The organism is Variovorax sp. M-6 (assembly GCF_052114385.1).
Lineage (GTDB): Bacteria > Pseudomonadota > Gammaproteobacteria > Burkholderiales > Burkholderiaceae_C > Variovorax.
On record NZ_JBFREQ010000001.1, the window covers coordinates 221,937 to 331,015 of the forward strand.

The following is a 109,079-nucleotide window of genomic DNA, read 5'->3' on the forward strand; positions in this document are numbered from 1 at the left end:
ACCTGGCTCGGGTCGACCGGGTGCTTGGTCGTCACCTCGTAGACCTTCGGCACATGGTGCTTCGGCGACCCCATCCGGTGAATGAACTGGCCGTCGTCGGTCAGGAGCAGCAACCCCGTGGTGTCCTGGTCGAGCCGTCCGATCGCCTGCACGCCCTGGACTGCGCCCTTGTTCGGCCGCAGCCGCAAAGGCGAAGGCAGCAGCGTGTAGATGCTCGGGTAGGTCGAAGGCTTCTGGGAGCACTCGGTACCGGCCGGCTTGTGCAGCATCAGGTACGCCTTCTCGTGGTACTCCCAGGCCGCGCCCTGGACGGTGAAGCGCAGGCCGTCGGTGGCGAAGTCTTCGCCGGGATCGGTGACCGCGGTGCCGCCGACCGACACGAAGCCCTGCTGCACGAGGCCGGCGCAGACCCGTCGCGTGCCGAAGCCCTGGGTGTAGAGGATTTCTTCGAGATACATCAGTAGCCCAGCGCCAGGCCGGTGTTGCGGCGCGGGTCGTTGGCGCCATAGAAACGGTTGGCGCCCACCGGCTTGCCGCCCAGCGAGGGCGCGCCGACGATGATCGCCGCCAGGTGATTGGCGGGCTGCGCCTCGCCGAGGTTGTGGCCCATGCCGACCAGAATCTTGCGAGTGTCCGGCGAGAGCGCGAACGGCTCGACGTTGGTCACGTCCGGCAGCCACTGCTGGTGAAAGCGCGGCGCGTCCACGGCTTCCTGCACATCCATGCCGTAGTCGATCACGTTGAGGATGCTGTGCAGCACCGTCGTGATGATCCGGCTGCCGCCGGGCGTGCCGACCACGAACACCGGCCGGCCGTCCTTGGTGACGATGGTCGGGCTCATCGAGCTCAGCGGCCGCTTGCCGGGTGCAATGGCGTTGGCTTCGCCCTGGACCAGACCGTACATGTTGGGCTCGCCGATCTTCGCCGTGAAGTCGTCCATCTCGTTGTTGAGCAGCACGCCGGTGCCTGCCGCCGTGAGCTTGGCGCCGAACCAGTCGTTCAGGGTGTAGGTGACCGCCACCGCGTTGCCCCATTGGTCGAGGATCGAATAGTGCGTCGTGTTGCTGCCTTCATGCGGCGCGACACCCGGCTTGATGTCCTTGGAGACGCCGGCCCTGGCCGGATCGATGACGGCGCGGATCTTCTCGGCATAGCGCTTGTCGAGCAGGCGATCGACGGGGTTCTTCACGAAATCCGGGTCGCCCAGGTAGCTGTTGCGGTCGACGTAGGCATGGCGCATGGCCTCGATCTGGTAGTGCACCGCCTGCGCCGATCGAAAGCCGAGCTCCTTGAGCGGGTAGCCTTCGAGGATGTTGAGCATTTCGCAGATCGCCACGCCGCCCGAACTCGGCGGCGGCGCCGAGATCACGCGATAGCCGCGGTAGCCGCATTCGATCGGCACCAGCTCACGCGTCTTGTACTGGTCGAGGTCGGCCTGCGTGATCAGTCCCTTGCCCGCCAGGCTGGAGGCCACGATCGCGCTTCCGACCGGCCCCTTGTAGAAGCCGTCCGGGCCGTGGCGGCTGATCGCCTTGAGCGTCTTCGCGAGGTCTTTCTGGACCAGCTTCTGGCCGACCGCGAAGGGCTCGCCCTTGTTCAGGAAGATCGCGGCGGAGGCCGGGTCCTTGCCGAAATCCGTCGTGGCGGTCGCCAGCATGTCGATGTCGCCCTGCTGGAGCACGAAACCACGCTCGGCCAGTGCGATCGACGGCGCGATCAGCACGCCCCGCTTCATGGTGCCGTAGCGCTCGCGCGCCCATTCGAGGCCGGAGACCGTGCCCGGGACGCCGACCGCCAGATGCCCGCGGGTGCTCAGGCCCTTGACGACCTTGCCGTCCTTGTCCAGATACATGTCGGCCGTCGCGGCCAGCGGCGCCTTCTCGCGGAAATCGAGAAAGGTCCTGCGGCCGTCGGCGAGCTGCACGGTCATGAAGCCGCCGCCGCCGAGATTCCCGGCCGCCGGATAGACCACCGCGAGTGCGTAGCCCACGGCCACCGCCGCGTCGATCGCGTTGCCGCCGCGCTTGAGCACCTTGACGCCGACCTGGGTCGCCAGGTGCTGCGCGCTCACGACCATGCCGTTCTCGGCGGCGACCGGGGCCAGGGAGGCGGCCGGCGCAGCCGCGCCAGCCCATGTGAACACCGCGGCGACAACCAGGCGAAGCGCCGAGGTCCACTGAATCTGTTGCATCGAACTTGTCCCCATGGGCCTCCCGGGCCTCTGTGCACGGGACCGCGTGGAGGGTTTGGAACGCAAACGCGGCGCCGATGCAAAACGCATCGGCGCCGCCTTCTTGTATGGTGGAGCTGGGGGGATTTGAACCCCCGTCCGCAAGCCTTCTTCGCGCAGATCTACATGTTTAGCGGTCTGATTTAAGTCTCGCCACCGGTGTCGCGCAGTCGCACGCTACACCGGCCGCCAGCACCCTATTTTCTCGTCCCGACCCAAGGTACCCGGATCGGAGCCAGCCCATGTAGATTATCTTTGCAGCCGGGAGGCGTCAGATTGCTCTAGCGCCCCCTTGCCCAGCCCATCGGCCTGCTGTTGCAAAGCTCACCGGCAATTAAGCGGCGAGTGCGAAACGTTCGTCGTTTGCAGTTAGTTTGTTTGAATCTGTTTTACGAGCGCATTCAGCTCGACATGCCCCGCTGCGATTCCGAACCCACGTCGAAACCAGTGCAGCCCCAAGCAAGCTATTTTAGGCCTGTTTCAGCAACTGCAAGAGCGCCATGGGAGATGAGATCGCTGCATCGGCCTCCCAGCGGGCCACTTCGGCCTGTTCGCCCATGTAGCCGTAGGTGGCGGCCACCGTCCGCATGCCGGCGGCGCGGCCGGCCATGATGTCGCGCTCGTCGTCGCCGACGTAGACACAATGCACGGGCGCCACGCCCAGCCGGCGCGCGGCTTCGAACAGGGGCTCGGGGTGCGGCTTCGCATACGGCGTGGTGTCGCCACTGACGATCGCCCGGGCCGTCTCGAACAGCGGCATCGCACGCGTCAGCGGCGCGGTGAAGCGAACCGACTTGTTGGTGACGACGCCCCACTGCAGCCCGCGTGCGCGCAGCGCCTCGACCAGTTCGGCCACGCCGTCGAAGACTTGCGTGTTGCGCAGCATCCGCGACTCGTAGTTGACGAAGAATTCCTCGCGCAGCGCCGCGAACTCGGGCGCCTCGGGCGTGAGCCCGAAGGCGACCCCCAGCATGCCCCGGGCGCCGGCGCCGGCCATCGGCCGGTAGCGCTCGAGCGGCAGCGAAGGCAGGCCGCGCTCGGTGCGCATCTGGTCCGCCGCGGCACCGAGGTCGGGGGCGCTGTCGATCAGGGTTCCATCCAGGTCGAACAGGACGGCGTCGATACGGCCCTGCATCACAGGGGCGCCGCCGGCTTCTGGGTGGCGAACATGTAGTTGACGCTGGTGTCGCCGCTGAGCCAGTAGCGGCGAGTCAGCGGGTTGTGTTCCAGGCCGCGGGTATGGCGCAGGTCGAGCCCGGCGGCGCGGCAGTGGCCAGCCAGTTCGCTCGGACGGATCAGTTTCTGGTATTCGTGCGTGCCGCGCGGCAGCATGCCGAGCACGTATTCGGCGCCGACGATCGCCAGCATGAAGGCCTTGAGGTTGCGGTTGATGGTCGAGAAGAAGACCCAGCCGCCGGGCTTCGCGAGATCGGCACAGGCCTTGACGACCGAGGCCGGTTCGGGCACGTGTTCGAGCATTTCCATGCAGGTAACGACGTCGAAGCTGGCCGGCTGTTCGGCCGCCAGCGCCTCGGCGCTGACGGCGCGGTACTTGACGCCGCGCGTGCCGGCCTCGAGCGCGTGCAGCTGCGCCACCTTCAGCGCCTTGTCGGCAAGGTCGATCCCCAGCACCTCGGCGCCCTTGCGCGCCATCGAATCGGCCAGGATCCCGCCGCCACAGCCGATGTCGAGCACCTTGCGGCCGCTGATCGGCGAAATGCCGTCGATCCAGTCGAGACGCAGCGGATTAATTTCGTGCAGCGGGCGGAATTCGCTTTCGAGGTCCCACCAACGGTGCGCGAGTTCGGAGAATTTGGCGAGCTCCGCCGGATCGGCATTCACGGTATCAGTCATGCAGCGATTATGAATCGCCGCGAATTGCTTCGGAATCCGGCAGGTCGAAACCAAATGCCGACATCGGATCGACCATAAAAAAACCCCGCCGAGGCGGGGTTTTCTTCAGTGATTCTTGCAAATCACTTGTTGGGGCGGGTACCGACCACTTCGATTTCCACGCGGCGGTTCTTGGCGCGGCCTTCGGCGGTGCGGTTGTCAGCGATCGGCTGGCTCTTGCCCTTGCCTTCGGTGTACACGCGGTTCTTTTCGATGCCCTTCGAGACCAGATAGGCCTTGACGGCTTCAGCGCGGCGGACCGACAGCTTCTGGTTGTACGCCACGGTACCGATCCAGTCGGTGTGACCCACGGCGATGATCACTTCGAGGTTCACGTCCTTGATCTTCGAGACCAGGTCGTCCAGCTTGGCGCGGCCTTCAGGCTTGAGGACGTACTTGTCGAAGTCGAAGAAAGCGTCAGCAGCGAAGGTAACCTTCGAAGCAGCGACGGCCGGGGGAACCGGAGCCGGCGCCGGAGCGGGAGCAGCAGCCACAGGCGGAGCGGGAACGAGCGCACCGTCGCAACCAGCGGCAGCCGTTGCGGGCGTCCAGTTGGCATCGCGCCAGCACAGTTCGTTGGTGCCGTTCTTCCAGACCAGTTCGCCAGTACCGTTTTGCCAGTTGTCGATCGCCGGGCCGCCATTCGCGGCTGTGACACGGGTCTGCGCGCCGGCGGCAGTGGCGAGCGCAGCGACTGCAAACATCATCGCCACTTTATTCAGTTTCTTCATGGTTCTCCTCTTGGGGAAAAAGCCGCAGCCGCGCTGCGAATCAAGGACGCTTTAAGTGACCACCACCCAAAACGTTGAGGTGATTGTGCCATAGGGTCTTTGGCAAACACCCCGGCAGACGCCCCTGAAGCGCGGGACTGGGGCCGAATACAGGCCATGTGTTGCGGCGGTGCGACACCCTCCGCAGCGTAAAATTCCGCCTCCCTTGCCGTCTGCGTGCCGCCCATGACCTCGTTCGCCAAAGAAACCCTCCCCATCAGCCTCGAAGAGGAAATGCGCCGCAGCTATCTCGATTACGCCATGAGCGTGATCGTCGGGCGGGCCCTCCCCGACGCCCGGGACGGCCTCAAACCGGTGCATCGGCGCGTGCTGTTCGCCATGCACGAGCTCAACAACGACTGGAACCGGCCCTACAAGAAGTCGGCCCGTATCGTCGGCGACGTCATCGGCAAGTACCACCCGCACGGCGACCAGTCGGTCTACGACACGATCGTGCGGATGGCGCAGAACTTCTCGATGCGCCACATGCTGGTCGACGGCCAGGGCAATTTCGGCTCGGTCGACGGCGACATGGCGGCCGCCATGCGCTATACCGAGATCCGGCTGGCCAAAATTGCGCATGAAATGCTGGCCGATATTGACAAGGAAACAGTCGATTTCGGCCCCAATTACGACGGCTCGGAAAAAGAACCGCTGGTATTGCCGAGCAAGCTGCCAAATCTGCTGGTCAATGGCGCCGGCGGTATCGCGGTCGGCATGGCGACCAATATTCCGCCGCACAACCTGAACGAGGTGGTCGACGCCTGCCTGCACCTGCTGCGCCATCCCGAGGCCAGCATCGACGACCTGATGGAGATCGTGCCGGCGCCCGACTTCCCCACGGCCGGGATCATCTACGGCATCAATGGCATCAAGGACGGCTATCGCACCGGCCGCGGCAAGGTCGTGATGCGCGCCCGGTGCCATTTCGAGGACATCGACCGCGGCCAACGGCAGGCGATCATCGTCGACGAGCTGCCCTACCAGGTCAACAAGAAGACGCTGCAGGAGCGCATGGCCGAGCTGGTGCACGAGAAGAAGATCGAAGGCATCAGCCACATCCAGGACGAATCCGACAAGTCGGGCATGCGGCTGGTGATCGAGCTCAAGCGCGGCGAGGTGCCCGAGGTCGTGCTCAACAACCTCTACAAGCAGACCCAGCTGCAGGACACCTTCGGCATCAACATGGTGGCCCTGGTGGACGGCCAGCCCAAGCTGTGCAACCTGAAGGACCTGATCGAGGTCTTCCTGCAGCACCGCCGCGAGGTGGTGACCCGCCGCACGGTATTCACGCTGCGCAAGGCGCGCGAGCGCGGCCACGTGCTCGAAGGCCTGGCCGTGGCGCTGGCCAATATCGACGAGTTCATCGCGATCATTCGCAACGCGCCCACGCCACCGGTGGCCAAGGCCGAACTCATGACCCGCGCCTGGGACAGCAAGCTGGTGCGCGAGATGCTGACCCGCACGCGCGCCGACGGCGGCGTGATCAACGCCGACGACTACCGGCCGGACGGGCTCGAGCGCGAATACGGCATGCATGCCGACGGGCTCTACAAGCTGTCGGACACCCAGGCCCAGGAAATCCTGCAGATGCGCCTGCAGCGCCTGACCGGCCTGGAGCAGGACAAGATCGTCGCCGAGTACAAGGAAGTGATGGCGGAGATCGATGACCTGCTGGACATCCTCGCCAAGCCGGCGCGGGTCTCGGTGATCATCGGCGACGAACTCACCACCATCAAGCAGGAATTCGGCCAGAGCAAGCTCGGCGCCCGCCGCAGCCTGGTCGAGCACAGCGCCTTCGACCTCTCGACCGAAGACCTGATCACGCCCACCGACATGGTCGTGACCCTGTCCCACAGCGGCTACATCAAGAGCCAGCCGCTGGGCGAGTACCGGGCGCAGAAGCGCGGCGGACGCGGCAAGCAGGCCACGGCGACCAAAGAGGACGACTGGATCGACCAGCTGTTCATCGCCAACACGCACGACTACATCCTGTGCTTCTCCAACCGCGGCCGGCTCTACTGGCTCAAGGTCTGGGAAGTTCCGGCGGGCTCGCGCGGATCGCGCGGCCGGCCGATCGTCAACATGTTCCCGCTGCAGGAAGGCGAGAAGATCAACGTGGTGCTGGCGCTCACCGGCGAGAAGCGCACCTTCCCGGCCAACCAGTACGTCTTCATGGCGACCTCGATGGGCACGGTCAAGAAGACCGCGCTCGACGAGTTCAGCAATCCACGCAAGGCCGGCATCATCGCGGTCGACCTCGATCCGGGCGACTACCTGATCGGCGCCGCGCTGACCGACGGCGCCCACGACGTGATGCTGTTCTCGGATGGCGGCAAGGCGGTGCGCTTCGACGAGAACGATGTCCGTCCGATGGGCCGCAATGCCCGCGGCGTGCGCGGCATGACGCTGGAGGACGGCCAGGGCGTGATCGCCATGCTGGTGGCCGAGGACGAGGCGCAGAGCGTGCTCACCGCGACCGAAAACGGTTACGGAAAACGCACAAGCATTACCGAGTACACGCGACACGGCCGGGGAACCAAGGGCATGATCGCGATTCAACAAAGTGAACGTAACGGCAAGGTGGTGGCCGCGACTCTCGTGCATGCCGACGACGAGATCATGCTCATCACCGACAAGGGTGTCCTCGTGCGCACCCGAGTCTCCGAAATCCGCGAACTGGGGCGTGCGACGCAAGGCGTCACCCTGATCGGACTCGACGAAGGCGCCAAGCTCAGCGGGCTGCAGCGCATCGTCGAGAATGACGCGAATATCGAGAATGAACCCGGTGCCGACGATCCTTCCACCCCATCTTCAACGGAGAATCCCAGTGAATAAATTCAAACTCGCGCTTCTGACGGTCGCGCTCGCCGGCAGCTCCCTCGCCATGGCCCAGGACAAGGCGGCGCTGATCAAGCAGTTCATCGACATGCAGCGCCCCGGCATCGAATCGCTGGCGCGCGGGCTGGTCGAGCAATCGAGCGCCCCGATCGCGCAGGCCGGTTCGCAGTACCTGCAGACCCAGGTGCCGGCCGAAAAGCGCGAAGCCGCCGCCAAGGCAGCCGACGCCGAGCTCAAGAAGTACTTCGACGAGGCCTACCCGATCGTGCGCGACAAGGCCGTGCAGCTGGCTCCGGGCGCCCTGACCCCGATCATGGAGCAGAACTTCTCCGAAGAGGAGCTCAAGCAGCTCATGGCCTGGATCAGCTCGCCGCTGAGCAAGAAGTACCAGGAAATCAACCCCAAGCTGCAGACCGCGCTGACGGAAAAGCTGGTGGGCGAGACCCGTGCCACCATCGAACCGAAGATGGTCGCGCTCGACGCCAGTGTCGCCAAGGCACTGGGCGCACCGACCAACGCGGGTGGAGCAGCCAAGGCAGCGCCTGCCAAGGCGCCCGCCAAGAAGTGACGCAGCGCGCGGGTCCGCGCCCGTACAACTTTTCCGCCGGTCCGGCCGCGATGCCGGAGGCGGTGCTGCAGCGCGCCGCCTCCGAGATGCTGGACTGGCACGGCAGCGGCATGGGCGTGATGGAGATGAGCCATCGCGGCAAGGAGTTCGGCGCGATCTGCACCCAGGCCGAGGCCGACATCCGCGCCCTGCTCGCCGTGCCGGCGCAGTTCCATATCCTCTTCATGCAGGGCGGCGGCCTCGGCGAGAACGCGATCGTGCCGATGAATCTCTCGCGCGGAACCCGCGCGGACTTCGTTGTCACGGGCAGCTGGAGCGCCAAGTCGCAGAAGGAAGCGCAGCGCTACTGCGAGGCGAAGATCGCGGCGACCAACGCGGCCGACCAGCACACGCGACTGCCGGACCCGGCGACCTGGCAGCTGTCGGCGGATGCCTCCTACGTGCACGTCTGCACCAACGAGACCATCAACGGCATCGAGTTCCAGCAGTTGCCGGACCTGGCCGCGCTCGGCAGCAAGGCGCCGCTGGTGATCGATTTCTCCTCGCACGTGGCGTCGCGGCCGGTCGACTGGTCGCGCGTGGGACTGGCCTTTGGCGGCGCCCAGAAAAACCTCGGACCGGCCGGCCTCACGATCGTGATCGTGCGCGACGATCTGCTGGGGTCTGCCCTCGAGATCTGTCCCAGCGCCTTCAACTACAAGACCGTGGCGGACAACCAGTCGATGTACAACACGCCCCCGACCTGGGGCATCTACATCGCCGGCCTGACCTTCCAGTGGCTCGCGCAGCAGACCGAAGGCGAACTCACGGGCATCGCGGCCATGGAAGCGCGCAACATCGCCAAGGCGCGGCTGCTGTACGACTTCATCGACGGCTCGGACTTCTAYGCCAACAAGGTCGACCCCGGTTGCCGCTCGCGCATGAACGTGCCCTTCTTCCTCGCCGACGAGAGCCGCAACGATGCCTTTCTGGCAGGCGCGCGCGAGGCCGGGCTGCTGCAGCTCAAGGGCCACAAGTCGGTCGGCGGCATGCGCGCGAGCATTTACAACGCCATGCCGCTGGCCGGCGTGCAGGCCCTGGTGGGCTACATGCGAGAATTCGAGCGGTCGCGTGCGTAGAGGCACGCGCCACCGACCGAATGACCGCACCAGAACCCACGCCCTCCGTCCCTGACACCTCCTCCGGCCTGGCCGATCTGCGCGTGCAGATCGACTCGCTCGACCAGCAGCTTCTCGACCTCCTGAACCGGCGCGCCCGCGTTGCCGAACAGGTCGGCGAGGTCAAGAAGCGCGAAGGCACGCCCTTCTTCCGTCCCGATCGCGTCGCGCAGGTGATCGAGAAGATGCAGCAGAGCAACGGCGGCCCGCTGAAGGCGCTGCACGTCGCTGCCATCTGGCGCGAGATCATGTCGGCCTGCCTGGCCCTCGAATCGCCGCAGCGCGTCGCCGTGCTCGGCCCCGAGGGCACCTTCTGCGAACAGGCCGCGGTCGAGTACTTCGGCGGCGCCGCCGACCTGGTCTATTGCGCCAGCTTCGACGAGGTCTTCCATGCCACCGCGGCCGGCAGCGCGCAGTACGGCGTGGTCGGCGTCGAGAACTCCACCGAAGGCGTGGTCACCCGATCGCTCGACCTGTTCCTGCATTCGCCCACCCACGTGGTCGGCGAGGTCAGCCTGCTGGTGCGCCATCACCTGCTGCGCTCGAGCAATTCCCTCGAAGGCGTCGAGGCCGTGCTGGCCCATCCGCAGGCGCTGGCGCAGTGCCAGACCTGGCTCGCGAAGCACCTGCCGAATGCGGAGCGGCGCGCCGTCTCCAGCAACGCCGAAGGCGCCCGGCTGGCGGCGGGCAATCCGGCCTGGGCCGCGCTCGCGAGCGAGCGCGCGGCCACCCGCTTCGGGCTGCACATCGTCGCCCATGCGATCCAGGACGACTCCTACAACCGCACCCGTTTCGCCATCATCTGCCTGCCCCAGACGCTGGCGATGCCGCCGGCCTCGGGCCGCGATTGCACCAGCCTGGTGGTGTCGGTGCCGAACCAGCCCGGCGCGGTCCACGACCTGCTGATGCCGCTCAAGACCAACAACGTCTCGATGACCCGCTTCGAATCGCGGCCGGCTCGCACCGGCCAGTGGGAGTACTACTTCTACATCGACCTCGACGGGCATCCCTCGCAGCCCAACGTCGCCGCCGCGCTCGTCGAACTGCGCAAGCTGTGCGCGTTCTACAAGGTTCTCGGCGCCTACCCCATCACGGCCTGAGGGCAGCGGACGATGTTCGAACAGTTGGGTCTGATCGGCTGCGGATTGATGGGCGGCTCGTTCGCGCTGGCGCTCAAGCGCGCCAAGCTCGTCAAGCGGGTGGTGGGCTACAGCAAGTCGCCCTCCACCACCGAGCGCGCCCGGCAGCTCGGCGTGATCGACGTCGCCGCACCCTCGGCGCTGCTCGCGATGTCGGGCGCGGACCTGGTGCTGATCGCGGTTCCCGTGGGCGCTTCCGAACAGACTTTCAAGGCCATCCGCCACGGCATCACGGACCAGACGCTGGTGATGGACGTGGGCTCGACCAAGGGCGACGTCATCGAGGCCGCGCGGCGCGGCCTGCAGGACCAGATCGGCGCCTTCGTCCCCGCGCATCCGATCGCCGGCAAGGAAGTGGCGGGCGTCGAGCATGCGGATGCCGCCCTCTACGCCGGGCGCCAGGTGGTGCTGACGCCGATCAAGGCCACGCTGCGCTCGAATGTCCAGCGTGCCACGCAGGTCTGGACCGGCATCGGCGCCAAGGTGGTGACGATGACGCCCGAGGCGCACGACAGCGCCTTCGCTGCCGTCAGCCACCTGCCCCACCTGCTGGCCTTCGCGTTCACCAATGCGATCGCCGCCAATCCGCAAGGCGGACGCTTTCTGGAACTGGCCGGCCCGGGTTTCCGCGATTTCACGCGCATCGCGGCCGGCGACCCGACCATGTGGCGCGACGTGCTGCTGGCCAATCGCGACCAGGTGCTGCTCCAATCGCGCGCCTTTCGCGATGCATTGGCCGAGCTCGAAGCATTGATGAGCGCGGGCAACGCGCAGGCGCTCGAAGACGCGATCGCAGCCGCCAGCCGGGTGCGGGCCCAATGGCAGCCCGGCGCCGCCGCTTCGCCCGACTGATTCGACACCCTCTCCCAGGCCTGCCCACCTCGGCTGACATGTTCTCAACACCTTTCCTCGACATTCCGCCGTTGGCGGGGGCGGCCGGCACGGTTCGCCTGCCGGGCTCCAAGAGCATCTCCAACCGCGTGCTGCTGCTGGCCGCACTGGCCAGCGGCACGACCACCGTGCACGACCTGCTCGACTCGGACGACACGCAGGTGATGCTCGACGCGCTGGCGGCGCTGGGTTGCGGCATCGAGCGCACCGGCGACAGGCTGCGCATCGAAGGCCTCGGCGGAAAGCTGCGAACGCCCTCGGCCTCCCTGTTCCTCGGCAATGCGGGCACCGCGATGCGGCCGCTGACCGCCGCGCTCGCGCTGCTCGGCGGCGAGTTCGAGCTGCGCGGCGTGCCGCGGATGCACGAGCGGCCGATCGGCGACCTGGTCGACGCGCTGACGCAGCTCGGCTGCCGCATCGACTACCTCGGCAACCCGGGCTTCCCGCCGCTGCGGATCCATCCGGTCGCGCTCCACGCGCTCCAGCTCGACGCCCCGATCCGCGTGCGCGGCGACGTCTCGAGCCAGTTCCTCACGGCGCTCCTGCTGGCGCTGCCGCTGGCGTCCCAGGCACCCGCCCCCACGCTGCCCGAGGGAGCGGCCCCGCCTGGGGACGGCCCGGCGGCAGGGCGCGACATCGTGATCGAGGTGATCGGCGAACTGATCTCCAAGCCCTACATCGAGATCACGCTGAACCTGCTCGCTCATTTCGGCATCGCGGTGCAGCGCCACGGCTGGGAGCGCTTCACGATTCCGGCCGGCAGCCGCTACAGCTCGCCCGGCGATATCCACGTCGAAGCCGATGCCTCGTCGGCCAGCTACTTCATCGCGCTCGGCGCCATCGCCAACGGCGCGGGCATCCGGATCGAAGGCGTCGGCGCCGACTCGATCCAGGGCGACATCCGCTTCATCGATGCCGCCCGGCAGATGGGCGCGCACATCGACAGCGGGCCGAACTGGCTCGCGATCTCGCGCGCGGCCTGGCCCCTGAAGGCGATCGACATCGACGCCAACCACATTCCCGATGCCGCCATGACCCTGGCCGTGATGGCGCTGTACGCCGACGGCCCAAGCACGCTGCGCAACATCGCCAGCTGGCGCGTGAAGGAAACCGACCGTATCGACGCCATGGCCAACGAGCTGCGCAAGCTCGGCGCCACGGTCGAGGACGGGCCGGACTTCATCCGCGTCCATCCGCTGGCAGCGGCGGATTGGCGGGTGGCCAGCATCAAGACCTACGACGACCACCGCGTGGCGATGTGCTTCTCGCTGGCGGCCTTCAACCCGGCCGGCGTCGGGGTGCGCATCCTGGAGCCGCACTGCGTGGCCAAGACCTTTCCGGACTACTTCGAAACCCTGTTCTCGGTGGCCGAGGCCGCCGAGGTGCCGGTGATCTGCATCGACGGCCCGACCGCTTCGGGCAAGGGCACGCTGACGGTCGAGGTCGCGCGGCAGCTCGGCTACCACTACCTCGACTCGGGCTCGCTGTACCGCGTGACGGGGCTCGCGATGCGCCGCCAGGGCCTCGACGCGCTGCCCGAGCACGAGACGCAAATCGCCGAACTGGCGCGCGCGCTGCCCCTGGCCTTCAGCGAAGGCAAGGTGCTGCTGGCCGGCGAGGACGTGAGCGACGCGATCCGCACCGAAGCCGCCGGCATGGACGCCTCCCGTGTCTCGGCGCTGCCGGCCGTGCGCACCGCGCTGCTGGCACTGCAACGCAGCTTCCGCCGCCTGCCCGGCCTGGTGGCCGACGGGCGCGACATGGGCACGGTGATATTCCCCGACGCCGAACTCAAGGTCTATCTCACCGCGAGCGCCGCGCAGCGCGCCGAGCGGCGCCATAAGCAATTGATTTCAAAGGGTATTTCAACTACAATAGTCAGCCTTCGCGCCGACCTGGAAGCGCGCGACCTGCGGGATTCGTCCCGCAAGGTGGCGCCGCTCAAGCCGGCGCCCGATGCCCGCCTCCTGGACAACTCCTCGCTTTCGGTCGAGCAATCGATCGAGCAGGTGCTGCTCTGGTGGCAGGAAGTACAGCCTTTCAAGTCGTCTTGATCGGCATTTCGATCCAGCAGGTCCCCGCCGCGCGACAGCGCACCGGCCTGCTGGTTGTTCAACCCTAACCGGGCCCCAAAGCCCACACAACCGCCGTCTCCAGACCCAAGCCAGTCGCAATCGTGCTGCTGCAAACCCTGCGTGACGGAAGGAAAAACACATGTCTGAATCTTTTGCCGACCTATTCGAAGAATCCCTGAAGCGTTCGGAGATGCGCACCGGTGAGGTCATCACCGCCGAAGTCGTGCGTGTCGAACACAACCACGTCGTGGTCAACGCAGGCCTCAAGTCCGAAGCCTATGTGCCGATCGAAGAGTTCAAGAACGACAAGGGCGAGCTCGAAGTCCAGGCCGGCGATTTCGTTTCGGTGGCCATCGGCAGCGTCGAAAACGGCTACGGCGACACCATCCTCTCGCGCGACACCGCCAAGCGTCTGGCTTCGTGGCTCGCGCTCGAGAAGGCCCTCGAATCCGGCGACTTCGTCACCGGCACCACGAGCGGCAAGGTCAAGGGCGGCCTCACGGTTCTGGTCAACGGCATCCGCGCCTTCCTGCCGGGTTCGCTGATCGACACGCGTCCGATCAAGGACCTGACCCCCTACGAGAACAAGACCCTCGAATTCAAGGTCATCAAGCTCGACCGCAAGCGCAACAACGTGGTGCTCTCGCGCCGCGCCGTGGTCGAAGCCAGCATGGGCGAAGAACGCGCCAAGCTGATGGAAACCCTGAAGGAAGGCGCAGTCGTGCGCGGCGTCGTCAAGAACATCACCGAATACGGTGCGTTCGTCGACCTCGGCGGCATCGACGGTCTGCTGCACATCACCGACATGGCATGGCGCCGCGTCCGCCACCCGAGCGAAGTGGTGCAGGCCGGCCAGGAAATCACCGCCAAGATCCTCAAGTTCGATACCGAGAAGAACCGTGTCTCGCTGGGTCTGAAGCAGATGGGCGACGACCCGTGGATGGGCGTTTCGCGCCGCTACCCGCAATCGACCCGCCTGTTCGGCAAGGTCACGAACATCGCCGACTACGGCGCGTTCGTCGAACTCGAACCCGGCATCGAAGGCCTGGTGCACGTCTCCGAAATGGACTGGACCAACAAGAACATCGCGCCGAACAAGATCGTCTCGCTGGGCGACGAAGTCGAAGTCATGGTCCTCGAGATCGACGAAGACAAGCGCCGCATCAGCCTCGGCATGAAGCAGTGCAAGGCCAACCCGTGGCAAGAGTTCGCCCAGAACACCAAGCGCGGCGATCGCGTCAAGGGCCCGATCAAGTCGATCACCGACTTCGGCGTGTTCGTGGGCCTGGCTGCCGGCATCGACGGCCTGGTTCACCTGTCGGACCTCTCGTGGAACGAAACCGGCGAAACCGCCGTTCGCAACTACAAGAAGGGCCAGGAAGTCGAAGCGATCGTGCTGGCCGTCGATGTCGACCGCGAGCGCATCTCGCTGGGCATCAAGCAGCTCGACAGCGATCCGTTCACCACCTTCACGACCGTGAACGACAAGGGCCAGATCGTGACCGGCAAGGTCAAGACGGTCGACGCCCGCGGTGCCGAGATCGACCTCGGTGAAGACATCATCGGCTACCTGCGCGCCAGCGAAATCTCCCGCGACCGCGTGGAAGATGCACGCAATGTGCTCAAGGAAGGCGACGAAGTCACGGCCGTGGTGGTCAATGTGGATCGCAAGACCCGCAACATCCAGCTGTCGATCAAGCAGAAGGACATGGTCGACGAGCAAGGCGCCATGGCCAGCCTGAGCCAGCAGTCGGCACGCGAGAACGCGGGCACGACCAGCCTGGGCGCCCTGCTGCGCGCCAAGCTGGACAACAGCGACAAGTAAGCTGAGTCCGGGGACAGAGCTGGCGCCTGGCGCCGCTCTGTCCTTTTTTTTCGTCCTACATTTCTCTTTGCCATGACCCGCTCCGATCTCGTCGAGGAACTCGCAGCCCGCTTCGCGCAGCTGACGCACCGCGATGCCGAATACGCCGTCAAGACCATCCTGGACGCGATGGGCGACGCGCTGGTGCGCGGGCATCGCATCGAGATCCGCGGCTTCGGCAGCTTCACGGTGAACCGGCGCCCGCCACGCATCGGACGCAATCCGCGTTCGGGCGAGAGCGTGCAGATCCCCGAGAAGCGCGTGCCTCACTTCAAGCCGGGCAAGGCCCTGCGCGAAGCGGTCGATGCGCGCACGGCGCTGCTCGACGCAGAGAAGCAGAAACGCGGCTGAGGATCCAGCCGACATAGAATTCCCCGGCCAACGGGGACCCGCATGAAATATCTCCTGTGGCTGCTCAAGGCAGCCATTTTTTTTACCCTCTTTGCCTTCGCGCTGAACAACCAGCACGACGCCACCGTCTACTTCTTCTTCGGCACTTCGTGGCGCGCGCCGCTGGTGCTGGTGGTGCTGGCCGCCTTCGCGGGCGGCCTCGTGGTGGGTGCGCTCGGCATGCTGCCGGGCTGGTGGAAGCACCGCAGCGCGGCGGCGCAACTGCCCGCGGCACCGGTCCCGCCCACGACCGCCTCGAGCACCCCGGCACCGCCCGCGGCCGCCACCGACCTGCCCGCCGTGCGTCAACATGGACTTTGATTTCAGCTGGTTGCTGCTCGGCCTGCCGCTTGCCTTCGTGCTCGGCTGGCTGGCTTCGCGCTTCGACCTGAGGCAGCTCAGGATCGAGAACCGCCAGGCCCCCAAGGCCTACTTCCGCGGCCTCAACTTCCTGCTCAACGAGCAGCAGGACCAGGCCATCGATGCCTTCATCGAGGCGGTCCAGAACGACCCCGACACGCAGGAACTGCACTTCGCGCTCGGCAACCTGTTCCGCCGGCGCGGGGAGTACCAGCGCGCGGTGCGCGTGCACGAGCACCTGCTGGGCCGGGGCGACCTGAGCCGTGCCGACCGCGACCGCGCGCAGCACGCGCTGGCGCAGGATTTCCTGCGCGCCGGGCTGCTCGACCGCGCCGAAGCCGCGCTGCAGAAGCTCGAAGGGACTCGCTACGAGAACGAGGCCAGGCTGTCGCTGCTGGCGATCTACGAACGCTCGCGGGAATGGGCGCAGGCCGAGGACGTCGCCCAGAAGCTCGACGAATCCGAGCAGGCCAGCTACAGCGCCCGGCGGGCCCACCACCTGTGCGAACAGGCGGCCGAGCGCGTGGCCGGCGGCGACCCGGACGCCGCGGCGCGGCTGCTGCTGCAGGCGGTCGCGCTGGCGCCGGAGGCGCCGCGTCCGGCGATCGACACCGCCACCCTGCAACTGCGCAAGGGCGACGCGGCGGCCGCTTTCGACACCCTGGCGGCACTGAGTGAAACGGCGCCGCTGGCGCTTCCGCTGTATGCCGCGGCCATGCAGCAGGCCGCGGTCGCGTCCCAACGCTCGGGCGAGGCGCTCGCGCTGCTGCAGCGCCGCTATGTCGCATCGCCCTCGATCGACGTGCTCGAGGCGATCATCGCGCTCGGCGGCACGCCGGCATTGCCCGAAGACGCCCCGTCGGACGATGCGGCGACCTCGCCCGAGCCGCGCGACGGCTACATCGCCCACCTGGCGCATCACCCGTCCCTGGTGGCGGCGTCGCGCTGGCTCGCGGGCGAACGCTTCGAGAACGAGCAGTTCCACCCCCAGGTGCAGCGTTCGCTCGACCAGGCGACCCGGCCGCTGATGCGCTACCGCTGTGCAGCCTGCGGCTTCGAGGCCCACCAGTACTTCTGGCATTGCCCGGGTTGCCAGGCCTGGGACAGCTACCCGCCGCGGCGCGTCGAGGAACTCTAGAGAACAAGGCCCCCACGCTCCCTCACTGCGTGTGGTCGCTGCCCCCCGAGGGGGCCGCAGGCCGCCTTGGGGCGGCCCGGCACCGGCCTTCCCCCGGCGGCGCTTCGCCGCTATCATGTTCCGCGCCGGGCGCACTCGGCGCGCGGTGGGGCGTTTCGGCGCTTCTCACACCATGTCAGGGAGAGAAAAAATGATGAAGAAGATCGTGGCCATCGCGGCCATGTTGTTTGCGGTCGCCTCCTGGGCGGCGGTCGACGTCAACAAGGCGACCGACGCGGAGCTCGATGGCGTCAAGGGCGTGGGCCCGGCGCTCTCCAAGCGCATCATCGAAGCGCGCAAGGAGGCGCCGTTCAAGGACTGGCCGGACTTCATGACCCGGGTCAAGGGCGTGAAGGAGAAGGCGGCGACCAAGCTGTCGGCCGAAGGCCTGACGGTGAACGGCCAGGCCTTCGGTGCCGCGCCCGCGCCGGCGCAGGTTGCCAAGAGCGAGGCGAAGGCCGAGCCGAAGAAGGCCGCCGCCGGGGCCGCCAAGGCGGCTTCCAAGCCCTGAACACGCGCACGGCGCACGAGCGCCGTCGCTGATGCAAAGCCGCCCCCGGGGCGGCTTTTTCGTTGCCGCGCTGATCCGGCGCGGCGCCGCCGATGGCAGGGAAATGCCCGAGCGGTGGCCCGATATTTGCACGTATGCTGCCCGTCGCCTGTTCACATTCGCACGTTCCGGAGAGCCCATGAATCACAAGTTCGGCATCGCACTCGCTGGCCTCACCCTCTGCGCGGCAACCGTCGCGCAGACCAAGTGGGACCTTCCCACGGCCTACCCCGCCACCAATTTCCACACCGAGAACATCACGCAGTTCGCCAGTGACGTCGACAAGGCCAGCGGCGGCAAGTTCAAGATCACGGTGCATCCCAATGCGGCCCTGTTCAAGGCCCCGGAGATCAAGCGCGCGGTGCAGGGCGGCCAGGCGCAGATGGGCGAGATCCTGCTCGTGAACTACCAGAACGAATGGCAGATGTTCGGTGCCGACGGCATCCCCTTCCTGGCCGACAGCTACGACGCCGGCTGGAAGCTCTACCAGGCCCAGAAGCCGGTGCTCGAGAAGAAGCTGGCCGAGCAAGGCATGATGCTGCTCTACGCGGTGGCCTGGCCGCCCCAGGGCATCTTCGTGAAGAAGGAGATCGCCTCGGCCGCCGACCTCAAGGGGGTGAAGTGGCGCGCCTACAGCCCGGCCACCGCGCGCATCGGCGAACTCGTCGGCGCCCAGCCCGTGACGGTGCAGCAAGCAGAGCTGTCGCAGGCCATGGCCACCGGCGTGATCGAGTCCTACATGTCCTCCGGCTCGACCGGCTACGACACCAAGACCTACGAATACATCAAGAACTTCTACGACACCCAGGCCTGGCTGCCCAAGAACGCGGTGCTGGTCAACAAGAAGGCCTTCGACGCCCTGGACAAGCCCTCGCAGGAAGCGCTGCTCAAGGCGGGTGCCGAAGCCGAGAAGCGCGGCTGGGAGGTGTCGAAGAAGAAGAACCTCGAGTACCTTGACCTGCTGAAGAAAAACGGCATGACCATTCACGCGCCCTCGCCCCAGCTCAAGACCGACATGAAGAAGGTCGGCGACACCATGATCAAGGAATGGCTCGAGAAAGCCGGACCCGAAGGACAGACCGTGATCGACGCCTACAGGAAGATGTAGGGGTGAAGGTCCGGCCAGCAATGCGCAAGACACTCGACTTCCTCTACGACAGCGCCGCCGCTCTGGCGGCGCTTTTCATGGTCGGCCTGCTGGTGATGGTGCTGCTGTCGATCGTCGGACGGCAACTGCACTTCAACATCCCCGGCATCGACGCCTATGCCGGCTACCTGATGGCCGGCAGCGGCTTCCTGGCGCTGGCCCACACGCTGAAGCGCGGCGAGCACATCCGCGTCACCCTGATCGTCTCGCGGCTGAATCCGGCCGGCCGCCGCTGGCTGGAGCGCTGGGCCTGCGCCGCCGCCGCGCTGCTCGCGGCGCTGTTCGCCTTCTACAGCGTGCGGCTGGCCTGGCAATCGCACGGCTACAACGACATCTCCACCGGCAACGACGCGACGCCCCTGTGGCTGCCGCAGTTGAGCATGGCCCTCGGCGCCGTGGTGTTCGCGATCGCCACCGTCGATGAATTCTTCGTCGAATGGAACGGCCGACCGCTCCAGATGAACGCCGAGGCACTGCGCCATGAGTGACATCGCGATTGCGGGCCTGCTGATCCTCACGCTGTTCCTGATTCTGGGCAGCGGCGTCTGGATCGGGCTCACGCTGTCGGGTGTCGCCTGGATCGGCATGCAGCTGTTCTCCGCCCGCCCGGCCGGCGACGCGATGGCGGTCACGATCTGGGGCTCGGCCTCGGGCTGGACGCTGACGGCGCTGCCGCTGTTCCTCTGGATGGGCGAGATCCTGTTCCGCACCAAGCTGTCGCAGGACATGTTCAAGGGGCTCGCCCCCTGGATGCAGAGCCTGCCCGGGCGGCTGCTCCACACCAATGTGGCCGGCTGCGCCGTGTTCGCCGCGGTGTCGGGGTCCAGCGCCGCCACGTGCGCGACCATCGGCAAGATGACGCTGCCCGAGCTCAAGCGGCGCGGCTATCCCGACGACATGGTGATCGGTACCCTGGCCGGCGCCGGGACACTGGGCCTGCTGATCCCCCCCTCGATCATCATGATCGTCTACGGCGTGAGCGCCGACGTCTCGATCGCACGGCTCTTCATCGCCGGCGTTCTGCCGGGCATCCTGCTGGCTGTGCTGTTCTCCGGCTACATCGCGGTCTGGGCGCTGCTGCACCCGGAGCGGGTGCCGCCGGCCGATCCGCCGATGCCGTTCACCGAGAAGCTGCGCGCCTCGCTGAGCCTGATTCCGGTCGCCTTGCTGATCCTCTCGGTGCTGGGCTCGATCTATGCGGGCATCGCCACCGCCACCGAGGCCGCCGCCGTGGGCGTGGTCGGCGCGCTGATCATCTCGGCGCTGCAGGGCTCGCTCGACTGGAGCACCTTCAAGGAATCGCTGCTGGGCGCGACGCGGCTCTACTGCATGATGGCGCTGATCCTCGCCGGCGCCGCCTTCCTGACGCTTTCGATGGGCTACATCGGGCTGCCGCGGCACCTGGCCGAGTGGATCGGCTCGCTCGGGCTGTCGAAGTTCCAGCTCATCATGATGCTGGCCCTGTTCTACATCGTGCTGGGCTGCTTCCTCGACGGCATCTCGATGGTCGTGCTGACGATGGGCGTGATCATGCCGACGGTGCTGGCCGCCGGGATCGACCCAGTCTGGTTCGGCATCTTCATCGTGCTGGTGGTGGAGATGGCGCAGATCACGCCGCCGGTGGGCTTCAACCTGTTCGTACTGCAGGGCATGACCGGTCGCGACCTGATCTACATCGCGCGCGTCACGCTGCCGATGTTCTTCCTGATGGTGGCGGCGGTCCTGATCATCTATTTCGCGCCGCAGCTCGTCACCTGGTTGCCGCAGCAGATGGCGCCGTGAGAGCATTGCGCCCCACATGCCTCTCTACGTCATCGCTATTTGTGCCGGCGCCTCCATCGGCGCCTTGAGCCGCTGGGGCCTCAACAACTGGCTGTCGGCACCGGGCTCGCTGCCATGGGGCACGCTGGCGGCGAACCTCGTCGGCGGCTACCTGATCGGCATCGCGGTCGCGACGTTCCAGGCCATGCCGCAGCTCGATCCGGTCTGGCGGCTGGCGCTGATCACCGGCTTCCTAGGCGGTCTCACCACCTTCTCGAGCTTCTCGGCCGAGGTCGTCGCGATGCTGATGGAGGACCGCCTCGCGCTCGCGCTGGGCACCGCCGCACTGCACGTGGCCGGCTCACTGGCCCTCACCTGGCTCGGCATTCGCACGGCGCAGCAGTTCATCGTCGCCTGATCCGGGGATTGACCGCGGGGTCGGTCGATAGAATCGCCCGCAATGCCCCTTGTCTTCCTCGTCGCGCTCCCCTTCATCGCCAGCGTGCTCGCCGCACTGCTGCCGTCGAACGCGCGCAACCGGGAGTCGACGCTGGCGGGCCTGGTCGCGCTGGGCTGCGCGGTCCAGGTCGGGTGGCTGTTCCCGAGCCTTTCCAACGGCAACGTGATCCGCCAGCAGGTCGAGTGGCTGCCCGCGCTCGGCCTCGACCTGTCGTTCCGCATGGACGGCTTCGCCTGGCTCTTCTGCATGCTGGTGCTGGGGATCGGCACGCTGGTGGTGCTCTACGCGCGCTACTACATGTCGGCCTCCGACCCGGTGCCGCGCTTCTTCTCGTTCTTCCTCGCCTTCATGGGCGCGATGATGGGCGTGGTGCTGTCGGGCAACCTGATCCAGATGGTGATGTTCTGGGAGCTCACCAGCCTGTTCTCGTTCCTGCTGATCGGCTACTGGCACCACCGGCGCGATGCGCGGCGCGGCGCCAGCATGGCGCTCACCGTCACCGCCGCCGGCGGCCTGTGCCTGCTGGCCGGCGTGCTGATCCTCGGCCGCATCGTCGGCAGCTACGACCTCGACCTGGTGCTGGCCTCGGGCGACGAGATCCGCGCGCATTCGCTCTATCCGGTCGTGCTGGTGCTGGTACTGCTCGGCGCCTTCACCAAGAGCGCGCAGTTCCCGTTCCACTTCTGGCTGCCGCGTGCGATGGCGGCCCCGACACCGGTCTCGGCCTACCTGCACTCGGCCACCATGGTGAAGCTCGGCGTGTTCCTGCTGGCACGGCTGTGGCCGGTGCTCTCGGGCACCGAGGCATGGTTCTGGCTGGTGAGCGGCGCCGGCGCGATCACGCTGCTGCTCGGTGGCTACATCGCGATGTTCCAGCGCGACCTCAAGGCGCTGCTGGCCTACTCGACGATTTCCCACCTCGGGCTCATCACGCTGCTGCTCGGCCTCAACAGCCCGCTGGCGGCGGTCGCGGCGGTCTTCCACATCATGAACCACGCGACCTTCAAGGCCTCGCTGTTCATGGCGGCCGGCATCATCGACCACGAGACCGGCACCCGCGACATCCGCAAGCTCAGCGGGTTGCTGAAGCTGATGCCGATCACCGGCACGCTGGCGATCATCGCCAGCGCATCGATGGCCGGCGTGCCGCTGCTCAACGGTTTTCTTTCGAAGGAGATGTTCTTCGCCGAGACCGTCTTCATCCAGTCGACCCCCTGGGTCGACAAGAGCCTGCCGGTCATCGCCACGCTGGCGGGCATCTTCAGCGTCGCCTATTCGGCGCGCTTCGTCTTCGATGTCTTCTTCGGTCCGCCCTGCGGTCCCGACGTACCGAAACAGCCTCATGAACCGCCGCACTGGATGCGCGTGCCGGTCGAGCTGCTGGTGCTGATCTGCCTGGTGGTCGGGGTGGCGCCGGCCTGGTCGGTGGGCGCCTTCCTCGCCGCGGCGGCCACGCCGGTGGTCGGCGGCGAACTGCCCGCCTACAGCCTGGCGCTGTGGCACGGCTTCAACCTGCCCCTGCTGATGAGCTTCATCGCGCTGGCGGGCGGTGCGCTGCTCTATCTGATGCACCGACGCCGCCGCCGCCACGGCGCCCTCGAGCAAACGCCGCTGCTGCATGGCCTCGACGGCCAGCGCGTCTTCGAGAACGTGATGGCCCGGCTCAGCGAGGCCGGCCGCCGCAGCCGCCGCCTGCTCGGCACGCGCCGGTTGCAGACGCAGTTGCTGCTGCTGGTCGCGGTCGCGGTGGCGGGCGCCGGCGCCGCGCTCTGGAACACGCCGGTGACCCGCGGCGCGCGCGAGCCGCTGCCGTTCTCGCCGATGTTCGCGATGACCTGGCTGATCGGCGCGGTCTGTGCGCTGAGCGCGGCCTGGCAGGCCAAGTTCCACCGGCTGGCTTCGCTGATGCTGGCCTCCGGCGCGGGGCTGGTGTGCTGCATCACCTACATCTGGTTCTCGGCGCCCGACCTGGCGCTGACCCAGCTGGTGGTGGAAGCCGTGACCACCGTGCTGATCCTGCTCGGCCTGCGCTGGCTGCCGATGCGCAATGCGCAAGCCGACCCCGAGCGCAACGGCCTGCGGCCGCTGGCGCGGCGCGGGCGCGACCTCGCGATCGCGATCGCGGCCGGCGCCGGCCTCGGGGCGCTGGCCTGGACCGTGATGACCCGCAATTTCCCGCAGAGCATCTCGCCCTTCTTCCTCGACCATGCACTGACCGACGGCGGCGGCAGCAACGTGGTCAACGTGATGCTGGTCGACTTCCGCGGCTTCGACACCTTCGGCGAGATCACGGTGCTGGGCGTGGTGGCGCTGACCGTGTACGCGCTCCTGCGCCGCTTCCGTCCGGCGATCGAATCGATGGCGCTGCCGATCCAGCAGCGCCTGCAGCCGGACGACGGCAGCAGCGACCTGATCAACCCGCGCCGGGCCAAGGACACCGCGGTCGGCTACCTGATGGTACCGGCCGTGCTGGTGCGGCTGCTGCTGCCGCTGTCGGTGCTGGTGTCGGTCTACTTCTTCATGCGCGGCCACAACCAGCCGGGCGGCGGCTTCGTCGCCGGGCTCGTGATGTCGGTGGCGCTGGTGCTGCAGTTCCTCGTCTCGGGCACCGAGTGGGTCGAAGAGCACCTGCGCATCTACCCCCGGCGCTGGATCGCGGTCGGCCTGCTGCTGGCGCTGGCCACCGGCGGCGGGGCCGTGGCGCTGGGCTACCCCTTCCTCACCACCCACACGGCGCACCTGCACCTGCCGCTGCTGGGCGAGGTGCACGTGCCGAGCGCGCTGTTCTTCGACATGGGCGTGTTCTCGCTGGTGCTCGGAGCGACCATGCTGATCCTGACCGCCCTGGCCCACCAATCGATCCGCAGCCATCGCTGGGTCGACGAGCAGGCCGAGAAGGAGGCCGCGCGCGCCGCCGCCGAAGCGGAGGCCGCCGCCTGATGGAAATCGTGCTCGCCATCGCCATCGCCATCCTGGCCGGCTCGGGCGTCTACCTGCTGCTGCGCCCGCGCACCTTCCAGGTCATCATGGGCCTGACCCTGCTCTCCTATGCGGTCAATCTCTTCATCTTCAGCATGGGCCGGCTCAAGGTCGACAGCGAGCCGGTGCTCACGCCGGGCCTGCGCGCCACGCTCGCCAACACCGCCGACCCCATGCCGCAGGCCCTGGTGTTGACCGCGATCGTGATCGGCTTCGCGATGACCGCGCTGTTCCTGGTCGTGCTGCTGGCCTCGCGCGGGCTCACGGGCACCGACCACGTGGACGGCGAGGAACGCCGGGAGCCGCAGGAATGAACGAGCTGTTCGCCCTGCTCGACCGGCTGCTCGACTTCAGCATGCCGCACCTGATCGCGGTGCCGATCCTGGTGCCGATGCTGACCGCCGCCCTGATGCTGCTGCTCGGCGAGCAGCGCCGGCGCACCAAGTCGGCGCTCAGCGTGGTGTCGGGCCTGGTCGGCCTGCTGACCGCGCTGGCGCTGCTGCGCTGGGTCAACGCGCCCGATACCGGCGGCGGACCCGGCTCGATCGGCGTCTACCTGCCGGGCAACTGGCGGGCGCCCTTCGGCATCGTGCTGGTGGCCGACCGGCTGTCGACCATGATGGTCGCGCTGACCGGCGTCGTGGCCTTCGCCGCCTCGATCTACTCGACCTCGCGCTGGGACCGCGCCGGGGTTCACTTCCACCCGTTGCTGCAACTGCAGCTCATGGGCCTCAACGGCGCCTTCCTGACCGGCGACCTGTTCAACCTGTTCGTCTTCTTCGAGGTGATGCTGGCCGCCTCCTACGGCCTGCTGCTGCACGGCTCCGGCCGGCTCAGGGTGCAGGCCGGACTGCACTACGTGGCGATCAACCTCGCGGCGTCGTCGCTGTTCCTGGTCGGCGCCGCGCTGCTCTACGGCGTGACCGGCACGCTCAACATGGCCGACCTCGGCGTGCGCATCGCGCAGCTCGCGCCGGCCGACCGCGGACTGGTGCACGCCGCCGCCGCGATCCTGGCCACCGCCTTCTTCGCCAAGGCCGGTGCGTGGCCGCTCAACTTCTGGCTGGTGCCGGCCTACAGCGCCGCGGTGTCGCCGGTGGGAGCGGTGTTCTCGCTCCTGACCAAGCTCGGCATCTACACGCTGCTGCGCCTGTGGACCCTGCTGTTCGCGCCCGACACCGGCGCCTCGGCCCAGATCGGCCAGGGCGTGCTGGTGGTGATCGGGCTCGCGACGCTGTTCGTCGGCGCGCTCGGCATCGTCGGCACGCAGCGGCTGTCGAACCTGGCGGGCTTCAGCGTGCTGGTCTCGGCCGGCACCCTGCTCGCAGCGATCGGCTTCGGCCAGCCGGCCGTCTGGGCCGGTGCGCTCTATTACCTGCTGAGTTCGACACTGGCGGCCAGCGCCTTCTTCCTGCTGATCGACATGATCGAGCGCTGGCGCAACGCCGGCATGAGCATCGCGCCGCACGAGGCGGCCGGCGGCGCCCCCTTCCTGTCGGAGGATCTGCAAAGGCTCGACGACGTGAACCTCGACGACGATGCCCAGGCGCTCTACGGCCGTGCCATCCCGGCCGGCGTGGTCTTCCTCGGCCTCAGCTTCGTCGGCTGCACGGTGCTGCTGGCGGGCCTGCCGCCGCTGTCGGGCTTCGTGGGCAAGTTCGCGATGCTCTCGGGACTGCTCGGCGCCGGCCACGTCACGGCGGCGGCCTGGACCTTCATGACGCTGCTGCTGGTGTCGGGCTTCCTGTCGCTGCTGGCGCTGGGCCGCACCGGCATCCGCCACTTCTGGACCCAGGCCCACGCGACCATGCCCGCGCTGCCCGCGCTGGAGGTGCTGCCGGTCGCCGCGCTGCTGGGGGCCTGCCTTGCGCTCACGCTCGCGGCCGGCCCGGTGATGCAGCATGCCGCCGCCACCGCAGAAGGCCTGTTCTCGCCCACTGCCTACCGCGATGCCGTGCTCGGCGCGACCCAGGTGCCCAATCCGGGCGCTCCTGCGGGAGTCGCCAAGTGATGAAGCGCTGGCTGCCCTCCCCGTCGCTGTCGCTGGCGCTGTTCGTCGTCTGGCTGCTGTTGAACCAGTCGCTGGATGCGGCCACGCTGCTGCTGGCGGCGATCCTCGCGTTGGCGGTGCCGGTGCTGACCCAGTCGCTGCGCCCTGCCAGGGTCCGGATGCGCCGTCCCGCGGTGGCGCTGCGGCTCTGCGGCGTGGTCGCCTACGATCTGGTCCATTCGGCGCTGACGGTGGCGCGCCTGCTGCTGACCCGGCGCAACGACCAGATGGCGCCGCACTTCGTGCGCGTGCCGCTCGAAGTGCGCGATCCCAACGCGCTGGCGGTGCTCGCGATGATCATCTGCCTGACGCCAGGCACCGCCTGGGGCGAGATCTCCTTCGACCGCTCGACCCTGCTGATCCACGTGTTCGACCTCGACGACGTGCCGGCCTTCGTCGCCATGGTCAAGGCGCGCTACGAACGGCCGCTGATGGAGATCTTCGAATCATGACGCCAGTCCTCCTGTGGGCGCTCAAGCTCGCGCTGCTGCTGCTGGCGGTGGCGATGCTGTGCGCGCTCGCGCGCCTGCTCATCGGCCCCACCGCGCAGGACCGCGTGATGGCACTCGACTGCCTCTACATCAACGGCATGCTGATGATGCTGGTGCTCGGCATCGTCTACGCCAGCAACGTCTACTTCGAGGCCGCGATGCTGATCGCGCTGTTCGGTTTCGTCGGCTCGACCGCGATCGCCAAGTTCCTTCTTCGCGGCGAGGTGATCGAATGAGTGCCGAGCGTGGGAGATGGAATGACTGAAGCCTTGCCGCTGTGGGCGGAGATCCTCACCGCGGTCTTCGCCGTGGTCGGCGCCGCTTTCGCCGCCATCGGCTCGTTCGGGCTGGTGCGCGTGCCCACCTTCTTCCGCCGCATCCATGCGCCGACGCTCGGCGCCACCCTGGGCGTGTGGTGCATGACGCTGGCGACCATCGTCTACTTCTCGGTGCAGGGGCGCAACCTGTTCCTGCACGCCGTGCTGATCGCGCTTTTCGTGGCGCTGACGGCACCGGTCACCACCATCTTCCTGATGCGCGCGGCGCTGTTCCGCGAGCGGCAAAAAAAGGGCGATGTACCGCCGGAGTGAAGCTCCATGCACCTGTCCCTGTCAGACCTGCTCCAGCAATACGGCTACTACGCGGTCTTCATTCTGGGGCTGTTCGAGGGCGAGACCATCCTGATGCTGGGCGCCTTCGCGGTGCACCAGGGCTACCTCTCGCTCTGGCCGCTGATCGCCTGCGGCGCGGCGGCCGCCTTCCTGACGGACCAGTTCTACTTCCACCTGAGCCGCCGCAAGGGCGCCGAATTGCTCGCGACCCGGCCCAAACTGCGGGCCCACATCGAGCGGGTCAACGGCTTTGTCGGCCGCCATCCGGTGGCGACGATCTTCCTGATGCGATTCGCCTGGGGCCTGCGGATCGCGCTGCCGGCCACGCTGGGCATGGGCCCGACGCGCACGGCGGTGTACGCGGCGCTCGACGCGGTGGCGGCCCTGCTATGGGCGACCGTGGTCAGCCTGTTCGGCCTCAAGCTCACGGCCTGGGTGCATGCTTCGATCGGCCACCTGCGGCCCTACGAGCACCTGCTGATCGGCAGCGCCCTTGCGATCACGCTGGCCGTGGGGGTCTTCAGTCAATGGCGCTCGCGACGCTGAAGCGAACTCAATCCCGTTCTTCGAGTGCGCGGTTGACGCGCAGCGCCACCAGCGTGCAGACCGCACCCGACAGCAGGTAGACGCTCACATAGCCCAGTCCGAAGTTGGCGGACAGGCCGAGCGCCACCAGCGGCGCGAAGGCGGCGCCGATCAGCCAGGCCAGGTCGGAGGTCAGCGCGGCGCCGGTGTAGCGGTACTTCGGCTCGAAATTGGCCGTCACCGCGCCGGCCGCCTGACCGTAGGAGAGCCCGAGGATCACGAAACCCAGCAGGATGAAGACGTCCTGCCCGAGCTTGCCACCGTCCAGCAGCGTCGGCGCGAAGCCACTGAAGACCGCGATCAGGACCGCGAGGCTGCCGAGCGTGCGGCGCCGTCCCATCCGGTCGGCGATCACGCCGGAGGCCACGATGCCGGCGGCGCCGAGCACCGCGCCGATCATCTGGATGACCAGGAACTCGGTCACCGACTGGGTCGAGTACAGCGTGATCCAGGACAGCGGGAACACCGTGATCAGATGGAACAGCGCATAGCTCGCCAGCGCGGCGAAGGCGCCGATGACCAGGTTGTAGCCCTGCGAGCGCGTCATCTCGACGACGTCGGTCGGCTCCAGCTCACGCTGCTCCAGGAGCCGGTCGTATTCGTTGGTGGCCACCAGCCGGAGCCGGGCGAACAGCGCCACGACGTTGATCGCAAACGCCACGTAAAAGGTGTAACGCCATCCCCAATCGAGGAAATCCTCGCTCGACAGGCTCGAATAGAGGAATGCGAACAGCGCGCTGGCGACGAAAAAGCCCACCGGCGCACCCAGCTGGCCCAGCATGGCGTACCAGCCGCGACGGTTCTCGGGGGCGTTGAGCGCCAGCAGCGAGGGCAGGCCGTCCCAGGAGCCGCCGAGCGCGACGCCCTGGCCGACGCGCAGGATCGACAGCACCACGATGGAGGCGAAGCCCATGCTCGCGTAGCCCGGAAGGAAGGCGATGCCGGCTGTGGAGATGCCGAGCAGGAACAGCGCGGCGGTCAGCTTGGCCTCGCGGCCGAAGCGGCGCTGGATCGCCATCGAGGCCACCGTGCCGAAGGGCCGCGCGATGAAGGCGAAGGAAAAGATCACGAAGGCGTAGAGCGTGCCTTCGAGGCGGTTTTCCATCGGGAAGAAGACCGACGGGAACACCAGCACCGAGGCGATGCCGTAGACGAAGAAGTCGAAGTACTCGGAGGCGCGGCCGATGATCACGCCGACCGCGATCTCGCCCGGGGCGATCGGCGAATGGTCCGAGGCGGCGTCGGGACTGTCGTGCTGGGTGCCGTGCAGCGCGGAGGCGTCGCTCGAGGGACTGATGCTGGACGTCGTCATTTCTGCTTTGGGGTCGTATTCAACTGGATATTCCGAGCGTCTCACCGAATCGAGATTGCCGCCATAGGACAAAACGTCCAATATCCCGCAGTCGCCAAACGAAGTAGATTGTGGTCCCTTTTGCGCACCAAACGCTCATTCTCCGGCATGCCTCCCCTCAAGAACTTCCGCGGACTGCTCCTGCTCCCGCTCGCCCTGCTGGCGGGCTGCGACATGGTGCTGTTGAACGCATCCGGCGACATCGCCCGCCAGCAAGGCCAGCTGATCATCGTCTCCACGGTGCTGATGCTGCTGATCATCGTGCCGGTCATCGGGCTCACCATCTATTTCGCCTGGCGCTACCGGCAGTCGAACAAGGAGGTGACCTACTCGCCGGACTGGGACCATTCGACCGAACTGGAGCTGGCGATCTGGGGCGCGCCGCTGCTGATCATCATCGCCCTCGGCGCGATCACCTGGATCAGCACCCACACGCTCGACCCCTACCGTCCGCTGCGCCGCATCGAGGCGGGTCGTCCGGTCCCGGCCGAGGTCAAGCCGCTGACGGTCGAAGTGGTCGCGCTGGACTGGAAGTGGCTCTTCATCTACCCCGAGCAGGGCATCGCCACGGTGAACGAGCTGGCGGCGCCGGTCGACCGCCCGATCGTCTTCAAGATCACCGCTTCCTCGGTGATGAACTCCTTCTACATCCCGGCGCTGGCCGGCCAGATCTACGCCATGCCGGGCATGGAGACCAAGCTCAATGCGGTCATCAACAAGCCGGGTAACTTCGAGGGCTTCTCGGCCAACTACAGCGGGGCCGGCTTCTCGGGCATGCGCTTCCGCTTCCACGGCGTGAGCGAGCCCGACTTCGAGGCCTGGGTTCAGAAGGCCAAGGCCGCCGGCGGCGAGCTGAGCCGCGACGCCTACCTGGCGCTCGAGCGCCCGAGCGAACGCGATCCCGTGCGCCGCTTTGCCACGGTCGCGCCCGACCTTTACAACGCCATCGTCAACCGCTGCGTCGACCGCAACAAGATGTGCATGGACCAGATGATGGCCATCGACGCCGACGGCGGTCTCGGCAAGGTCGGCTCCTTCAATGTCTCGCCGCGGCCCTGGCAACCCGAGGCCCGCATTCCGCCCCGCACTTACGTCGCGGCCATGTGCAGCGTCAACGATCCCACCGGACTTTCGCTTCCGCTTTCCACCGCTCGCATCCGCGAAGAATAACGATGCTCGACCATCCTGATCTGACGAAGCTCATCTTCGGCCGCCTCTCCTGGGAGGCCATTCCCTTTCACGAACCGATCCTGCTGGCGACCTTCATCGCGGTCGCCCTCGGCGGCCTGGCCATCGTCGGCGCGATCACCTATTTCCGCGTCTGGGGCACCCTGTGGCACGACTGGATCACCAGCATCGACCACAAGAAGATCGGCATCATGTACATCATCCTCGGGTTGGTGATGCTGCTGCGCGGCTTCTCCGACGCGATCATGATGCGGGCCCAGCAGGCCTTCGCCTTCGGCGACAACGCCGGCTTCCTGCCGCCGCACCACTACGACCAGATCTTCACGGCGCACGGCGTGATCATGATCTTCTTCGTCGCGATGCCGCTGGTGACGGGCCTCATGAACTTCGTCGTGCCGCTGCAGATCGGCGCCCGCGACGTGGCCTTCCCCTTCCTCAACAACTTCAGCTTCTGGATGACCACCTTCGGCGCCGGGCTGGTGATGGCCTCGCTGTTCGTGGGCGAGTTCGCGCGCACCGGATGGCTCGCCTACCCGCCGCTGTCGGGGATCGAGTTCAGTCCCGACGTGGGGGTCGACTACTACATATGGTCCTTGCAGATCGCGGGGGTCGGCACCTTGCTGTCGGGCATCAACCTGATCGCGACCATCGTCAAGATGCGCGCCCCGGGCATGACGCTGATGAAGATGCCGGTCTTCACGTGGACCGCGCTGGCCACCAACATCCTGATCGTCGCCGCCTTCCCGGTGCTGACCGCGGTGCTGGCCCTGCTGTCGCTCGACCGCTACGTCGGCACCAACTTCTTCACGAACGACTTCGGCGGCAACGCCATGATGTACGTGAACCTGATCTGGATCTGGGGCCACCCCGAGGTCTACATCCTGATCCTGCCGCTCTTCGGCGTCTTCTCCGAAGTCGTCGCCACCTTCAGCGGCAAGCGCCTGTTCGGCTACGCCTCGATGGTCTATGCCACGCTGGTGATCACGATCCTGTCGTACCTGGTCTGGCTGCACCACTTCTTCACCATGGGGTCGGGTGCCAGCGTCAACTCGTTCTTCGGCATCACGACGATGATCATCTCGATCCCGACGGGCGCGAAGATCTTCAACTGGCTGTTCACGATGTACAAGGGCCGCATCCGCTTCGAGCTGCCCATGATGTGGACCATCGCCTTCATGATCACCTTCGTGATCGGCGGCATGACCGGCGTGCTGCTGGCCGTTCCCCCGGCCGACTTCGTGCTGCACAACAGCCTGTTCCTGATCGCGCACTTCCACAACGTGATCATCGGCGGCGTGCTGTTCGGCCTCATGGCCGGCATCACCTACTGGTACCCGAAGGCCTTCGGCTACAAGCTCGAGCCGTTCTGGGGCAAGTGCTCGTTCTGGTTCTGGGTGATCGGCTTCTACTTCGCCTTCATGCCGCTGTACGTGCTGGGCCTGATGGGCGTGACCCGCCGCGTGAGCCACTTCGAGGACTCGTCCTACCAGATCTGGTTCCAGATCGCCGCCTTCGGCGCGGTGCTGATCGCGCTGGGCATCGGCTCGTTCCTGATCCAGCTGGTGGTGAGCTACGTGCGCCGCGATTCGCTGCGCGACGAGACCGGCGATCCGTGGGACGGCCGCACCCTCGAATGGTCGACCTCCTCGCCGCCGCCGGCCTACAACTTCGCCTTCACGCCGCGGGTGTATGACAACGACGCCTGGACCTACATGAAGAAGCACGGCTACGTGCGACCGCTCGAGGGCTTCATCCCGATCCACATGCCGAAGAACACCGGCGCCGGCTTCATCATCGCGGCCCTGGCCGCGGCGTGCGGCTTCACGCTGATCTGGCAGATGTGGCTGTTGGCCGGCGTCTCCTTCGCCGTCCTGCTGATCGCCGTGATCGTCCACACCTTCAACTACAAGCGCGACTACCACATCCCCGCAGAGGAAGTCGTCCGCACCGAAGGCGCCCGCACCCGCCTGCTTGCCGGCCATGTCTGATACCACCGTCCTTTCCCCCGATGGCGCGCTGAGCGCCAGCCAGCAGCCGCGCTTCCACGTGCAGGGCGAGCATCACCCCGAGAACGGCACCCTGCTCGGGTTCTGGCTCTACCTGATGAGCGACTGCCTGGTGTTCGCCTGCCTGTTCGCGATCTACGCGGTGGTCGGGCGCAATTTCGCGGCCGGCCCGTCGGGCGCAGACCTGTTCGACCTCAAGCTGGTCGCGCTCAACACCGCCTTCCTGCTGCTGTCGTCGATCACCTACGGCTTCGCGATGATCGAGATGCAGCGCAAGCGCATGCGCGCGACGCTGGTCTGGCTGGCCATCACGGGCCTGTTCGGCGCCGGCTTCATCGCGATCGAGCTCTATGAGTTCGCGCACCTGATCCACGAAGGCGCGGTGCCGCAGCGCAGCGCCTTCCTGTCGTCCTTCTTCGCGCTGGTCGGCACCCACGGCCTGCACGTCACCTTCGGCCTGGTCTGGCTGGTGGTGCTGATGGTCCAGCTGGCGCAACACGGCTTCATCGCCGACAACCGCCGCCGGCTGATGTGCCTGTCGATGTTCTGGCACTTCCTGGACGTGGTCTGGATCGGCGTCTTCACCTTCGTGTACCTGATGGGAGTGTTGCCATGAGCACGCACAACGAACACGCCGATCACGGCGGCCATGACGACCACGCTCACGACGACGGCGCGCCCCACGCCACCTTCAAGGGCTACATGACGGGTTTCATCCTGTCGGTGATCCTGACCGCGATCCCCTTCTGGCTCGTGATGGGCAACGTGTTCGAGAAGAGCAGCACCACCGCTTTCGTGGTCCTCGCCTTCGCCGCGGTGCAGATCGTGGTCCACATGGTGTACTTCCTGCACATGAACGCCCGGTCCGAGCACGGCTGGACCATGCTGGCCCTGATCTTCACGGTGGTGGTGGTCGTGATCACGCTGAGCGGCTCGCTGTGGGTGATGTACCACCTGAACCACAACATGATGCCGGGGCTGATGCACGAGACGCACAAGATGCCGTGACCCGGGCAGGCGCGGCGCTTCGGTGAGACGGTTTCTTCCGCGGCTTGCACTGGCCCTGGGCGCGCTGCTGGCCTTCGCGGCCTTCTTCGCGCTCGGCACCTGGCAGCTCGAGCGCCGGGCCTGGAAGCTGGACCTGATCGAGCGTATCGACCAGCGGGTGCACGCCCCCGCCGTCGACGCGCCAGGCCCCGAGCACTGGTCCCGGGTCAACCAGGCCGACGACGAGTACCGGCGCGTGCGTGCCAGCGGCACCTTCCTGCACGACCGCGAGGCCCTGGTCCAGGCCACCACCGAACTCGGCAGCGGCTATTGGGTGCTGACGCCGCTGCGCCTGTCGGGCGGCCAGGTGCTGCTTGTCAACCGCGGCTTCGTGTCGCCGCCGCAGCAGAAGGAACGCCTGGCGCGGCGCGCCGACGAACCCGCGGGCGAAGTCACCGTCACCGGACTGCTGCGCATCACCGAGCCGCACGGCGCCCTGCTGCGAACCAACGACCCGGCCGCCGACCGCTGGTATTCGCGCGACGTGCAGGCGATCGCGGCGGCGCGCGGCCAGAGCGAGGTGGCGCCCTACTTCGTCGATGCGGATGCCGCGGCGCCGGGCAGCCCTCGCGGCGGGCCGGTCGGCGGCCTGACCGTGATCGCGTTCCCCAACAACCACCTGGTCTACGCCCTCACCTGGTACGCGCTGGCGCTGATGATCGCCGGCGCGGCCTGGTTCGTCGTCCGCGAGCGGCGCCGGCGGCAGAATGACGGCGAGGAGGACCGCGATGGCCCGCGAGACTGACACCGGCGACGCCACCGGCCTGGACAACATGCAGCAGCTGATCCAGCTGCGCTGGCTGGCCGTGGTCGGCCAGGTCGCCACCATCGCGGTGGTGCACTACGGCTTCGGCATCCGGCTGCCGCTGGACCAAATGCTGGCGGTGCTGGCCTTCCTGGCCGCCTTCAACGCCGCCAGCCAGCTGCGCTGGCGCATCCACCGCGACGTCAGCAACGGCGAACTGTTCGTCGCGCTGCTGGTCGATGTCGCGATGCTGACCGCGCAGCTCTACCTGAGCGGCGGCGCCGCCAATCCCTTCGTCTTCCTCTACCTGCTGCAGGTGATCCTGGGCGCGGTCTTGCTGGAAGCCTGGTCGACCTGGACCATCGTCGGCATCACCAGCGTCTGCTTCGCCGGCCTGGCGATCTTCAGCGGCCCGCTCGAACTGCCGATCGACCACGGGCACGGCCTGCTGAGCCCCTACATCCTGGGCATGCTGATCTGCTTCGGGCTCAACGCCGCGCTGCTGGTGATCTTCATCAGCCGCATCAGCCGCAACCTGCGGGCGCGCGACGCGCGTCTCGCGGCCCTGCGCGAACGCGCCGCCGAGGAAGAGCACATCGTGCGCATGGGCCTGCTGGCCTCGGGCGCCGCGCACGACCTGGGCACGCCGCTGGCGACCCTGTCGGTGATCCTCGGCGACTGGCGGCGCATGCCCGCCTTCACCGCCAATCCGGAACTGCTGCAGGAGATCGGCGAGATGCAGGCCCAGCTGCAGCGCTGCAAGACCATTTTGAGCGGCATCCTGCTGTCGGCCGGCGAGGCGCGCGGCGAATCCTCGCTCGAGACCACCGTCAGCACCTTCCTCGACGACCTCGCCGAAGAGTGGCGCAGCACCCGTCCGGTGCTGGCCTTCGAGTACGAGAACCGCTTCGGCCACGACCTGCCGATGGTTTCCGATTCGGCCCTGAAGCAGACCATCTGCAACGTGCTGGACAATGCGCTCCAGGCCTCGCCCGATTGGGTGCGGCTCGAGGCGATCCACGACGGCGACACCCTGCGGCTCACGGTCACCGATGCCGGCCCCGGCTTCGCACCCGGGATGCTGGCCGATTTCGGCAAGCCCTACCTGTCGACCAAGGGTCGTCCGGAAGGTGGACTCGGCCTGTTCCTGGTCGTCAACGTGGCGCGCACGCTGGGCGGCAAGGTCAGCGCCCGCAACCGGCCGGAAGGCGGCGCCGAGGTGACACTCACCCTGCCGCTGGCGGCGATCATTCTCGAAGAGGAGGAAGACGTTGGAGATGGAAGCTGAACGCCTCCTGCTGATCGTCGAGGACGACGCGGCCTTCGCGCGCACGCTCGGCCGCTCGTTCGAACGCCGCGGCTACGCGGTGCTGCTGGCGGCCAACCGCGACGAGGTCGCCGTGCTGCTGCAGACCCATTCGCCGCGCTATGCGGTGGTCGACCTCAAGCTCAGCGGCGAGGCCTCGGGACTGGCCTGCGTCCAGACCTTGAACCGGCACGATCCGGCCATGCTGATCGTGGTCCTGACCGGCTTCGCGAGCATCGCCACCGCGGTCGAGGCCATCAAGCTGGGCGCCTGCCACTACCTCGCCAAGCCCTCGAACACCGACGACATCGAAGCCGCTTTCGGCCGCGCCGAAGGCGACACCGACGTCGAATTGACCAACCGCTCGACCTCGATCAAGACGCTCGAGTGGGAGCGCATCCACGAAACCCTGGCGGAAACCGGCTTCAATATTTCCGAGACCGCGAGACGACTCGGCATGCACCGCCGCACGCTGGCGCGAAAGCTGGTCAAGCAACGCGTCAAGTAGGGCGGCCCAGCCCCGCCGACTTGTGCCGAACTTCTGTGGATAACGCTGTGCGAAGTGCGTGGAGGCGGATGCACGGGCCCTGATCCCACGCGGGTTCCCGCCACATTGCCTGCAAAACGGGCACCCCCGCGCCAGGGGACAACTTGCCGCCTCAGCCCTTGATCAACGCCAGCAGATCGGCGTCGAACCCGCCGGCCTGCGTGGTCGCCAGGCCGTGCGAGCCGCCCGGGAATGGAAGCGCCCTGCGCGCCCTGGCCCCGTTATTGCAAACTCCGCTGGCCCCCTCCCGGTAGCCTTCATCCAAGGAGTTCCCTCATGTTCTATGGTCTGACCCCCCTGGGCATCGTCCACACGGCCATCAGCCTGGTGGCGGTGGCCGCCGGACTCGTCGCCTTCTTCCATTACCGCGAAATCTCGCCCGCCACCCGCGCAGGCCGTGCCTATGTGATCGCCACCGTGCTCACCTGCCTGACCGGCTTCGGCATCTTCCAGCACGGCGGCTTCGGCAAGCCGCATGTGCTGGGCGTCGTGACGCTGGTGGTGCTGGGGGTGGCGATGCTCGCGGGCCGATCGGGCTTCGGCCGGCTGTCGGCCTACGTGGCGGTGGTCGCCTACTCGCTGACCTTCTTCTTCCACATGATTCCGGGCGTCACCGAGACCGCCACCCGCCTGCCCCTGGACGCGCCCTGGGTGACCGATCGCGACAACTCCGCTGCACTGAAGGGCACGATCGGCGCCCTGTTCGTCGTCTTCCTGGTCGGAGCGACGCTGCAGGTCCTGCGCCTGCGCGCCCGCCGCGCCAGGGGCTCGGACCCTAGAGCCCTGCGACGTACTTGAACCCGGCGACCAGCGCGACCGCCAGCACGATCAGAAAGACCATGCGACCCCATCGCACGCGCGGGTGAGCCGACTGATCGTACAGATCCGAGCGGTGCAGACCGGAGAACGAGGTCGAATCGGGCTTGTCGCGCGCCCAGTCATGGAAGTTATCTCTGTCGGTGTTCATGTAATACATTTTAACTAACATTACATGATTTTCCACAGCCGCGAGTGCGACGAATCCGCATCGCGGCGGCGCGTGGCGCAACAGAAGCGACGCAACACTACACAACATTTCGCGCCGGCATTACGCCTGCTTCACAAGCGGCGCGCAGCATGAAGGCTCCTTCAAGCCACGAGAGAGAGAGCCCCTCCATGAACAAGATCGCTGTCGCCGCCGGTACCGCCGCCTTGCTGTGCCTGAACCTGCTCGCCGCTCCGGCCCAGGCCCAGTACTACGACCACCGTGCCATGGTGATTCCGGCGCCGCCGCCCCCGCCGCGCGGCTATGTCGTGGTGCCGCGTCCCGTGCAGCCCTCCTACGGCTGGTACGCCCAGGGCGGTGAACGCCGTGACCATCGCCGCGGCTGGGGAGACCGCGACCGCGACGGCGTGCCGAACCGCTACGACCGGGATCGCGATGGCGACGGCGTGCCCAACCGCTACGACCGCCGCCCCGACAATCCCTACCGCTATTGAGCGGCCGGCGTCCGATGTGGACGCCGTCCAGTATCTCTGCTAAGTTTGTGGATGCTGTACACAAACAAGGAGATACGCATGCTGCTCGAGAACCAGAGCGCGCTGATCTACGGCGCGGGCGGCGCGATCGGCGGTGCCGTCGCACGCGCCTTCGCCCGTGAAGGCGCCCGGGTGTTCCTCGCCGGGCGCACCCAAGCCCGCCTCGATGCCGTGGCCGCCGACATCCACGCGTCCGGCGGACATGCCGAAACCGCCCTGCTCGACGCGCTCGATGCGACCGCCGTCGAACGCCATGCCGACGACGTGGCGCAGCGGGCCGGCGGCATCGACATCGCGCTGAACGCGATCGGCGTCGCGCACGTCCAGGGCACGCCCCTGGCCGAGCTGTCCCTCGCCGACTTCGAACACCCGGTTGCCACCTACACGCGAAGCAATTTCGTCACCGCGAAGGCCGTCGCCCGGCACATGGCCGCGAAGGGCTCGGGCGTGATCCTCACGCTTTCCACGCCCGGGGCGCGGCTGCCCGGCCCGGGCTACCTGGGCAACTGCGTCGCCAGCGCCGCGGTCGAGGCCATGTCGCGCCACCTCGCGGGCGAACTCGGCGCACAGGGCATCCGCGTGGTCTGCATCCGGCCGCATGCGATTCCCGAGGCCGCCGCCATGGGTTCGCACACGCGAGATGTGTTTCGCCCGATGGCCGAGCGGGCTGGCCTGTCAGTGGAGGAGATGCTCGCAGGCGCCGCCGGCGGTACCTTGCTCAAGCGCCTGCCGACACTCGACCAGTTCGCGAACACCGCGGTTTTCCTGGCCTCGAAGCACGCCGGCGCGATCACCGGCACCGTCGCCAATCTGAGCTGCGGCTTCCTGGTGGACTGACCGCGGTGCCGCGCGAAGCGGCTGATTCCCCAGGTAACGTAGGCCTCGGCCTACAGAAAATCCGCGCCGAAACGCCCACCATCGAGGCATGAAAAATCCGATCAAACTCGTTATCGACGAGCCGGCGCCCGGGTCTTTTCTCTGGACGCTGCTCGAGTGCGACGCCGGTGGCGTCCCCTGCAAGGTGGTGCGCGCCGCCGAGTACAGCGCCGACACCTACGAGGCCGCGCTGGCGGCCGGCACGCGAATGATGGACGCCGAGATTCGCAAGAACATGGCACCGCGGCCGGCAGGCGTTTCCTGACCTGACCGCACCGGGCTAGGCCAGGTGCGTCTTGAGCGGCACGGCCGGGTCGGCCGCGACCGCCGGGTCCGGGCTGCGGCCGGCTTCCAGCAGCTTGCGGCTCATCATGTGGTCCACCGGCGCGTTGACCGATTCGACGCAGCGCAGCGCGCCGTCGACGTAGTGCAGCAGCGAAAACGATGCCGGGTTGGCGCCGGGGCGCCGGACCGTGCAATGGCCCGCCGTGCCGGGCGCGGGCACAAGGCCCGCCATCTGCAGCCGCATCCCGCCCTGGTCCGACCAGAACCATGGCACCGCATCGTGCGGCCTCGGCGCACCGGTCAGGGTGGCCACCGCGGTGCGCGCCTGGTCGTTGGCGTTCTGCACCGACTCCAGCCTGAGCGCCTGGCCGGCGCGCCGGTCCGGAAAGCGCGTGCAGTCGCCCACCGCGAGCACGGCGCCATCGCTGGTCTGCATGTAGGCGTCGACCACGATGCCGTCGGCGCACTCCAGGCCGGCCGCCTCGGCCAGCGCGGTCTCGGGCACGGCGCCGATGCCGAGCAGCAGCAGGTCGATGGCCTGCGGCTCGCCGTCGACCTCGATCGCCGCCAGCCGCGGCCCGTCGACCTGCATCACCCCGCTCTGCACCCCGACGCGCACGTCCATGCCCGCAGCGCGGTGGGTGGCCAGCACATGCGCCGACAGCTCCGGCGACACGGCGCGGCTCAGCAGCCGCGGCGCGCTCTCCAGCACCAGCACGCGCTTGCCGAGCGCCAGCGCGGTGGCGGCCACCTCGAGCCCGATGAAGCCGCCGCCGAGCACCGTCACGTGCTGCGCCGCCGCGAGCAGCGTGCGCAGCTGCGCGGCTTCATCGGCCGCGCGCAGCAGGGCCACGTTGGACAGCCCGGCCAGCGCCGACAGCCGGCGCGCGCGGGTACCGGTCGCGAGCACCAGCCGCTCCCAGCCGAGCACCGCGCCCGAACGCAGCGTGACCGTGCGGGCGTCGCGGTCGATCGCCCGCGCGGCGTCGCCCAGGTGCATCGTGATGCCGGCCTCGGCATACCAGGCTTCGGCCCGATGGAGTTGCGGCTGCTCGTCCGGACTCTTCAGGAAGGTCTTGGACAGCGGCGGCCGGTGGTACGGAATGGCCGCTTCCTCGCAGACCAGGTGGACGCGCGCGCCCTGTCCCGCTTCGGCGAGGCCGGCGCACAGCTGGGCAGCGGCGTGGCCGCCGCCGATGATGACGATGTTCGAATTCATGGGCTCTTCCTGACGTCGATCCGCACAATGACGCGGTCGTGCCGGCAACTGTAGCCTTAGGATGCGAACCGGGACTCCAACCACGGAGACAAGATGAAGATACGCATCGTCGGCGGCGGCCCCGCGGGGTTGTTCTACGCCTACCTCATGAAGCGCGAGGGCCCTTCGCACGACGTCCGGGTCTGCGAACGCGATGCCGAAAGCGCCACCTACGGCTGGGGCGTGGTGTTCTCCGACGTGGCGCTGGCCTTCGTGCGCGACCTGGCGCCCGAGCTCTACCGGTCGATGACCGACAACCAGGAAGTGTTCGACGAGATGGCTGTGGTGCATCGGGGCGTGCAGGTCAGGCTCGCGCACAACACCTTCCATCGCATGGCACGCATCGACCTGCTCCGCGCGCTGCATGCGCATTGCCGCCAGGTCGGCGTCGAGATCGAGTTCGAACGGCGCGTCGACGACATCGCGGCCTTCGCCGATGCCGACCTGATCGTGGCGGCGGATGGTGCCCACAGCGCGATCCGCACGCGCTTCGCCGAGCACTTCGGCCCGACGCTGGACGAGCGGCCGAACCTGCTCGCCTGGTACGGCACCACCCGGCTCTTCGACCCGCTCTCGCTGATCTTCCGGCAGAACCCCGACGGGCTGGCGATCGCCCACACCTACCGCTACAGCCGCACGCACAGCACCTTCCTGGTCGAGGTCGATCCGCAGACTTTCCGCACGGCGGGGCTGGACCGCATGGACGAGGCGCACAGCCTCGCGTGGTGCGAAAAGGTGTTCGCCGACGACCTGCAGGGCCACAAGCTGCTGTCCAACAAGTCCAACTGGTTCCGCTACACGATCGTCAGGAACCGCCGCTGGCACTGGAAGAACATCGTGCTGATCGGCGACGCGCTGCGCACCGGCCATCCCTCGGTCGGCTCGGGCACCCGGCTCGCGATGCAGGATTCGATCGCGCTCTTCGATGCCTTCAAGACCTGCGGGCCGGACGTGCCGACGATGCTCGAGGAATTCGTTCGAATCCGCCAGCCCGGCTCCGACGCGCTGCAGAAGGCGGCCATCAAGAGCTGCGAGTGGTATGAGAACCTCGGCCCCAAGCTGCCGCTCGACCCGATCTCCTTCGCCTACGACTACGTCACGCGCAGCGGCCGGGTCGACCATGCGGACGTGCGGCAGCGCGACCCCGAACTCGCGGCCGCCTACGAGAAGCTGCACCCCGGACGCAGCTTCTGAACCGGAGGAACCCACCATGCTCGAAGGCTGTGTCCCCTGGCCCGCCGAGGCCGCCCGCGAATACCGCAGGCTCGGCCTGTGGGAAGACCTCACGGTGGCCGAGATGGTCGAGCGCAGCATGCGCGCGGCGCCCGACAAGGTGGCGCTGGTCTTCGGCGACCGGCGCATCAGCTACGAGGAACTGGTCCGTGATTCGCGGCGCCTCGCGGTGGCCTTGCTCGATCTCGGACTGAAGCCGCGCGAGCGCGTCGTGGTGCAGTTGCCGAATGTGCCGGAATTCGTGATCGCCTACCTCGCGCTCAACTGGATGGGCGCGATTCCGGTGATGGCGCTGCGTGCGCACCGGCATGCCGAGGTCCGCCACTTCGTCCGTGCCTCGGGCGCGAGCGCCTACCTGCTGCCCGACATGATCGGGAGCTTCGACTACCGCCCGATGGCGGCCGAGCTGGCCGCCGAGTTCTCGTCGCTGCGCCACCTGATCGTCGCCGGCGAACCCGCGCCGGGACAACGCGCACTGGACCCCTTGATCGCGGGCGACGCGGTCACCGACCACGCGTCGATCGCGCGGCTCGGGGCCGTGCGGCCTTCGCCCGACGAGGTCTCGACCATGCTGCTGTCCGGCGGCACCACCTCGGTGTCGAAGCTGATCCCGCGCACCCACAACGACTACGTGCTCAACGCCCGCCTTTGCGCCCGGGCCGCCGGCTTCGACCGCGACACCGTCTTCATGGCCATCCTGCCGCTGGGCCACAACTACAACCTGGCCTCGCCGGGCCTGCTCGGCACCTTCTTCGCGGGCGGCACGGTGGTGATCGCCACCGGCACCGGCGCCGAGACGCTGTTCGCCGGCGTCGAACGAGAGCGGGTGTCGGTGATCGCCGGCGTGGTGCCGCTGATCGCCAGCTGGCTCGACAGCGAGGTGCCCAAGCGCTTCGACCTCTCCTCGCTCAAGGTGATCCAGAACGGCGGCGCGCGGCTCGCGCCCGAGCTGCGCATGCGAGTGGCCGCGCAGTTCGGCTGCACGCCGCAGGAGATCTACGGCACCGCCGAAGGCCTGATCAACATGACCCGGCTCGACGACCCGCAGGCGCTGCTGCTCGAGAGCTCCGGCGCGCCGGTCAGCGAGCACGACGAGATCAAGGTGCTGGACGACGACGACCATGAAGTGCCCGACGGCGAAGCCGGCGAGCTGGTGACGCGCGGCCCCTACACCATCCGCGGCTACTACAAGGCGCCCGAGAAGAACGCCGAGGCCTTCACGGCCGACGGCTTCTACCGCATGGGCGACATCGTGCGCAAGCGCGGCCGCCACGTGTTCACCGAGGGCCGGCGCAAGGACCTGATCAACCGCGGCGGCGAGAAGATCAGCTGCGACGAGATCGAGAACCTGATCTTCGGCCTGCCACAGGTCAAGGGCGTCGCGCTGATCGGCCTGCCCGACCCGGTGTTCGGCGAACGGGCCTGCGCCTGCGTCATCCTGCAGCCGGGCACGACGCTCGGCTTCGACGAACTGATCGCCTACCTGCGCCGGCAGAACATCGCCTCCTTCAAGCTGCCCGAGCGGCTGGAGATCATGGCGGAGTTCCCGGTCAGCCCGGTGGGCAAGATCCTCAAGCGCGAACTGCGAGAAAAGGTAATGGGATGATCGAGCTCTATCACTGCGTCAGCGCACGCTCGTTCCGCCCGCTCTGGACGCTCGAAGAGCTCGGCGCGCCCTACCGGTTGCGGATGTTGCCGTTCCCGCCGCGTGCACTCCAGCGCAGCTACCTCGATCTCAATCCGCTGGGCACGGTGCCGCTGCTGCTCGACGGCGACACCCGCATGACCGAGTCGTCGGCGATGTGCCAGTACCTGGCCCAGCGCTGCGACCCGGACAATCGGCGCGGGCTGGCGGTGCTTCCGGGCGAGCCCGGCTTCGGCGCCTGGCTCAACTGGCTGCATCACGGCGAGGCGACGCTGACCTTCCCGCAGACCATCGTGCTGCGCTACGGCCGCTTGGAGCCCGACGCGCGCAAGCTGCCGCAGGCGGTGGACGACTACGCCAGGTGGTTCATCGCCCGCCTGCGCGGCATCGACGCGGTGCTGGCGCAGCACGAATTCCTCGCCGCCGACCGCTTCACGGTCGCCGACATCTCGGTCGGCTATGCGCTGATGCTGGCCGACGAGCTCGACCTGGTGCCGCGCTTTCCGGCCGCGGTGGCGGCCTACTGGAAGCGTCTGCAGCAACGCGAGGGCTTTTGCCGCGCGCTCGCGGCGCAGCACGATGCAGCCCTGGCGCAAGGCGTCTCGCCGTCGACCTCGACCCGCCCGGCATGAACTTCCATCACCCGCTGTTCGAGAGCCTGGCGCTGCCGCTCATGCTCTCCTTCGCGGTCACCGGCCTGCTGCGCGCCGGCCTGGGTGCGGTGCACGGCCGGCGCTGGGCCGCAGCCGGCGTGGCCCCGGCGATCATCGTCGCCTCGGCCTGGGTGCTCGGATGGCAGTTGTGGCCCGGCAGCCTGACGGAGGAGCTGCCCTGGATCTACGCCGCCGCCGCGCTGCTCGGCGTGGGCCTGGAAGGCATGCGCGCCGCGATGCGCACCACCTGGCTCGCGAGCTGCGTCCTATGGGCACTGGTGCTGGCAGGACTCGGCGACCCGCCGTTGACGCTGCAAATCGCCACCTGGGCCGTCGGCGCGGCGGTGATCGGCGCCGTGCTGAGCTCGCCGCCCGAGCACGCCGCCGCGCCCGCCAGTCTCCTGGTGGCCAGCCTGGGGCTGGCCGCGGTGGCTTTCATCTCCGGGTCCGCGCTGCTGTTCGAGCTCGGGCTGTCGATTGCGGCCGCCATCGCCGGTTGCGCGCTGTGGCTGTGGCCGGCGGCCCGCATCGGCTTCGGCGTCTGCGCGGCGGTGGTCTCGGTGATCGCCTGGCTGACGCTGGCACTTGGCGTGGCCCTGCTGACGCCGGTGGAGCCCGCGGTGCTGCTGCTGCTGGCCGGCGCCCTGCTGTCCGGGCCGATGGTGCGATGGGCGCGACGCGGACTTCGGCGCCGCGCGGTCGACGTGCTGATCGTCGCGGCGGTGGCGGCGATCTGGGTCGCGGCCGCGGTCGCGCTGGCGCTCGACCGCGGTGCCCAGGCATCGCGGGACGGGCAGGACGATCCTTACTACACGCCTCGCTGGTAGGCCCGTTTCCATGATGAGGACATCTCCTTCCACCCTCCCCGGCATCGATGCCCTGTGGCCCCTGTGCCTGGAGATCGCGGCGCAGCGGCGCAGCGGCCGCACGGCACCGCCGGACGCTCCATCCCCGGTCGCCTGGAGCGCGGCGCGGGGCTTTGCGCTGCAGGGGCTGTGGGACGACGAAGCCCTCGAACTGTTCGACCTGCTCAAGCCCGTGCTCGATCGCCCGCCCGCCGGGACGCCCTGGGCCATCGGCCAACTCGGCCAGAGCCTCGACGGCTGTGTCGCCACGCACGGCGGCGACTCGAACTACGTCAACGGACCCGAGATGCTGGTGCACCTGCATCGCCTGCGCGCCTTGTGCGACGCGGTCGTCGTGGGCGCCGCGACCGCGGCCATCGACAACCCGCAACTGACCACGCGGCGCGTGCCCGGCCCGCATCCGGTGCGCGTCCTGCTCGATCCGGCCCTGCGGCTGCCGGCGATCTTGCGCGTCTTCTGCGACCGCCAGGCCCCCACCCTGCTCGCCTGCGATGCCGGCCGCGCGGCCGAAGCGGCGCAACGGGTGGGCGCCGACCAGGTGCTGGGCGTGCCCGGCCTGACCCGGGCCGATGGCAGCGCCGACCTGCGTGCGCTGCAGGCGGCCCTGCTGCGGCGCGGGCTCGGCGTGCTGTTCGTCGAGGGCGGCGGTGTCACGGTGTCGCGCTTCATCGAGCAGGGCTGCCTGGACCGGCTGCACCTGAGCATCGCACCGGTGATCATCGGCGCCGGCCGACCCGGCCTGCAACTGCCGCGCAGCACCGCGATGCGCGACTGCCTGCGACCGCCGGGCCGCGTGTTTCGCATGGGCGCCGACGTGCTGTGGGACCTGGACCTGCGTGCGGCGATGCCCGGCCAGCGCGCCTAACGCAGCGTCGCGAGCAGCTCGCGGTGCCCGACGCGAAGACGGGTGCGTGCGAGCAGGCGCAGGCGCCGGGCTTCCCAATCGGTGGCCAGTGCGGCGGCACCCGGATCCTGCGCGCGAACCGCGGCAGCGATGCCAGCCAACATCGCGGCGAGCATGGCTTGCGCCTGCGCACCCTCGCGGCCGTCGATGACCCAGTCGCTGGGCGCCAGCTTCAATTCGCAGCCCAGCGCGCGCAGTCGATCGGCGGCCAGGTCCACCGCCGCGCCGCCGAGCGCGGCGCCGAATCCCTTGTCGCGCCGCTGGTGCGCCGCGAAGAGCCGGGCCAGCCGATCGTCGCCCGTCACACGCGGCGTCCAGTCCAAGCGCCCATCGACCGTCAGTGCGAACAGCAGCGCCTGCCCCGCATGGCAGGCACGGGCCAGCAAGTCGTCGAGCCAGTCCGCCGACACCAGGTCCAGCAGCGCCGACGCCGTGACCAGTCCGACCTGGGCCAGCGGCAAGGCCGCCAGGTCCTGCACAAGGTCGATCCGCAACGGCTGCACCTCGGCGCGCCAGCCCGGCCCCTCGATGCCGAGACCCTCGGCTTCACGGCGAAACAGGAAGCCCTCGGCCTCGGCCCAGGCCGCGAGCGCACCGGGGAGCGCGGCCAGCAGCAGCGGGTCGTGATCGACCAGCAGCCAGCGCTGCACGCCGCCCAGGCGGGGCGCCAGCGCGCGCAGATTGGCGCCGGTGCCGCAGGCCAGGTCGAGCACGCCGAGGACCGGGTCGCCGCGGCGCAGGCGCAGTGCCAGCGCCGGCAGATCGAAGGCGGCGGCGGATGCGGCGCGCGCCGACCGATCGAAGGGCTCGCGCAGCGCGAGCCAGTCGGCGCTGAAGCCGGTCATGCGGATGCCGCGCGCCCGGCGGCCGTGAGTGCGGCGGCGAATCGCGCCGCACTGTCCGCCCAGGTCGGCAGGCGGCGCCGGGCTTCGCGCGCGCCTTCGGAGAGCCTCGCGCGCAGGTCGGCGTCTTCCAGCACGCGCTGCAAGGCGGCCCGCAACGCATCGACCTCGCCCGGCGGGACCAGCAGGCCCGCCGCCGCCGGCACCGTGTCCGGAATGGCGCCCGCCAGCGTGCTGATCACCGGCAGCCCGTGCGCCAGCGCCTCGGCCAGCGCCATGCCGTAGCCTTCGTGAAAGGAGGGCAGCACGAAGACATCGGCCGCCGCGTAGAGCGCGCGCAATCCGGCCTCGTCGCGCTCGCCATGGAGCAGCACCCGGCCCTTCAACCCATGCGCGTCGATGGCACCGGCCAGTGCCGCCGCGCAGGCCGGGTCCATCGTGAGGCTGCCGGCGCAATGCAGCGTCCACGGGCGATCCCGCAGCGCGGCCAGCGCCTCGACCAGCAGCGCGTGGCCCTTGCGCGGCGTCACTGTGGCGACGCACAAGAGCGCCAGCTCGCCCGGGCCCGACCCCTGCGCCAGCGCGGCGGGGTCGGTGCCGGGCTCGACCACGGCGATCCGTGCCGCATCGACCTCGAAGGCGGCCAACGCCCGCGCGGTGGCGCGGCTGGTGACGATCACGCCGCGCGCCGAGGCCAGCGCGCGCCGTTCGCTGTCGAACAGTTCGCGCTGCCGTCCGGGTGCGAGTCCGGTCTCCAGCGACAACGGGTGATGCACCAGCGCCATCCACCGCAGCCGCTGCGCGTGCGCGGCCGCCAGCTCGGCCATGACGCCGAAGGCCAGACCGTCGACCACCACCAGCGTGTCGTCGGCGAGGCCCTCGACCACGCCACGCGCCATGGCCCGTGCCGCCGCATCGGGGGCCGGATAGCCGGGACCCAGCGACTGCACCTCGACCTGCCAGCGCGCCGCGCGCAGGCCGTCGACGATGCGCCGGTCGTAGGCATAGCCGCCGGTTCGGGTGCCGAGATCGCCCGGCACCAGGAAGCTGCAGCGCGCGGTCAATCCGCGCGCGCCGGCAATGCGCCCTCGTAGGCGGCCCAGGCCACGTGCGATTCGTTGAGCCGCACGCGCAGGCCCGAGAGCCCGTGCGCATGGGGCCCGAGATCGCCGGCCTCGATGCATGCGGCGATGCGATCGAAGATCACGCGCGCCATGAACTCGGTGGTCGTGTTCCGGCCCGCGAAGGCGGGATCGTCGTCGAGGTTGCGCAGGTTGAACTCGCCCAGCACGCTGTGCAGCGCCTCGGTCGCGCGCGCGATGTCGACCACCATGCCGTCGGCATCGAGCTCGGCGCGGCGCAGTTCGAGATCGACCACGTAGGTGGCGCCATGCAGGCGCTGGGCCGGCCCGAAGGCCTCGCCGCGAAAGCTGTGGGCGATCATGAAATGGTCGCGGACGTTGATGCTGTACATGCGGGGATTCCTCTGCGGTTCAGGGGTAGTCGATGCGCTGGCACAGCGTGTCCGGCGCACCGGCGGCGAGGTGGGCCAGCACCTCCGGCAGCCGGTCGAAGGGCGCGCTGTCCGTGACCAGCAGGTCGAGCACCGGATCGCGCAGCAGCGACAAGGCCAGTGCGAGCCGGCGCTGGTGCGACCAGCGGCCGCGCTGGGCCGCCGCGACCTGGCCGACCTGCGAACTCTTGAGCACGAGGCGCTGCGAATGGAAGGCTTCGCCCAGCGGCAGCGGCACCTCGCGCTGCCCATACCAGCTGAGGTCGACCACCGTGGCCTCGAAGGCCGCCAGCCGCAGCGCCGTCACCAGGCCCTGTGGCTGGCCGCTGGCATGCAGCACGAGATCGGCGCCAGGGCGGGCGTCCTGCGGCTTCGCAAAGGCCACGCCGAGCCGATCGGCCACCGCCCGCCGGGAGGCCTGGACATCGACCAGCTCGACCTCGCAGCCGGGCAAGCGACCTGCCAGCCACGCGACCAGCAAGCCGACGACGCCGCCGCCCACCACCGCGATGCGATCGCCCACCCGCGGCGCCGCATCCCAGAGGGCATTGACCGCGGTCTCCATGTTGGCGGCCAGCACGGCGCGCGCGGGCGGCAGGCCTTCGGGCAGCGGATGCACCGCCTCGGCCGGCACCACGTAGCGGGTCTGGTGCGGGTGAAGACAGAAGACGGCGCGGCCGCGCATCGCATCGGGGCCCTGCTCGACGATGCCGACGCTCTGATAGCCGTACTTGACCGGCGCCGGAAAGGCGCCTTCCTGGAAAGGCGCCCGCATGCGATGGAACTCGCTGGCCGGCACCTCGCCGCGAAACACCAGCAGCTCGGTGCCCCGGCTGATGCCGCTGTGCAGCGCCCGGACCAGCACCTCGCCGGCGCCGGGCGCGCGCCCCGGCTCGACGCGGATCGACGCCCGTCCCGGCGCCTCGATCCAGCAGGCGCGGGATTCGGCGGACAAGACAGGAGGCGAATATGCTGGCATGCTCGTTTTTCAGCGCCCGCAGGTCGCGAGCGATCCCAGTGTCAAACCATGGAATGCGATCTTAAGGCGATGCCCTCGCAGACTGTGCTGCGCCGCGATGCCTGGCGCGAGGCGCTGCCCTGCCTGACGCTGCTCCTTGTGCTGGCCGCCGGCGTGAACCTCGCGGCGGGGCTCGGCCCCTGGTTCGGCGTCCGCGCGCTGGCCGTGTTCGGCCTCGGCTTCGCCCTGGTCCTGCGGGCCCTGCCGGCCCATGCGCCGCATCCACGCTTCGGCGCCGCCAATCGCGTGACGCTGGCACGGCTGGCGCTGGTCGCGCTGCTCGCCGCCGGTATCGGCGAACCGCTCACCGACCCCACCAGCCTGGCCTGGGGTGCGATCGCCGTCGCCACCACCGCGGCGCTGTGGGATGCGCTCGACGGACCGCTGGCGCGCGCCCAGGGCCTGGCGAGCGACTTCGGGGCCCGCTTCGACATGGAGACCGACGCACTGCTGGTGCTGGTCCTGTCCCTGCTGGTGATTCACTTCGACAAGGCCGGCGCCTGGATCCTGGCCGCGGGACTGATGCGCTACGCCTTCGTGCTGGCGGCCCGGGCGCTGCCCTGGCTGGCACGCCCGCTGCCGCCGAGCCAGCGGCGCAAGGCGGTGTGCGTGGCGCAGATCACCAGCCTGATCGTCTGCCTCGGGCCGATCGTCGCGCCGCCATGGAGCCGCGCCATCGCCGCCGCCAGCCTGGCGGCGCTGAGCGCGTCCTTCGCGGCCGATCTGGCGTGGCTGGCCCGCCAGCGCCATCGCCCGGGCGCCCGCCCTTCGAAGCCGGAGCCTGCGCCATGACCTTCTCCCGGTTCCGCGCCGCGAGCGCCTTCGCCCTGCTCTGCCTGATCGGATCCGCCGCCCCCGCGCGGGCCGAGCTGGCGCACTACGAGCTCGACCCGAACCACATCACGGTGGCCTTCCTGGTTGACCACCTGGGCTATGCGAAGGTGCTCGGGATGTTCCGCGCCGCGCGCGGCAGCTACGAGTTCGACGAGGCCACCGGCGCGCTGGGCAAGCTGCGCATCGAGGTCGATACCCAGAGCGTGTTCAGCAACTACGCCAAGCGCGACCAGCACCTGAAGAGCGCGGAATTCCTCAACACGGCGCAGTTCCCGCGCATGGTGTTCACGGCCGACAGCGCCCGGCGCACCGGCGAACGCACCTTCGAGATCCCCGGCCAGCTCGAGCTGCTGGGCCGGCCGCAGCCGCTGACCCTCACGGCCACCTGGAACAAGAGCGGGCCCTCGCCGATCGACAAGGTCTACACCATGGGTGTCTCGGCGCGCGGCAGCTTCAAGCGCAGCAGCCACGGCATGAACTACGGCGTCAGCAACGGATGGGTCGGCGACGAGGTGCCGCTGATCATCGAGTTCGAGGCGCAGCGCAAGTGAGGGCCGCGCAGCCGTGGCCCGGGTGGGGAGGCTGGCTGCTGCGCTTCGGCCTGCCCTTCGCGCTGCTCAATGCATTGCTGACGCTGGAGAACCTCTGGCCGACCTGGTGGGCGCTGCCGGGCCTGCGCCTGTCTTTCGAGCTCTGCATGGCCGTGGCCGCGCTGACGCTGCTGATCCGGCTGCGCGGATTCGCCGGCATCGGGCTGCTGCGCGCGCTGTCGATCCTCACCGTGTTCTGGGTCGCGACGCGCTACGCCGAGGTCACGGCGTCGGCGGTCTTCGGTCGCCAGATCCACCTGTACTGGGACGGGCGGCATGTGTTCGAGGTGCTGCGGATGGGCAAGGCAGCCGGATGGCAGATCGCGCTCGGCGCCGCCGCGCTGGCGATCGCCCTGGCAGCGGTGTACGCCATCGTGCATCGCTGCTGGTCGATGCTCGCGCGCGAACTGGCCTGGCGACGGCCGCAGCCCGCGATCGGCCTGACCGCTGCCGCCCTGCTCGCGGCCTTCGCGCTGCAGGGCATCGGCGGCCGCGACACGCGCTGGTTCTTCTCGATGCCGGTGGCGCCGATCGTCGCGCGCCAGGCGGAACTGCTCGCAGGCCTGTGGTCGCCCGGGCACGCGGCTTCGCGGCTGTCGGCCAGCCCCGCCTTCGACAGCGCGCTGGCGGGCCTCGGCGGCGCCGACGTGCTGCTGATCTTCGCCGAGTCCTACGGCGCCAGCACGCTCGACGATCCGCGGCAGGCGGCATGGCTGGCGCCGCACCGTGCAGAGCTGGCCCGGTCGCTGCAGGCCGGCGGGCGCCAGGCGGTATCGGCGCGGGTGCGTTCTCCGACCTTCGGCGGCGCGTCGTGGCTCGCCCACTCGGCGCTGCTGAGCGGCGTCGACACCCGGGATCCGGGCGACTACGAACTGCTGCTGACCACCGACCGCCCGACGCTGGTGCGCCAGTTCAAGCGGCATGGCTATCGCACGGTGAGCTGGATGCCCGGCCTGCAGCGGCCCTGGCCCGAAGGCAGCTTCTATGGTTTCGACCGCTACGCCGATGCCCGCAGCATCGGCTACCGCGGAGCGGCCGTCGGCCACTGGCAGGTGCCGGACCAGGCGTCGATGGCGCTCCTGCACGCCCAGGAGCTGGCGCTGCCGCCCGGGCGCCGTGCACCGCGGCTGGTCGTCTTCCCGACGCTGGCCAGCCACGCTCCGTTCCGGCCGCTCGCGCCCTACGTGAGCGACTGGCCCCGGCTGCTGCGCGCCGATGCCTACACGCCGGCCGAGGTCGCCGACGCCCTGGCCGCGCCGGTCTCCTGGCTGGAACCGGTGCCCGCCTACCTCGAATCGCTGGCCTACACCTTCCGCTGGCTGGGCGACTACCTCGACGGCCGCGCGCCACCCAACATGCTCACCATCGTGATCGGCGACCACCAGCCCATGGCGAGCGTGAGCGGGCGCAATGCCTCGTGGGAGGTGCCGGTCCACGTCATCAGCAACGACGCCTCGCTGCTGAAGCGACTGGAGGCCGCCGGCTTCACGCCGGGCCTGCTGCCGATGCGGGCCGGGGCGATGGACATGCACGGCCTCACGCCCTTGCTGCTCGCCGCCTTCGAGGGGCCGGCGGGCGGAGTCCCCGGCGCGGCGGAATAGCGTGACCCAAGGGCCGGATTCGGCACTATTTCACGCGCCGCGCGATCCTTCTCTGATAGCCTTTTGGTCCATGCGCGCCCTCATCCTCCTGCTCAACATCGCAGTCGTCGCCCTCGCCTACCATCTGGCCGGACCGATCGGCCTCCTGGTCGCGACGGCCGTCTGCTTCGCGCTCATCGCCGGTGCCTTCGCGTTCTCGATGGCCAGGACCGAGGCCCGCGAATCGCGGAAGATGCAGCGGGCGATGCGTCGCAACACGACCTTTCTCGCCGAACTCCTCGGTCCGCGCAAACGCTGAGCCCGCCCCACGGGCCGGCCCCGCGTCGACGCGCTCAGGCGGCAGCGGCCTTGGCCACCGCGACCGCGGCTTCGCGCGGCAGGGCCACCGCGTTCTTCACGGCCAGGATCTCCGCCATCACGCTGACCGCGATCTCGGGCGGCGTCTTGCTGCCGATGTAGATGCCGATCGGGCCGCGCAGCCGGGCCAGCGATTGCTCGGTCTGCTCGAAGTGTTCGATCATGCGTTCGCGCCGTGCCTCGGCATTGCGCCTCGAGCCGATCGCGCCGACATAGAAGGCCTCGCTCTGCAGCGCCTCGAGCAGCGCCAGGTCGTCGAGCTTGGGGTCGTGCGTGAGCGCCACCACGCAGGTCCGGCGATCGGGCTTGAAGGCGACCACCGCGTCGTCGGGCATCTCGGTGGTGATGGCCACGCCCGGCAGCGACCAGGCCGTGTGGTATTCGACCCGCGGATCGCACAGCGTGACCGCGAAGCCGCTGAACTTCGCCATCGTCGCCAGGTACTCGGCCAGCTGGCCGGCGCCGATCAGCAGCATGCGGTACTCGGGGCCGAAGGTGTTGACCAGCGCGGTGTCGTCGACCGACAGCGCGGCCGGCGTTGCCGCCTCGGCCAGCGCGACCTTGCCGTCGGCCAGCCTGACCGTGCGCTGCATCAGGCGCCCCTGCTCGAGCGCCGCCACCAGCGCCTGCAGCGACGCGGCGTCGGGGTCGTACTCGAGCAGCAGTTCGAGCGTGCCGCCGCACGGCAGCCCGAAGCGGTGCGCCTCGTCGGCCGTGATGCCGTACTTGACCAGCGCCGGGGCGCCGGTGGGCATCACGCCGTCGCCGTGCGCCCGGCTGTAGCGTGCGATCAGGTCGTCCTCGATGCAGCCGCCCGAGACCGAACCGACCACCGCGCCATCCTCGGCCAGCGCCATGATCGAGCCGATCGGACGCGGTGACGAACCCCAGGTGCGCACCACGGTCGAGAGCAGCGCGCGGCGGCCGGCGAGCCGCCAGTCGCGCAGGGTGCGCAGCACCATGACGTCGAGGTTTTCCATATCGCTTGTTCCTGCTTGCCGCTCGCTGTTCAGCCGGCGTCCTTGTCCGGCTCGGGCGCGGCCTTCTTGCCGATGCCGAGCTTTTGCATGAAGCCCGCCATGGCGCCGGTCTTTTCGGCCGGGGCCGCCGCTTCGTCCACCGCCTCCTCGGGCGGCGGGCCGTAGCGGCTCTGCATCTCGGCATCGAAGCGCTTGAAGAAGTCGTCCGCGGTCGACTTGGCGGCGCCGTCGATCAGGCGCTGGCCCATCTGCGCGATCTTGCCGCCGACCTGCGCCTGCACCGTGTAGTCGAGCTCGCAGCCGGCACTGCCGTCGGCCACCGGCTTCAGCGACACGCTCGAGGCTCCCTTGGCGAAGCCGGCGACGCCGCCCTGTCCTTCGAAGGACAGCTTGTAGCTGTCGGGTGCCTCGATGTCGGCCAGCGTGACCTTGCCGCTGAACTTGGCCGACACGGGGCCGATCTTGAGCGCCAGCCCGACCGAGTACTCGTTGTCGCCGGTGAGTTCGAACTTGTCGCAGCCCGGGATGCATTTCTTCAGCGTCTCGGGATCGTTGAGCGCCTCCCAGGCCTGTTGCTGCGTGACGCCGAGGCGGCGGTTGCCGAGCATTTCCATGATGGGTTCCTTCTTGGATGTCGTGGGAGAGTGACGGCGCTAGCGGCCGGCGCGCATCAGCGTCGCCAGGCTCGCGGCCAATTGTTCGAGGGCATTGAGATTGTGAACCGCCAGCATCGCATCCGCATGGCGGTGCAGTACCGCCGCGCCGCGCGCCAGGGGCGCATAGCCCTCGTAGCGCAGCAGCGGATTGAGCCACAGCAGCCGGCGCGAATGGCGCTTGAGCCACAGCAGTTCGCGCTCGAGCGCCTCGGGCTCGCCGGTGTCCAGCCCGTCGCTGATCACCAGCACCAGCGTGCGGCGCCCGGTCAGCCGGCGCGCATGGCGATGCCGCAGCTCGGCCAGCGAGTCGCCGAACCGGGTGCCACCGGCGAAATCGTCGATGGCTGCGCTGGCCGCGGCCAGCATCGCGTCGGTGTCGGCGATGCGGAAGGCCGGCGTCAGATCGGTCAGCTGGGTGCCGAAGGCGAACACGTCGCGCCGGCCCGAGCGCCGCGTCGCCGCATGCAGGAAGGCCAGCAGCAGCCGGGCATAGCGCTCCATCGAGCCCGAGACATCGACCAGCACCAGCAGCGGCAGCGGCTGCCGGCGACGCGACAGCCGCGGCAGCCGCAGCATCTCTCCGCCGGTGCGCGCGGCCTCGTGCAGCACCCCGGGCCAATGCATGCGCGAGTGCACGCCGCCGTCGCCCGCGGGCCGCAGCCGCCGCGACGGCAGCGTCGGCACCGGCAGCGAGATGTCGCGCGCCAGGCGCTCGACCAGCCGGTACTCGGCGGCGCCCAGCGCGTTGAAATCGGCATGGTGGACCCGCTGCCGGTCGCTGGCCGTCATCGCGGCGTCGAAGTCGATCTCGCGTTCGGTCTGGGCCGGCTTGACCGCGTCGCGCGGCGCCGCCAGCGCCTCGCGCACCCGCGGCCGGCGCTTCGAGGGCTCGGCCTTGCCCTCGGCGCTGGGCAGCATCTGCGCCAGCAGCTTGTTGGCCAGCTCGGGATCGCGGAACCAGGCATCGAAGAGCTCGCGGAACACCTCCCGGTCTTCCTCGCGGCTGATCATCACGGCCTCCATCGCGGCGGCGAAATCGCCACGGCTGTCGACGCCGACCAGCATCGCGGCCTCGGCCGCCAGCCCGATGCGCATCGCGTCGGTGCGCACGCCGGCACGCCGCAGCGCGCGGCCGAAGCCCGCCAGATTGCCGGCCAGCTTGCCGCGGCGCGCATCGCCGAGCTGCTGCACGCGCTCGGTCAAGAGGTGGCCTCCTCCTCGGGCTTGAGCAGGTCGGAGGCCAGCTCGCGCGTCAGCGCGGCGACGTCGTCGCGCTGCTTGAACAGGATGCCGGCGGTGTCGACCACCACCTCGGGGTCGAGCTCGACCGTGTCGAGCGCGATCAGGGCCTTGGCCCATTCGACGCTTTCGGCGATGCCCGGCGCGCGCTGGAAGGCGCTCGCGAAGGGCGCCGTGCGCAGCCGGCCGACGAAGGCGGCGACCTGCTCCGAAAGCACCGCCCCGGCCTGCGGCACCTGGGCGCGCACGATGGCGAGCTCACGCTCCCGCTCCGGATAGTCGAGCCAGTGATAGAGGCAGCGCCGCTTGACCGCGTCATTGAGCTCGCGCGTGCGGTTGCTCGTGAGCAGCGTGACCGGCGACACCAGCGCCCGCACCGTCCCCAGCTCGGGGATGCTGACCTGGTACTCGCCGAGGTATTCGAGCAGGAAGGCCTCGAAGGGCTCGTCGGCGCGATCGACCTCGTCGATCAGCAGCACCGCACCGGGGGCCGGCGCCTGCAGCGCCTGCAGCAGCGGACGGCGGATCAGGTAGCGCGGCTGGTAGACCTCGGACTCGATGTCGCTCGATGCGCCATGCGCCTCGGCGGCGCGCATGTGCAGCAGCTGCGCCGCGTAGTTCCACTCGTAGAGGGCTTCGCGCTGCTCCAGGCCGTCGTAGCACTGCAGGCGCAGCAACTCGCGCCCGAGCGCGGCCGACAGGGCCTTGGCCAGCTCGGTCTTGCCGACCCCGGGCTCGCCCTCGAGCAGCAGCGGCCGCTGCAGCTTGAGCGCCAGGAACACCGCGGTCGCGAGCCGCCGATCGGCGTAGTAACCGACGCCCTGCAGCGCCTGCACGACCGCATCGATGGAGGGGAACGGTGATGAGGTCGTGGCAGGCGTGGTGTCGATCATCTCGATGAGCTTATCCGAGCGCCTTCGTCACGGCGCGCTGCGTCAGCACCGAGATCAGGTTGGCCCGATAGTCGGCCGAGGCATGCAGGTCGCTGTTGAGATCGCTGGCGTCGATCTTGACGCCGGCCGCCGACTCGGGCGTGAAGGCCTTGTTCAGCGCATCCTCGAGTCCCTTGTGGCGGAACACGCCGTTGCCCGCGCCGGTGACCGCCACGCGCACCCCGCTCGGGTACTGCGCGAGGAACACGCCGACCAGCGGGAAGTTCGACGCCTTCTGGCGCAGCTTCACATAGGCGGCCCGCTGCGGGATCGGGAAGCGGATCGCCTTGATCAGCTCGCCGTCTTCGAGCGCCGTGGTGAAGAGTCCCTGGAAGAAATCGTCGGCCGCGATCTCGCGCTTGCTGGTGATGACCGTGGCGCCGGAGGCCAGCACCGCGCTGGGATAGCAGGCCGCCGGGTCGTTGTTGGCGACCGAGCCGCCCAGCGTGCCCATGGCGCGCACCTGCCGGTCGCCGATGCCCGACGCCAGGTCCGCGAGCGCCGGATAGGCGGCCTTGATCTCGGCGTGGTTGGCGACATCCAGGTGCCGCGACATGGCGCCGATCAGGAAGGCATCGCCGGCCTTGCTGATGCCGGTGAGCTCCTTGATGCCGCTGAGGTCGGCCAGCTGCTCCGGAGCGGAAAGCCGCAGTTTCATCGAGGCCAGCAGGGTCTGGCCGCCGGCCAGCGGCTTGGCGCCGGCTTCGGCGAGCTTGACCGCATCGGCCAGGCTGGTGGGACGTTCGAGGGTGAAGGCATACATGGTGTGATTTCCTTCCGGGTGTTCAGGGAGCGGGCCGGCCTTGGGTGCTGGCGGCCGACGAGGGCTGCGCATTCGCGACGGGGCGGCCCTTCTGCATGGCCTCCCAGACGCGGTGCGGCGAGGCCGGCATGTCGAAGTCCTTGACGCCCAGCGGTGCCAGCGCGTCGAGCACCGCGTTGATCACCGCCGGCGGCGAGCCGATGGCCCCGGCCTCGCCGCACCCCTTGGTGCCCAGCGGGTTGTGGGTGCACGGCGTGCACACGGTGTCGAGCTTGAACTGCGGGAAGTCGGCGGCGCGCGGCATCGCGTAGTCCATGAAGCTGCCGGTGAGCAGCTGGCCGCTCTCGTCGTAGACGCAGTTCTCCATCAGTGCCTGGCCGATGCCCTGCACCAGTCCGCCGTGCACCTGGCCCTCGACGATCATCGGGTTGATGATGGTGCCGAAGTCGTCGACCGCGGTGAAGCGATCGACCCGCACCTCGCCGGTCTGCTTGTCGATCTCGACCTCGCAGATGTAGGTGCCGCCCGGGAAGGTGAAATTGGTCGGGTCGTAGAAGGCGGTCTCGTTGAGGCCGGGCTCCAGCTTGTCGAGCGGGTAGTTGTGCGGCACGTAGGCCGTCAGCGCCACCTGGCCGAAGGGGATCTTCTTGTCGGTGCCCTTGACCGTGAACTCGCCGTTGGCGAACTCGATGTCGGCGTCGCTCGCCTCCATCAGGTGGGCCGCGATCTTCTTGGCCTTGGCCTCGATCTTGTCGAGCGCCTTCATGATCGCCGCGCCGCCGACCGAGATCGAGCGCGAGCCGTAGGTGCCCATGCCGAAGGGCACGCGGCCGGTGTCGCCGTGCACCACGTCGACCGCCTCGACCGCGATGCCCAGGCGCGCCGCCACCACCTGCGCGAAGGTGGTCTCGTGGCCCTGGCCGTGGCTGTGCGAACCCGTGAAGACGGTCACGCTGCCGGTGGGATGGACGCGGATCTCGCCGCATTCGAACAGGCCGGCACGCGCGCCGAGTGCACCCGCGATGTTCGACGGCGCGATGCCGCAGGCCTCGATGTAGCTCGAGTAGCCCATGCCGCGCAACTTGCCCTGCGCCTCGCTGGCCGATCTCCGCTGGGCGAACCCTGCCACGTCGGCCAGCGCCTGCGACTTGTTCATGCAGGCATGGAAGTCGCCGGTGTCGTACTGCAGCGCCACCGGGGTCTGGTAGGGGAAGGTGGTGATGAAGTTGCGCTTGCGGATCTCGTCCTGGCCCAGGTTCATCTCCCAGGCGCAGCGCGACACCAGCCGCTCGAGCAGGTAGGTGGCCTCGGGGCGGCCGGCACCGCGGTAGGCGTCGACCGGCGCGGTGTTGGTGAACCAGGCGTCGACCTCGACGTAGATCTGCGGCGTCGCGTACTGGCCCGCCAGCAGGGTCGCGTAGAGGATGGTCGGCACCGCGGTCGAGAAGGTCGACAGGTAGGCGCCGAGGTTGGCATCGGTGTGCACCCGCAGCGCCAGGAACTTGCCCTGCGCATCCATCGCCATCTCGGCATGGCTCACGTGGTCGCGGCCGTGCGCATCGGACAGGAAGCACTCGGAACGCTCGCCGGTCCACTTGATGCTGCGGTTGAGCTGCTTCGAGGCCCAGGTCAGGCACACGTCTTCGGCGTAGAGATAGATCTTCGAGCCGAAGCCGCCGCCGACGTCGGGCGCGATCACCCGCACCTTGTGCTCGGGCAGGCCGAGCACGAAGGCGGTCATCAGCAGCCGCTCGACGTGCGGGTTCTGGTTCGACACGTAGAGGACGTACTCCTCGTTCGCGCGGCTGTAGCTGCCGATCGCGACGCGAGGCTCCATCGCGTTCGGGATCAGCCGGTTGTTGACGAGATCGAGCTTGGTGACATGCGCCGCATTGGCGAAGGCGGCATCGACCCCAGCCTTGTCGCCGATCGCCCACTTGTAGCACTGGTTGTCGGGCGCCTCGTCGTGGATCGTCACGCCGCTCTGCTTCTTCGCTGCATCGGCCACGCTGACCAGGGCCTGATGGATGTCGTAGTCGACCACCACCGCCTCGGCCGCGTTCTTGGCCTGTTCGACGGTCTCGGCCACCACCATCGCGACGTGGTCGCCGACGTAGCGCACCTTGTTGATCGCGAGGATCGGGTGCATCGGCTCCTTCATCGGCGTGCCGTCGGGATTGTTGATGAGCCAGCCGCAGGGCAGCCCGCCCATCTTTCCCTCGATGTCCTTGCCGGTGAAGATGCCGACCACGCCGGGCATCTTCAGCGCGGCCGCGGTGTCGACGGACTTCAGGGTGGCGTGCGCGTGCGGCGAGCGCACGAACACGGCATGGGTCTGGTTGGCCAGGTCGATGTCGTCGGTGTACTGGCCGGCGCCGGTCAGGAAGCGGTAGTCTTCCTTGCGCTTGAGTGACTCGCCGATGTGCGGCAGTCCTGCGAAATCGGGTGCGCCCATGTCGTGCTCCTCAGGCCGTGGCGGTGGACTTGGCCGGCGCGGCGGACATCGCCTCGCCACCCATCTGCACCGCCTTGACGATGTTCTGGTAGCCGGTGCAGCGGCACAGGTTGCCCTCGAGCAGCTCGCGGATCTCGGTCTCGCTCGACTTGGGATGGTGCGTGCACAGGTCGATGGCGCTCATCACCATGCCGGGCGTGCAGAAGCCGCATTGCAGGCCGTGGCATTCCTTGAAGGCCGCCTGCATCGGGTGCATGGTGCCGTCGGCCTGGGCGATGCCCTCGATCGTGGTGATCGTGGCGCCGGCCACCTGCGCGACCAGCACGTTGCACGACTTGACGGCCCGGCCGTTGACGTGGACCGTGCAGGCGCCGCACTGCGCGGTGTCGCAGCCGACATGGGTGCCGGTCAGGTGGAGATGCTCGCGAATCGCTTGCACGAGGAAGGTGTTCGGGGGCGCGTCGACCGTGACTTCGCGGCCGTTGACCGTGAAAGGAACCTGCATGTTGGCTGTCTCCGTATAGGTGATGGCTGAATCGGCCGCATGAATCTTGGACGCCCGACCGGGGCACCATCCTAGGCAAAACCCTAGGCGCTTGCGCGTTGCCTTCGAAATTCTCAAAATGAAACAGCTTGCCTTGCGGCGAGCCTCCGAACAGGCGCCCCTCCGGGCCCGATTCCACACGATGACACCCCCCTCCGCCTCGCCCCTGCCCGAGCGCTCCCTCACCATTGCCCAGGCGCGACGCGAATGGATTGATGGCGAGCGCCCGGCCGAACCGCTCGCCCCGCGCGTCGAGCCCTGGCTCGTGCGTTCGTGGCAGCGCTGCCTGGCGGCCGGCCACCGGCCGCAGCAACGCGTGAGCTTCGACCCGGTCTCGGCGCCGCGCGCGCGACAGGTGGCCGAACGCAACCGAGCGCTGCTGCTGGCCGCGCGACCGGTGCTTGACCGGCTTTCGCGCGCGATCGCGGACACGCGCTACTTCGCGATCCTGACCGATGCCGACGGCATCGTGGTCGACGTCGGCGCCCTGCCGTCCGGCAGCGATGCGGCGGCCCGGCATGCGCGCGACATCGCCCGCATCGGCGTCGACCTGTCGGAGCGCGCGGTCGGCACCACGGCGATCGGCGCCGCGCTGGCCGAGCACGAATCCGTGTGGTTGCATCGCGGCGAGCACTTCTTCGACGACACCAGCATCTACAGCTGCGCCGGCGCGCCGCTCTTCGGCCCGCAGGGCGATTGCATCGGCATGCTGGACCTGACCGGCGTACAGGTGGTCGAGCGGCCCGAGCTGCGGCACCTGGCGGCGTCCTCGGCCCGCAGCATCGAGAACGCGCTGGTGCAGGGCCACCCCTGCGAGCTGCTGCTGCAGATCGGCTGGCCGGGCAGCAGCGTGGGCGCCGACACCGAGGGCCTGCTGTGCATCGACGCCGACGGCAACGTGACCGGCGCCAATGCGGCCGCACGCCACATGCTGCACCAGCCGCTGGGCAGCCGCCCGGCCCTGCATTGCAACGACCTGTTCGCGCTGCCGCCGCAGATGCTGTTCGATGCCGCGCGACGCGGCGACCCGGTGCTCGAGGTGCCGCTATGGTCGGGGCTGCGGGTGCAGGCCAGGCCCCGGATGCCGCAGCGGGGCGCACCGGCCGCCACGGCGGCAAACCCGCTTCCGCGACTGCGCGACGTCGAGTCGGCATTGATCCGCAAGGCCGTGGACGATGCCCGCGGCAATGTGGCGCAGGCGGCGCGCGCGCTCGGCATCAGCCGCGCCACGGTCTACCGCAAGCTGGGCCGGGGTCATTGCTAGTGACTTTCTTACATTTTGTTGCTATTGTCAGCGTCTGCTAAAAATTGATCGCCGACCCGGCGGCTCGACAGGACGTTGACCATGAGCGAATCCAAGGCCCGATCTCTATCCATGCCGTCGATGCCCAGCCGGCGCCAGGCCATCGCGCGCCTGGCCGGCAGCGTCGGCGTGGGTGCCGCGGCCGCCCTGGGATGGCCGGCCTTCGCACAGGCCAGGAGCATCCGCGTCGGCGCCACCTTCGACAACAGCGGCGTCGAGAAGGCCAACGGCGCCGGCCTGTTCGTGGGCTCGTCGGCGTACTTCAACGCACTCAACCGCGCCGGCGGCATCAACGGCACGAAGGTCGAGCTGATCTTGGCCGATGACCAGTTCAAGCCCGACATCGCCAAGGACAACGCGCTCGCCTTCGCCGCCGACAGCTCGGTGCTGGCGATGCTGCACCCGCTGGGCACCCGCCAGGCGGCCGCAGTGATTGACGCGGTTCCCGGCATGGCGGTCGTCGGCCCGAACACCGGCACCGTGTCGCTGCGCAAGAAGGCCTCGCCCAACACCTTCTGGGTGCGCGCCAACTACGACCAGGAACTCGACCGGCTGATCGCCACCGCAGCCGTGCTCGGCCAGTCGCGCATCGGCATCGTCTATTCGGAAGATCCGCTCGGGCAGTCGCTGCTGGCGGGCTTCAAGGCCGCGCTGGCCAAGGTCAAGCTCGAGCCGGCGGTGATCGCCAGCACGCCGGGCACCACCAGCATGGAGGTCGATCCGGCCGCCGCGAAGATCGCCGCGGCCGCGCCGCAGATCGTCATCATCGGCCTGGCCGGCACCGCGCCGGCCTTCGTTCGCGCGCTGCGCAAGGCAGGCGGCAAGAGCAGCGCCTACGGCCTGTCGATCACCGCCAGTGCGCTCGGCGCCATGGGCGACCTGGCGCACGGGCTGGGCTTCGCGATCGTCGTGCCCTCGCCGTTCGCCACCAAGTACGAGATCGTGCGGCGCTACCAGGCCGACATGCTGGCCAGCGGCTCCAAGGAGTTCTCGCTGCCGAGCCTGGAAGGCTACATGGACGCCTGCGTGCTGGCCGAAGGCCTGCGCCGCGCCGGCCCGTCGCCGACGCGCGCGGGCGTGATCGCGGGGCTCGAGCACATCGAGGGCTACGACCTCGGCGGCGTGAAGATCAACTTCGGCCGGGGCAACCGCGAAGGCAGCCAGTTCGTGGACGTGGCGGTCATCAGTGCCAATGGAAGACTGATTAGCTGACCCCCAGGTTGGGCTCACTTCGTGTAGCCCGCCCACCCCCTCTTCGGGGGGCAACACCAGCGGCCCGGCGAAGCCGGTTCCGCGGTGTTTCACCAACGGGCCGGGCTTCGCCGGCCGGCGGAGCGGCAGCGGCGCGGCTACTGCAGAATCCAGCTATGAATTCAAGCTATGCAACGGGCGAGCCTTCGCGTGCGGAGGTCGACGCTCTCTCCGGCCCCACGTTGGTCGAGTTCGGCACCGCGTGGTGCGGCTTCTGCAAGGCGGCGCAGCCGCTGCTGGCGGAGGCACTGGTGGACGCGCCTTCGCTGCGGCATCTCAAGATCGAGGACGGAAGCGGGCGCGCGCTGGGACGCTCGTTCAAGGTCAAGCTGTGGCCCACGTTCATCTTCATGCGCGACGGGCAAGAGCTCGGGCGGCTGGTGCGGCCCGGCAGCGCGGAGCTGATCCGGCAGGAACTGGCCCGGCTGGAGCTCGCCGCTTCCTAGCCCGGCAGCGCCACCACGACGGCCGACTCGTCGACGATCGCGGTGACGCGCTGGCGGGTGCGCAAGGCGCTGCCGCTGGCCGCGAATCCCACCAGCTGCAGGTCCCCTTCGAGCGCCACCGAGATCTCGTCGCCGTCCTCGCCGCGCGCGACGCCGGCCACTACGCCGCCGAGCTGGTTGCCCTTGCTCCGGCTCGCGGTGCCGGCGCGCTCGATGCGCACGGCGGTCGCCTTGCACAACGCGATCGCCGCCATCCCCTCGGCAAGCCCGAGCAACTCGGCGCTCTCCTGCGTGATGCGGGCGGCGATGGTCTGGGCATTGCCCAGCCGCAAGCCGACCCGCACGATACGGCCCGTGGACTCGACCGCGGCCACGGTCGCAGGCAACTGGTTGCGCATGCTGGTGCGGATCGCCAGCCGCGCCACCGCGCTGCCGGCGCCCGCCAGCGCCCCGGCGCGCTCCTGCACCGTGCGCCGTGCCGCCGCCAGCGCATCGGCGAGTTCGAGCAGATGCGTGCCATGCGAGGTCAGCGAAGCGCCACCGCCGCCGGCCCCGCCGACCGCCCGCTCCACCAGCGCAACGCCCGCCAGATTGGTCAGGGTGGCGACCGCCTGCCAGGCGGCCTTGTAGCTCACGCCGGCCTCGCGCGCCGCTTGCGAGATGCTGCCGGTGCGGCCGATGCCGCGAAGGATGTCGATGCGCTTGTCGCTCATGCCGTGGCCGAGCGCGTCGCCGAAACGGGGTGATGCCATGCGCGGATTGTGCCGGCTGCCCTACACTCACGCTATTCCATTCATGAATAGCGAACCACGCCACACCTCCACCGCCATGAAAACCAGCCGCTCCCCCCGCCTGATCGCCGCCGGCCTCCTCGCCTTCTGCTTCTCGCTCTGCAGCCATGCGGGCGAAGTGCAGGTGGCCGTCGCGGCCAACTTCTTCGGACCGATGAAGGTGCTGGCCGCCGATTTCGAGAAGGCGACCGGCCACAAGGCAGTGCTGTCCTCCGGCGCCACCGGCAAGTTCTACGCCCAGATCCAGGGCGGCGCGCCCTTCGACGTGTTTCTGGCCGCCGACGACGAGACGCCGGCCCGGCTCGACAAGGACGGTGCCACGGTGGCCGGCAGCCGCTTCACCTATGCCACCGGCAAGCTGGTGCTGTGGTCCGCGAATCCCGAACTGGTCGACGGCAAGGGCGAGGTGCTGCGCACGGGCAAGTTCGCCCACCTCGCGCTCGCCGCGCCCAAGCTGGCGCCCTACGGCGCGGCCGCGGTGCAGACGATCACGCGGCTCGGCCTGCTGGCCCAGCTCGAACCGAAGTTCGTGCAGGGCGAGAGCATCGGCCAGACCTACAGCTTCATCTCCACCGGCAACGCGGAGCTCGGCTTCGTGGCGCTGTCGCAGGTCTGGGAAGGCGGCAAGATCAAGAACGGCTCGGCCTGGGTCGTGCCGGCCGAGCTGCACAGCCCGATCCGCCAGGATGCGGTGCTGCTGGGCCGCGCCAGGGACAACGCCGCGGCCTCGGCCCTGATGGAGTTCCTCAAGACCGACGGCGCGAAAACGGTGATCCGCTCCTTCGGCTACGACGTCTGAGGCCCGCGCGACGATGCCGACCGCCGCCGACCTGGGCGCCGTCACGCTGACGCTGAAGCTGGCCTCGGTCACCACGCTGGTTCTGCTGCTGCTGGGCACGCCGCTGGCCTGGTGGCTGGCGCGCACCCGCTCGGCCTGGAAAGGTCCGATCGGCGCGATGGTGGCGCTGCCGCTGGTGCTGCCGCCCTCGGTGCTGGGCTTCTATTTCCTGGTGTCGATGGGGCCCAACGGGCCGCTCGGCGCGCTGACCCAATGGCTCGGCCTGGGCCTGCTGCCCTTCACTTTCGCGGGACTGGTGGTCGGCTCGGTGGTCTATTCGATGCCCTTCGTGGTGCAGCCGATCCAGAACGCCTTCGAGGCCATCGGCGAGCCGGCGCTCGAAGCCGCCGCCACGCTGCGGGCCTCGCCGCTGGACACCTTCTTCAGCGTGGTGCTGCCGCTGGCGCGCCCGGGCTACCTGACCGCCATCGTGATGGGCTTCGCCCACACCGTGGGCGAGTTCGGCGTGGTGCTGATGATCGGCGGCAACATTCCCGACAAGACCCGCGTGATCTCGGTGCAGATCTACGACCACGTCGAGGCGCTCGAATACACGCAGGCCCACTGGCTCGCGGCCGGCATGGTGGTGTTCTCGTTCCTGGTGCTGCTGGCGCTGTATGCGCTCAATCCGACGGGACGGCGGCGATGAGGGCGCCGACCTCCGAGGGCCTGCGGCTGCGCCTGGCGGTCGACTTCCCCGCCTTCTCGCTGCAGGTCGACCTGGCCCTGCCCGGCCGCGGCGTGACCGCGCTGTCCGGCCCTTCGGGCTGCGGCAAGACCACCTGCCTGCGCGCCATCGCGGGGCTGCAGCGCGCGCCGGGCGCCCTGGTCTCGGTCAACGGCGAAGTCTGGCAGGACGACGCCGCAGGCATCTTCCTGCCGACGCACCGGCGGCCGCTGGGCTACGTGTTCCAGGAGACGCGGCTCTTCACCCATCTGGACGTGCGGCGCAACCTCGAATACGGGATGAAGCGGGTGGCGCCGGCGCTGCGCCGGGTCTCGCTCGCGCAGGCGGTCGAACTGCTGGGCATCGGCCCGCTGCTGGCGCGCCGGCCCGACACGCTGTCGGGCGGCGAGCGCCAGCGCGTGGGCATCGCACGCGCCCTGGCCACCAGCCCGAAGCTGCTGCTGATGGACGAGCCGCTGGCCTCGCTCGACCTGGCACGCAAGCGCGAGGTCCTGCCCTACCTCGAACGGCTGCACGCCGAACTCGACATGCCGGTGCTCTACGTCAGCCACTCGGCCGACGAGGTCGCGCGGCTGGCCGACCACCTGGTGCTGCTGGACGCCGGGCGCGTGATCGCCAGCGGGCCGACCCATGAACTGATGACCCGCCTCGACCTGCCGCTGGCGCACGGCGACGCCGCGGGATCGGTGGTCGAGGCCGTCGTGACGAGCGTCGACGCAGACTATGGCCTGGTCCAGGTCGCGTTCACGGGCGGCACGCTGAGCCTGCCCCACAGCGGCGTCGGCGTCGGCCAGCGCGTGCGTGTGCGCATCCAGGCCCGCGATGTCAGCCTGACGCTGCAGCCGCAGGAGGGAACCAGCGTGCTCAACATCCTGCCGGCGACGATTGCGGACCTCGCCGACGACGGGCCGGCGCAGCGGATGGTCGGCCTCGATGTGGGCGGCGCGCGGATGCTGGCGCGCATCACGCGCAAGTCGGCCGATCTGCTGGCGCTGGCCGTCGGCATGCGCGTCCATGCGCAGGTCAAGGGCGTGGCGATCGTCGAGTGAACCGTGGCCCCCACGCTCCGTCACTGCGTGTACTCGCTGCCCCCCAAGGGGGCAGCTGCAGGCCGCCCGTCCGTGCGAAGCGCGGGCTTCGCCGCGCTGGCGGCCCGGCGACGGCCTGGCATCACGCTCCGACCGGCACCTTGTCCAGAAAGCCGGTGACCGACCGCAGCCTGCCGCCCGCCAATTGCGCGAAGTCGGTGCCCTCGATCAGGGCCTCGGCGCCATCCGGCCCGAGGGTCCAGGAAAAGCGAAGCTGGTCGCCGTGCGCGTCCGGCTGGCCCTTGAGCGCGAAGCGGAAACCCGGAAAGCGCTGGTGCACGCCGCCGACCAGCGCACTGATCTGCGTTCGGCCGCTGCCCTGCATCAGCGGATCGACATAGCGCGCGTCTTCGGTCCAGTGGGCTTCGAGCAGCTTCAGCCGGCGCTCGGCATCGATCTCGTTCCAGACGGCGATGTAGTGCTCGGCAACACGGGCTGCTTCGGGAGTGGCGGTGTTCATGGCGGTTCCTTTCGGTGTTCACGACCCGCAACAGCGCGGGGTGAACGAATGGTCGTGCCGACCGCGCCGCGGGTCGATGACCTGGGAGGTCATGGGCCTGCGCGCGCACGTCGGGCGCGGGCGCCCGAAATCCAGCTCAGGCTTTGTCGGCCTTGCCGGCCGCGTTCGCCAGCTTGCTGAGCATTCGGTCCACGATCCACGGCTGCCGGTCTTCGTCTTCCGCGCGCTCTTTCCGGCGGATCGCGTTGCGCACCGCGATGGAGCCGACATAGCGAATCGGTTCCGGCGGGAAGTGCCCCAAGGGCCCCTGCGTCAAGGGACTGCGGGTCCACGCGTTGTCCTGGTCCAGCAGCATGGAGGAAAGGATCTGGCCGCCCATGTAGCTGGGGCCGACGCCGTTGCCGGAATAGCCGAAGCCATAGCAGATGTGGGGCGCGCCATCGAGCTTGCCGAAGAAGGGAAAGCCGGTGACGGACCGGTCCGACGGACCGTTCCAGCTCGCCGTGATCGGCGTCTCGCGCAAGGCCGGAAAGAACGAATGCAGTGCGTGCGTCAGCTCCGCCTCGTAAGGCGAACGCTGGTCGAAGACCGGCGCGATGCGGCCGCCCCAGGCGAAGGTATTGCCGCCCTTGCCCAGCATGACCCGGCCGTCGACCGTGCTGCGGTAGTAGTAGACGAAGGTCCTTGAATCGAGCACCGAAATGCCGTTGTCGAGGCCGATCTCGCGCAGCAGTTCGGGGCATCTTTCCGTGATCACCATGTCGCTCGACACGACCGCGATGGTGCGCTCGAACTGCGGCAGGCTGCGCGCCATCCAGGCATTGAGCGCCAGCACCAGCTTCTTCGCTTCGATGCTGCCGCAAGGCGTGCGCACGACGGCCGGGTGGCCACGGCTGAAGTCCAGCATCGGGCTGCGTTCGTAGATGCGGATGCCCATGGCAAGTGCCGCCCGGCGCAGGCCGCGCACCAGCTTGCCCGGATGCACCGTGGCGGCGATGGGCGAGTACACCCCCGCGAGGTTGCGCGCCGAACCCGAGCGACGCGCCACCTCTTCGGGCGGCAGCGCGCGGTAGGAGTGGATGCCGCAGTCCTCCAGCGCCCGCATCACCGGATCGAGGGTGCCGATCTGGGCCTGCGAGGTCGCGGTGTAGAGCGTGCCGTCCTGCCGCAGCTCGGCGTCGATGCCGTGCGCGCGGCAGAAGGCCGCGATGTGGTCGACCACCGCTTCCGACGCCTTGACGAGGCGGATCGCCTCGGCCTCGCCGAAGAGCCGTCGCAAGGTGAAGAACTTCGCCGACCAGGTGAGCAGGCAGCCGCCGTTGCGCCCGCTGGCGCCGGCGCCGCAGAGGTCGCTCTCGATGATCGCGATGTCCAGCGACGGATCCTGCTGCCGGGCCTGGATCGCGGTCCACAGCCCCGTGAAGCCGCCGCCGACGATGCAGACATCGGCACGCTGCGCACCTTGCAAGGCAGGCGCCAGGTCGCCGTCGTTGAAGAGCGCCTGCTCGATCCAGAAGGGCCGCATGGCTAGGCCACGGCGCGCTGGTGCTCGGCGGCGCAGAGTTCCAGATGGCGGACGAAATGCGCGAGACCGGGCATGTCGGCGTCGGCCGACTTCGCGCTGTCGTCCCAGCGCCGCAACTCGACCGCATCGCCGGCAAAAGGCAAGGCCTCGAAGGCCTGCGCCTGCGCGTCGCTGAAGACTCCGCCCTGCAGCGCCAGGCTGCGCTTCGAGTCGGGCGACAGCGCCTCGAGGTAGCCTGGCTCGCGCGCGCACAGGAAGCGCTTGGCATCCACGTGCAGGCGGATCGGCTCCAGCGTCGCCGGGCCGAACAGGGCGCGCAGGAAAGGCAGGCAGCGGTATTGATGCAGGTCGTCCAGCCCCTGCTGCGTCGGCGTGCCGCCGAAATCGTGCAGCAGATGGCCCAGGTCGTGCAGCAGCGAAGCCGCGATCAGCGCGCTGCCGGCGCCGGCCTGCTCGGCCAGGTGCGCGGACTGCAGCGCGTGCTCGAGCTGCGTCACGGGCTCGCCGTCGTACTGGGCATCGCCCTTCGATTCGAACAGGCCGACGATGTCGGAAATGGTGAGGCTCATGGCTACCAGGGGAGCGAATAGGTCTTGCTGTTGGTGAAACTCTTGATCGCCTCGAGCACGCCTTCCTTGTAGCCCAGGCCCGAGTCCTTGATGCCGCCGAAGGGCGTGAGCTCGAGCCGGTAGCCCGGCACCTCGCGCACGTTGACGGAGCCGACATTGAGCTCGCGGATGAAGCGCGTGATGTAGTCGAGGCGGTTGGTGCACACCGACGACGACAGTCCGTAGGCCGTGCCGTTCGAGATCCGGATCGCTTCCTCGATGCTGCCGAAGCGGATCACCGGCGACACCGGGCCGAAGGTCTCGTGCTTGGCCACCGTCATTTCCGGGTCGACGCGGTCGAGGACCGTCGGCGCATACAGGGCGCCCCGGCGCACGTGACCGCACAGCAGCTTGGCGCCGCCCGCGATGGCCTCGTTGACGACCGCCTCGAAATGGATCGCGGCAGCCTCGTCGATCACGGTGCCCATGTCCGTGTCCGGATCCATCGGATCGCCGTACTTCAGCGCCTCGGTCTTCTGTACCAGCAACTCGACGAAACGGTCCGCCACGGCTTCGTGCACCAGCATCCGCTTGACGGCCGTGCAGCGCTGGCCCGAGTTCTTGTAGGAGCCGCTGGCCGCGAGCGTGGCGGCCTCCTCGATGTCCGCGTCTTCCATCACGATGATCGGGTCGTTGCCGCCGAGCTCGAGGATCTGCCGCTTGTAGACGGCCTTGCCGGCGATGTACTTGCCGATCGCCACGCCGCCGGTGAAGGTCACGAGGTCGACGTCCGGATGGGTCAGCATCTCGTCGGCGATCTCGCGCGGGTCGCCGGTGATCACCGACAGCATCTGCGGCGGCAGCCCCGCCTCGTACAGGATGTCGGCCAGGATGAAGGCGGTCAGCGGCGTCTTCTCGCTGGGCTTCAGCACCATCCGGTTGTTGGTCGCGACGGCCGGCGCCACCTTGTGGATCACCTGGTTCAACGGATGGTTGAAGGGCGTGATGGCGGTGATGACGCCCAGCAGCGGCTCGCGCAGCGTGTAGACCTTGCGGCTCTTGCCATGGTGCGTGAGGTCGCAGGAGAACACCTGGCCGTCGTCGACCAGCGCCTGGTTGGCGGCGAACAGCAGCACATCGGAAGCGCGGCCCACTTCGTACAGCGAGTCCTTGCGGCACAGGCCGGATTCGAGCGTGATCGTGCGCGAGATCTCGTCGAGGCGCGAGGCGATGATCTCGCCCGCGCGCATCAGGATCTTGTAGCGCTCGTAGCGCGTCAGCGTCGGCTTGTAGTCGCGCGCGATGCGGTAGGCGCGCCGCACGTCTTCCAGCGTCGCCTTGGGGCAGGTGGCGATCACCTCGCCGGTGTAGGGATAGCGGACCTCGATGACCTCGTCGCGATAGACGCGCTCGCCGGCGATGCGCAAGGCTTCGCAATGGATGTCGGCTGGCTTCGGCATGGGCTGGTTCATGGTGGTGGATCCGGACGATTTACTGGGCGTGGTTCAGGGCCAGGTCGAGGGCGTCGAAGTTGCGCAGCCGGCGGCTGCTGGAGACGCCGACGACCGGCCGGTTGCAGATCAGCGGCACGCGCTGCTCGGACACGCCGCCATGCGAACGCAGCGGCACCTCCAGCGCGGAAAGATCGTGCCGGCTGGCGGAAGTGCCGATGACCGTGCTGCGCTCGCTGACGACGACGATGTCGCCGATGCGGTCGGGCGGCAGTTCGAAGCGCCGCGCGGCCTCGGCGCGCGACAGCACCGCTTCCATGCCGGGCACCTGCCCGATGCGATCAATCCATTGCCCGGCGCTGGCTTCGTCGGGCGCATAGACGGTGGCAAAGGAGCCCAGCGCGCCGTGGTGGACGACGTAGGGGTCGGTGATGGGCAGGATGACCCGCGCCTTGCCCGCGCCGTACCAGCCGTCCAGCACGTCCTGCAGGTAGATCACGTTGGGCTTGCCGTCCGTGTCGTGCTTGTCGTTCATGCCATGGTCGGCGGTCAGCACGATCGTGGCGCCGAGCTCGTCGAGCTGCGCCAGGTAGCGGTCCATCATGCCGTAGAAGGCATTGGCGGCCGGGCTGCCCGGCGCGGCCTTGTGCTGCACGTAGTCGGTGGTCGACAGGTACATCAGGTCGGGGCGGCGCGTCTCCATCAGCTTCACGCCGGCGGCGAAGACGAATTCGGACAACTCCGCGCTGTACACCGATGGCACTTCCATGCGCACCAGGCCCAGCACGTCGTCGATGCCGTTCTCGGCCAGCGTCACCTGGTCGGCTTTCTCGGAAGAGAAGCAGATCCCCTTCATGCGGTGGCCGAGCAGCTTGCGCAGCTTGTCCTTCGCGGTCACCACGGCCACCTTGGCGCCCGCATCCGCGAACGCGGCCAGCACGGTGCCGGCGCGCAGGTACTTGGGGTCGTTCATCATGACTTCCTCGCCGATCTCGCGGTCGAAGAAGTAGTTGCCGCAGATGCCATGGACCGCCGGCGGCACGCCCGTGACGATCGACAGGTTGTTCGGGTTGGTGAACGAGGGCACCACGCAATCGGCCAGCAGATTGGCGCCGGTCTTCATGATGCGCCCGAGGTAGGGCGCGACACCGGCAGTCACCGCGGCGTCGAGGTAGGCGGGCTCGCAGCCGTCGACGCAGACCACCACCACGGGGCGGCTCATCCAGCGGTAGTTCCTGGCGTTGACTTCAAGGCTCTGCGGTGTCATTTCAAGCTTCCTTGGTAGGTGAGTGAGTCGTTGACGCGGACTGCGCGATGTCGGCACGGCCCAGGGCCTTGTGCATTCGCGCGCGGCTCCCGGCCACGTGCTTGCGCATCACGCGGCCGGCATGCTCGGCATCGCCCGAAGCGATGGCCTCGACGATCTCGCGGTGCTCGTCGACCGACACGCGCAGCCCGCCGCCGCCATCGAGCGCGCGCATCCGGAACAGGGACAGTTCCTTGATCAGGCGCTTGTAGGTCTCGGTCAGCTTCTGGCTGCCCGCGGTGTCGAGCAGGATTTCGTGGAACTGCAGGTTGAGCTGCGCGTACTGCTCCAGGTCCGAGGCCTGGGCGGCCGACTTCATCGGCTCCAGCATGGCCTTGAGGCGAGCGAGCGCATCCGGCGCGATGGCGCGCGTGACGCGCCGGCCGATGATCTCCTCCAGCGCCTCGCGCAGCTCGTAGATCTCGTCGGCTTCCTCGAACGCGATCTCGCGCACGAAGACCCCGCGGTTCTTCTCGTTGCGAACCAGGCCGGCCTCCTCCAGCGCGCGCAGGGCCTCGCGGACCGGCCCCCGGCTGGTGTTGAAGCGCAGGGACAGCTCGCTTTCGTTGATGCGGCTGCCGACGGCCAGCTCGCCCGTCATGATGAGCCGTTCGATTTCTTCCTGCACCAGCATCGGAAGCGAGCTGGATTGCAGGAACGCCAGCGCCGCGGTCGATTTGTTCGTTTGCATGGCTGTATTCTTGGCTCTGGATTGCAAACTGTCAACAATTTTTTATTGACAGTCATCAATCGACGTTCTACATTGGATTCACCGACGCGAGGCAACGAGCTCGGGCGTGACAAGCCAATCCCCTCTACAGGAGTGAACGATGAACGCAAGAAAGAGCACGAGCCGCCTCGCCATGGCGCTGTGCGCCGTGGTGCTGGGCGTCGCCGCCGGCGCCGCGCTGGCACAGCAAAAAACCTCCCTGCTGGTCTACACCGCGCTCGAAACCGATGCGATGAAGCTCTACAAGGACGGCTTCGAGAAGGCCAACCCGGACATCGAGATCAAGTGGGTGCGCGACTCCACCGGCATCGTGACCGCCAAGCTGCTGGCCGAGAAGGCCAATCCCCAGGCCGACGTGGTGGCCGGCGTCGCCGCCAGCAGCCTGGCCCTGCTGGAACAGGAAGGCATGCTGGTGGCCTACGAGCCGAAGGGCTTCAAGGAGCTGTCGCCCGAGTATTCGGACAGCAAGCGGCCGCCCGCCTGGGTCGGCATGGATGTCTGGGCGGCCACCCTCTGCTTCAACACGGTCGAGGCGAAGAAGCGCGGCCTGCCCAAGCCCGAGAGCTGGAAGGACCTGACCAAGCCCATCTACAAGGGGGCGATCGTGATGCCGCATCCGGCCTCCAGCGGCACCGGCTATCTCGACGTCGCCGCGTGGCTGCAGATGTGGGGCGAAGCCGAGGGGTGGAAGTACATGGACGCGCTGCACGAGAACATCGCGCAGTACGTGCACTCCGGCTCCAAGCCCTGCAAGCAAGCCGGCGCCGGCGAGTTTCCGATCGGCATCTCCTTCGAGTTCCGGGCCCACCAGGTCATGAAGTCGGGCGCGCCGGTCGAGCTGGTCTTTCCGAAGGAAGGACTGGGCTGGGACATCGAGGCCACCGGCCTCATGAAGACCAGCAAGAAGATGGAGCAGGCCAAGCGCCTGGCCGACTGGATGGCCAGCAAGGAAGCCAACCAGATCACCGCCAACTGGTGGGCGGTGGTCGCCTACCCGGGGGTGGCCAAGAAGCTCGAAGGCATTCCCGAGAACTACGAAAAGCTGCTGGCCAAGAACGACATCAACTGGGCGGCGAAGAACCGCGAGCGCATCCTGGCCGAGTGGAGCAAGCGCTACGAAGGCAAGGCCGAAGCAAAAAGCAATTAGACGCACCCCCAGGTTGGCTCACTTCGTGTAGCCGCCCACCCCCTACCGGGGGCAACACCAGCGGCCCGGCAAAGCCGGTTCCGCGGTGTTCCTGGCAGGGGTTCGCGTTCCGTGCGTCCCGGAGTTACCGAAAATGGATATGACCGCCGCCAAGTTCATCGCAGACGAACTGCAAGCCACCGCCGCGCTGGAAGTCGTCGGCATCCGCAAGGACTTCGAATCCTTCAGCGCCCTGCGCGACGTGCATCTGCGCGTGAAGGCCGGCGAGATGCTGTGCTTTCTCGGCCCTTCCGGCTGCGGAAAGACCACCTTGCTGCGCATCATCGCGGGGCTGGAGACGCAGACCTCGGGACAGATCCTGCAGAACGGGCGGGATGTCTCCTGGCTGCCGCCCGACCAGCGCGACTACGGCATCGTGTTCCAGTCCTACGCCCTCTTCCCCAACCTGACCATCGCCGACAACGTGGGCTACGGCCTGGTCAACGGCAAGGCCAGGAAGGCGGAGATCAAGGCGCGCGTCGACGAGCTTCTCACGCTGGTGGGCCTGCCGACCTCGGGGACGAAGTATCCGAGCCAGCTCTCGGGCGGCCAGCAGCAGYGCGTCGCGCTGGCACGCGCGCTGGCCACGCGGCCGGGCCTGCTGCTGCTGGACGAGCCGCTGTCGGCGCTCGACGCGCTGGAGCGGATCCGCCTGCGCGGAGAGATCCGCCGGCTGCAGAAGCAGGTCGGCATCACCACCATCATGGTCACGCACGACCAGGAGGAGGCGCTGTCGATGGCCGATCGCATCGTGGTCATGAACCACGGCGTCATCGAACAGGTCGGCACGCCCATGGACATCTACGAGCGGCCCGCCACGCCTTTCGTCGCCGATTTCGTCGGCAAGGTCAACGTGCTGCGCGGCCACGCACTGGGCGGCAACCTCTTCCGCGTCGGCGACATGGAGCTGCAGTGCGACGCCTGCGACAGCGGCTTCGTGCCCGGCGACGCCGTGAACCTCTACCTGCGGCCGGAAGATCGCATCGCCGAGCACCTGGGGCCCGACACGCCCAACCGCCTGAGCGCACTGGTCACCAAGGTCGAGTTCCTCGGCGGCCTGTGCATCGCGGAGGTCACCGCCGACGCCCTGCACGGCCAGAGCCTGGGCCTGCACTTCTCGCTCAACCAGCTGCACGACCTCGATATCCGTGAAGGCAACCGCATCGACATCGCGCTGCGCGCGAACCGCATCCGGGCTTTCTGCGACAGGAAGACGTCGCAATGAACACACTGGCACGCGTTCATCCGGCCGGTGCCGCCTGGGCTCGCCGCGCCGGCCCGCGCTGGAGCCGCGACGAGCTGATCGCCCGCGCCGTGCTGCTCGCCGTGATGGCGATGCTGTTCGTCTTCCTGATCGCGCCGCTGTTCTCGATCCTGGTCAACGCCGTGCTGGGCAAGGACGGCCGCTTCGTCGGCCTCGCCCACTTCATCACCTACTTCCAGACCCCGAGCCTGATGCGCGCGGCCTGGAACTCGATCTGGGTCTCGACCGTGGTGGTGCTGATCTCGGTACCCGCGGCCTTCGTCTGCGCCTACGCGCTGACGCGCAGCTGCCTGCCCACGCCCTTCAAGGCCAGCTTCCGGCTGATTGCGCTGATCCCCTTGCTGGCGCCGTCGCTGCTCTCGGCCATCTCCTTCGTGCAATGGTTCGGCAACCAGGGCGCGCTCAAGTTCCTGCTCGGCAGTGCCTCGATCTATGGCGCGCCCGGGATCATCCTGGCCGAGGTCTACAACACCTTCCCCCACGCGCTGATGATCCTCGTCACCGCGCTCTCGCTGGCCGACGGGCGGCTCTACGAAGCGGCGACGGCGCTGCGCACGCCCGCCTGGCGGCAGTTCACGACGATCACCCTGCCCTCCAGCAAGTACGGACTGATCAGCGCCGCCACGGTGGTGTTCACCTACGTCATCAGCGACTTCGGCGCGCCGAAGGTGATCGGCGGCAATTTCAACGTGCTGTCGGTGGACGTGTTCAAGCAGGTGGTCGGCCAGCACAACTTCTCGATGGGCGCGGTGGTCGGCCTGCTGCTGCTGGTGCCGTCCATCCTCTCGTTCGCCATCGACTACACGGTGCGGCGCAAGCTGAAGGCGCAGCTGACCGCGCGCTCGGTGCCGTTCAGCCCCAAGCCGCGCCGCCTGGCCGATACGCTGCTGGCGCTGTTCTGCGTGGGGGTTTGCACGCTGCTGCTGGCCACGATCGGCATGGCGGTCTACACCTCGCTGATCACGCTCTGGCCCTACAACCTGTCGTTCACGCTCAAGCACTATCACTTCGCGCTGGTCGACAGCGACATGGCGGCGGCCTACACGAACAGCCTGGTTCTCGCGATCTCCACCGCGATCGGCGGCTCGCTGATCGTCTTCGTGGGGGCCTACCTGATCGAGAAGACGCGCAACCTCGGCCTGATGCGGCGCGCGATGCACCTGATGGCGGTGCTGTCGATGGCGGTGCCCGGTCTGGTGCTGGGCCTGGGCTACGTGATGTTCTTCAATCATCCGGCCAACCCGCTCAACTTCCTCTACCAGACGATGGCGATCCTGATCATGTCGACGATCGTCCACTACTACACCTCGAGCCACCTGACCGCGGTCACCGCACTCAAGCAGATCGACAACGAATTCGAAGCCGTGTCCGCCTCGCTCAAGGTGCCCTTCTTCAAGACCTTCCTGCGCGTCACGGTGCCGGTCTGCCTGCCCGCCATCCTGGACATCGGCCGCTACTACTTCGTCGTCTCGATGGCCAGCCTGTCCTGCGCGATCTTCCTGTACTCGCCCGAGACCATCCTCGCGTCGGTCGCGATCATGCATCTGGACGAAGCCGGCGACATCGGTCCGGCCGCGGCGCTCGCCAGCCTGATCGTCGTCACCTCGGCCATCGTCTGCGTGGCCTATGCGCTGCTCACGCGCGTGATGCTCGCCCGCACCCAGGCCTGGCGCAACCTGCAACGTGCCTGACGCTCCCTTCGCCTTCATCCGGACCTTCCCTCACCTGGAGACACCATGAGCCAAGCCTCACACCCGATCCTTCTCACCCCCGGCCCGCTGACCACCTCCGACCGGACGCGGGCGGCCATGCTGCGCGACTGGGGATCGTGGGATTCCGACTTCAACCAGATCACCGCGCGCATCCGCCAGCAGGTGCTGCGCATCGTTCACGGCGAGGGCACGCACGAGTGCGTTCCGCTGCAGGGCAGCGGCACCTTCTCGGTGGAAGCGGCCCTCGGCACCCTGGTTCCGCGCAACGGCCATGTGCTGGTGCCGAACAACGGCGCCTACTGTCAGCGCATCGCCCGCATCTGCAAGGTGCTGGGCCGCAAGCTGACGACCATCGACTACACCGAGGACAAGCAGGTGCTGGCTGCCGACGTCGACCGCGCGCTGGCCGCGGACCCGACGATCACCCACGTCGCGCTGGTCCACTGCGAGACCGGCACCGGCGTGCTCAACCCGCTGCACGAGGTCGCGCTGGTGGCGGCCAGGCATGGCCGCGGACTGATCGTCGACGCGATGAGCTCGTTCGGCGCGCTCGACATCGATGCGCGCAAGACGCCTTTCGATGCCGTCATCGCGGCCTCCGGCAAGTGCCTGGAAGGCGTGCCCGGCATGGGCTTCGTGATCGTCAGGCGCAGCACCCTCGAGAAGTGCGAAGGCAACTGCCACTCGCTCGCCATGGATCTGTACGACCAGTGGGTGTACATGGAGAAGACGACGCAGTGGCGCTTCACGCCCCCGACCCACGTGGTGGCCGCGCTCGACGAAGCCATCGCGCAGTACCTCGAGGAAGGCGGGCTCGAGGCGCGCGGCGGCCGCTACGCGCGCAATTGCAAGACCCTGATCGCGGGACTCGCGGCGCAGGGTTTCCGCACCTACCTCGACCCGGCGCTGCAGGCGCCGATCATCGTCACCTTCCACGCGCCGGACGATCCGAAGTACGACTTCAAGACCTTCTACCAGGAGGTCAAGAAGCGCGGCTACATCCTCTACCCGGGCAAGCTGACGCAGGTGGAAACCTTCCGCGTCGGCTGCATGGGCCACTTCGGCGAGGCCGGCATTCCGGGCGCGGTCGCGGCGATCGCCGACACGCTCAAGGCGATGGGGATCCGGCAGGTGTCGGCGCCGGCGCTGGCCTGAGGGCCGGGCCGGTCGCGGTTCAGGCCGGAACGCCGGCCGGCCGGCCGGTGCCGCGCTGGCCCGAGACCGCCGGCTGGTAGCGATCGACGGCCAGCCCGTCGGTGCGGATGTCGGGACGCCGACCCATGACCTCGTCGGCCACCAGCTTGCCCGAACCGCAGGCCATGGTCCAGCCGAGGGTGCCGTGGCCGGTGTTGAGGAACAGGTTGCCGTAGCGCGTCGGGCCGACGATCGGCGTGCTGTCCGGCGTCATGGGCCGCAGGCCGGTCCAGAAGGTGGCGCGCGGCAGGTCGCCGCAGGGGAACAGGTCGGTGATGACGCGCTCCAGCGTCTCGCGCCGGCGCGGATTCAGCCGCAGGTCGAAGCCGCCCAGCTCGGCCATGCCGCCGACCCGGATGCGATCGTCGAAGCGCGTGACCGCCACCTTGTAGGTCTCGTCGAGCACCGTGGACTGCGGCGCCAGCGAGGCGTCGACCAGCGGCACGGTCAGCGAATAGCCCTTGACCGGATACACCGGGATGTCCAGGCCCAGCGGCGCGATGAAGTCGCGCGAATAGCTGCCGAAGGCCAGCACGTAGCGGTCGGCGGTGAGCACCTCGTTGGCGGCGCCGCCCAGGCGCACGCCGGTGATGCGGCCGCCTTCGGTCACCAGGCCCTCCACCGGTTGATTGAAGCGGAAGTCGACGCCGAGCCCGCGCGCGATCGCGGCCAGCCCCTGCGTGAACAGGTTGCAGTCCCCGGTTTCGTCGTTGGGCAGATGCAGGCCGCCGGCCAGCAGGTCGCCGGTGCGGGCCAGGGCCGGCTCGACCGTCGCAAGCTGGCTGCGGTCGAGCAGGGTGTAGGGCACGCCGCACTCCTCGAGCACGGCGAGGTCGCGCTGCACGGCGTCGAGCTGGGCCTGGCTGCGGAACAGCTGCAGCGTGCCCTGCGTGCGCTGCTCGTAGCGGATGCCGGTCTCGACGCGCAGCTCACGCAGGCAATCGCGGCTGTACTCGGCCACGCGCATCATGCGTTCCTTGTTGAGCGCGTAGCGTTCGGGCGAGCAGTTCTTCAGCATCTGCGCCATCCAGCGCAGCTGGAACAGCGAGCCGTCGGGCCGGATCGCGAGCGGCGCGTGCTTCTGGAACATCCACTTCAGGGCCTTGAGCGGGATGCCCGGCGCGGCCCACGGCGTGGAATAGCCGGGCGACACCTGGCCCGCGTTGGCAAAGCTGGTTTCCTGCGCCGGGCCACCCTGGCGGTCGATCAAGGTGACCTCGGCGCCATTGCGCGCCAGGTAATACGCGGTCGTCACGCCGATCACGCCGCCGCCCAAAACGATCACTTTCATCGCCAAACCCCAAGAGAGCAGGAAAGGAGTCAATGTTATGAATTCACTACCGGTAAACTCCACTGAAATAATGCCAAACAACAGTGTTTTCAGCTGCCGCCTAGCCTCCAACGGGGCGCAAGGAGTGAAATGACCGAACTCGACCGCACCGACCGGAAAATCCTCGACATCCTGCAGCGCCAGGGCCGCATCTCGATGACCGACCTGGCCGAGCAGATCGGCCTGTCGACCTCGCCCTGTTCCGAGCGCGTGCGGCGCATGGAACGCGAGGGCGTGATCACCGGCTACCACGCGCGCCTCGATCCGCAGGCGGTCGGCAAGACGCTGCTGGTGTTCGTCGAGATCACGTTGTCGTCCAAGTCCGGCGACGTCTTCGACAAGGTGCGCCAGGAGCTGCTGCACGTGCCCGAGGTGATGGAGTGCCATCTGGTGTCCGGGGGCTTCGACTACCTCATCAAGGCGCGGCTGCGCGCCATGAGCGACTACCGCAACCTGCTGGGCGACCTGTTGAAGAAGCTGCCCGTGACGGCCGAGTCGCGCAGCTACATCGTGATGGAAGAAGTCAAGGAAGGCCTCTACCTGCCGATGGACCGCTGACCCTGCACCTAGAATCCCGCCCCTCGTCCCCGAACCCTGCCTCCATGAACATCGTCGTCAACGAAGACCTGAAATCCTATATCGACCCCCTGACCCCGGAGGAATACGAAGCGCTGGAACGCAGCATCCTGACCGAGGGCTGCCGCGACGCCCTGGTGCTGTGGGGCGAGGTGCTGGTGGACGGCCACAACCGCTACGGCATCTGCCAGAAGCACGGCCTGCCGTTCCAGACGGTGCAGAACACGCGCTTCCAGTCGCTCGAGGACGTGCACCTGTGGATGATCGACCAGCACCTGGGCCGGCGCAGCGTCTCGGACTTCCTGCGCGGCGTGCTGGCGCTGCGCAAGAAGGAGATCGTGGCCGGACGACAGGCCCGCGCGTCCGCAGCGCCTGCCGATGCCGCCGACGATCCGCCCTTCGATGCCGACCCGGCACTGCCGCCGCCCGCGCCGCTGAACAGCCGCGAAGCCATCGCCAAGGCGGCGCGCCTGAGCAGCAGCCAGGTGGTGATGATCGAGAAGATCCAGAAGCAGGCGGCGCCCGAGCTGGTGGCCGCCGTCAAGTCCGGCACGATCTCGATCAACGCCGCGGCGGCCGTGGCCAGCCTGCCGGCCGAAGAACAGGTGGCCGCCGCCAACGGCGGCAAGGACGAACTCAAGCAGGCGGCCAAGCGGGTGCGTGAAGCCCGTCGCCCGGTGCGCGCGGAGCCGGCCGCGGGCGAGGCCCCCGGGGAAGAGGACGCCGTCGCACAACTCAAGCAGCGCGTGGCCGAACTGACCGCCGAAAACGACGATCTGCGCCGCCAGGTGGCCGCATTGCACGCGTTGCTGCAAGCAGCCGAGGCTTGAAGCCTACCGGGGCGCCAGGAAGCCGGCCTCGCGCAAGGCGCGCTGGCCGGCGCCGCCCAGCAGGTCATCCACGAATGCCTGCGCCGCGGGCGCTGCGTCCTTGCGCACTGCGAGCCCGTACTCGGCGCTCACCTGGATGGCCGACGGCACCTCGATGCGCTGCAGGTCCGGCTGCTCGGCGATGGCGACCACCGCGTTGGTGCAATAGGTGAGGAACAGGTCGGCCTGCCCGCTCGCAACCAGCATGCCGTAGACGTTGCGCCCCGCCGGCGGTGGCGGCGAGTCGGGCCCGCCGGTCAGTTGCAGCGCCTTGGCCGCAAGCACCCGGGCCGATCCCGCAGGCGCCGCGGCGCTGCGCTCCACGCGCTCGAACAGCGCGAAGGCGTAGTCGCCCGAGGGATCGGCCCTGGGCGTCGAGGTGCCCAGCTTGATCGCCGGATCGAGCATCGCCTGCACCAGCGTGCCGGGCGTCACCGCGAGGCCGGGCCGCGCCAGCGCGCACAGCGCATTGCGGGCGAAGGCGCGCGTCGGCCCCCAGCCGCCGGCCGCGCCCAGCGACTGCGGATGCGCCATGTTGGCCGAGGCGAACACATCGACCCTCTCGCCGGCCGCGATGCGGTCGCGCAGCAGGCCCGAGGCGCCGAAGGTCAGCATGACGCGCGTACCGGGGTGGGCCTCTTCGAAGGCCTGCGCGGCTTGCGTGATCGGCGCGCGCAGGCTGCCGGCCGCGAAGACGCTGATCGCGGCCGCATCGGCAGCTGCCGCCGGCGGCCCACTCGCAGCGAATGCTGTGGCAAGAATCATGGCGCGCAGCATCTCAGGGCGTGGCGTTGGGGAAAAAGAGCTGCTCGCCACCGATCTTGTAGGCTGCGATGGTCGACTGGCCCACGGGCGAGATCACCCAGTCGACGAACTTCTGCGCGCCTGCGCTGTTGAGATTGGGAAACCTGGTCGGGCTCACCACCATCACGCCGTACTGGTTGAACAGGCGCTTGTCGCCCTCCACCAGCACCGCGAGATCGGCGCGGTTCTTGAAGCTGAGCCAGGTGCCGCGGTCGGCCAGCACGTAGGCGGCGCTCGACGCCGCGATGTTGAGCGCCGGGCCCATGCCGCAGCCGCACTCCTTGTAGCCCGTGCCCTTCCTGTCGTTCGCCAGCGGCTGGCCGGCCTCGCCGATGCCGGTCTGCGACCACAGCCGGCGCTCGGCGGCGTCGGTGCCGCTCTTGTCGCCGCGCGAGACGAAGGGCGCGTTCGATGCGGCGATCTTCTTCAGCGCCGCGACGATGTCCCGGCCCATGACGCCGGCCGGATCGCCCTTGGGCCCGACCAGCACGAAGTCGTTGTACATCACCGGGAAGCGCCTGGCGGCGAAGCCCTCGGCGACGAACTTCTCCTCGGCCGCCGTGTCGTGCACGAACAGCACGTCGGCATCGCCGCGCTTGGCCATGTCGATCGCCTGGCCGGTGCCGACGGCGACCACCTTGACGTCGATGCCGCTGGCCTGCTTGAAGGCCGGCAGCAGGTGCGAGAACAGGCCCGACTGCTCGGTCGAGGTGGTCGAGGCCATGGTGAGGGTCTCCGCGTGGGCCGCCAGCGCGCTCGCCGCGACGACCACCGCGCCCAGCATCGACAGCAGGCTGCGGGACAGATTGAACGACTTCATACCAGTTCTCCTTTGACAAACAGACGGGCTTCGGCGGGCAAGGGGCCGCCGAAGAAATCCTGGACCGGAAGGTCGGCCAGCACGCGGCCGTGCTCCAGGTAGATGACGCGGCTCGCGAGGCGCTTGACCTGGCCGAGGTTGTGGCTGGCGAACACCAGCGTGCGGCCCTGCGCGGCCTCGGCGATCAGGGCCTCGACCTCGCGCTTGGCGGTCGGGTCGAGGCTGGCGGTCGGCTCGTCGAGCAGCAGCACGTCCGGGTGCAGCGCCCAGGCCCGCGCGAGCGCCATGCGCTGCTGCTGGCCGCCCGACAGCGTGCGCGCATTGCGGCCTTCGAGCTCGGCCAGGCCGACCCTTCTCAGCGCCGCCACGGCCTCGCGCTGCGCCAGGCGCCACGGCGCGCCGTGCAGCCAGAGCGCCAGCGCGACGTTGTTGCGCACGCTGGCACGCAGCATGTGCGGACGCTGGAACAGCATGGCCTGCGCCTTGCGCGGCACCCGGCTCACGAAGACGCCTGCCGCATGCGGCACCAGGCCATGCAGCATCCGCAGCAGGCTGCTCTTGCCGCTGCCGTTGGCGCCGATCAGCGCGACCCGCTCGCCGGCATGGATGGCCAGGTGGGTGGCCGCCAGCGCCTGCACCTGGCCGAAGCGCACTTCGACCGCATGCAGGCTGAACAGCGGCGTGCCCGGGGCCGGCGCCATGGCCGTTCGGCTCATTGCGCAACTTCCAGCCGCCGCGCGGCAGCCGCCTCGGCCATGCCGCCGTCGACCCGCTCGCGCCAGCCGCGCACGGCCGCGATCGCCAGGTTGAGCACCAGCACCACGGCCAGCAGCACCAGGCCCAGCGCCAGCGCCAGCGGCAGGTCGCCCTTGCTGGTTTCGAGCGCGATCGCGGTGGTCATCACGCGCGTGAAGCCGTCGATGTTGCCGCCGACGATCATCACCGCGCCGACTTCCGACACCGCGCGGCCGAAGGCGGCGATCACCACGGTGATCAGCGCATAGCGCTCGTCGGCCACCAGCAGCAGCGAACGCACGAAGTTGCCGGCGCCGAGCGAGCGCAACTGCTCGCCGTGGGCGCGGTCGGCATCCTCGATGGTCTGGCGCGTCAGTGCCGTGACCACCGGCAGCACGAGGATGGTCTGCGCCAGCACCATCGCCTTGAACGAGAACAGCCAGCCCAGGAAGCCCAGCGGACCCGAGCGCGAGAGCAGCAGGTAGATCACCAGGCCCACCACCACCGAGGGCAGCGCCAGCAGCGTGTTGAGCAGCGTCAGCAGCAGGCCGCGCCCCGGAAAGCGCGCCACCGCAAGCCAGGCGCCCAGCAGCAGGCCGAAGCCGCAGGCCAGCACGCAGGCCGTTGCACTGACCGCCAGCGAGCGGCCGACGATGGCGAGCAGCAAGGGGTCGGCGGAGACGACGAGGTGCCAGGCGGCAGCGGCGCTGTCGGCGAAGGTGTTCATGCGGGGCGTGGAGCGGGAAGCGCAGCAGTATGGGCAGACGGGCGCCGCCAACCTATGCAATCACTTGCATAGGTGGCAGGCCGGCTCTGCATAATCCTCTGCGCTCCTCTCTGCTCCCCTTCCCTCGTGCAACAGATCGAACTCTCCTACGCCATCGCACCGCGCCGCCACGGCCGGACGCTGATCCGCAACCCGCTGATGGAGCTGCTGCACGCGGTGCGCGAACACGGGTCGATCTCGGCCGCCGCACGGGCCGTGGGCTATTCGTACCGCCACGTCTGGGGCGAACTCAAGCGCTGGGAACAGACGCTGGGGCATCCGCTGGTGACCGGCGACCAGGGCCGCTCGGCCCAGCTCTCCGAATTCGGCGACAAGCTGCTGTGGGCCGAGCGCCAGGCCCAGGCCCGGCTGGCGCCGCAGATCGAGGCGCTGCATGCCGACCTCGAACGCGCCTTCGCGCTCGCCTTCGACGACAGCACGCACGTGCTGAGCCTGCACGCCAGCCACGACGATGCGCTGGTGCTGCTGCGCGCGCACGCCGCGGCCACCGCCCGGCTGCAGCTCGACATCCGCTTCACCGGCAGCGTGGATGCGATCAGCGCGCTGAACCAGGGGCGCTGCGTGATGGCGGGCTTCCACACGCTGGAGCGGCCACCGACCGGGTCGCTCGCGCAGCGCACCTACAAGCCGCTGCTCAAGCCCGGACTGCACAAGATCATCGGCTTCGCGCGCCGCACCCAGGGTCTGATCGTCGCGCCCGGCAATCCGCTCGGCTTGAAGAACCTGGCCGACGTCGCGGCCCGCCGGGCCCGCTACGTGAACCGGTCGATCGGCACCGGCACGCGGGTGCTGCTCGACGAACTGCTGGAGCGCGACGGCCTGGCGGCCGACGCCATCGACGGCTATGCGCGGCACGAGCCCTCGCACGCGGCCGCCGCGCATGCGGTGGCGGCCGGCGAGGCCGATGCGGCGCTCGGGATCGAATCGGCGGCGCTCGGCGCGGGCCTGGGCTTCGTGCCGCTGGTGCAGGAGCGCTACCACCTGGCCTGCCTCAAATCGGCGCTCGAACAGCCTGCCATCCAGGCCCTGCTGGTGCTGCTGCGCGGTGCCGCCTGGCAGCACCAGCTCGGCACCCTGCCGGGCTACGAGAGTGCCAGCAGCGGCGAGGTGGAGTCGCTGAGCACGCTGCTGCCGTGGTGGAGCTTCAAGCCGAAAAAATCCCACTCGAGCGCAAAGGCGTAGCCCCGGCCCGCGTGCCCGCTCAGGCGGGATCGAGCGGGAAGACCGGGCGCCGCACCTTGGAGAACGGAAACAGCCGATAGTCCGAGCTCGTCACCCCCGGGCTGTCGCACTCGATCAGCGCGGCGGACAGCGGCTCGAACACCGGCCGGCAGTACATGCGCGACTTGAGCAGCAGAAAGCGTTCGCTGCGCGGATCGAGGCCCGCGCATTCGAAGACACCGATGTCCCAGGGTTCCTGTGTGCGCTCCGTGACGACGATCCGCGCGGCGCCGATGTCGAACAGCACCGTGCGGCCCATGCTGGCGCGCTGGCCGGTGTAGGTCGGGCCGGTGATCACGTACTCGCCGTTGCCGATGGTGCGCACCGTGCCCGTCAGTTTCAGCGGCGTCTTCGCGAGGCCGATGCCTGCGAGCGACACCTTGTTGCCGAGCGCCACGGTCACCGTCGCGCCCTCGCCCGCCGCGATGAGTTCGCTTACGGCCTGCGGATCGCACAGCGGCCCGACGCCGATGCCGTCGAGTCCCTGGGCTAGCGCTTCCTGCAGCACGTCCATGGTGTCGCAGCTGCCGCCGGACATGCAGTTGTCGCCATGGTCGAGCAGCAGCACCGGGCGCGTCGCGCCCTGCGCGATCTCCCTGGCGCGCGCGATCGATGTCGCCAGGGGCTCGCTGCGGTAGACGAAAGCTTCGCGCTCGCTCCACATCTGCGCCGCGATGCGATCGGCCGTGGCCTGGGCGCGCTCGGGCGATTGCGCATCGACCACCACCACGCTCATGCAGGGCGCCTCGATGTCGGACAGCGAGAAGCCCGCGAAGATCGACACCGCGAGCGATTCGGCCTTTTCGGCTTCGCGCGCCGCTTCGATCGCGCGCTGCATCGCACCGGTGAAGGAAGCGCTTCGCAGCGTATGGGCCATCAGAGGGAGCGGGTGCCACCGCATCGCGGGTCGGCTCCGCCCGGCGAGCAGGTCCAGCAGCAGGCGGCCCGCATGCTCGCCGGTCTCGTACATGTCGACGTGTGGATAGGTCTTGAAGCCGACGATCACGTCCGCGTTGCAGACCATCGCCGCCGTCACGTTGGCATGCAGGTCGAGCGCCACGCCGATCGGCACACGGGGTGCCGCGGCGCGCAGCCGCGCGAGCAGGTCGCCTTCGCCGTCCACGCTGTTCTGCGCCACCATCGCGCCGTGCAGGTCGAGCAGGATCGCATCGCAACCCGGCGCGGCATCGAGGATGCTCTGGCACAAGGTGGTGTAGGCCTGCGCATCGACCGGCCCGCTGGGGTTGGCCGACGCGGACACCGGCGTGACCAGCGTCGCACCCGCCTGCTCGGCAAGGTCGATGAAGGCCGACATCGCGGTGCGCATGCCCTTGTTGTCGCGATAGGCCTGCTCGCCGAAGGTCGGGCCGTCGGGCCCGAAGGCGGCCAGCGGCGTGGGCACCGGCGAGAAGGTGTTGGTCTCGTGATTGAGCCGGGCGATCAGGACTTTCACGATGCCACCACCCCCGCGCTTTGCAGCATCGCCTGCATCAGCACATTGCAGCCGGCCTCCAGGTGGTCGGGCTGCGCGTCTTCGATCTCGTTGTGGCTGATGCCGTCAAGGCAAGGCACGAAGATCATCGCGGCCGGGCAGACGCGCGCCAGGTACACCGCGTCGTGGCCGGCGCCGCTGATCACATTCATCCAGGTCATGCCCTGCTGCTGCGCGGCTTCGCGCACGGCCGAAACCAGCGCCGGCGCAAAGGCCTGCGGCGGGAAGTACACCACCTGTTCGACGCCGATGTCCACCTTGTGCAGCGCGCCGATGCGTTGCGTCGCTTGCTTGAGCGCCGCGTCCATGGCCAGCAGCACGGTGTCGTCGGCCGCGCGCAGGTCGACGCTGAGCCGCACCCTGCCCGGGATCACGTTGCGCGAGTTCGGGTAGGCATCGATCCAGCCGACGGTGCCGCGCCCATGCGGCGCCTGCGCGAGCGCGATGCGGTTGACCTCGACCACCAGCTCGGAAGCGGCCAGCAGCGCATCGCGCCGAAGCTCCATCGGGGTGGGGCCGGCATGCGCTTCCATGCCCTGCACCACCACGTCGTACCAGCGCTGCCCGAGCGCGCCCTCGACCACGCCGATCACGCGCTCGTTGGCTTCGAGCACCGGTCCTTGCTCGATGTGCGCTTCGAAGTACGCACCCACGGGGGAGGCGGCCGCCGATGCTTGAGCCGGGCCGGCATAGCCGATGGCGGCCAGCGCATCGGCCACGCTGGTGCCTTCGTTGTCGCGCTGCGCGAGCGCGTGCTCGAGCGTGAAGGCGCCGGCGAAGACGCCCGAGCCCATCATCACCGGCACGAAGCGCGAGCCTTCCTCGTTGGTCCACACCGCCACCTCCAGCGGCGCTTCGGTGACGACCTGCGCATCGTTGAGGCTGCGGATCACCTCGAGCCCCGCGAGCACGCCGTAGTTGCCGTCGAACTTGCCGCCCGTGGGCTGGGTGTCGATATGGCTGCCGGTCGTGACCGGCGGCAGCGCGTTGTTGCGTCCGGCACGGCGCGCGAAGATGTTGCCGATGGCGTCCACGCGCAGCTCGCAGCCGGCCTCGCGAGCCCAGCGCGAGAAGAGGTCGCGGCCCTGCCGGTCGAGGTCGGTCAGCGCGATGCGGCAGACGCCGCCCTTCTCGGTGGCGCCGAGCTCGGCGAGCTGCATCAGCGAATTCCAGAGACGCCGGCCGTCGACGCGCAGATCGCGCACGTCCGGTGCGCCGGACACGGGGGAAAGTTCGGGGGAGGTAGTCATGGCTTTGCGAAAAGGATGCGGGGCGGATGGCGTTCAGACGAGACCGACGCCCAGGTAGCGGTCTTTCACTTCGTGGTCGGCAACGAAGCCCGCGTTGTCGGCCTCGTGCACGATCACGCCCTGCTCCAGGATGTAGTGCCGGTCGGCCAGCTGCACGCAGACCTCCAGGTTCTGCTCGACCAGCAGGATCGCCACGCCGGCGGCCTTGATCAGCTTCAGCTGGGCGACGATCTCCTCGACGATCACCGGTGCGAGGCCTTCCACCGGTTCGTCGAGGATCAGCAGGCGCGGGTGGTTCATCAGCGCGCGCCCGATGGCCAGCATCTGCTGTTCGCCGCCGGAAAGCTGGCCGCCGCCATTGCGGCGCCGCTCCTTCAGCCGCGGAAAGATGCGGTAGATGTCGTCGAGCTGCCAGGGCGAATCGCGCCGCTGGCCGAGCAGCAGGTTCTCCTCCACGCTCAGCAGCTTGAAGATGCCGCGGTGCTCGGGCACCAGGCAGACGCCGCGGGTCGCGATGCGGTGCGGCGGGAGGCCCGCGATGCCGGCCCCCTGGAACCGCACGCTGCCGCGGGTGGGTGTGACGGCGCCGGCAATGCTCTTCAGGGTGGTCGACTTGCCCGCGCCGTTGCGGCCCAGCAGTGTCACCACCTCCGCCTCGCCCACGGTCATCGAGACGCCCTGCAGCACATGGCTCTTGCCGTAGTGGCTGTGGAGATTCGCGACCTCCAGAATGGTGCTGGAACCGCTCATGCGCGCCCCCCGGTGATCATGTTGCCGAGATAGGCCGTGCGCACGCGCGGATCGGCGCGAATCTCGCCCGGCAATCCCTCGGCCAGGACGCGGCCCTGCTGCATCACGGTCACGGTGTCGGAGATGTCCATCACGATGTTCATGTTGTGCTCGATCAGAACCACGGTGTGGGCGTCGCGCAGGCCGCGGATCAGTTGCTTCATGTCGTCCAGGTCGTCGATGCCCATGCCCGAGGTCGGCTCGTCGAGAAAGATCGCCTTGGGCCGCGCCGCCAGCGCCATGCCGACTTCGAGCCGCCGCTGCTGGCCGTGCGAGAGCACGCTGGCCGGCGTGTCGGCCAGCCGCTCGAGCCCGATGCGCTGAAGCACTTCCGCCACGGTGTCGGCGCAGGAGAGCGCGCCGACCGGCGCGCGCCAGCAATTGAGCGCCCGGCGCGGCGTCACGCCCTGGGCCGCGAGCCGCAGGTTCTCGCGCACCGGCAGGCTGGCGAACAGGCTCGTGACCTGGAAGGAGCGCGCCATCCCGCGCTGCACCCGGCGGTAGTCCGGCTCGCGCGTCACGTCGTGGCCGTCGAACACGATCCGCCCGCCCGTCGTGGTGCCGGTGCCCGTGAGCATGTGGAACAGCGTGGTCTTGCCGGCGCCGTTGGGGCCGATCACCGAATGCACGGTGTTGGGCAGGATCCTGAGGTCCACGCCGCCGAGGGCGGCGAACTTGCCGTAGTGCTTGGTAACGCCGACGGCTTCGATCAGTGCGGTCTGCGTCATGCCTTCTCTCCCTGTCCGGCCAGGACCTTCGGCGGCGGCGCCCTGCGGAACACGCGGCGCCACGCGCTCTCGCCCAGGCCCCACAGACCGCGCTGCATGCCGATGCTCACGCCGATCAGCAGCAGCCCCAGCAACAGCAGCCATCGCGGCCACAAGGTCGAGAGCCAGTCGGCCAGCAGTACATAGAAGGCCGCACCCAGCACGGAGGCGAAGAGGTTGCCGGTGCCGCCGATCACGGTGATGACCAGGATCATCTCGCTCGTGTGGTATTCGGCATTCGAGAGCGGCGCGATGCCGGTCATCATCGCGTGCAGCCCGCCCGCCAGACCGGTGACCGCGCCCGAGATCACGAAAGCCAGCAGCTTGAAGCGCCGCAGGTTGTAGCCCACCGCGGCGGCCCGGTCCTCGTTGTCGCGGATGGCCAGCAGCGTGCGGCCGAAGATCGAGTCCGACACGCGCAGCAGCAATCCGAACGCGATCAGGAACACCACGGCGACGAAGGCGTAGTACTTCCAGGGCGTATCCATGAACGCAGGGCGCGGCACGTCGAGCAGCCCGTTGTCGCCGCCCGTGAGCCCCGAGGCGGTGTAGGCCACGAAGTAGAACATCTGCGCGAACGCCAGCGTGAGCATCACGAAGTAGGTGCCGCGCTGGCGGATGGCCACCCATCCGACCACCGCGGCGCCCAGCGCACCCATGGCGATGGCGGCGAGCAGCGCCAGCGGCATCGGCAGTTGCAGCCGGGTGAGCAGGATCGCGATGGTGTAGCTGCCCAGACCGAAGAAGATGCCCTGCCCGAACGACAGCAGCCCCGTGTAGCCCAGCAGCAGATTGCAGCCGACGGCCGCGAGCGCATAGATCAGGACCTCGCTCGCGAGAGTTCCCGAGCGCAGTACCAGGGGCAGGCCCAGCGCGACGATCAGCGCCAGCAGGAAAGTGATTTTTCTCGGCATGGTTTTCATCCTCGACGGCCGAGCAGGCCATGCGGGCGCAGCAGCAGCACGGCCGCCATCGCGATGTAGATCATCAGGCTCGCACCGGGCGGCCAGATGGTGCTCATGAGGCTTTGCACCACGCCGATGAGCAAGCCGCCCACCAGCGCCCCGCCGAAGCTGCCGAGCCCGCCGATCACCACCACCACGAAGGCGACGCCCAGCGCCTCGACCCCCATGAAGGGCTCGGCGCCGCGGATCGGCGCGGCCAGCACGCCGGCCAATGCGGCCGTCGCCGCACCCAGCGCGAACACCAGGCTGAACACGCGGAACACGTTGATGCCCAGCAGCGACACCATCTCGGTCGATTCGCTGCCCGCACGGACCGCGCTGCCCAGCCGCGTGCCCTCGAGCACCCACCAGAGCAGCACCGCCAGCACGGCCGTGAAGCCGATCACGAAGAGCCGGTACTTGGGATAGACGAAGGCGCCCCACATGACCACGCCCTGCAGCAGGTCGGGCGTCGGCACGCTGTTGCCGAGCGGCCCCCACAGCACGATCACGATCTCCTGCACCGCGAGCGCCAGGCCGACGGTGACGAGGATGTGGAACTCGTGCGCCTTGGCGTAGACACGGCGCAGCAGCAGCTTCTCGGCGGCCCATCCCAGCGCGCCGACGAACAACGGCACCAGCACCAGCGCGGCCCAGAAGTCCAGGCCCCACTGCATGGCCTGGAAGCACAGGTAGGCACCGAGCAGGTAGAAAGCCCCGTGCGCGAAGTTCACGAAGCGCAGCAGGCCAAACACGATGGACAAGCCAACGGCCAGCAGGAAATACAGCATGCCGATGCCGATTCCGTTGAGGGCCTGGAGCAGATAGACGGTCATAGATGTGAGTCGTGGCGGGATTGAGTGCACTGCCCCTTCCAGGAACACCGCGGAACCGGCTTTGCCGGGCCGCAGGTGTTGCCCCCTGCAAGGGGGTGGGCGGCCACACGCAGTGGGCAAGCCTGGGGGTTAGCCCAATTTGCAGCCGGTCTTGTCGATCGGAAGGAACGACTTGCCCGAACTGACCACGTCGACGAAGTCGGCCGGGTTCTTCATCTTCGACTTGGCCTTGCCCTTGAGCAGGTAGTAGTCCTTGATCACCTGGTGGTCGGCCTGACGGATTTCCTCGGTGCCCGTGAGGCCGTCGAACTTCATGCCTTCGAGTGCTGCGATCACGGCCTTCGGGTCCACCGTGCCGGCCTTGACAATGCCGTCGAGCAGGATCTTGGTGCAGACATAGGAGCCCGCGAGGCTGTAGTTGGGCACGATCTTGAGCTTGTCCGCGGTCCGCTTGACGAGGTCCCGGTTGAGCGGCGTGTCGGCCGTGTGCCAGTACTGCGCGCCGAAATAGACGCCGTCGCACAGATCGGCGCCCAACGACTCGAACTGCTCGAGCCCCGAGGCCCAGGCCATCAGGATCGTCATGTTCTTGTTCATCCCGAAGCTCACCGCCTGGCGCAGCGCATCGGAAGACTGCGCACCAAAGTTGAGCAGCAGCAGCACGTCGGGCTTGGCCGCTGCGGCGTTGGTGAGGTAGCCGCTGAACTCCTTCTCGTTGAGCGAGTGGTAGCTGTTGCCCACGTGCTCGATGCCCTTCTCCTGGAAGATCGCCTTGGCCGCGCCGAGCAGGCCTTCGCCGAACACGTACTGCGGCGTGATGGTGTACCAGCGCTTGGCGTTGGGCAGCGCCGCCGCCAGCGGACGTACCGTCTGCTCGATGGCACCGAAGGTGGGCACCGACCAGCGGAAGGTGGCGCTGTTGCAGTCCTTGCCAGTGATCTCGTCGGCCCCGGCCGTGGTGATGAAGAGCGCGCCGGCCTTCTCGGCCTCCTTGCCCATCGCCAGCGATTCCGACGACAGGATTCCGCCCGCGAAGAAGCGCACGCCCTGCTGCTGCGAGGCCTCCTGCACCTTGCGCACCGCGGTCGCCGGCTTGCCTTCGGTGTCGAGCACCGTGTAGGTCAGAGGCCGCTTGAGCACGCTGCCGTATTGCTCGATGGCGAGCTTCATGCCCAGGTCGGCGAACTTGCCGTTGGCAGCGAAAGCCCCCGACATCGGCACCGGACAGCCGAAGCGGATGGCGTCCGCCGATTGGGCGAAAGCGGCGCGGCCGGCCAGCAGGGAGGCGGGCGCGGCCGAGAGGGCGGCCAGCTGAAGAAGTTGTCTGCGTTGCATTTGAGCGCTCCGATCGTGGTGTGAAGTGAAAAAGTGGCTTCCGCGATGTGCGGCGATTTAACCGGATAAATTGGATTAATATGCTAGTGAAAACCCGTTAGCAATCGCCGTGCCTGCATCCACCCTTCCTTCACGAAAAAGCGCTGTCCGAAGCGCCAGTAAGATCGCGCGCTGGTGCGCATCTCCCGATGGGCATGGAGCGTGTGCATGACAGTGGGCCAACACCGTCCCAAGCGGCAAAAGCTCTCGGACGTCATCGTCGAAGACGTGAAGCGATGGATCGTTGCCGAGCGCAAGCAGCCCGGCGACCGGCTGCCGAACGAGAAGGAGCTGATCGAACTCTTCGGCTATTCGAAGAGCACGGTGCGCGAGGCGCTGAAGGCGCTGGAGGTGCGCGGGCTGATTTCGATCCGGACCGGGCCGGGCGGCGGCGCCTACCTGCAGCAGGTGTCGGTCGATCACGCCTCGGAGCCGCTGCGCAACTTCCTGCACTTCCATCACCTGGACGGGCATCACATCTACCAGTTGCGCAAGGCCCTGGAGCCCGAACTGGCCGTGAGCGTGGTGGGCCGGCTGACGCCGCAGCAGATGGAGCGCCTCGAAGAGAACATCCGCCTGTGCACCCAGGAGCCCACCTCGGAAGACGAGTTGCGCATCCAGCGCGAAGCCGAACTCGCGTTTCACACCATCCTGGCCGAAAGCTGCCCCAATCCGGTGCTCTCGTTCATGTGCCGCTTCCTCAACGACCTGCTGCGCGACCTCGTGGTCTACAAGAAGGCACTCGACCACCACCACTTCGGCGAGGCCAATGTCGACTACCACACCGAGTTGCTGGCGGCCTACCGCAACGAAGACGCCGAGACCGTGCGCCGCCTGATGGCCGAGCACATGGCCGACGCGGAAGTCCACATGCACGAGATGGAAGCGCACATCGGCGCCAAGCACCTGCTGCTGCCGAGCGGCCAGCGCTGAGCGTGGGCCTCAGGCCGGCAAAGGCTGGCCGAATTCGTCGAGCACCGCCGCTGGCCTCCTGGAGGCCTCCTTGTGGCAGCCGCTCACAGCGCGCAGGTCCTGAAGCCGACGAAGCCGTCGTCGCGATCGGGTAGCGCGAAGCCGCGGCGTTTCAACGAACGCAGGCGCGCGCGGGTCGCAAAGGAAGCGCCGCGCAGCACGCGGGCATGGCCGAAGGCGGGCCCGGGATCGAACGCCGTGTCCATGCTCCAGGGGTCGGCACGGAAGCCGGGCCAGGGCTGCAGCGTGCCGGCGGTCCACTCGTGCACATCGGCCCAGCGGAAGCCGCGGCGGGCGGCGGTGTGGGCGGCGATTTCCCATTCGACCTCGGTGGCCATGCGCCGGCCGGCCCAGCGCGCCCAGGCATCGGCCTCCCACCAGGCGACGTGAACGGCGCTGCGGTTGCCCGCTGCGCGCACCGTGCGGCCGAACTGCTGCTGCAGCACCGAGCCCCCGGTGCCATGGCGCGCCGCGCCGATCTGTTCCACGTGACGCGGTCCGCGCCGCCCTTCGGCCTGCTGCGCCAGCCACGCCAGGCCCTCGGGTCGCCAGAGCTCGGGCCGGTCGTAGCCGCCGTCGTCGACGAACTCGACATACTGGCTCCAGGTGACGGGCTGGGCATCGATCTCGAACTCGGGCACGTCGACGCGCTCGCAGCCCCGCTCCTGCGCGAAAGCGAAGCCGGTCTCCGGCAGGCCGAGTTCCCACACGGTGGCGGGCACCGAGAGCGGCGGTCGCGTCACCGCGGCCGGCGGCATTTCGACCGCCAGCGGCAAGCCGAGGGTCTGCGCCATCACGAGCAGTTGCTCGCCGCGCAGGTCTTCGTGAAACAGCGCCAGGCGATAGAAATAGAGTCCGGCGTCGGTCTCGGCCGCATGTTCGAGCAATTCGAGCGTGCTCTCGAGCGTGTCGAGCAGGTAGGCCTTGGTCTGCGCCAGATCCGGCAGGTCGGGCGCGCCACGGTCGGCCGGCGCGCGCTGCGAGGGACTCCACCACGCGTCGGCCTGCGGCTCGATCGAAGCCAGCCGTGTCGGCCGGACCGGGCAATCGGCGCCGAAGGCGCGCTGCGCGTTGCGCGCGATCCACCACTCGGAGAACCAGCCGACATGCCCGGCCAGCCAGACCGGCGGATCGACACCTTCGACCCGGGGCACGACCAGCGTCGATGAGCCCAGCGCCTGCTCGTAGAGCGCCAGCAGATGCAGCGTGTGGTTGCGGGCGTCGATCAGGGCCAGCGACAGCAGCTCACGGCCGGCCCGGCGCATGTCCGGCGAGTCGATCGAATGCGGCAGCCCGGGGGTGCCGAACGGCGTCGATGACGGCGGACTCGAAGGCATCGCGCATTATGGCGACGGCCGGCCGCAAGCCGGGCAAACCCCGGCGCGCCTCATAGCTTTGCGCCTTGCAGGAAGGCGTCGAACGGCGCCTCGGTGAAGCGGTCGGCGAACAACCGGTTCTGCTGGAAGGCGCGGTAGTCGTCGTGGATCTTCTTCCACGCCGGGTTGCCGGCGCCCAGTCCGCGGCACAGCTCCATGGATTCCTTGAAGGCGGCATCCAGCACCGGCCTGGGGAAGGGCTTCAGCTGCGCGCCGGCACTGGCCAGCTGTCGCAGCGCCCCCGGATTGCGGACGTCGTACTTCGCCAGCAACTCGACATGCACCGCGGCGCTCGCGGCCGACAGAATGGCCTTGTACTCTGCGGTGAGCGCATCGAAGGCCTTCTGGTGCACCAGCAGGTCGAGTTGCATCGCCCCGGACCACCAGCCCGGGAAGTGGCAGATGCGCGCCACCTTGGGCAGCCCGAGCTTCTGGTCGTCGTAGGGGCTCAGGCCCTCGGCCGCGCCGATGCCGCCCTTGGCGAGTGCGTCCCGGATGTCGACGCCCGACGCCGGGCCCTGCACCACCGCGCCCAGGCGCGCGAGCACGCGCCCCGCCAGTCCGTCGAAACGGACCTTCAGGCCCTTGAAGTCGCGCACGCTGCGGATCTCGTGCGCGAACCAGCCGAGCCGCTGGGCACCCGCGCTGCCGCACGGGAAATAAAGCGCACCGAAGCCGGCGTGGAACTCGCGGGCGAGCTTCAGGCCGTTGCCCTCGGTCATCCATGCACTCAACTGCCGCGCGTTCATGCCGAAGGGGATCGCGCCTCCGAGCGCGAAGGCCTCGTTCCTGTCGACGAAGAACGAAGCCGCCGTATGGCAGGCCTCGATGGCGCCGCGCTGCACGCCGTCCAGCACGCCCTGGGGCGACATCAGTTCGCCCGCGGCATGGACCTCGATCTGGAACCGGCCGCCGCTCATTTCGCCGACCTTCCTGGCGAGGGTCTCGGCGGCGCCGAACAGCAGGTCTTGCGACTTGGCGAAGCTCGACGCCAGGCGCCAGCGCGTCAGCGCCTGCGCATGCGCGGCCGGCGCGATGCCGGCCGCCAGCACGCCGGCGATACCGCCACGCTGAATCAGAAAACGACGTTGCATCGAGTGAAACTCCAGGAAATCCCCCAAGACGGGGACGCGCGATTGTAGGAATCACCGCACGCGCACCTTATAAAATGGCCGCCCCCGTTCCTCCCTTTCCTCGAAAGACGATTCCAATGAGACACCTCCCGTTCAAGACTTCGCTGCTGGCCCTGGCGACTTTCGCCGCCTTCGCCGCCCAAGCCGCCGACCTGAAGATCGGCGTCGCCGAAGCCCTGTCGGGCAGTGCCGCCCAGTACGGCGTCGCGATCCGCAACGGCTTCGAGCTGGCGGCCTCCGAGATCAACGCGGCCGGTGGCATCAACGGCAACAAGATCGAGCTGGTCGTCGCCGACGAGCAGGGCAAGAAGGAAGAAGCGATCAACGTCTTCAAGAAACTGATCTTCCAGGACCAGGTGCTGATGGTCTTCGGCCCCACCCTGTCGAACTCGGCCCAGGCCGCCGACCCGATCGCCCAGGCCGCCAAGACCGTGGCCTTCGGCACCTCCAACACCGCCGACGGCATCACCTCGATCGGCGACCACGTGTTCCGCAACTCGGTGACCGAAGCCGACGTGCTGCCGGAGACCATCAAGACCGCGGTCAAGAACGCCGGCATCAAGAAGGTCGCGGTGCTCTACGGCAACGACGACGTCTTCACCAAGAGCGGCTACGACAACTTCAAGAAGGCGCTTGAAGACCTGAAGATCCCGGTCACCACCACCGAGACCTTCGCCAAGGGCGACGTCGACTTCAAGGCCCAGCTGACCAAGATCAAGGCCAGCGGCGCCGATGCGATCGTGCTGTCGGCCCTGCTCGCCGAAGGCGCGCCGATCATGGTGCAGGCCCGCCAGCTCGGCCTCAACGTGCCGATCATCGGCGGCAACGGCATGAACTCGGTCAAGGTGTTCGAGCTCGCCAAGGGCCAGTCCGACAACCTCTACGTCGGCAGCCCCTGGTCGGCCAGCAACGCGACCCCCGAGAACAGCAAGTTCATCAAGGCCTACAACGACAAGTACAAGACCGCGCCCGACCAGTTCGCAGCGCAGGCCTATGACGCGATGTACATCGCGGCCCAGGCGCTCAAGGGCGTCAAGCTGACCGGCAACCTGACGACCGACCGTGCGGCGCTGCGCGACGCGCTGCCGAACGCCAAGTGGACCGGTGCCACGGGCGCCTTCCAGTTCCGCCGCGCCACCGACAAGACCGGCAAGCCGGCCGGCTACGACGCCCAGCAGACCCCGATCGTCAGCGTGACGAAGGGCTCCGAGTTCGTGATCTCCAAGTAACTCCCCCAGGTTGGCTCACTTCGTGTAGCCGCCCACCCCCTCGCCGGGGGCAACACCTGAAGCCCGGCAAAGCCGGTTCTTCGGTGTTTCACGAACAGCGGGGACCGGCCTTGCCGGCCCCGCTCTCTTCCTGAACGGAACTTCCATGCTTGAACAGCAACTCGTCAACGCCTTGTCGCTCGGGTGCGTCTATGCGCTTTTCGCGCTCGGCTTCACCCTGATCTTCGGCGTGCTCGGCGTCATCAATCTCTCGCACGGCGCGGTCTTCATGGTCGGCGCCTATGCCGCCGTCCAGGCCATGGCGCGCTTCGATCTGCCCCTGTGGGCCGGGCTGCTGTTCGCCTTCGTCTTCTGCGGCCTGCTGGGCCTGCTGATCGACTTCCTGGTGCTGAAGCCGCTGCGCGCGCGCAACGCACCCCACCTGATCCCGATGATCGCCACCATCGGCGTCGCGATCATCCTCAACAACGGCGTGCAGGGCATCTTCGGCGCCGAGAACGTGCGCTTCCCGGCCGGCGTGGTGTCGGGCGAATCGCTCGATCTCGCAGGCCTGCACCTGACCGCACTCGAGCTGGGCATCATCCTGCTGTCCTTCGTGCTGATGGCGGTGCTGATGGTGGCGCTCAAGCGCACCCAGCTCGGCCGCGCGCTGCGCGCGATCGCCGAATCGCCCAAGGCGGCCTACCTGCTCGGCATCAACGTCGAGGGCCTGTTCTTCCTGACCTCGTTCGCGGCCGCCGCGCTCGGCGGGCTGGCCGGGGTCCTGATCGGCCTCTACTCCAATGCCGTGTTCCCGCTGATGGGCCAGCCGATGCTGCACAAGGGCATCGCAGTGATCATCCTCGGCGGCATGGGCGACATCCGCGGCGCGATGCTCGGCGGCCTGTTCCTCGGCTTCGCGGAGGTGCTGTCGGTGGCCTACATCGGCTCGACGATGCGCGACGCGGTCGCGTTCGGGCTGCTGTTCCTGGTGCTGCTGGTTCGACCCAAGGGCCTGTTCGGCTCCATGCAGGAACGCAAGGTCTAGGCATGGACGCACTCAACAATTTCTGGTCGGTCTACAGCAACCTGGTGCTCACGCTGGGCACCAATGCCCTGCTGGCGCTGTCGATCTGGCTCACCCTTTCGTGCGGCATGCTGGCCATGGCCAACGCCGCCTTCATGGGCATCGGCGCCTACACCTCGGCGATCCTCACGATGACCTACGGCGTGCCCTTCCCGGTCGCGATCGCGGCCGGCATCGCGGCGCCGGCGCTCACCGCCTTCGTGATCGGCAAGCCCACGCTGCGGCTCTCGGGCGTCTACCTGGCGATGGCCACGCTGGCCTTCGGCGAAGTGGTGCGCATCGTGGTGCTCAACGCCGAGTCGCTGACCGGCGGCGCGCTGGGCCTCAACGGCATCCCGCCCGTCACCCAGTGGTGGCACGTCGGGCTGGCGCTGGTGCTGGTGCTGATGGGCCTGTGGCGGATGCGCCGCTCCAAGGTCGGCCGCGCCTTCGAAGCCATCAAGGAGGACGAGACGGCCGCCGGCCTGATGGGCATCGACGTCGGCGCCCACAAGATGCTGGCCTTCGTGCTCGGCGGCGCGATCGCGGGCCTGGCCGGCGTGCTCAACGCCCACCAGACCTTCTTCATCGGCCCGAACGAGTTCGGCTTCGACCGCGGCGTCGACATCCTCACGATGACCGTGCTGGGCGGCATCAACGGCCTGACCGGCCCGGTGCTCGGTGGCGTGATCCTCACCATCCTGCCCGAGGCGCTGCGCGCCTTCGGCGACTTCCGTCTCGTGGTGAACGGCGTGATCCTGGTGCTGATCGTGCTGTTCCTGCCCAAGGGCATCTGGGACCCGGCGCGCTTCCGGCAATGGTTCGGGCGCAAGGGGGTTGCGGCATGAGCACGCCTCTTCTCCAACTCGACGGCGTCTCGCGCCATTTCGGCGGGCTCAAGGTCCTCCAGGACGTGAACCTCGAGGTGCCGCAGGGCGGCATCTTCGGCCTGATCGGCCCCAACGGCGCCGGCAAGACCACGGTCTTCAACCTCACCACCGGCCTCTTGCCGACCACCGGCGGCACGATCCGCTTCGAAGGCCGCGACCTCGCCGGCATGAAGCCGCACGACATCACGCGCGGAGGCATCGCGCGCACCTTCCAGAACATCCGCATCTTCAAGGAGATGTCGCTGCTCGAGAACGTGATGGTCGGCATGCACGCCAAGCTGCGCTATGGCGGCTTCGGCTTGCTCGCTTCGTCGGGCCTGTTCCGCAGCGAGGAGAAGCGCGCCCGCGACCGTGCGCGCGAACTGCTCTCGTGGGTCAAGCTCGACCACAAGGCCGGGGACACCGCGGACAACCTGTCCTACGGTGACCAGCGCAAGCTCGAACTCGCGCGCGCGCTCGCCACCGAACCGAAGCTGCTGCTGCTCGACGAGCCGGTGGCCGGCATGAACAGCAGCGAGAAGACCGACCTGATGCACGAGATCCGCAACATCAGCGGCCGTGGCTACACCATTTTCATGATCGAACACGACATGCGCTTCGTGATGGGCTTGTGCGAGCACATCGCCGTGCTGAACTTCGGCCGCATCATCGCGCGCGGCGGCCCGGACCAGATCCGCAACGATCCGCAGGTGATCGAGGCCTACCTGGGCCGCGAAGAGGACGAAGCGAGCAACGAGGGAGCAGCGGCATGAGCGCGTCTTCCCCCCTGCTCAAGGTCGAGGGCCTGAAGGTCTCCTACGGCCACATCGAGGCCGTCAAGGGCATCGATTTCGAACTGCACGAGGGCCAGATCACCACCCTGGTGGGCGCCAACGGCGCGGGCAAGTCGACCACGCTGCTGGCGCTGTCGGGGCTGGTGGCGAAGGCGGCCGGCCGCGTGCTGCTCGGCGGCCAGGACCTGAGCGCGCTGTCGCCGCACAAGATCGTCGCCTCCGGCATGGTGCAGGTGGCCGAGGGCCGCGCCACGCTGACCACGCTGACCGTGCGCGAGAACCTCGAGCTCGGCGCCTACACCCGGCGCGACAGCCGGGCGCAGCGCGCCGCCGACCTCGACCATGTCTACGCGCTGTTCCCGCGGCTCAAGGAACGTGCCGACGGGCTGGCCGGCAATCTCTCGGGCGGCGAGCAGCAGATGCTGGCGATCGGCCGCGCACTGATGGCGAAGCCGCGCGTGCTGCTGCTCGACGAGCCCTCGATGGGGCTGGCGCCCATCATCGTGCAGGACATCTTCCGCACGCTGCGCGAGATCAACAAGGCCGGGCTGACCGTGTTCCTGGTCGAGCAGAACGTGCGCCAGGCGCTCAAGATCGCCGACCGCGCCTACGTGCTCGAGACCGGCAAGATCGTGCTGGAAGGCAGCGGACGCGAACTGCTCGGCAATCCGAAGGTGCAGGACGCGTACCTGGGGGGCTAGGCGAACCTGGCGCGGATCGACTGCTCGATCCCCGCCGCATCGAGCCCGATCCCGGCCAGCAGCTTGGCCGGATCCCCATGCTCGATGAAGCGGTCCGGCAGCCCCAGCTGCAGCACCGGCTTCTGCACGCCCGCGGCCTGCAGCGCTTCGAGCACCGCGCTGCCGGCACCGCCCATGATCGCGCCCTCTTCGAGGGTGACGATCGCGTCGTGCGTGCCCGCCACCTTCAGTAGCAGTTCGACGTCCAGCGGCTTGGCCCAGCGCATGTTGACCACCGTGGCGTCGAGCGCCTCGGCCGCCTGCAGCGCCGGATAGAGCAAGGTGCCGAAGGCCAGGACCGCGATGCGCTTGCCTTCGCGACGGAGCTCGCCCTTGCCGAACGGCAAGGCGTCGAGCGTGAGATGCGGCGTGACGCCGGCACCCGCGCCACGCGGGTAGCGCACCGCCACCGGATGGTTCTGCGCATAGGCCGTCGTCAGCAGTTGCCGGCATTCGGCCTCGTCGGCCGGGCAGGCCACGCTCATGTTCGGGATGCAGCGCAGGAACGGGATGTCGTAGGCGCCCGCGTGCGTCGCACCGTCGGCCCCGACCAGGCCGGCGCGGTCGAGCGCGAACACCACCGGCAGGTTCTGGATCGCGACGTCGTGGATCAGCTGGTCGTAGGCGCGCTGCAGGAAGGTGGAATAGATCGCCACCACCGGCTTGAGCCCCTCGCAGGCCAGGCCGGCGGCGAAGGTGACGGCATGCTGCTCGGCGATGCCGACGTCGTAGTAGCGGCCGGGGAAGCGCTGCTCGAACTCGACCAGCCCCGAGCCTTCGCGCATCGCGGGCGTGATGCCGACCAGCCGGCCATCCTGCGCCGCCGTGTCGCACAACCAGCTGCCGAAGACCTGCGTGAAGGTCTGCTTGGGCGCGGTCGCGGGCTTGACCAGGCCGACCGCCGGATCGAACTTGGAAGGCCCGTGGTAGGCCACCGGGTCGGCCTCCGCCAGCTTGTAGCCCTGGCCCTTCTTGGTGACCACGTGCAGGAACTGCGGGCCGTCCAGGTGCTTGAGATTCTCGAGCGTGGGCACCAGCGAGTCGAGGTCGTGGCCGTCGATCGGGCCGACGTAGTTGAAGCCGAACTGCTCGAACAGGGTGGCCGGGACCACCATGCCCTTGGCATGCTGCTCGAAGCGCTTGGCCAGCTCGAACAGCGGTGGCGCGGCGCGCAGCACGGTCTTGCCGACGTTCTTCGCGGCGGCGTAGAAGTTGCCGCTCATGAGCTGCGCCAGATAGCGGTTGAGCGCGCCGACCGGCGGGCTGATCGACATGTCGTTGTCGTTCAGGATCACCAGCAGCTTGCAGTCGCAGACGCCCGCGTTGTTGAGCGCCTCGAAGGCCATGCCGGCGGTCAGCGCGCCGTCGCCGATGATCGCCACCGAATGGCGGTCTTCGCCCTTCTGCTTGGCGGCCATCGCCATGCCGAGCGCGGCCGAGATGCTGGTCGACGAATGCGCCGTGCCGAAGGTGTCGTACTCGCTCTCGCTGCGCTGCGGAAAGCCCGAGATGCCGCCGAGCTGGCGCAAGGTCGGCATGCGCTCGCGCCGGCCGGTGAGGATCTTGTGCGGATAGGTCTGGTGGCCCACGTCCCACACCAGCCGGTCGTGCGGCGTGTTGAAGACATGGTGCAGCGCGACCGTGAGCTCGACCGTGCCGAGGTTGGAGCTCAGGTGGCCGCCGGTGCGCGAGACGTTGTCGAGCACGCAGGTGCGCACCTCGTCGGCCAGTTGCTTGAGCTGCGCACGGTCGAACTGGCGCAGCGCGGAAGGATCGTGGAGGGTGGGAAGCAGCGGAGCCATGGGGAGTGTCTTGTTGTTATCTGTCGCGATCCACGACCATGTGGGCCAGCGCGCGCAGCGCGCCGGTGTCCGCCAGGCCGCTGCGATCGAGTGCGGCGAGCGCCTGGTCCAGCAGCGCGCGGGCCTGCGCGCGGGCGCCTTCCAGGCCCAGCAGCGACACATAGGTGGGCTTGTCGCTCGCGGCATCCTTGCCGGCGGTCTTGCCGAGGGTTTCCGAATCCGCGATCACGTCCAGGATGTCGTCGACCACCTGGAACGCCAGCCCCAGCGCTGCGCCGTAGTCACGCAACGCGGCCAGCGACGCGAGCGATGGCGCATCGCCGCAGGCTGCGCCCATCTCGACGCTGCCCTGCAGCAGCGCGCCGGTCTTCAGCCGGTGCATTTCGCGCAGTTGGGCCTCATCGAGCGCCAGGCCGACGCTGGCGAGGTCGATCGCCTGGCCGCCCGCCATGCCCTGGCTGCCGGCAGCGCCGGCCAGCAGGCGGCAAAGCTGGGCCTGCACCGCGGGCGCCACCTCGTCGCCGGCGGGCGTGAGCAGTTCGAAGGCCAGCGCCTGCAGGGCATCGCCGGCCAGCAGTGCACCGGCCTCGCCGAACTTGACATGCACCGTCGGCTTGCCGCGGCGCAGCACGTCGTTGTCCATGCACGGCAAGTCGTCGTGCACCAGCGAATAGGCGTGGATCAGTTCGACCGCACAGGCCGCGCGCAAGGCGGCCGGAGGCCGGCCGCTCACCGCCTCGCTGGCCGCGAACACCAGCAGGGGCCGCAGCCGCTTGCCGCCGTCGAGCACCGCGTAGCGCATGGCGTCGCCCAGCTGCGCCGGGGCGTCGACGCCGACCCATTGCGACAGCGCGGCTTCGACGCGCGTCAGATGCGGCTCGCTCCAGGCGGCCAGGCGCGCCGCGTCCCAACGCAGGGCGCCGCTCATTCGGCGGCCCAGGCCTTGAGGCTGCCTGCGTCGAGCACCTTGATCTGGTCCTCGACCGCCTGCAGGCGCTCGCGGCAGAACGCGAGCAGCACGGCGCCACGCTGGTAGCTGCCGAGCAACTGGTCGAGCGGCAACTGGCCGGATTCGAGTTCGGTCACGAGTTGTTCGAGTTCCTGGAGCCCGGCTTCGTAGCTCGCGGGCAGGGCACCGGTGTCGGGCGAGGCAGGCACGGCGGCCGATGGGGGGGATGGCACCTTTGGCATTCAGGAGTTTGGCGTGAAACGCGCCATTTTAGGGCGGGGGCAGAGCGCAGCGCCGGCCGCCCCAGGCGAGCGCTCACCGCAGTGGGCACCGCGAAGGTCAGGCAATGGGGTCGCCGAGGGTACAATCCCCCTCTCCCAAAAGCCGGCCCTGCCGGCGCCCTCCCTTCGGGCCGTCTGCTCTTTCGACGGCAGCCTTCCGTTCCATTTCTCTCTCCCTGTGGGGAGCTTGGTCAGGTCACCCATGTCTGATTTAAGTCTTCAACTGCAGCAGGCCTCGAGCCAACTTCCGGTTTCCGCGTACTTCGACGAGGCGCTCTATGCCCGCGAGCTGCAAACGCTGTTCGCCGACGGGCCCCGCTACGTCGGCCACCGCCTGGCGGTGCCCGAGCCCGGCAGCTTTCACACGCTGCCCCAGGAGCAGCAGGGGCGCGCCCTGGTGCACACGCCCAAGGGGGTGGAGCTGATCTCGAACGTCTGCCGCCATCGCCAGGCCCTGATCCTGCAAGGTCGCGGCCAGCTCGACGCCCAGGCAGGCGGCAACATCGTGTGTCCGCTGCACCGCTGGACCTACGCGGCCGCCGACAAGCGCACCACCGGCACCCTGATCGGCGCGCCGCACTTCGAGCAGGATCCCTGCCTCAACCTGCACAACTACCCGCTGAACGAGTGGAACGGGCTGCTGTTCGAGCAGAACGCCAATGGCCGCGGACGCGACGTCGCCGCCGACCTCGGCAAGATCGGTCCCCGCCTCGACCTCGATTTCGACGGCTACGCCTTCGACCGCGTCGAGCTGCACGAGTGCAACTACAACTGGAAGACCTTCATCGAGGTCTACCTCGAGGACTACCACGTCGGCCCGTTCCACCCGGGGCTGGGCAGCTTCGTCACCTGCGACGACCTGCGCTGGGAGTTCGGCCACCATTTCTCGGTCCAGACCGTGGGCGTGGCCAACCGGCTGGGCCGCGCCGGCAGTCCGGTCTACCAGCGCTGGCAAGAGCAGTTGCTGAAGTACCGCAACGGTCACCCGCCCCGGTACGGCGCGATCTGGCTCAGCTACTACCCGCATGTGATGGTCGAGTGGTATCCGCACGTGCTCACGGTCTCGACGCTGCATCCGGTCGGCCCGCAGAAGACGCTCAACATGGTCGAGTTCTTCTACCCCGAGGAAATCGTCGCCTTCGAACGCGAGTTCGTCGAAGCCCAGCAGGCCGCCTACATGGAGACCTGCGTCGAGGACGACGAGATCGCCGAGCGCATGGACGCCGGCCGCCGCGCGCTGATGCTGCGCGGCGACGACGAGAGCGGCCCCTACCAGAGCCCGATGGAAGACGGCATGCAGCAGTTCCACGAGTGGTACCGCCGAGAAATGAGCTCCCCCCCAGGCTTGCCCACTTCGTTCGGCCGGCGCAGCCAGGCCCGTTCGTGACACACCACGGAACCGGCTCTGCCGGGCCGCGGGTGTTGCCCCCTGGAAGGGGGTGCCCGAGCCACACGAAGTGGGCGAGGCTGGGGCTCAGCGCCTGATGCAAGCGCTCTGGATGGTGCTGGGCGCACTGATCTTCGCCACCATGGGCGTGTGCGTGAAATACGCCTCGGCCTGGTTCTCCAGCGCCGAGCTGGTGTTCTATCGCGGCCTGATCGGCATCGTGTTCCTCTGGGTGCTGGCGCGCAGCCGCGGCGTCACGCTGGGCACGCGCTATCCCGGCATGCACGCCTGGCGCAGCCTGATCGGCGTCGTGTCGCTGGGCGCCTGGTTCTATGCCATCGCCCACATGCCCCTGGCCACCGCGATGACGCTCAACTACATGAGCAGCGTCTGGATCGCGGCCTTCCTGGTCGGCGGCGCCCTGCTCGCCTGGGTGCCGACGCCGGGCCGTGACGGCAGCCTGCCGCGGCCGCCGCTGCAGGGCCCGCTGGTGCTCACGGTGCTGGCCGGCTTCGGCGGCGTCGTCCTGATGCTCAAGCCCACGGTGGGAGACAACCAGGGCTTCGCCGGACTCCTGGGCCTGCTGTCGGGCCTCACGGCCGCCTTTGCCTACATGCAGGTGGTGGCGCTGTCGCGGCTCGGCGAACCCGAGGCGCGCACGGTGTTCTATTTCGCGGTCGGCTCGGCCGTCGCGGGCGGCCTGGGCACGCTGCTGGACGGCCCCACCCCCTGGGCCAGCTGGACCTGGAGCCATGCGCTGTGGCTGCTGCCGGTCGGCGTGCTGGCGGCGCTGGGGCAGCTCTGCATGACACGCGCCTACGCCAGCGCCAAGACCGAAAGCGGTACGCTGGTGGTCGCCAATCTCCAATACTCCGGCATCGTCTTCGCCGCGATTTACAGTGTGCTGCTGTTCGGCGACCGCATCGACGCCTCGGGCTGGGCCGGCATGGCGCTGATCGTGGCCAGCGGTATCGCCGCCACCGTGCTGCGCCAGCGCTCGTTGCCCAAGGCCCCGGCCGAAGAGCATTAAGCTCCCCCCAGGTTGCCCGCACTTCGTGTCGGGCGCCTACCCCCTGCCGGGGCAACAGCAGCGGCCCTGCAAAGCCGGTTCCGCGCTGTTTCACGAACAGGCAGAGGGCCCGAATACCGTTGGACAATCTGATTCTTGTCGAGGCCATGATGCACAACCCTTCATTCACTACCTTGATTTCCGCCGAGCAACTGAAGACCTTGCTGGCCAGCGGCACGGCCTCGATGGTGTTCGACTGCAGCTTCGAGCTGATGAAGCCCGACGCCGGCCCGCAGCTGTACCGCGCGGCCCACATTCCGGGCGCCGTCTATGCCAACCTCGACACCGACCTCAGCGCCAAGCACGGCGTGCCCGGCGCGCACGGCGTGGTGGTGGCGCGCGACGACGGTCCGCCGGCTTCGGGCGGCCGCCATCCGCTGCCGAGCCGCGAGCGCTTCGCGGCCTGGCTTTCCAGCGTCGGTTTTGCCAACGGCATGCAGGCGGTGGTGTACGACCGCAACGGCGCCAACTACTGCGGCCGGCTCTGGTGGATGCTCAAGTGGATGGGCCACGACGCCGTGGCCGTGCTCGACGGCGGGCTCCCGGCCTGGCAGGCGGCCGGCGGCGAGGTCACGAACCGCGAGGAACCCGCGCACTTCCAGTCGAACTTCGTGGCCGGCGAGCCGCTGCTGAAGCTGGTCGACACGCAAACCGTGGCGGCGCGGCTCGAGCAGGCCGGCCAGACGCTGGTCGACGCCCGCGCCGGCGCAAGATATCGCGGCGAGGTGGAACCTCTGGACCCGATCGCGGGTCACATCCCGGGGGCCGTGAACCGGCCCTTCACCGAGAACTTCGGCCCCGACGGCAAGTTCAAGCCGGCCGCGCAGTTGCGCGCCGAGTTCGAAAGCCTGTTGGCGGGCCGGGATCCCGCGACGGTCGTCCACCAGTGCGGCAGCGGCGTGAGCGCCGTGCCCAACCTGCTCGCCATGCAGATCGCGGGCCTCGGGCCGACCGCGCTCTATGCCGGCAGCTGGAGCGAATGGAGCAACACGCCGGGGCTGCCGACCCGGCAAGGCGCCCAAGCATGACACTGTCCCGACGACCACTCCTGACTTTCGCCCTCACCGCCTTCCTGGCGACACCCTTCGCCGCACCGGCCCAGACCCCGGCCGCCCATGTCCATGGCCAGATCAGGCTCAACGTCGTGATCGAGGGCCCGGCCATCGTCATCGAGATGGAGTCCCCGCTCGACAACTTCGTCGGCTTCGAGCGCGCGCCCCGCACCGAGGCCGAGAAGAAGACGGCCGAGGAAGCCGTCGCGCAGCTCCGCGCGGCCGGCGAGCTCTTCAAGATCGACCCCAGCGCCAACTGCAAGCTGGGCCCGGTGACGCTGCGTTCCGCGGCGCTGGGTCTGGGCAAGGGCGAGGAAGGAGCCGGCGAAGGCCACGCCGACCTCGATGGCAGTTTCGCCTTCAACTGCACCAATGCAGCGGCCGCCAAGTTCATCGACATCGACCTGTTCGCGGCCTTCAAGGGCCCGCGCCAGATCGAGGCACAGATCGCCGCACCGCAGGGCCAGTTCAAGCGCACGCTGAAGCGGCCGGCCACGCGGCTCGCCTGGAGCAAGTGATCCTGCCGCTCCGAAGGCGAGCGCCGAAGCGCCGCCGCGCGAAGGTTCTCCGGTGAGCCTCGTCCTTTCGGCGCAGATGCTGCGCTTCGGCTGGCCCGGCGCCGAGCGGCCCTGCATCGACATCGAGCGCTTCGAGGTCGATGCCGGCGAGGCCGTGTTCCTGCATGGCCCGAGCGGCTGCGGCAAGAGCACGCTGCTGTCGCTGCTGGCCGGCGTGCTGATCGCCGACGCCGGCCAGGTCAAGCTCCTCGGCCACGACTGGGCCCGGCTCTCGGGCGCCGCGCGCGACCGCGCCCGGGTTGCGCACGTGGGCTACATCTTTCAGCAGTTCAACCTGCTGCCCTACCTGAGCGTGCTCGACAACGTCCTGCTGCCCTGCCGCTTCTCGGGCCGGCGCATGGCACGGGCCTCGGGCGACGGCTCGGCCCGCGCGCAGGCCCGGGACCTGCTCGGCCGCATGGGCCTGGACGCCGGCCTGTGGCAGCGCCAGGCCATGCATCTGTCGGTCGGCCAGCAGCAGCGCGTGGCCGCCGCGCGCGCGCTGATCGGGCACCCCGAAGTCGTGATCGCCGACGAGCCCACCTCGGCGCTCGACGAGGACCGGCGCGAAGCCTTTCTCGACGTGCTGCTCGCGGCCTGCGAGGCGAACCGCAGCGCGCTGGTCTTCGTGAGCCACGACCAGCGCATCGCCGGGCGCTTCTCGCGCCACGTGCTGTTGCCCGAGATCAATCGGCAGGCGGGGGGGCTCGAATGAGCGCCCTGCTGGGGATCGCCTGGCGCAGCGCCTGGAACCGCCGATTCACGCTCGCGCTCACCGTGCTGTCGATCGCGCTCGCGACCTTCCTGCTGCTCGGCGTCGAGCGCATCCGCACCGAGCTGCGCCAGAACTTCTCCTCGTCCGTCTCGGGCACCGACCTGATCGTGGGCGCCCGCACCGGCTCGACCCAACTGCTGCTGTATTCGGTGTTCCGCATCGGCGCGGCCACCAACAACATGCAGTGGAAGAGCGTGCAGGCGCTGGCCGCGCACCCGGGCGTCGACTGGGTGGTGCCGCTGTCGCTCGGCGACTCGCACCGCGGCTTCTCGGTGCTGGCGACCACCCCCGCCTACTTCGAGCACTTCCGCTTCGGCAACCGCCAGCCGCTCGCGCTGCGCGAGGGCAAGCCCTTCGCCGAGCTGTTCGACGCGGTGGTCGGCGCCGAGGTCGCCGATGCGCTTGGCTACCACATCGGCCAGAAGATCACGCTGGCGCACGGCAGCGGCGAGCTCAACGTCTCCGAGCATGCCGACAAGCCGTTCACGGTGGTGGGCGTGCTCGCGCGCACCGGCACGCCGGTCGACCGCACGGTGCACATCGGGCTCGAGGCGATGGAGGCGATCCATCTCGAATGGATGGGCGGCGCGCCGATGCCCGGCCTCAGGATCCCGGCCGAGCAGGTGCGCAAGTTCGACCTCACGCCGAAGACCGTGACCGCGGCGCTGGTCGGCCTGAAGAACCGGGCCGCCGTGTTCGCGGTGCAGCGCTGGGTTTCGACCTATGCCGGCGAGCCGCTGATGGCGATCCTGCCCGGCGTGGCGCTCGACGAACTGTGGCGCGTGGTCGGCGTCGGCGAGAACGCGCTGCTGCTGATGTCGGCGCTGGTTGCGCTGGTGAGCCTGGCCGGGCTGGTGTCGGTGGTGATGGCGAGCCTCAACGAACGGCGCCGCGAACTGGCGGTGCTGCGCGCGGTCGGCGCCAGCCTGCGCC

The 109,079-nt window shown here is 68.7% G+C and carries 111 protein-coding genes and 1 other RNA gene (2 of these 112 cut by a window edge); 67 read left to right on the forward strand and 45 right to left on the reverse strand.

Features of this window, described 5'->3' with window-relative positions; genetic code table 11:
* The 6 genes from AB4Z46_RS01085 to ompA form a co-directional block, all read right to left on the reverse strand.
* Positions 1-458, reverse strand: the 5' portion of a protein-coding gene (locus tag AB4Z46_RS01085; RefSeq protein WP_442281620.1) for a 16S rRNA pseudouridine(516) synthase. Its footprint begins 301 nt before the window's first position; only the first 458 of its 759 coding nucleotides appear in the window; it begins with the start codon at positions 456-458; its stop codon lies off the left edge, out of view.
* Positions 458-2,191, reverse strand: coding sequence for a gamma-glutamyltransferase (gene ggt, locus AB4Z46_RS01090; protein ID WP_442281621.1), 1,734 nt, complete (start codon positions 2,189-2,191; stop codon positions 458-460). The genes AB4Z46_RS01085 and ggt overlap by 1 nt, the downstream gene beginning before the upstream one ends.
* A gap of 108 nt (positions 2,192-2,299) precedes the next feature.
* Positions 2,300-2,687: a transfer-messenger RNA gene (ssrA, locus tag AB4Z46_RS01095) on the reverse strand.
* Positions 2,688-2,699: 12 nt separating this feature from the next.
* Positions 2,700-3,365 carry a phosphoglycolate phosphatase gene (gene gph, locus AB4Z46_RS01100; protein WP_442281622.1) on the reverse strand — a complete coding sequence of 222 codons (666 nt, stop codon included), beginning with the start codon at positions 3,363-3,365 and terminating at the stop codon, positions 2,700-2,702.
* Positions 3,365-4,084: a bifunctional 2-polyprenyl-6-hydroxyphenol methylase/3-demethylubiquinol 3-O-methyltransferase UbiG gene (gene ubiG / locus AB4Z46_RS01105; protein ID WP_442281623.1), complete on the reverse strand. Its 720-nt coding sequence runs from the start codon at positions 4,082-4,084 to the stop codon at positions 3,365-3,367. The genes gph and ubiG overlap by 1 nt, the downstream gene beginning before the upstream one ends.
* A gap of 122 nt (positions 4,085-4,206) precedes the next feature.
* Positions 4,207-4,854: an outer membrane protein OmpA gene (ompA, locus tag AB4Z46_RS01110; RefSeq protein ID WP_442281624.1), complete on the reverse strand. Its 648-nt coding sequence runs from the start codon at positions 4,852-4,854 to the stop codon at positions 4,207-4,209.
* A 225-nt stretch (positions 4,855-5,079) separates the two neighbouring features.
* Here ompA and gyrA point away from each other — a divergent pair, with 225 nt between their 5' ends.
* The 22 genes from gyrA (at position 5,080) to AB4Z46_RS01220 (ending at position 27,950) form a co-directional block, all read left to right on the forward strand.
* Entirely contained in the window at positions 5,080-7,731 is a 2,652-nt protein-coding gene (gene gyrA / locus AB4Z46_RS01115; protein WP_442281625.1) for a DNA gyrase subunit A, read from the forward strand.
* A complete protein-coding gene (locus tag AB4Z46_RS01120) occupies positions 7,724-8,302 on the forward strand; it encodes a DUF2059 domain-containing protein (RefSeq protein ID WP_442281626.1) in 579 nt (192 codons plus the stop codon). The genes gyrA and AB4Z46_RS01120 overlap by 8 nt, the downstream gene beginning before the upstream one ends.
* Positions 8,303-8,352: 50 nt before the next feature.
* Positions 8,353-9,420 (forward strand): 3-phosphoserine/phosphohydroxythreonine transaminase, encoded by a 1,068-nt coding sequence (serC, locus tag AB4Z46_RS01125; protein WP_442281879.1) that lies wholly within the window; start codon positions 8,353-8,355, stop codon positions 9,418-9,420.
* Between the two features lie 20 nt (positions 9,421-9,440).
* The gene (gene pheA, locus AB4Z46_RS01130; RefSeq protein ID WP_442281627.1) at positions 9,441-10,559 is read left to right on the forward strand and encodes a prephenate dehydratase; all 1,119 of its coding nucleotides are present in this window, start codon (positions 9,441-9,443) and stop codon (positions 10,557-10,559) included.
* A gap of 12 nt (positions 10,560-10,571) precedes the next feature.
* On the forward strand, positions 10,572-11,450 hold the full coding sequence (locus AB4Z46_RS01135) for a prephenate dehydrogenase (protein ID WP_442281628.1): 879 nt from the start codon (positions 10,572-10,574) through the stop codon (positions 11,448-11,450).
* A 38-nt stretch (positions 11,451-11,488) separates the two neighbouring features.
* A complete protein-coding gene (locus AB4Z46_RS01140; protein ID WP_442281629.1) occupies positions 11,489-13,543 on the forward strand; it encodes a bifunctional 3-phosphoshikimate 1-carboxyvinyltransferase/cytidylate kinase in 2,055 nt (684 codons plus the stop codon).
* A 160-nt stretch (positions 13,544-13,703) separates the two neighbouring features.
* The gene (rpsA, locus tag AB4Z46_RS01145) at positions 13,704-15,389 is read left to right on the forward strand and encodes a 30S ribosomal protein S1 (RefSeq protein WP_286371265.1); all 1,686 of its coding nucleotides are present in this window, start codon (positions 13,704-13,706) and stop codon (positions 15,387-15,389) included.
* Positions 15,390-15,461: 72 nt separating this feature from the next.
* Positions 15,462-15,779, forward strand: a complete 318-nt coding sequence (locus tag AB4Z46_RS01150; protein ID WP_442281630.1) for an integration host factor subunit beta — start codon at positions 15,462-15,464, stop codon at positions 15,777-15,779.
* A 42-nt stretch (positions 15,780-15,821) separates the two neighbouring features.
* Positions 15,822-16,139, forward strand: coding sequence for a LapA family protein (locus AB4Z46_RS01155; RefSeq protein WP_442281631.1), 318 nt, complete (start codon positions 15,822-15,824; stop codon positions 16,137-16,139).
* Complete coding sequence (lapB, locus tag AB4Z46_RS01160) at positions 16,129-17,316, forward strand: lipopolysaccharide assembly protein LapB (protein WP_442281632.1); 1,188 nt, start codon at positions 16,129-16,131, stop codon at positions 17,314-17,316. The genes AB4Z46_RS01155 and lapB overlap by 11 nt, the downstream gene beginning before the upstream one ends.
* A gap of 190 nt (positions 17,317-17,506) precedes the next feature.
* Positions 17,507-17,866, forward strand: a complete 360-nt coding sequence (locus AB4Z46_RS01165; protein ID WP_442281633.1) for a ComEA family DNA-binding protein — start codon at positions 17,507-17,509, stop codon at positions 17,864-17,866.
* A gap of 178 nt (positions 17,867-18,044) precedes the next feature.
* Positions 18,045-19,013 (forward strand): TRAP transporter substrate-binding protein, encoded by a 969-nt coding sequence (locus tag AB4Z46_RS01170; RefSeq protein WP_442281634.1) that lies wholly within the window; start codon positions 18,045-18,047, stop codon positions 19,011-19,013.
* Positions 19,014-19,033: 20 nt separating this feature from the next.
* Positions 19,034-19,540 (forward strand): TRAP transporter small permease, encoded by a 507-nt coding sequence (locus tag AB4Z46_RS01175; RefSeq protein WP_442281635.1) that lies wholly within the window; start codon positions 19,034-19,036, stop codon positions 19,538-19,540.
* A complete protein-coding gene (locus AB4Z46_RS01180; protein ID WP_442281636.1) occupies positions 19,533-20,834 on the forward strand; it encodes a TRAP transporter large permease in 1,302 nt (433 codons plus the stop codon). The genes AB4Z46_RS01175 and AB4Z46_RS01180 overlap by 8 nt, the downstream gene beginning before the upstream one ends.
* Positions 20,835-20,850: 16 nt before the next feature.
* A complete protein-coding gene (gene crcB, locus AB4Z46_RS01185; protein WP_442281637.1) occupies positions 20,851-21,231 on the forward strand; it encodes a fluoride efflux transporter CrcB in 381 nt (126 codons plus the stop codon).
* A 42-nt stretch (positions 21,232-21,273) separates the two neighbouring features.
* A complete protein-coding gene (locus tag AB4Z46_RS01190) occupies positions 21,274-24,213 on the forward strand; it encodes a monovalent cation/H+ antiporter subunit A (protein ID WP_442281638.1) in 2,940 nt (979 codons plus the stop codon).
* Entirely contained in the window at positions 24,213-24,566 is a 354-nt protein-coding gene (locus AB4Z46_RS01195) for a Na+/H+ antiporter subunit C (protein ID WP_442281639.1), read from the forward strand. Before AB4Z46_RS01190 ends, AB4Z46_RS01195 begins: the two co-directional genes overlap by 1 nt.
* A complete protein-coding gene (locus tag AB4Z46_RS01200; RefSeq protein WP_442281640.1) occupies positions 24,563-26,263 on the forward strand; it encodes a monovalent cation/H+ antiporter subunit D in 1,701 nt (566 codons plus the stop codon). Before AB4Z46_RS01195 ends, AB4Z46_RS01200 begins: the two co-directional genes overlap by 4 nt.
* Complete coding sequence (locus AB4Z46_RS01205; RefSeq protein ID WP_442281880.1) at positions 26,263-26,754, forward strand: Na+/H+ antiporter subunit E; 492 nt, start codon at positions 26,263-26,265, stop codon at positions 26,752-26,754. The genes AB4Z46_RS01200 and AB4Z46_RS01205 overlap by 1 nt, the downstream gene beginning before the upstream one ends.
* Complete coding sequence (locus tag AB4Z46_RS01210) at positions 26,751-27,029, forward strand: K+/H+ antiporter subunit F (RefSeq protein WP_442281641.1); 279 nt, start codon at positions 26,751-26,753, stop codon at positions 27,027-27,029. The genes AB4Z46_RS01205 and AB4Z46_RS01210 overlap by 4 nt, the downstream gene beginning before the upstream one ends.
* Before the next feature lie 21 nt (positions 27,030-27,050).
* Positions 27,051-27,383 carry a monovalent cation/H(+) antiporter subunit G gene (gene mnhG, locus AB4Z46_RS01215; protein ID WP_442281642.1) on the forward strand — a complete coding sequence of 111 codons (333 nt, stop codon included), beginning with the start codon at positions 27,051-27,053 and terminating at the stop codon, positions 27,381-27,383.
* A gap of 6 nt (positions 27,384-27,389) precedes the next feature.
* The gene (locus AB4Z46_RS01220) at positions 27,390-27,950 is read left to right on the forward strand and encodes a DedA family protein (protein WP_442281643.1); all 561 of its coding nucleotides are present in this window, start codon (positions 27,390-27,392) and stop codon (positions 27,948-27,950) included.
* 7 nt (positions 27,951-27,957) lie between these two features.
* Here the strand turns inward: AB4Z46_RS01220 and AB4Z46_RS01225 are convergent, their stop codons facing one another.
* A complete protein-coding gene (locus tag AB4Z46_RS01225; protein ID WP_442281644.1) occupies positions 27,958-29,301 on the reverse strand; it encodes an MFS transporter in 1,344 nt (447 codons plus the stop codon).
* A gap of 147 nt (positions 29,302-29,448) precedes the next feature.
* Here AB4Z46_RS01225 and cyoA point away from each other — a divergent pair, with 147 nt between their 5' ends.
* From cyoA to AB4Z46_RS01260, 7 genes are read left to right on the forward strand one after another with little or no spacing between them, the layout of a single operon-like run.
* Positions 29,449-30,510 carry a ubiquinol oxidase subunit II gene (gene cyoA / locus AB4Z46_RS01230; protein ID WP_442281645.1) on the forward strand — a complete coding sequence of 354 codons (1,062 nt, stop codon included), beginning with the start codon at positions 29,449-29,451 and terminating at the stop codon, positions 30,508-30,510.
* Between the two features lie 2 nt (positions 30,511-30,512).
* Positions 30,513-32,516 carry a cytochrome o ubiquinol oxidase subunit I gene (cyoB, locus tag AB4Z46_RS01235; RefSeq protein WP_442281646.1) on the forward strand — a complete coding sequence of 668 codons (2,004 nt, stop codon included), beginning with the start codon at positions 30,513-30,515 and terminating at the stop codon, positions 32,514-32,516.
* Positions 32,509-33,150 (forward strand): cytochrome o ubiquinol oxidase subunit III, encoded by a 642-nt coding sequence (gene cyoC, locus AB4Z46_RS01240; protein WP_442281647.1) that lies wholly within the window; start codon positions 32,509-32,511, stop codon positions 33,148-33,150. Before cyoB ends, cyoC begins: the two co-directional genes overlap by 8 nt.
* Positions 33,147-33,542, forward strand: a complete 396-nt coding sequence (gene cyoD / locus AB4Z46_RS01245) for a cytochrome o ubiquinol oxidase subunit IV (protein ID WP_442281648.1) — start codon at positions 33,147-33,149, stop codon at positions 33,540-33,542. The genes cyoC and cyoD overlap by 4 nt, the downstream gene beginning before the upstream one ends.
* 22 nt (positions 33,543-33,564) lie before the next feature.
* Entirely contained in the window at positions 33,565-34,326 is a 762-nt protein-coding gene (locus AB4Z46_RS01250; protein ID WP_442281649.1) for an SURF1 family protein, read from the forward strand.
* Positions 34,310-35,614, forward strand: coding sequence for an ATP-binding protein (locus AB4Z46_RS01255; RefSeq protein ID WP_442281650.1), 1,305 nt, complete (start codon positions 34,310-34,312; stop codon positions 35,612-35,614). Before AB4Z46_RS01250 ends, AB4Z46_RS01255 begins: the two co-directional genes overlap by 17 nt.
* Positions 35,604-36,140 carry a response regulator transcription factor gene (locus AB4Z46_RS01260; protein WP_442281881.1) on the forward strand — a complete coding sequence of 179 codons (537 nt, stop codon included), beginning with the start codon at positions 35,604-35,606 and terminating at the stop codon, positions 36,138-36,140. The genes AB4Z46_RS01255 and AB4Z46_RS01260 overlap by 11 nt, the downstream gene beginning before the upstream one ends.
* A gap of 151 nt (positions 36,141-36,291) precedes the next feature.
* Here AB4Z46_RS01260 and AB4Z46_RS01265 read toward each other — a convergent pair whose 3' ends face one another.
* Entirely contained in the window at positions 36,292-36,444 is a 153-nt protein-coding gene (locus tag AB4Z46_RS01265) for a hypothetical protein (RefSeq protein WP_442281651.1), read from the reverse strand.
* 11 nt (positions 36,445-36,455) lie between these two features.
* Here AB4Z46_RS01265 and AB4Z46_RS01270 point away from each other — a divergent pair, with 11 nt between their 5' ends.
* Entirely contained in the window at positions 36,456-36,977 is a 522-nt protein-coding gene (locus AB4Z46_RS01270; protein ID WP_442281652.1) for a hypothetical protein, read from the forward strand.
* On the opposite strand, the gene AB4Z46_RS01275 is transcribed toward AB4Z46_RS01270, so the two are convergent.
* The gene (locus AB4Z46_RS01275; RefSeq protein ID WP_442281653.1) at positions 36,955-37,146 is read right to left on the reverse strand and encodes a hypothetical protein; all 192 of its coding nucleotides are present in this window, start codon (positions 37,144-37,146) and stop codon (positions 36,955-36,957) included. The two genes, AB4Z46_RS01270 and AB4Z46_RS01275, sit on opposite strands and share 23 nt — an antisense overlap.
* A 188-nt stretch (positions 37,147-37,334) precedes the next feature.
* Between AB4Z46_RS01275 and AB4Z46_RS01280 the strand changes: the two genes are divergently transcribed.
* From AB4Z46_RS01280 to AB4Z46_RS01290, 3 genes are all read left to right on the forward strand, one after another.
* Positions 37,335-37,658, forward strand: coding sequence for a hypothetical protein (locus AB4Z46_RS01280; protein ID WP_442281654.1), 324 nt, complete (start codon positions 37,335-37,337; stop codon positions 37,656-37,658).
* A 78-nt stretch (positions 37,659-37,736) separates the two neighbouring features.
* Entirely contained in the window at positions 37,737-38,534 is a 798-nt protein-coding gene (locus AB4Z46_RS01285) for an SDR family NAD(P)-dependent oxidoreductase (RefSeq protein WP_442281655.1), read from the forward strand.
* Between the two features lie 88 nt (positions 38,535-38,622).
* On the forward strand, positions 38,623-38,838 hold the full coding sequence (locus tag AB4Z46_RS01290; RefSeq protein ID WP_442281656.1) for a hypothetical protein: 216 nt from the start codon (positions 38,623-38,625) through the stop codon (positions 38,836-38,838).
* Between the two features lie 15 nt (positions 38,839-38,853).
* Here AB4Z46_RS01290 and AB4Z46_RS01295 read toward each other — a convergent pair whose 3' ends face one another.
* Positions 38,854-40,077 (reverse strand): NAD(P)/FAD-dependent oxidoreductase, encoded by a 1,224-nt coding sequence (locus AB4Z46_RS01295; RefSeq protein ID WP_442281657.1) that lies wholly within the window; start codon positions 40,075-40,077, stop codon positions 38,854-38,856.
* 93 nt (positions 40,078-40,170) lie between these two features.
* On the opposite strand from AB4Z46_RS01295, the gene AB4Z46_RS01300 reads away from it, so the two are divergent.
* Genes AB4Z46_RS01300 through AB4Z46_RS01320 form a run of 5 tightly spaced genes read left to right on the forward strand, consistent with a single transcriptional unit; the run spans position 40,171 to position 45,378 of the window.
* Entirely contained in the window at positions 40,171-41,310 is a 1,140-nt protein-coding gene (locus tag AB4Z46_RS01300) for an FAD-dependent monooxygenase (RefSeq protein WP_442281658.1), read from the forward strand.
* Between the two features lie 16 nt (positions 41,311-41,326).
* Entirely contained in the window at positions 41,327-42,955 is a 1,629-nt protein-coding gene (locus tag AB4Z46_RS01305; RefSeq protein ID WP_442281659.1) for a (2,3-dihydroxybenzoyl)adenylate synthase, read from the forward strand.
* A complete protein-coding gene (locus AB4Z46_RS01310; protein WP_442281660.1) occupies positions 42,952-43,626 on the forward strand; it encodes a glutathione S-transferase family protein in 675 nt (224 codons plus the stop codon). Before AB4Z46_RS01305 ends, AB4Z46_RS01310 begins: the two co-directional genes overlap by 4 nt.
* Entirely contained in the window at positions 43,623-44,474 is an 852-nt protein-coding gene (locus AB4Z46_RS01315; protein ID WP_442281661.1) for a hypothetical protein, read from the forward strand. Before AB4Z46_RS01310 ends, AB4Z46_RS01315 begins: the two co-directional genes overlap by 4 nt.
* A 10-nt stretch (positions 44,475-44,484) precedes the next feature.
* Positions 44,485-45,378: a RibD family protein gene (locus AB4Z46_RS01320; RefSeq protein WP_442281662.1), complete on the forward strand. Its 894-nt coding sequence runs from the start codon at positions 44,485-44,487 to the stop codon at positions 45,376-45,378.
* Here AB4Z46_RS01320 and AB4Z46_RS01325 read toward each other — a convergent pair.
* Genes AB4Z46_RS01325 through AB4Z46_RS01340 form a run of 4 tightly spaced genes read right to left on the reverse strand, consistent with a single transcriptional unit; the run spans position 45,375 to position 48,727 of the window.
* Positions 45,375-46,262 carry a class I SAM-dependent methyltransferase gene (locus AB4Z46_RS01325; RefSeq protein WP_442281663.1) on the reverse strand — a complete coding sequence of 296 codons (888 nt, stop codon included), beginning with the start codon at positions 46,260-46,262 and terminating at the stop codon, positions 45,375-45,377. The two genes, AB4Z46_RS01320 and AB4Z46_RS01325, sit on opposite strands and share 4 nt — an antisense overlap.
* Positions 46,259-47,323, reverse strand: coding sequence for a glycosyltransferase family 4 protein (locus AB4Z46_RS01330; RefSeq protein WP_442281664.1), 1,065 nt, complete (start codon positions 47,321-47,323; stop codon positions 46,259-46,261). Before AB4Z46_RS01330 ends, AB4Z46_RS01325 begins: the two co-directional genes overlap by 4 nt.
* Complete coding sequence (locus AB4Z46_RS01335; RefSeq protein WP_442281665.1) at positions 47,320-47,733, reverse strand: 6-pyruvoyl trahydropterin synthase family protein; 414 nt, start codon at positions 47,731-47,733, stop codon at positions 47,320-47,322. Before AB4Z46_RS01335 ends, AB4Z46_RS01330 begins: the two co-directional genes overlap by 4 nt.
* 19 nt (positions 47,734-47,752) lie before the next feature.
* Entirely contained in the window at positions 47,753-48,727 is a 975-nt protein-coding gene (locus tag AB4Z46_RS01340) for a zinc-dependent alcohol dehydrogenase (RefSeq protein WP_442281666.1), read from the reverse strand.
* A gap of 93 nt (positions 48,728-48,820) precedes the next feature.
* Between AB4Z46_RS01340 and AB4Z46_RS01345 the strand changes: the two genes are divergently transcribed.
* The 4 genes from AB4Z46_RS01345 (at position 48,821) to AB4Z46_RS01360 (ending at position 52,113) form a co-directional block, all read left to right on the forward strand.
* The gene (locus AB4Z46_RS01345) at positions 48,821-49,582 is read left to right on the forward strand and encodes a CDP-alcohol phosphatidyltransferase family protein (protein WP_442281667.1); all 762 of its coding nucleotides are present in this window, start codon (positions 48,821-48,823) and stop codon (positions 49,580-49,582) included.
* Positions 49,579-50,175 carry a YceI family protein gene (locus AB4Z46_RS01350; protein ID WP_442281668.1) on the forward strand — a complete coding sequence of 199 codons (597 nt, stop codon included), beginning with the start codon at positions 49,579-49,581 and terminating at the stop codon, positions 50,173-50,175. Before AB4Z46_RS01345 ends, AB4Z46_RS01350 begins: the two co-directional genes overlap by 4 nt.
* Entirely contained in the window at positions 50,172-51,815 is a 1,644-nt protein-coding gene (locus AB4Z46_RS01355) for a sulfatase-like hydrolase/transferase (RefSeq protein WP_442281669.1), read from the forward strand. Before AB4Z46_RS01350 ends, AB4Z46_RS01355 begins: the two co-directional genes overlap by 4 nt.
* 70 nt (positions 51,816-51,885) lie before the next feature.
* Entirely contained in the window at positions 51,886-52,113 is a 228-nt protein-coding gene (locus tag AB4Z46_RS01360; RefSeq protein ID WP_442281670.1) for a hypothetical protein, read from the forward strand.
* A gap of 34 nt (positions 52,114-52,147) precedes the next feature.
* Here the strand turns inward: AB4Z46_RS01360 and AB4Z46_RS01365 are convergent, their stop codons facing one another.
* Genes AB4Z46_RS01365 through AB4Z46_RS01395 form a run of 7 tightly spaced genes read right to left on the reverse strand, consistent with a single transcriptional unit; the run spans position 52,148 to position 59,702 of the window.
* A complete protein-coding gene (locus AB4Z46_RS01365; protein ID WP_442281671.1) occupies positions 52,148-53,152 on the reverse strand; it encodes an XdhC family protein in 1,005 nt (334 codons plus the stop codon).
* Between the two features lie 29 nt (positions 53,153-53,181).
* Positions 53,182-53,766: a CoxG family protein gene (locus tag AB4Z46_RS01370; protein WP_442281672.1), complete on the reverse strand. Its 585-nt coding sequence runs from the start codon at positions 53,764-53,766 to the stop codon at positions 53,182-53,184.
* 39 nt (positions 53,767-53,805) lie between these two features.
* Positions 53,806-55,011 carry a vWA domain-containing protein gene (locus AB4Z46_RS01375; RefSeq protein WP_442281673.1) on the reverse strand — a complete coding sequence of 402 codons (1,206 nt, stop codon included), beginning with the start codon at positions 55,009-55,011 and terminating at the stop codon, positions 53,806-53,808.
* On the reverse strand, positions 55,008-55,940 hold the full coding sequence (locus tag AB4Z46_RS01380) for an AAA family ATPase (RefSeq protein ID WP_442281674.1): 933 nt from the start codon (positions 55,938-55,940) through the stop codon (positions 55,008-55,010). The genes AB4Z46_RS01375 and AB4Z46_RS01380 overlap by 4 nt, the downstream gene beginning before the upstream one ends.
* A 10-nt stretch (positions 55,941-55,950) precedes the next feature.
* Positions 55,951-56,742 (reverse strand): FAD binding domain-containing protein, encoded by a 792-nt coding sequence (locus AB4Z46_RS01385; protein ID WP_442281675.1) that lies wholly within the window; start codon positions 56,740-56,742, stop codon positions 55,951-55,953.
* A gap of 22 nt (positions 56,743-56,764) precedes the next feature.
* The gene (locus tag AB4Z46_RS01390; protein ID WP_442281676.1) at positions 56,765-59,197 is read right to left on the reverse strand and encodes a xanthine dehydrogenase family protein molybdopterin-binding subunit; all 2,433 of its coding nucleotides are present in this window, start codon (positions 59,195-59,197) and stop codon (positions 56,765-56,767) included.
* A 10-nt stretch (positions 59,198-59,207) separates the two neighbouring features.
* On the reverse strand, positions 59,208-59,702 hold the full coding sequence (locus tag AB4Z46_RS01395) for a (2Fe-2S)-binding protein (protein WP_442281677.1): 495 nt from the start codon (positions 59,700-59,702) through the stop codon (positions 59,208-59,210).
* A 181-nt stretch (positions 59,703-59,883) separates the two neighbouring features.
* Between AB4Z46_RS01395 and AB4Z46_RS01400 the strand changes: the two genes are divergently transcribed.
* The 3 genes from AB4Z46_RS01400 to AB4Z46_RS01410 all read left to right on the forward strand — a co-directional run bounded on the left by AB4Z46_RS01400 (position 59,884) and on the right by AB4Z46_RS01410 (position 62,741).
* Positions 59,884-61,005 (forward strand): helix-turn-helix domain-containing protein, encoded by a 1,122-nt coding sequence (locus AB4Z46_RS01400; RefSeq protein WP_442281678.1) that lies wholly within the window; start codon positions 59,884-59,886, stop codon positions 61,003-61,005.
* A gap of 81 nt (positions 61,006-61,086) precedes the next feature.
* Positions 61,087-62,256: an ABC transporter substrate-binding protein gene (locus AB4Z46_RS01405; protein WP_442281679.1), complete on the forward strand. Its 1,170-nt coding sequence runs from the start codon at positions 61,087-61,089 to the stop codon at positions 62,254-62,256.
* A 155-nt stretch (positions 62,257-62,411) separates the two neighbouring features.
* On the forward strand, positions 62,412-62,741 hold the full coding sequence (locus AB4Z46_RS01410) for a thioredoxin family protein (protein WP_442281680.1): 330 nt from the start codon (positions 62,412-62,414) through the stop codon (positions 62,739-62,741).
* Here AB4Z46_RS01410 and AB4Z46_RS01415 read toward each other — a convergent pair.
* Positions 62,738-63,493, reverse strand: coding sequence for a TOBE domain-containing protein (locus AB4Z46_RS01415; protein WP_442281681.1), 756 nt, complete (start codon positions 63,491-63,493; stop codon positions 62,738-62,740). The two genes, AB4Z46_RS01410 and AB4Z46_RS01415, sit on opposite strands and share 4 nt — an antisense overlap.
* A gap of 76 nt (positions 63,494-63,569) precedes the next feature.
* Between AB4Z46_RS01415 and modA the strand changes: the two genes are divergently transcribed.
* From modA to modC, 3 genes are read left to right on the forward strand one after another with little or no spacing between them, the layout of a single operon-like run.
* Positions 63,570-64,331: a molybdate ABC transporter substrate-binding protein gene (modA, locus tag AB4Z46_RS01420; RefSeq protein ID WP_442281682.1), complete on the forward strand. Its 762-nt coding sequence runs from the start codon at positions 63,570-63,572 to the stop codon at positions 64,329-64,331.
* A 13-nt stretch (positions 64,332-64,344) separates the two neighbouring features.
* A complete protein-coding gene (modB, locus tag AB4Z46_RS01425) occupies positions 64,345-65,019 on the forward strand; it encodes a molybdate ABC transporter permease subunit (protein WP_442281683.1) in 675 nt (224 codons plus the stop codon).
* Positions 65,016-66,107, forward strand: coding sequence for a molybdenum ABC transporter ATP-binding protein (modC, locus tag AB4Z46_RS01430; RefSeq protein WP_442281684.1), 1,092 nt, complete (start codon positions 65,016-65,018; stop codon positions 66,105-66,107). The genes modB and modC overlap by 4 nt, the downstream gene beginning before the upstream one ends.
* A gap of 121 nt (positions 66,108-66,228) precedes the next feature.
* On the opposite strand, the gene AB4Z46_RS01435 is transcribed toward modC, so the two are convergent.
* The 6 genes from AB4Z46_RS01435 to AB4Z46_RS01460 form a co-directional block, all read right to left on the reverse strand.
* The gene (locus AB4Z46_RS01435) at positions 66,229-66,606 is read right to left on the reverse strand and encodes a nuclear transport factor 2 family protein (RefSeq protein WP_442281685.1); all 378 of its coding nucleotides are present in this window, start codon (positions 66,604-66,606) and stop codon (positions 66,229-66,231) included.
* A 136-nt stretch (positions 66,607-66,742) separates the two neighbouring features.
* Positions 66,743-68,131, reverse strand: a complete 1,389-nt coding sequence (locus tag AB4Z46_RS01440) for an FAD-dependent oxidoreductase (RefSeq protein ID WP_442281686.1) — start codon at positions 68,129-68,131, stop codon at positions 66,743-66,745.
* A 2-nt stretch (positions 68,132-68,133) separates the two neighbouring features.
* Complete coding sequence (locus AB4Z46_RS01445; protein ID WP_442281687.1) at positions 68,134-68,700, reverse strand: phosphonate degradation HD-domain oxygenase; 567 nt, start codon at positions 68,698-68,700, stop codon at positions 68,134-68,136.
* Positions 68,701-68,702: 2 nt separating this feature from the next.
* Positions 68,703-70,151, reverse strand: a complete 1,449-nt coding sequence (phnY, locus tag AB4Z46_RS01450) for a phosphonoacetaldehyde dehydrogenase (RefSeq protein ID WP_442281688.1) — start codon at positions 70,149-70,151, stop codon at positions 68,703-68,705.
* 19 nt (positions 70,152-70,170) lie between these two features.
* On the reverse strand, positions 70,171-71,397 hold the full coding sequence (gene phnA, locus AB4Z46_RS01455) for a phosphonoacetate hydrolase (RefSeq protein WP_442281689.1): 1,227 nt from the start codon (positions 71,395-71,397) through the stop codon (positions 70,171-70,173).
* A gap of 1 nt (position 71,398) precedes the next feature.
* On the reverse strand, positions 71,399-72,127 hold the full coding sequence (locus AB4Z46_RS01460) for a phosphonate utilization associated transcriptional regulator (protein WP_442281690.1): 729 nt from the start codon (positions 72,125-72,127) through the stop codon (positions 71,399-71,401).
* A gap of 139 nt (positions 72,128-72,266) precedes the next feature.
* Between AB4Z46_RS01460 and AB4Z46_RS01465 the strand changes: the two genes are divergently transcribed.
* From AB4Z46_RS01465 to AB4Z46_RS01480, 4 genes are all read left to right on the forward strand, one after another.
* Entirely contained in the window at positions 72,267-73,313 is a 1,047-nt protein-coding gene (locus AB4Z46_RS01465; protein ID WP_442281691.1) for a putative 2-aminoethylphosphonate ABC transporter substrate-binding protein, read from the forward strand.
* 133 nt (positions 73,314-73,446) lie between these two features.
* A complete protein-coding gene (locus AB4Z46_RS01470) occupies positions 73,447-74,577 on the forward strand; it encodes a putative 2-aminoethylphosphonate ABC transporter ATP-binding protein (protein WP_442281692.1) in 1,131 nt (376 codons plus the stop codon).
* On the forward strand, positions 74,574-76,307 hold the full coding sequence (locus AB4Z46_RS01475) for a putative 2-aminoethylphosphonate ABC transporter permease subunit (RefSeq protein ID WP_442281693.1): 1,734 nt from the start codon (positions 74,574-74,576) through the stop codon (positions 76,305-76,307). The genes AB4Z46_RS01470 and AB4Z46_RS01475 overlap by 4 nt, the downstream gene beginning before the upstream one ends.
* 45 nt (positions 76,308-76,352) lie before the next feature.
* Positions 76,353-77,483 carry a 2-aminoethylphosphonate--pyruvate transaminase gene (locus AB4Z46_RS01480; RefSeq protein WP_442281694.1) on the forward strand — a complete coding sequence of 377 codons (1,131 nt, stop codon included), beginning with the start codon at positions 76,353-76,355 and terminating at the stop codon, positions 77,481-77,483.
* A 19-nt stretch (positions 77,484-77,502) separates the two neighbouring features.
* On the opposite strand, the gene AB4Z46_RS01485 is transcribed toward AB4Z46_RS01480, so the two are convergent.
* Positions 77,503-78,813: a D-amino acid dehydrogenase gene (locus AB4Z46_RS01485; RefSeq protein ID WP_442281695.1), complete on the reverse strand. Its 1,311-nt coding sequence runs from the start codon at positions 78,811-78,813 to the stop codon at positions 77,503-77,505.
* Positions 78,814-78,942: 129 nt separating this feature from the next.
* On the opposite strand from AB4Z46_RS01485, the gene AB4Z46_RS01490 reads away from it, so the two are divergent.
* Both AB4Z46_RS01490 and AB4Z46_RS01495 read left to right on the forward strand, forming a co-directional pair.
* Positions 78,943-79,410, forward strand: coding sequence for a winged helix-turn-helix transcriptional regulator (locus AB4Z46_RS01490; protein WP_442281696.1), 468 nt, complete (start codon positions 78,943-78,945; stop codon positions 79,408-79,410).
* Between the two features lie 44 nt (positions 79,411-79,454).
* On the forward strand, positions 79,455-80,258 hold the full coding sequence (locus tag AB4Z46_RS01495; RefSeq protein ID WP_442281697.1) for a plasmid replication/partition related protein: 804 nt from the start codon (positions 79,455-79,457) through the stop codon (positions 80,256-80,258).
* A 3-nt stretch (positions 80,259-80,261) separates the two neighbouring features.
* Here the strand turns inward: AB4Z46_RS01495 and AB4Z46_RS01500 are convergent, their stop codons facing one another.
* From AB4Z46_RS01500 to AB4Z46_RS01515, 4 genes are read right to left on the reverse strand one after another with little or no spacing between them, the layout of a single operon-like run.
* Positions 80,262-81,062: an extracellular solute-binding protein gene (locus AB4Z46_RS01500; protein ID WP_442281698.1), complete on the reverse strand. Its 801-nt coding sequence runs from the start codon at positions 81,060-81,062 to the stop codon at positions 80,262-80,264.
* A 13-nt stretch (positions 81,063-81,075) separates the two neighbouring features.
* On the reverse strand, positions 81,076-81,921 hold the full coding sequence (locus tag AB4Z46_RS01505) for a substrate-binding domain-containing protein (RefSeq protein ID WP_442281699.1): 846 nt from the start codon (positions 81,919-81,921) through the stop codon (positions 81,076-81,078).
* Positions 81,918-82,637 (reverse strand): ABC transporter ATP-binding protein, encoded by a 720-nt coding sequence (locus AB4Z46_RS01510; RefSeq protein ID WP_442281700.1) that lies wholly within the window; start codon positions 82,635-82,637, stop codon positions 81,918-81,920. The genes AB4Z46_RS01505 and AB4Z46_RS01510 overlap by 4 nt, the downstream gene beginning before the upstream one ends.
* Positions 82,634-83,383 (reverse strand): ABC transporter permease, encoded by a 750-nt coding sequence (locus AB4Z46_RS01515; protein ID WP_442281701.1) that lies wholly within the window; start codon positions 83,381-83,383, stop codon positions 82,634-82,636. The genes AB4Z46_RS01510 and AB4Z46_RS01515 overlap by 4 nt, the downstream gene beginning before the upstream one ends.
* Before the next feature lie 126 nt (positions 83,384-83,509).
* Here AB4Z46_RS01515 and AB4Z46_RS01520 point away from each other — a divergent pair, with 126 nt between their 5' ends.
* Positions 83,510-84,625, forward strand: a complete 1,116-nt coding sequence (locus AB4Z46_RS01520) for a substrate-binding domain-containing protein (RefSeq protein ID WP_442281702.1) — start codon at positions 83,510-83,512, stop codon at positions 84,623-84,625.
* Between the two features lie 19 nt (positions 84,626-84,644).
* Here the strand turns inward: AB4Z46_RS01520 and AB4Z46_RS01525 are convergent, their stop codons facing one another.
* From AB4Z46_RS01525 to AB4Z46_RS01555, 7 genes are all read right to left on the reverse strand, one after another.
* Positions 84,645-86,117 (reverse strand): M81 family metallopeptidase, encoded by a 1,473-nt coding sequence (locus tag AB4Z46_RS01525; protein ID WP_442281703.1) that lies wholly within the window; start codon positions 86,115-86,117, stop codon positions 84,645-84,647.
* Positions 86,114-87,406 (reverse strand): Zn-dependent hydrolase, encoded by a 1,293-nt coding sequence (locus tag AB4Z46_RS01530; protein ID WP_442281704.1) that lies wholly within the window; start codon positions 87,404-87,406, stop codon positions 86,114-86,116. The genes AB4Z46_RS01525 and AB4Z46_RS01530 overlap by 4 nt, the downstream gene beginning before the upstream one ends.
* A gap of 33 nt (positions 87,407-87,439) precedes the next feature.
* A complete protein-coding gene (locus AB4Z46_RS01535; RefSeq protein ID WP_442281705.1) occupies positions 87,440-88,156 on the reverse strand; it encodes an ABC transporter ATP-binding protein in 717 nt (238 codons plus the stop codon).
* Entirely contained in the window at positions 88,153-88,923 is a 771-nt protein-coding gene (locus AB4Z46_RS01540) for an ABC transporter ATP-binding protein (protein ID WP_442281706.1), read from the reverse strand. The genes AB4Z46_RS01535 and AB4Z46_RS01540 overlap by 4 nt, the downstream gene beginning before the upstream one ends.
* Positions 88,920-89,876 (reverse strand): branched-chain amino acid ABC transporter permease, encoded by a 957-nt coding sequence (locus tag AB4Z46_RS01545; protein WP_442281707.1) that lies wholly within the window; start codon positions 89,874-89,876, stop codon positions 88,920-88,922. Before AB4Z46_RS01545 ends, AB4Z46_RS01540 begins: the two co-directional genes overlap by 4 nt.
* 5 nt (positions 89,877-89,881) lie before the next feature.
* Entirely contained in the window at positions 89,882-90,742 is an 861-nt protein-coding gene (locus AB4Z46_RS01550; RefSeq protein WP_442281708.1) for a branched-chain amino acid ABC transporter permease, read from the reverse strand.
* Between the two features lie 129 nt (positions 90,743-90,871).
* The gene (locus AB4Z46_RS01555; protein ID WP_442281709.1) at positions 90,872-92,077 is read right to left on the reverse strand and encodes an ABC transporter substrate-binding protein; all 1,206 of its coding nucleotides are present in this window, start codon (positions 92,075-92,077) and stop codon (positions 90,872-90,874) included.
* A 207-nt stretch (positions 92,078-92,284) separates the two neighbouring features.
* Between AB4Z46_RS01555 and AB4Z46_RS01560 the strand changes: the two genes are divergently transcribed.
* Entirely contained in the window at positions 92,285-93,049 is a 765-nt protein-coding gene (locus AB4Z46_RS01560) for a FadR/GntR family transcriptional regulator (protein ID WP_442281710.1), read from the forward strand.
* An 83-nt stretch (positions 93,050-93,132) separates the two neighbouring features.
* Here AB4Z46_RS01560 and AB4Z46_RS01565 read toward each other — a convergent pair whose 3' ends face one another.
* Both AB4Z46_RS01565 and AB4Z46_RS01570 read right to left on the reverse strand, forming a co-directional pair.
* Positions 93,133-94,425 carry an SUMF1/EgtB/PvdO family nonheme iron enzyme gene (locus AB4Z46_RS01565; protein ID WP_442281711.1) on the reverse strand — a complete coding sequence of 431 codons (1,293 nt, stop codon included), beginning with the start codon at positions 94,423-94,425 and terminating at the stop codon, positions 93,133-93,135.
* A 50-nt stretch (positions 94,426-94,475) separates the two neighbouring features.
* Positions 94,476-95,558 carry a TRAP transporter substrate-binding protein gene (locus AB4Z46_RS01570; RefSeq protein ID WP_442281712.1) on the reverse strand — a complete coding sequence of 361 codons (1,083 nt, stop codon included), beginning with the start codon at positions 95,556-95,558 and terminating at the stop codon, positions 94,476-94,478.
* A 116-nt stretch (positions 95,559-95,674) separates the two neighbouring features.
* Here AB4Z46_RS01570 and AB4Z46_RS01575 point away from each other — a divergent pair, with 116 nt between their 5' ends.
* The 5 genes from AB4Z46_RS01575 to AB4Z46_RS01595 all read left to right on the forward strand — a co-directional run bounded on the left by AB4Z46_RS01575 (position 95,675) and on the right by AB4Z46_RS01595 (position 100,235).
* Positions 95,675-96,826: an ABC transporter substrate-binding protein gene (locus AB4Z46_RS01575; RefSeq protein WP_442281713.1), complete on the forward strand. Its 1,152-nt coding sequence runs from the start codon at positions 95,675-95,677 to the stop codon at positions 96,824-96,826.
* A gap of 145 nt (positions 96,827-96,971) precedes the next feature.
* Complete coding sequence (locus AB4Z46_RS01580; RefSeq protein ID WP_442281714.1) at positions 96,972-97,853, forward strand: branched-chain amino acid ABC transporter permease; 882 nt, start codon at positions 96,972-96,974, stop codon at positions 97,851-97,853.
* Positions 97,854-97,855: 2 nt separating this feature from the next.
* Complete coding sequence (locus AB4Z46_RS01585; protein WP_442281715.1) at positions 97,856-98,719, forward strand: branched-chain amino acid ABC transporter permease; 864 nt, start codon at positions 97,856-97,858, stop codon at positions 98,717-98,719.
* Positions 98,716-99,513 carry an ABC transporter ATP-binding protein gene (locus AB4Z46_RS01590; RefSeq protein WP_442281716.1) on the forward strand — a complete coding sequence of 266 codons (798 nt, stop codon included), beginning with the start codon at positions 98,716-98,718 and terminating at the stop codon, positions 99,511-99,513. The genes AB4Z46_RS01585 and AB4Z46_RS01590 overlap by 4 nt, the downstream gene beginning before the upstream one ends.
* Positions 99,510-100,235 carry an ABC transporter ATP-binding protein gene (locus AB4Z46_RS01595; RefSeq protein ID WP_442281717.1) on the forward strand — a complete coding sequence of 242 codons (726 nt, stop codon included), beginning with the start codon at positions 99,510-99,512 and terminating at the stop codon, positions 100,233-100,235. The genes AB4Z46_RS01590 and AB4Z46_RS01595 overlap by 4 nt, the downstream gene beginning before the upstream one ends.
* On the opposite strand, the gene dxs is transcribed toward AB4Z46_RS01595, so the two are convergent.
* Genes dxs through xseB form a run of 3 tightly spaced genes read right to left on the reverse strand, consistent with a single transcriptional unit; the run spans position 100,232 to position 103,267 of the window.
* Positions 100,232-102,076: a 1-deoxy-D-xylulose-5-phosphate synthase gene (gene dxs / locus AB4Z46_RS01600; RefSeq protein WP_442281718.1), complete on the reverse strand. Its 1,845-nt coding sequence runs from the start codon at positions 102,074-102,076 to the stop codon at positions 100,232-100,234. The genes AB4Z46_RS01595 and dxs overlap by 4 nt on opposite strands.
* A 16-nt stretch (positions 102,077-102,092) precedes the next feature.
* Positions 102,093-103,004 (reverse strand): polyprenyl synthetase family protein, encoded by a 912-nt coding sequence (locus AB4Z46_RS01605; RefSeq protein ID WP_442281719.1) that lies wholly within the window; start codon positions 103,002-103,004, stop codon positions 102,093-102,095.
* The gene (xseB, locus tag AB4Z46_RS01610) at positions 103,001-103,267 is read right to left on the reverse strand and encodes an exodeoxyribonuclease VII small subunit (RefSeq protein WP_442281720.1); all 267 of its coding nucleotides are present in this window, start codon (positions 103,265-103,267) and stop codon (positions 103,001-103,003) included. Before xseB ends, AB4Z46_RS01605 begins: the two co-directional genes overlap by 4 nt.
* 241 nt (positions 103,268-103,508) lie before the next feature.
* Here xseB and AB4Z46_RS01615 point away from each other — a divergent pair, with 241 nt between their 5' ends.
* From AB4Z46_RS01615 to AB4Z46_RS01640, 6 genes are all read left to right on the forward strand, one after another.
* Positions 103,509-104,693, forward strand: coding sequence for an aromatic ring-hydroxylating oxygenase subunit alpha (locus AB4Z46_RS01615; protein ID WP_442281721.1), 1,185 nt, complete (start codon positions 103,509-103,511; stop codon positions 104,691-104,693).
* A gap of 97 nt (positions 104,694-104,790) precedes the next feature.
* Entirely contained in the window at positions 104,791-105,723 is a 933-nt protein-coding gene (locus tag AB4Z46_RS01620; protein ID WP_442281722.1) for a DMT family transporter, read from the forward strand.
* 149 nt (positions 105,724-105,872) lie between these two features.
* Complete coding sequence (locus tag AB4Z46_RS01625; RefSeq protein ID WP_442281723.1) at positions 105,873-106,790, forward strand: sulfurtransferase; 918 nt, start codon at positions 105,873-105,875, stop codon at positions 106,788-106,790.
* The gene (locus tag AB4Z46_RS01630) at positions 106,787-107,332 is read left to right on the forward strand and encodes a DUF2796 domain-containing protein (RefSeq protein ID WP_442281724.1); all 546 of its coding nucleotides are present in this window, start codon (positions 106,787-106,789) and stop codon (positions 107,330-107,332) included. The genes AB4Z46_RS01625 and AB4Z46_RS01630 overlap by 4 nt, the downstream gene beginning before the upstream one ends.
* A gap of 76 nt (positions 107,333-107,408) precedes the next feature.
* Positions 107,409-108,086, forward strand: a complete 678-nt coding sequence (locus tag AB4Z46_RS01635) for an ABC transporter ATP-binding protein (RefSeq protein ID WP_442281882.1) — start codon at positions 107,409-107,411, stop codon at positions 108,084-108,086.
* Positions 108,083-109,079, forward strand: the 5' portion of a protein-coding gene (locus AB4Z46_RS01640; protein ID WP_442281725.1) for an ABC transporter permease. Its footprint extends 266 nt past the window's final position; only the first 997 of its 1,263 coding nucleotides appear in the window; its start codon is at positions 108,083-108,085; its stop codon lies beyond the right edge, outside the window. The genes AB4Z46_RS01635 and AB4Z46_RS01640 overlap by 4 nt, the downstream gene beginning before the upstream one ends.

Coding starts and splice junctions, on each gene's coding strand:
- AB4Z46_RS01575 (WP_442281713.1), top strand. CDS start 95,675: ATGAGACACCTCCCGTTCAAGACTTCGCTGCTGGCCCTGGCGACTTTC.
- AB4Z46_RS01150 (WP_442281630.1), top strand. CDS start 15,462: ATGACCCGCTCCGATCTCGTCGAGGAACTCGCAGCCCGCTTCGCGCAG.
- AB4Z46_RS01405 (WP_442281679.1), top strand. CDS start 61,087: ATGAGCGAATCCAAGGCCCGATCTCTATCCATGCCGTCGATGCCCAGC.
- mnhG (WP_442281642.1), top strand. CDS start 27,051: ATGACTGAAGCCTTGCCGCTGTGGGCGGAGATCCTCACCGCGGTCTTC.
- crcB (WP_442281637.1), top strand. CDS start 20,851: ATGCCTCTCTACGTCATCGCTATTTGTGCCGGCGCCTCCATCGGCGCC.
- ubiG (WP_442281623.1), bottom strand. CDS start 4,084: ATGACTGATACCGTGAATGCCGATCCGGCGGAGCTCGCCAAATTCTCC.
- AB4Z46_RS01310 (WP_442281660.1), top strand. CDS start 42,952: ATGATCGAGCTCTATCACTGCGTCAGCGCACGCTCGTTCCGCCCGCTC.
- AB4Z46_RS01485 (WP_442281695.1), bottom strand. CDS start 78,813: ATGAAAGTGATCGTTTTGGGCGGCGGCGTGATCGGCGTGACGACCGCG.
- AB4Z46_RS01460 (WP_442281690.1), bottom strand. CDS start 72,127: ATGCAAACGAACAAATCGACCGCGGCGCTGGCGTTCCTGCAATCCAGC.
- AB4Z46_RS01155 (WP_442281631.1), top strand. CDS start 15,822: ATGAAATATCTCCTGTGGCTGCTCAAGGCAGCCATTTTTTTTACCCTC.
- AB4Z46_RS01325 (WP_442281663.1), bottom strand. CDS start 46,262: ATGACCGGCTTCAGCGCCGACTGGCTCGCGCTGCGCGAGCCCTTCGAT.
- AB4Z46_RS01510 (WP_442281700.1), bottom strand. CDS start 82,637: ATGAGCCGAACGGCCATGGCGCCGGCCCCGGGCACGCCGCTGTTCAGC.
- AB4Z46_RS01620 (WP_442281722.1), top strand. CDS start 104,791: ATGCAAGCGCTCTGGATGGTGCTGGGCGCACTGATCTTCGCCACCATG.
- AB4Z46_RS01560 (WP_442281710.1), top strand. CDS start 92,285: ATGACAGTGGGCCAACACCGTCCCAAGCGGCAAAAGCTCTCGGACGTC.
- AB4Z46_RS01500 (WP_442281698.1), bottom strand. CDS start 81,062: ATGATTCTTGCCACAGCATTCGCTGCGAGTGGGCCGCCGGCGGCAGCT.
- AB4Z46_RS01195 (WP_442281639.1), top strand. CDS start 24,213: ATGGAAATCGTGCTCGCCATCGCCATCGCCATCCTGGCCGGCTCGGGC.
- AB4Z46_RS01625 (WP_442281723.1), top strand. CDS start 105,873: ATGCACAACCCTTCATTCACTACCTTGATTTCCGCCGAGCAACTGAAG.
- gph (WP_442281622.1), bottom strand. CDS start 3,365: ATGCAGGGCCGTATCGACGCCGTCCTGTTCGACCTGGATGGAACCCTG.
- AB4Z46_RS01585 (WP_442281715.1), top strand. CDS start 97,856: ATGGACGCACTCAACAATTTCTGGTCGGTCTACAGCAACCTGGTGCTC.
- AB4Z46_RS01390 (WP_442281676.1), bottom strand. CDS start 59,197: ATGGGCGCACCCGATTTCGCAGGACTGCCGCACATCGGCGAGTCACTC.
- AB4Z46_RS01605 (WP_442281719.1), bottom strand. CDS start 103,004: ATGAGCGGCGCCCTGCGTTGGGACGCGGCGCGCCTGGCCGCCTGGAGC.
- AB4Z46_RS01315 (WP_442281661.1), top strand. CDS start 43,623: ATGAACTTCCATCACCCGCTGTTCGAGAGCCTGGCGCTGCCGCTCATG.
- AB4Z46_RS01445 (WP_442281687.1), bottom strand. CDS start 68,700: ATGAGCCTCACCATTTCCGACATCGTCGGCCTGTTCGAATCGAAGGGC.
- AB4Z46_RS01545 (WP_442281707.1), bottom strand. CDS start 89,876: ATGCCGAGAAAAATCACTTTCCTGCTGGCGCTGATCGTCGCGCTGGGC.
- AB4Z46_RS01495 (WP_442281697.1), top strand. CDS start 79,455: ATGAACATCGTCGTCAACGAAGACCTGAAATCCTATATCGACCCCCTG.
- ggt (WP_442281621.1), bottom strand. CDS start 2,191: ATGCAACAGATTCAGTGGACCTCGGCGCTTCGCCTGGTTGTCGCCGCG.
- AB4Z46_RS01635 (WP_442281882.1), top strand. CDS start 107,409: ATGCTGCGCTTCGGCTGGCCCGGCGCCGAGCGGCCCTGCATCGACATC.
- cyoA (WP_442281645.1), top strand. CDS start 29,449: ATGCCTCCCCTCAAGAACTTCCGCGGACTGCTCCTGCTCCCGCTCGCC.
- AB4Z46_RS01285 (WP_442281655.1), top strand. CDS start 37,737: ATGCTGCTCGAGAACCAGAGCGCGCTGATCTACGGCGCGGGCGGCGCG.
- AB4Z46_RS01590 (WP_442281716.1), top strand. CDS start 98,716: ATGAGCACGCCTCTTCTCCAACTCGACGGCGTCTCGCGCCATTTCGGC.
- AB4Z46_RS01365 (WP_442281671.1), bottom strand. CDS start 53,152: ATGGAAAACCTCGACGTCATGGTGCTGCGCACCCTGCGCGACTGGCGG.
- AB4Z46_RS01205 (WP_442281880.1), top strand. CDS start 26,263: ATGAAGCGCTGGCTGCCCTCCCCGTCGCTGTCGCTGGCGCTGTTCGTC.
- AB4Z46_RS01415 (WP_442281681.1), bottom strand. CDS start 63,493: ATGGCATCACCCCGTTTCGGCGACGCGCTCGGCCACGGCATGAGCGAC.
- AB4Z46_RS01515 (WP_442281701.1), bottom strand. CDS start 83,383: ATGAACACCTTCGCCGACAGCGCCGCTGCCGCCTGGCACCTCGTCGTC.
- AB4Z46_RS01630 (WP_442281724.1), top strand. CDS start 106,787: ATGACACTGTCCCGACGACCACTCCTGACTTTCGCCCTCACCGCCTTC.
- AB4Z46_RS01135 (WP_442281628.1), top strand. CDS start 10,572: ATGTTCGAACAGTTGGGTCTGATCGGCTGCGGATTGATGGGCGGCTCG.
- lapB (WP_442281632.1), top strand. CDS start 16,129: ATGGACTTTGATTTCAGCTGGTTGCTGCTCGGCCTGCCGCTTGCCTTC.
- AB4Z46_RS01435 (WP_442281685.1), bottom strand. CDS start 66,606: ATGAACACCGCCACTCCCGAAGCAGCCCGTGTTGCCGAGCACTACATC.
- AB4Z46_RS01535 (WP_442281705.1), bottom strand. CDS start 88,156: ATGAGCGGTTCCAGCACCATTCTGGAGGTCGCGAATCTCCACAGCCAC.
- AB4Z46_RS01565 (WP_442281711.1), bottom strand. CDS start 94,425: ATGCCTTCGAGTCCGCCGTCATCGACGCCGTTCGGCACCCCCGGGCTG.
- AB4Z46_RS01345 (WP_442281667.1), top strand. CDS start 48,821: ATGCCCTCGCAGACTGTGCTGCGCCGCGATGCCTGGCGCGAGGCGCTG.
- AB4Z46_RS01280 (WP_442281654.1), top strand. CDS start 37,335: ATGAACAAGATCGCTGTCGCCGCCGGTACCGCCGCCTTGCTGTGCCTG.
- modC (WP_442281684.1), top strand. CDS start 65,016: ATGAGGGCGCCGACCTCCGAGGGCCTGCGGCTGCGCCTGGCGGTCGAC.
- AB4Z46_RS01595 (WP_442281717.1), top strand. CDS start 99,510: ATGAGCGCGTCTTCCCCCCTGCTCAAGGTCGAGGGCCTGAAGGTCTCC.
- AB4Z46_RS01200 (WP_442281640.1), top strand. CDS start 24,563: ATGAACGAGCTGTTCGCCCTGCTCGACCGGCTGCTCGACTTCAGCATG.
- AB4Z46_RS01505 (WP_442281699.1), bottom strand. CDS start 81,921: ATGAAGTCGTTCAATCTGTCCCGCAGCCTGCTGTCGATGCTGGGCGCG.
- phnY (WP_442281688.1), bottom strand. CDS start 70,151: ATGAACCAGCCCATGCCGAAGCCAGCCGACATCCATTGCGAAGCCTTG.
- AB4Z46_RS01490 (WP_442281696.1), top strand. CDS start 78,943: ATGACCGAACTCGACCGCACCGACCGGAAAATCCTCGACATCCTGCAG.
- AB4Z46_RS01580 (WP_442281714.1), top strand. CDS start 96,972: ATGCTTGAACAGCAACTCGTCAACGCCTTGTCGCTCGGGTGCGTCTAT.
- xseB (WP_442281720.1), bottom strand. CDS start 103,267: ATGCCAAAGGTGCCATCCCCCCCATCGGCCGCCGTGCCTGCCTCGCCC.
- AB4Z46_RS01275 (WP_442281653.1), bottom strand. CDS start 37,146: ATGAACACCGACAGAGATAACTTCCATGACTGGGCGCGCGACAAGCCC.
- AB4Z46_RS01320 (WP_442281662.1), top strand. CDS start 44,485: ATGATGAGGACATCTCCTTCCACCCTCCCCGGCATCGATGCCCTGTGG.
- AB4Z46_RS01530 (WP_442281704.1), bottom strand. CDS start 87,406: ATGACTACCTCCCCCGAACTTTCCCCCGTGTCCGGCGCACCGGACGTG.
- AB4Z46_RS01480 (WP_442281694.1), top strand. CDS start 76,353: ATGAGCCAAGCCTCACACCCGATCCTTCTCACCCCCGGCCCGCTGACC.
- AB4Z46_RS01300 (WP_442281658.1), top strand. CDS start 40,171: ATGAAGATACGCATCGTCGGCGGCGGCCCCGCGGGGTTGTTCTACGCC.
- AB4Z46_RS01335 (WP_442281665.1), bottom strand. CDS start 47,733: ATGTACAGCATCAACGTCCGCGACCATTTCATGATCGCCCACAGCTTT.
- AB4Z46_RS01465 (WP_442281691.1), top strand. CDS start 72,267: ATGAACGCAAGAAAGAGCACGAGCCGCCTCGCCATGGCGCTGTGCGCC.
- AB4Z46_RS01550 (WP_442281708.1), bottom strand. CDS start 90,742: ATGACCGTCTATCTGCTCCAGGCCCTCAACGGAATCGGCATCGGCATG.
- AB4Z46_RS01350 (WP_442281668.1), top strand. CDS start 49,579: ATGACCTTCTCCCGGTTCCGCGCCGCGAGCGCCTTCGCCCTGCTCTGC.
- cyoC (WP_442281647.1), top strand. CDS start 32,509: ATGTCTGATACCACCGTCCTTTCCCCCGATGGCGCGCTGAGCGCCAGC.
- AB4Z46_RS01270 (WP_442281652.1), top strand. CDS start 36,456: ATGTTCTATGGTCTGACCCCCCTGGGCATCGTCCACACGGCCATCAGC.
- AB4Z46_RS01210 (WP_442281641.1), top strand. CDS start 26,751: ATGACGCCAGTCCTCCTGTGGGCGCTCAAGCTCGCGCTGCTGCTGCTG.
- AB4Z46_RS01305 (WP_442281659.1), top strand. CDS start 41,327: ATGCTCGAAGGCTGTGTCCCCTGGCCCGCCGAGGCCGCCCGCGAATAC.
- AB4Z46_RS01380 (WP_442281674.1), bottom strand. CDS start 55,940: ATGATCGACACCACGCCTGCCACGACCTCATCACCGTTCCCCTCCATC.
- AB4Z46_RS01140 (WP_442281629.1), top strand. CDS start 11,489: ATGTTCTCAACACCTTTCCTCGACATTCCGCCGTTGGCGGGGGCGGCC.
- cyoD (WP_442281648.1), top strand. CDS start 33,147: ATGAGCACGCACAACGAACACGCCGATCACGGCGGCCATGACGACCAC.
- dxs (WP_442281718.1), bottom strand. CDS start 102,076: ATGGCTCCGCTGCTTCCCACCCTCCACGATCCTTCCGCGCTGCGCCAG.
- rpsA (WP_286371265.1), top strand. CDS start 13,704: ATGTCTGAATCTTTTGCCGACCTATTCGAAGAATCCCTGAAGCGTTCG.
- AB4Z46_RS01555 (WP_442281709.1), bottom strand. CDS start 92,077: ATGCAACGCAGACAACTTCTTCAGCTGGCCGCCCTCTCGGCCGCGCCC.
- modA (WP_442281682.1), top strand. CDS start 63,570: ATGAAAACCAGCCGCTCCCCCCGCCTGATCGCCGCCGGCCTCCTCGCC.
- phnA (WP_442281689.1), bottom strand. CDS start 71,397: ATGACACCGCAGAGCCTTGAAGTCAACGCCAGGAACTACCGCTGGATG.
- AB4Z46_RS01165 (WP_442281633.1), top strand. CDS start 17,507: ATGATGAAGAAGATCGTGGCCATCGCGGCCATGTTGTTTGCGGTCGCC.
- AB4Z46_RS01170 (WP_442281634.1), top strand. CDS start 18,045: ATGAATCACAAGTTCGGCATCGCACTCGCTGGCCTCACCCTCTGCGCG.
- AB4Z46_RS01295 (WP_442281657.1), bottom strand. CDS start 40,077: ATGAATTCGAACATCGTCATCATCGGCGGCGGCCACGCCGCTGCCCAG.
- gyrA (WP_442281625.1), top strand. CDS start 5,080: ATGACCTCGTTCGCCAAAGAAACCCTCCCCATCAGCCTCGAAGAGGAA.
- AB4Z46_RS01260 (WP_442281881.1), top strand. CDS start 35,604: ATGGAAGCTGAACGCCTCCTGCTGATCGTCGAGGACGACGCGGCCTTC.
- AB4Z46_RS01220 (WP_442281643.1), top strand. CDS start 27,390: ATGCACCTGTCCCTGTCAGACCTGCTCCAGCAATACGGCTACTACGCG.
- AB4Z46_RS01570 (WP_442281712.1), bottom strand. CDS start 95,558: ATGCAACGTCGTTTTCTGATTCAGCGTGGCGGTATCGCCGGCGTGCTG.
- AB4Z46_RS01360 (WP_442281670.1), top strand. CDS start 51,886: ATGCGCGCCCTCATCCTCCTGCTCAACATCGCAGTCGTCGCCCTCGCC.
- AB4Z46_RS01290 (WP_442281656.1), top strand. CDS start 38,623: ATGAAAAATCCGATCAAACTCGTTATCGACGAGCCGGCGCCCGGGTCT.
- AB4Z46_RS01400 (WP_442281678.1), top strand. CDS start 59,884: ATGACACCCCCCTCCGCCTCGCCCCTGCCCGAGCGCTCCCTCACCATT.
- AB4Z46_RS01180 (WP_442281636.1), top strand. CDS start 19,533: ATGAGTGACATCGCGATTGCGGGCCTGCTGATCCTCACGCTGTTCCTG.
- AB4Z46_RS01410 (WP_442281680.1), top strand. CDS start 62,412: ATGAATTCAAGCTATGCAACGGGCGAGCCTTCGCGTGCGGAGGTCGAC.
- AB4Z46_RS01225 (WP_442281644.1), bottom strand. CDS start 29,301: ATGACGACGTCCAGCATCAGTCCCTCGAGCGACGCCTCCGCGCTGCAC.
- pheA (WP_442281627.1), top strand. CDS start 9,441: ATGACCGCACCAGAACCCACGCCCTCCGTCCCTGACACCTCCTCCGGC.
- modB (WP_442281683.1), top strand. CDS start 64,345: ATGCCGACCGCCGCCGACCTGGGCGCCGTCACGCTGACGCTGAAGCTG.
- AB4Z46_RS01385 (WP_442281675.1), bottom strand. CDS start 56,742: ATGTATGCCTTCACCCTCGAACGTCCCACCAGCCTGGCCGATGCGGTC.
- AB4Z46_RS01395 (WP_442281677.1), bottom strand. CDS start 59,702: ATGCAGGTTCCTTTCACGGTCAACGGCCGCGAAGTCACGGTCGACGCG.
- cyoB (WP_442281646.1), top strand. CDS start 30,513: ATGCTCGACCATCCTGATCTGACGAAGCTCATCTTCGGCCGCCTCTCC.
- AB4Z46_RS01475 (WP_442281693.1), top strand. CDS start 74,574: ATGAACACACTGGCACGCGTTCATCCGGCCGGTGCCGCCTGGGCTCGC.
- AB4Z46_RS01370 (WP_442281672.1), bottom strand. CDS start 53,766: ATGGAAATGCTCGGCAACCGCCGCCTCGGCGTCACGCAGCAACAGGCC.
- ompA (WP_442281624.1), bottom strand. CDS start 4,854: ATGAAGAAACTGAATAAAGTGGCGATGATGTTTGCAGTCGCTGCGCTC.
- AB4Z46_RS01190 (WP_442281638.1), top strand. CDS start 21,274: ATGCCCCTTGTCTTCCTCGTCGCGCTCCCCTTCATCGCCAGCGTGCTC.
- AB4Z46_RS01255 (WP_442281650.1), top strand. CDS start 34,310: ATGGCCCGCGAGACTGACACCGGCGACGCCACCGGCCTGGACAACATG.
- AB4Z46_RS01615 (WP_442281721.1), top strand. CDS start 103,509: ATGTCTGATTTAAGTCTTCAACTGCAGCAGGCCTCGAGCCAACTTCCG.
- AB4Z46_RS01540 (WP_442281706.1), bottom strand. CDS start 88,923: ATGACGCAGACCGCACTGATCGAAGCCGTCGGCGTTACCAAGCACTAC.
- AB4Z46_RS01175 (WP_442281635.1), top strand. CDS start 19,034: ATGCGCAAGACACTCGACTTCCTCTACGACAGCGCCGCCGCTCTGGCG.
- AB4Z46_RS01440 (WP_442281686.1), bottom strand. CDS start 68,131: ATGCGGCCCTTCTGGATCGAGCAGGCGCTCTTCAACGACGGCGACCTG.